The sequence below is a fragment of the Chryseobacterium sp. PMSZPI genome (genome assembly GCF_002835665.1).
GTDB lineage: Bacteria > Bacteroidota > Bacteroidia > Flavobacteriales > Weeksellaceae > Chryseobacterium.
Genome location: NZ_PIZV01000051.1, coordinates 1 through 115,343, shown reverse-complemented (window position 1 = coordinate 115,343; position 115,343 = coordinate 1). Strand labels below are relative to the sequence as shown.

The window sequence follows — 115,343 nt, the reverse complement described above, 5'->3', positions numbered from 1 at the left end:
TCTCCAACTCTTCTTCAAATTCAAGAGTATGAAGCTGAATAAGCTTCATCAACTGGATCTGTTGAGGGGCCAGTTTCTGTCCTAATTTGAGTTGTAAGTGTTGTTTAAGCATATTAATATTGGCGTTTTAACATAACATATTCTACGAATTTAATAAATTTATTTGATAAAAAAACACATTTAGCATGATTTTTGCATTATAGCCTCTATATAATAAACTATTAAAAAATAAAAAAAGCCTTATCTTTCTGATTAAGGCTTTTTTTATTATTCTAGAATTCAGCACTTTTCGGCGTTCTTGGAAAAGGAATCACATCTCTGATGTTTGTCATTCCTGTTACGAAAAGAACCAGTCTTTCCAATCCTAAACCAAAACCTGCATGAGGTACAGAACCGAATTTTCTGGTATCAAGGTACCACCAAAGTTCGTGCTCATCTACATGCATATCTGCCATTTTTTGTTTCAATACATCTAATCTTGCCTCTCTTTCTGAACCTCCGATAATCTCACCGATTCCAGGGAAAAGGACATCCATTGCAGCAACAGTCTTGTTGTCTTCATTCAACTTCATATAGAACGCTTTGATCTCTTTTGGATAGTCGAATAATACTACCGGGCTTTCAAAGTGTTTTTCAACCAAATATCTCTCGTGCTCAGACTGAAGATCAGTTCCCCATTTTTCAACAGGATAAACAAATTTTCCTTTTTTATTCTCTTTTGAATTCAATAAAATCTCGATAGCTTCTGTATAACTTACGCGCTTGAAACGTTTAGATACCACATTCTGAAGTTTTTCGATAAGACCTTCTTTCGCTCTTTCTTTTTCAGGTTTTGTTTTCTGCTCTTCAGCAAAACGCTTATCTAAGAAATCAAGATCATCCTTACAGTTATCCAGTACATACTGAATTACATATTTTAAGAAGTCTTCTGCAAGGTCGATGTTGTCTTCAAGGTTGTTGAAAGCAACTTCAGGCTCAATCATCCAGAATTCTGCAAGGTGTCTTGTTGTATTTGAATTTTCAGCACGGAAAGTAGGCCCGAATGTATAGATTCTACCTAATCCCATTGCCGCAGTTTCTCCTTCAAGCTGTCCTGAAACGGTAAGGTTGGTCTTTTTTCCAAAGAAATCCTGTGTAAAATCAATTTCACCTTCTTCGGTTCTTGGCATATTGTTCAGGTCGAAGTTCGTTACTCCAAACATCTCTCCTGCTCCTTCAGCATCAGCTCCTGTAATTACCGGCGTGTTAATATAGAAGAATTGGTTTTGGTTGAAGAAAGAATGCACAGCAAAACTCACTGCGTGACGTACTCTGAAAACAGCTCCAAATAAATTCGTTCTGAATCTCAAGTGCGCCTGTTCACGAAGTTTTTCCAAGCTATGCTTTTTAGGCTGCAGAATCGTGCTTTGAAGCTCTTCTGTAAAGTTATCACCTAAAATAATGATCTTTTTAGCAACAATTTCTACAGATTGTCCTGCTCCCTGGCTTTCCACTACTTCACCAATTACTTTAAGAGAAGAAGCTGTACTGATATTTTTGATAAGCTCTTCATCAAAATTTTCGAAATCAACAACTATCTGCAAATTATTAATCGTAGAACCATCATTAAGCGCAATAAAGCGATTAGCACGGAATGATCTTACCCAACCGTAAACTGTAATGTCATGATGTAATACTTTCTTGTAATCCTTCAGGATTTCTTTGATCGTTTGCTTTTTCATTTGTTGATGATAAATTTTTCGTATAAAAATTAATGTTGGCAAAGTTACAAAAAAAAACAGCGCAACTTAATGGTTACGCCGTCTTTAAAAATCACTTATCTGATATTTAAGCATTCTGTTCCAAAAATCTTCTTTTAATCTGTTATTCTCACTTTATTTCTAAAGTGGATTTTCCATATCTATTCCATGTAAAGAAAATTTGTTCTGTAATATACTTTTTCACTTGTGAAGAGAAGAGATAAAAATCTTCAGATTTTGCGAAATAATTTTACTTTTATAAAAATGGTTATTAGTTTTAAAGTGAAAATTTACTATTACAAATGAACTTTTTTGTTGTGTTTAAATAATTAAGACTCCTGATTTCCCCTCAATTCATCTCTAGTTTAATTTATCGTTTCCATGGTTATTAATTAGAGCAACTGAGACTCTTAGTTTTGTATTTACAATTTTGTATTGTACACTTTCAAAATTATAAGTACTGTGTTTTTACCTGAAGCAAAGATGCAGTAAAGGAGGGTGATTGTACAAGAGAATGCTCTATAGATTTATGAATTTATAGATATAAATCCATGAATAAACACACATTAAATAATTAAAAACAAACCACTTACAAAAAATTACTTAAAATAAATAAAAAACAGAAATAGAGACCGTTAATCTACCTTCTTTTTTATGATTTGACCTTCGGGTATTTTATCGCCTTTAAAATTCCAATTAATCAAAGGCAGTTTTCTTTTCCCATTTTCATTCCATCCTCCAATTTGTATTCCCCGAAAATTCTGACATTTATTATATAAACCGATCTGAAGCCCTCTGCATTTCTGCCCGACATTAGCCAAAGGCGCCACAGAAACTCCATTCATTTCATGATGCAGATTAAAAAACGGAGAAACAGAAACTCCATTAGTAACTGCATAAGTACTGATGTTACTGGAAACATTCATTTCCAAACCATTGGTAACTGTAGGTTCCATATTGATGAGAGATAACTGAACACCATTAATTTTGTTCATTTTTTCCGGGCAGATAATGGCATAGTCATCATCAAAATTCCATCCTTTTATTGATGGCAAGTTAAAAAGCATTAATGGTGGAAGAAAAATACCTAGAAAGTTGAACCCCATTCCAAGCCCGTTAACTTTTTTAGGAGTAAAGTTTTCTTCTTCATCATAATATTTAAACAGAATTCCATTGACATTTCTAACATTCTTTGAAGGAGATCCCGCAATGAATTTTGGCCTTAAAGAATCACCTTTTAAAGTATCAGATGCATAAGTCAGACTACTGAATAAAATAATTGGTATTAAAAATTGTGTTTTCATAACTCATGATTTTAAAATTATATTTCAAAATTATCAGTAGGAACATCAATCTCAAATGCGAAAAAAAATTAAAAAAAATATTACATTTGTGAAAATCACAAATCATGCATCAGGAAGCTTTATTAAAAGAAATCCGTAAAAAAATTGGTGAAAGGTCTTTAAATGATGAGATTGCTAATATTCTTAACATCAGTTATGATGCCGCACATAGAAGGACTTCATTAAAGGCAAAATTCAGTTTTGAGGAAGCCTTGGAACTTGCTAAATATTATCAGATTTCTCTGGATCAGTTTCTGGGCACAGAAAACCAGCTGGTGGTTAAAAGAACACAACCTGTAAAAACTACCGAAGATCTGCTCAACTATTTTGAAAACTCGCTTAAAATTCTGAATATTTTTCAGAATATCAATCATTCCAAAGTATTTTATTCTGCCAAGGATATACCTTTTTTCTATACCATTTCGGATTCTATTTTATCCCGTTTTAAATTCTATGTCTGGATGAATCTTTTAAATCAAGATAAGTTCTTAAGTCCATTTCGTGAATTTAATATGGAATACCACTCCATAAAAAATGAAATGCTAAAAGATCTGTATGATAAGCAAAATGTGACTGAAATCTGGAATGACACTACCATTATGAGTGCTTTGAGGCAAATTTCTTTTTACGCTGAGATGGGTCTATTAAAAAAAGATGATTCCGATCTGATTCTTGAAGACCTGAAGAATCTCCTTTCAAAACTTGAAAACAAAACCGCGGAAAAGGAAAATTTTCAGATTTACGTGAACGATATGGTTATTTTAAACAACAGTATTTTATTTAAAAACGAACAACAATGCTCTTTTTTTGTTCCTTTCAGTATGTTTGGATATATGATGACAAATGATAAAATAACCTGTGAGGATTCTCTGAGTTATTTTGAACATCAAATCAAAAACTCAAGATCATTGAATGAATCCGGAAATCGGGAGAGGAAAATATTCTTTAATAAGATGTATGATCAGGTTGAAGAGGTCAGGAAAAGATTAGTGTAAAAACAATATAGGTCAAAAGCTTATTGCTTATTGGAAAATCACTCATCTTTCTTCGAAGGAACCAGAAAAACATCAATAAGTCCTTCAGGAAGATTCATCTTGATTGTTCTTTCTTCTCTGTTCACTTCAAGAATCCAGTCTTTGATCATAGGGATTACCACCTCTTTTCCATCCAGATTGGTAATGAAATATACTTGTGCCGTCTGATCGTTTACAGATCTGATCACTCCACAATTGTTATTATTTTCATCAAAAATTTCAAATCCGATGATTTCGTGGTAATAAAATTGTTTGCCTGTAAGTTTTGGAAGAGAAGCCAGCGGAAGGTAAACACTTTTACCTAAAACCTGGTCTACCATTGCCTCAGAAGAGTTTTTGAAGGCAAGATTCAGAGCATCGAGTTTGCTCCATGATGATTTTTCAATAAAAAATGGAACCAATAATCCGTTGATTTCAACGAATATTGATTCCAATTTATTGTAAAGCTCGGGTTGATCGGTATCCAATTTAAGGATTACGTTACCCGCAAGTCCATGTCTGCGTGTGATTTTACCTAAAAAATAGCAATCTTCTTTACGCATAACAGGGTTTGTTCTTAAGCTTCAGTGTTTTCTTCAGTTTCAGCAGCTGGAGCTTCTCCTTCTGTAGCTTCAGTAACTTCTTCAGCAGGTGCATTTGCAGCCTCTTCAGCAGCTTTAGCATCAGCTTCAGCCTGAGCAACAGCAGCGATTCTAGCTTCGTTTACTTTTACTTCAGCTTCTAAAGCAGCTTTTTTAGCGTCAGCTTTCGCAGTAGCTAAACCATCTACTTTTCCTTGTACTTTAGCATCTTTAGCTTCTACCCAAGCATTGAATCTTTTTTCAGCTTCAGCTTCATCAAAAGCACCTTTAGCTACACCACCTTGTAAGTGTTTTTTGTAAAGAGCACCTTTGTAAGATAAAATAGCTCTAGCAGTATCAGTAGGCTGAGCACCGTTGTTTAACCACTGTACAGCAGAATCAACGTTCAACTCGATAGTTGCTGGATTAGTAATTGGGTTGTAAGTTCCTAGTTTCTCGATGAATCTACCATCTCTTCTAGCTCTAGAATCTGCAACCACGATGTGGAAGAAAGGTTTTCCTTTTTTACCGTGTCTTTGTAATCTGATTTTTACTGACATAATGTTTGAATTTTACGGGAACTCGTCCCAGTTAAATATTTAAGAGTGCAAAGATAGTAAAAAAGTTTGAAGTAAAAAGCTCCAAGTAAAAAGTTTTGTGAAATTCAATTATTTTTCTCAGGAGCCGGGAACCTGCTCTCGCTACTCGCTTTTTTCTTTTGCAAAGAAAAAGAGCTCAGACAGGCCGCTCGATCAGGGCTATTAGTCTAGTTTTCCCATATAGAAAAGCCCCAGACACTTCTGATTTTCTTCAATGGTTAAAGACTCTTTCAAATAGTCAACAATCTTCGGGGAACTCCAATAGCAACCTATATTATTGGCAGTACAAGTCAGATACATATTCTGTACAGCCATTGATGTTGCTGCAATTTCCTCCCATTCAGGAACCATTCCGCTAAAATTAACAACAATGGAAACAACAATGTCAGCTTTATTTATTTTGAAACCAATATCATTATATTTTTTTTCCAGAAAAACCTGCTCAGGCTGAGTTGCTTTATAAATAGCCTGCATTTCTGAAGCCAGTTTTGCTTTCTCCTCACCTTTGAATATTTTAAAACGCCAAGGCTTTGTACGTTTATGATTAGGAGCTAATGTTGCCGAATGTAAAATTTCATCAAGAACCTCCTGAGAAATTTCGGCATCTGTATAATCTTTTGGGAAAATACTTCTTCTTTGCTCTATGATTTCTTTTAAAACTTCTGCTGTATTCATACCTGCAAATTTACAACATGGAATTCAATCTGTTCTATTTAAAATCATTGAAGTTTTCAAAAATTTTCATGATAAAACATTACCTGTTTTGATCACAAAAACTATATAATTTGATTAAGGACTTAGTACCTGCTTACGATTTTTATATGCTTTATAATTACTAAAAACAAAAGTCAGCAAAATACCTGCACCCAATATTACACTGAACCATTTCTCATATGTATTTCCTTTTACAGGATCAAGCATGTACAAAGCAATACAACTTACGGCATATACAATTCCTGTAATGATCCAGACTAATGCAGGATCAGGATATTCTTTTATTATACTTGTTTTATTGTAATTAAAAATTGGAAGCAGCTTATGTTTGTCCCAGATCAGCAATACAAGAACAGCGATCATCATTAGAGACGTTATTATCCAGGTTCCTTTGAATGAAAGGCTTATTGTGATGATCCAGATATTGGTTAATATTGCTAAAAACATTAATGCTCCAAGTGTAGCATAGCGTTGTGTCATCAGTAAAATTCCTGCAGAGATCTGTGCCAATCCCAGGAAATTCCAATAAAATCCGGATTGGTATAATGCTTCAAAGAAATATCCAATTGGATTATCCGTCGAAATTCTTGTGAATCTATTCCCCATGAGCTTTACCAACCCTGAAGGGAAAAATGCAAACCCTACAAGATAACGGAGATGGATGATTACCCAGTGATTGAATTTACTGGTTCTTAGTTTTTCAAATTTCATGTATTGATGGAAAGTTTATGGGTATTAGTTGCTGACCATTGGTTAGGCGTTACAAGTTCAGTCATTTTTGTTTCAGATCTCCTGAATTCATTTTCCCATCATCAATACATACAATCAAGCTTCTCTCTACAAAACCTCCACTATTTTTTGATGAATTTTATTTAATGTGAATTCATCTCCGGGTTTCATTCCCATCATTTTTTTCGCCATTGGACTTTCAGGAGAAATAGCGTAGAACCGATCTCCTTCAAAAAAGAACTCTCCTAATGAAACCGAAACATAAAAACGGGCTTTATTCGTAATAACCAAAGAACCAAGCTGAACTCGTTCTGTAGCAGTATTAAGAACTTTGGCCATGTTTCTTCTCAAATCATTTAAAGCTCCAAGTTGTCTTTGCATCTGATAAATTTCCTCCTGCATTTCTTCTCGCATGCTGTCATATTTGGGAGTCTTTTTGATATCACGACTAGCTTCCAGGGTAAATTCAATAAAATTTTTAAGTTTTTCAATTTTCTCAGCAATGGTAGCTTTTACAAAATCTCTGATATCACTTTTTTCAAATACAATCTTCTCCATAAATCGATTCTTTAATATAAAGGTAATAGTTTTAAAATAATAATTAATCTTTTTGGCACAAAAGCGATTATCACTTCAATAAATATAGATTAATCTTATTTAATAAGAAAATACATAATTAATACCATTTTGTCACAGTATCAAAATAATTATTAAAATAAAAAAGACCGTCTTACTTTTAAGACAGTCCATATTTTTAGTTCCAAAATGGATTCATGTATTTTGAAAAAATATATTCCTTTATTTTTCAGAAAGCTTTTTCAAATCTTCAAGTCCCTGACCAAACATTTTATCCATATTTCCATTCATCATGGGTTTCATAATCTTCATCATAGCATTTAACTCGTTATCGATCATCCAGGTTACTTTTGTGGTATTCCCTTCAGGTGCTACGACGAAAGTTGCTTTAGCATCTCCTTCAAAAGGTTGTATGAAATGAAGTTTTGTGGTCATTTTTTCGTTCGGAACAATTCCGGTAATGGTTTGCTCTCCCTCTCCTACATTTTTATCTCCTTTCCAATGATAAGAATCTCCAATTTTATCTCCATCTCCGGAATAGGTAATAACAATATTCTTATCTGCTTTTGAAAAAGGATCCCATGCATTATATCCTTTTAAAGAGCCAACATACGTCCATACTTTTTCTTTTGGGGCATTAATGGTAATTGATTTTTCATAATGATAATCTTTGCTAAAGAAAAGTACTGCAATCACAGCATACACGGCAATCAACAAGATGATTATTCCGATAATTTTTAAGAGTGTTCTCATAGTCAAATTATTTAAAGTTATTTATTTTAATAATGTTTTATCTGTTTTCAAAATTAAATATTCTTCATTCACTTCTGCTTCTCCTATGACAAGATAAATTAAAGATAATGTATTTTTGTCATACTTCTCATTCAGGCATTATTTTTGTGCATTTCAGCTGGGATTTTCCCATGAATTATTACATTTACTTTTAATTAAAATTTGAAAAATGAATATTTTAACAGAAAAATTTAACACCCCATATCATTCTGCTCCATTTACTTCTATTAAAAATGAAGATTATCTTCCGGCTTTTAAAGAGCTTATTCAACAATCGGAAGAAGAAATCAATGCTATTGTTAACAATCCGGAAGAGCCCACTTTTGAAAATGTGATTGAAGCATTGGCTTATTCAGGAGAGCAACTGGATGTGGTTTCCAATATATTTTTCAATTTAAATTCGGCTGAAACCAGTGATGAAATTCAACAGATTGCACAGGAAGTTTCTCCTATTTTAACAGAATATTCTTCAAAAATTTCCCAAAACGAAGCACTTTTCAACAAAATCAAAAAAGTATATGATGAAAAAGAAAAGTACAATCTTAATGAGGAACAAAAAATGCTTTTGAACGAGACCTATAAAGGCTTTGTAAGAAGTGGTGCTTTATTGAATGAGGAAGACAAAGAAAAATTAAAAAAGATCAGCATGGATCTTTCTGTAAAATCGTTACAGTTTGGACAGAATGTACTTGCTTCTACCAATGCTTATTTCAAGCATATTACCAATAAAGAAGATTTGGCAGGAATTCCGGAAGCGATCATGGATCAATATGCTGAAGAAGCTAAAGAAAGAAATCTTGACGGATGGGTAATTACATTACAATATCCGAGCTACATTCCCTTCATGACGTATGCTGAAAATCGTGAATTAAGAAAAGAACTGGCACTAGCCAACGGTAAAAAATCTTTTGATGATGGTGAATTCGACAACCAAAACCTCATCAAAGAACTTTTGAATTTAAAGCAACAAAAAGCAGAGCTTCTAGGGTATAAAAATTATGCGGATTTTGTTCTTGAAGAAAGAATGGCTAAGTCTCCGGTAAAAGTGTTTGACTTTTTAAATGAACTTTTAACAAAAGCAAAACCTTATGCAGACAAAGAAATTGAAGAATTGAAATCTTTGGCTAAAGCGGATGGAATAGATGAAATGCAAAGCTACGATCATGCTTTTTATGCTGAAAAATTACGTAAACAAAAATTTGACCTCAACGATGAAGAGCTGAAACCCTATTTCCCTTTAAACCAGGTACAGGATGCCGTATTTGGATTAGCAGGAGAACTTTTCGGATTAACTTTTGAGGAAAGAAATGATATCCCTAAATATCATGAAGAGGTAAAAGTATATGAAGTAAAGGAAGCCTTCGACTCCGCTCAGACTGGCAGCTACAAAGCATTGCTATATGTTGATTATTTTCCAAGAAAAGGGAAAAGAGCCGGCGCATGGATGACCAGCTATAAAAATCAATATCAACTGAATGGTGAAAATTCACGTCCGCATATTTCTATTGTATGTAATTTCAGCAAACCGACAAAAGATACACCTAGTTTATTAACCTTCCAGGAAGTGACAACCTTGTTCCATGAATTCGGACATGCTCTTCACGGGATGATGGCCAACACACAATACCCTACTCTTTCCGGAACTTCAGTAAAATGGGATTTTGTAGAACTTCCTTCTCAGTTTCTGGAAAACTTCTGCTATGAGCCTGAATTCTTAAAAACTTTTGCTAAACATTATAAAACAGGTGAAGTACTTCCTGACGAAAAAATTGAAAAAATCGAACAGTCAAAAAATTTCATGGAAGGATATCAAACCTTAAGACAATTAGGTTTCGGTCTTTTGGATATGAACTACCACACTAAAGTAGATGAATTGAAAAATGAAAGTATAAAAGACTTTGAAGATCAATACACAAAAGCAACTACTCTTTATCCTATTAATCCTGAAACTGCGATGAGCCCAAGCTTCTCCCATATTTTCCAAGGCGGGTATTCTGCAGGATATTATTCTTATAAATGGGCGGAAGTACTGGATGCGGATGCCTTCCAATATTTTAAAGAAAACGGAATATTCAATCCTGAAATTGCTGCCAAATATAAAGTACTTCTTTCTTCAGGAGGAACCAAAGACCCTATGGAATTGTATAAAAATTTCAGAGGCAGTGAACCGAAAGTGGAGAGTTTATTAAAAAGAGCATTTGGATAGGATATGAAGGAAGATCTCAATACACTCGCTTCTGTTTTTAATGAGTCATTAAAAACAAATCTCTCTCATATTGATTCTGAAAAAATTGACATTATCTTAGACAACAGAGATTCATCAGAATTTTCAGAAGCATGGATGGATGCTTATCAGAGTATTGAAGAAAAAGAGATTAATTCTGAAATAGAAGATCAGATTCATGATATTCGAAAAGAGATTTTTATATCTACCTTCAGGGCTACAGGGTCATCTGAATTATCTGCTTATATTTCTGATGATTTTGGACTCATCTGTTCTTATTATATCCAGGCTATTGAAAATAAGTGGGTAACCAGTTTGCTTTTCAATTATCTTCATCATCAGATTCCGCAGGGAGAGCCTATGAATACAGATAAGACAATGAGAGCATTAATCTCAGTAAAATAATTTTGATCAACTAAAATCTCATAATGGCCTCTGGAACTTCAGAGGCCTTTTATATTAAACTTATCATTTCATATTTATCCTACCGCATTTTGAGCTAAAATTAACTGAGTCGAGGTAAGGAAATCGAGTAAAAGGACTGGAAGCTGGAAGTTACTTTGAGTTATAATGATTGATAGCCTATAGCATCATTAATTTTTGCCTTAAGGCCAATAAAAAAGATGAATCTTTATTCTTTATGGCTTTCATTACTTCCAGCTTCCAGCTCCCGACTTCAAAACCACTTTACTCCGAACTGACATTAAAATATCAGAATGCACAACGGGTATTTATACTAATAATTAATTCGTAATTTGCTCTGACTAAAATTTTCAACTATGCTATTAGCCATTTTACTTCCCTTTCTGTCTTTTATGGTTCGTGGAAAAATTATTACAGGAATCATTTGTCTGATTTTACAGATTACTTTAATCGGATGGCTTCCTGCTGCAATATGGGCCGTTTTATCTTTAAACAATGCCAGAGCTGAAAAAAGAACGGATCGATTGATCCGGGCTATGCGCGAAAACGGGAAATAATCAGCCCATCTTAAAACATAAACAAAGGAGGTTGTCTCAAAAGTGTCATTCTGAATGAAATGAAATGCAGTGAAGAATCTCATATAATTGGTTGTCAAAGAGATTCTTCCTTCGTCAGAAATCGAAGATTCGACGTAGTCAATGACAAAAGCCAAATTATTTGACTTTTGAAACAACCTCTTTTATCTTTCACAAAACCATCAGAAACTATCTATTAGAACAGTTTTAAGACTCATACTTTCTTTTTTCATTCTTACAAAATATATTTTTTTGAAAATTTTATGTAAATAAATTTGCGAAACCGAAAAGTTGCACGTAAATTCGCAACCATATAGTTTCATATAAAAATCAAACAAAGTGAGAAGAGATATTTTCCAAGCCATAGCAGATCCTACCCGACGAGCAATCATCGCCTTAATTGCAGTACAGGCCATGACCCCAAATGCTATTGCCGAACATTTTGATACAACCAGACAAGCTGTTTCAAAACATTTGAAAATTCTGACAGAATGTGAGCTTATTACTCAAAATCATCAGGGACGGGAAATTTATTACCTCCTTGAAATTGATAAAATGAAAGAAATAGATCATTGGCTCGATCAATTCAGAAAAATATGGGAAAGCCGTTTTGAACAATTGGATACCCTTCTGGAAGGGCTTAAAAGTCAACAAAAATAAAAACAATCATAAAAATAGACCAATGAAACATCAACTTCAATTCGATTTTCTTGCAGATAAGGAAAAGAATACACTTACGATCAGACGTGAATTTTCAGCTAACCGTAAAATGGTATGGGATTGCTATACAAAAAGTGAACTTCTCGATCGATGGTTTGCGCCAAAGCCATTAACGACCAAAACAAAATCTATGGAATTCCGTGAAGGCGGGCACTGGCATTATGCTATGATAGAACCTAACGGAACAGAATATTGGAGTATGGTTGAATATCTCACAATCAATCCTATTGATTCTTATACTTCTCTGGATGCATTCTGTAATGAAAAGGGAGAAATCAACAATAATCTTCCCCGTGCAGAATGGGAGGTTAGTTTTTCAGATAAAAATGAAAATACACTGGTAGAAACTATTGTTACTTATAAATCTTTATCAGATCTTGAAACAATCATTCAAATGGGAATGGAACAAGGAATGATTGCCACATTGGAAAAACTTGATGAATTATTATTAATCTTAAACCAATAAAAATGAACCACAAAATTAATGTGACTGCAACCATTGATGCAGATTCAAAAAAAGTATGGGACTATTACACCAATCCCGAACATATTACTCAATGGAATTTTGCTGATCCTTCATGGCACTGCCCTACAGCTTCCAATGATATGCAAGTCGGCGGAAAATATGCTGCAAGAATGGAAGCCAAAGACGGAAGCTTCGGTTTTGATTTTGAAGCAATTTATGATGAGATAAAAGAAGGTGAGAAATTCAGCTATACGATTCCGGACGGTAGACAGGTAAATGTAAATTTTAAAGAAAACAATGGAAAAACTATTGTTGATGTAGCTTTCGATCCGGAAAATCAAAACCCCGAAGAAATGCAAAAAGGGGGATGGCAAGCTATCCTTGACAATTTCAAGAAGTATACAGAATCTCATTAATTCTTATAAGATTCCATCGCCATTTCGGGCTGAATATTTGAAATATTCAGCCCGAATTTTTTATGAATAATAGGTAAAGACATCGTTATTATTCATCGATTTTATTTAAAATTATTAAATAATTATCGTATTTTTACCATACACCTTTTTATCAAAGATCTTTTACAATTTCAATCTATCAAATATGAAAATCGCATTTAAAAATAGAAGAATTATTATTAATTCATTATTAGGAGCAGCTTGGCTTATTATAGGTTTAAGTTATTTTTTGAATGGTGAAGGTTTGAAATGGAAAACATTCGCTGTTTTAACATTAGGAATCGTTTATGTTGTATTGGCAACATCTGAATATTACTATAAATATATCACAATCACTGATCAACAGATTAGGATTAATCAATTTCCCGGTAAGAAAATTAATATCGATGAAATTATTTCCGCAGGTTATTATGCAGATGATTATACTTTAAAAACGGCTCATAAAACGATGAAAATACTAAGGTCACAGATTAATCCTAAGGATCTTCCAAAGTTTGAACTTTTTTTTAATAATCTGACTTCAAAATTAAAAGCAGCAGAACCGCTTTTATCTTATGAAAGAAAATAAATATGATAACCAGTCATTTTTTGACCAGTATGAAAAAATGCTTCGTTCACAATTGGGATTAGAAGGTGCCGGAGAATGGCATGCACTGAAAAAGATGTTACCGGACTTTAAAGGCAAACATGTGCTTGATCTCGGATGCGGATATGGATGGCACTGCCGTTATGCTATTGAACATGGTGCACAGTCTGTAATTGGCATTGATATTTCAGAAAAAATGTTGGCAAAGGCTAAAGAAATCAACAACCTGGAAGGCATTCAATATGAAAGAAAAGCTCTGGAAGACATCGATTATCCTGCAGGCAAGTTTGATCTTGTTATAAGCTCACTCACATTGCATTACGTAGAATCTTACGATTCTATTGTTAAAAATATCTATCGGTGGCTCACTACCGGAAGTCGGTTCGTATTTTCTGTAGAACACCCTGTTTTCACGGCAGAAGGAAGCCAGGACTGGATGTACGATAAAGATGGACAAAGCGTATGCTGGCCTGTTGATCAATATTTTATTGAAGACAAAAGAAACACTACTTTTTTAGGAGAAAATGTCATCAAATATCACCGGACTTTAACCTCTTATTTAAATATTCTTTTAAAGTATGGTTTCGCCATTAAAGAAATCATGGAGCCCGAACCAAGTCCGGAAATGCTGAAAGAGCTCCCGGAAATGAAGGATGAACTCCGTCGCCCAATGATGCTACTCATCGCTGTTGAAAAATAACACCTATGGAAAATCAACCACAACCAGATAATACAGCTGTAAGAACAGCTTTATGGAGAGCTTTACATGTACAAATAGATGAGGCTCCTTATGTTCTTGAAGATCAGGTTGGATTACAATTAATTGCTCCCGATGAAGGATGGCAAGAACGTCCGGATATGAAATACACCAAAAGATTAAGAGCTTCTATCATAGCACGTTCTCGTTTTATAGAAGATCTGATCATCACGGAATATGAGAAAGGAACCCGACAATATGTGATTCTGGGAGCCGGGCTCGATACTTTTGCACAACGTAAACAAAACATTACTCCTGAACTCCAGATTTTTGAAATAGACCAACCCGAGACTTTGCAATGGAAACAAAATCGTCTCATAGAAACAGGATTTGGTCTCCCTGAAAATTTACATTTTGTTCCAGTTGATTTTGAAGCTTCTTCTTGGTGGAATGAACTTTTAAAAGCCGGATTCGACATCAATCAGCCTACAGTCTTTGCTTGTACCGGAGTCACTTTATATCTGAGTAAAGAAGCTATCACTTCTACCCTACAACAGATTTCTACCTTAGCTCCAGGCTCCAAACTTGCCATGTCATTTTACTTACCGATAGACCTTCTTGAAGAAGAGGACCAGCCTATGCAGGAGATTGCAGAAAAAGGAGCCCGTGAAGCAGGAACACCCTTCGTAAGTTTTTTTTCACCCTTAGAAGTTTTGCACCTTGCACAGGAATCGGGATTTGATCCTGTAGAAATTATTTCTACTGACAATGTTAGACAACTTTATTTCTCGGGTAGAACTGATGGTTTACAACCTGCCAGCGGCGAGGTATTCCTTCTGGCTTCTACATCAATCTGATCTCAATTAAACCTATGAAACATCTGATTTTTTTCTTGACTTTAGTATTTTCATTACACTTGTCTGCTCAAGATAATAGTAAGCATGAAAAAGAACTTGACCAGTATTTTACTGCTTTAACAAATCTGAAAAACTTTAATGGAAATGTTAAAATTGTAAGAAACAATACTATTCTTCTGGACAAAACATATAATATACCTGACCAGATCAATGCTTTGAAGGTTGATCGGAATAGTAAATTTATTATCGCTTCGGTTTCAAAAATTTTTATCAAATATGGAATCTTAAAGTTAGTAGAACAAGGAAAAGTTAAATTATCCGATAAGATCAACAAATACATTCCCGATTTTCCGAATGGAGAGAAAATTTCAATTGAAAATTTAATGTACCATCAATCGGGATTGCCAAGAGAAATCCGGGATTATGAAAAATATGAAAGTCTAAGTTTAGACAAGACCATTGAACTGGCTAAACAAGAAACTTTACAATTTGAACCGGGTACTCAGACTCTTTATTCTAATGTCGGATATTTTATTCTCCATTATATTATAGACAATATCTCTGATAAAGGATATTGGAACTTTATGCAAAATGAAATCATCAAAAAATATCAATTAAAAAATACTGGTGAATTTAATACTGCTAAATCATTATCTAATTTTGCCTATGGATTTTTTAGTGAAAGTGGAAAAATCACTCCTGTTCCCCATACCAGCATAAACAGGTTCGAAACCGGAAATTATTTTTCAACAATTGATGATCTGTACAGCTTCAGTGAACAACTTCTCTCCGGGAAAAACATTAAAAAAGAGCTTGCTCTCAAAATGTTTGGAAATGATCAGCTTTTGGTACAAGCAGGAGGAAGACCCGGTTATAGAGCATATTATTATCAGAATTTAAAATCAGGAGTCACATTTATTTTTACATCAAATATTACAGACGTTCCTTTTCAAAAACTTACCGAGGATATTATCAATCTTTTAGAAAACAAGCCCTATAGTCTTCCCAAAAAAATTAATAAAAAAGCGATACAAATCTCTGATGAGCTTTTAAAAAAATATACAGGGAAATTTGCATTGGAAGTGGATAACACACAAATTTTCACGATTATTTTAGAAGATCATTTTTTATACATTATTGATAAAGATGGAGAAAAAACGAAAATGTATCCTGAAACACAATCCTCATTTTTTGACAATCCTGAATCTGAAGACAGCTATGAATTTTTAAGCAATAACGGGGAGAAATATAACCTAACCATTATTTCTACAGGTATAAAATTAAAAACGAAACGAATAGAATAAAAAGGGCTTTTCCATTTGAAAAATTTTTAAACAACTACACATTTCGTTATATAAAGTTATTACTGATGCAATACAATGCATAATATTTTTTAATTGAAATTAATTTCAGATTTTGTATCTTTAATTACCATTTTCATAAAATTATTTGGTAAAAAGTTATGACAGGAGAACTTTATTTCATAAAAACCAATCCTAATGTTGCCAAAATTAATTTGTACAATAAACTAAGTCGTGAAGAAGAAGAAATTTCGAAGCTTTTACAAACGGCCCCTAAAACCAATCTTGAAACTATTAAGGAAAAGGTAAAAGACTCTGTAGAAGAGCTTACCAAAGAAGAGCTTTTGTGTATTTTTTCATGGTTTAGTCGTGCATATCCTTCAAACCACGAAGAGATTAAAACTCAACTTTTTATTCATGGCATTGATCTTTTTTATGAAATTCCATCCACAGATCATGTACAACACTTTCTTCAGGTCCTTTCGGATTATGAAAAATCATCCCAACAGCATCTGGACTATATTGCCACTTCACAAAATTTCAATCAATTTATGATTTACGGGATATTTTTAACAGCGTTAATGAATAAAGATGATGGCCCGGAAAACATTCTTTCCGATTATTTAAAAAACGATTATCAGACTTTATATGCTCTTGCTGAAAATCAGTTTTATTTAAAAAAGACTGGTGAAGAAAATGACCTTGTTCTTCAACCCTATTTTAATGATTTATATGATCTGACAAAATTTTATAAAGGATCTATTATCCAGCTTTAGTATTAACAAATACTATATTTCATAGTCTTATTTATGTAACTGCAGTTTAGAGGAACTCTTATTTTCAAAATTTTTCATCTCTCCATGTAATATTATATTTCTAAAGATTGTCATATAATAAACTTTTGAAGTTTTAAGAGGATAAAAACTATAACAATCGCCGGCAGTTTCTCTATTAAAAGAATCTGTTGGCTTTTTTTATTAAAAAAAAATTTAACGATAGGTTTTTAACTGAATAACAATAGAAAAGAAGCCCTGAGCAACATACCACACTACTGACTGCCGAAATTGGAATGAATAATGCACTTTCTCTAACGTCTGATAAAGGTATATTTTTGTATTCCGGTTTTGAAGTTATACAACATTTCTTTTTTGACAAAGCAGACAAAATCACTCCGGAGAACCTTGAAATATGGAAAGAACAGATTCAAAACTTATACTCAGCTGATCGTTAATGATTCTATTCCTGCTGATAAAAATAGTTTTTGAAAATAAATTGGGAGTATTTTTAGTTTAATATCGGAAAACTGAAGAACATCAATCTCACCTGTTTGCATCTTGATTTTATATTTTATTTAAGAAAGGTATGGCATGAAATTGGCTTCAAGAATGGCAAGTAAAATTGTTTTGAACCTTTATTTTAAACCATTGAGATTCATAATTGGTTAAGTTTTTACACTATGCGCCAGCATCTTAATGGTTTAAATATTGGAATTGCAATAAAAATTGATATATTGCACAACCTATGAAACATTTAAACAGCATATTACGTCTTCCTTTTTTCAGTGAGTATTACTCCCCGAGTTATCGTTCGGGAAGACTTTCTATATCTGTATTCTAAATTAAATAATCTACTTAATATATAGAGCCCGGACAGTACCTGTCCGGGCTTTTCATTTTTAAAATAATTCAATATGAACCATACATTACAAGAAAATGTTGCTATCATCCTTCCTGAAAACGGTCTGGAAGAAAAATTAAGACAAGCAAAAAAAGAAAACAGAAAATTATCAATTAAGCTAGGTTTTGATCCTACAGCCCCGGATCTGCATCTGGGACATGCAGTTGTTCTCAAAAAGCTAAAAGAATTCCAGGATCTTGGTCATCAGATCATTATTGTGGTAGGAAGTTTTACAGCAAGAATTGGTGACCCTACAGGAAAGAATAAAGCAAGACAACCTTTGAGTACTGAAGATGTACAGCATAATGCTCAAACTTATATCAATCAGCTTTCTAAAATCATTGATGTTGAAAAAACAAAAATTGTCTTTAATTCGGATTGGTTGGACGCTCTTGAGTTTTCTGAAGTCATTCAGTTATTATCAAAAGTCACTGTAGCTCAATTGATGCATCGAAATGATTTTAACAAAAGATTTACGGAAAACACTCCAATTGCGATGCATGAGCTGGTATATCCTATTCTTCAAGGGTTTGATTCTGTAAAAATTGAATGCGATATCGAAATGGGTGGCACAGACCAACTTTTCAACTGTACTATGGGAAGACACCTACAGGAAGTCCATCAAATGTCTCCTCAAATCGTCATGTGTATGCCTTTATTAAAAGGACTGGACGGAAAAGAAAAAATGAGCAAATCTCTGAACAATACTATTGGACTTACCGACAGTCCTAATGAAATGTTTGGAAAAACGATGTCTATTCCGGATACTTTGATTGATGAATTCATTAATCTGGCTACCAATTTTTCCCTTGAAGAAAAAATAGATTTAAAATCAAAAATGGAATATGGCGAAAATCCAATGAACATCAAAAAAATAATTGCCCGAAACATCATCACTCAATACCATAATGAAGTAGATGCAAAGAATGCAGAACATTTTTTCAGCAATCAGTTTCAAAACAAAAATTTTGAGGAGAAAACCTTTGAACAGATTTCCATACAATCTCTGAATCACGATGAAAACCCAATATCTCTCATTGAACTTTGTCATCAATTAAGAACTGATCTTAGCAAATCAGCATTGCGAAGATTAATTGAAGGTGGAGGTATTCAAATCAATAATGATAAAATAACCGAACCTGATGAAAAATTAGCATTGGTCTCCAATACCAAGATAAAGATTGGAAAAAGAGCTTTTTTTGAATTGATTTGAGCAGAAAGTCAGAAGCTGGAATTTTTTCCGGCTTTTTCCGCTTAAATATTGATTTATCTCACCGTATAAATCAAGTTAAATTAATATCTTCGTTTAGCTAACGATCGCTAAAAATAAAGGACAATGAGTGTAGATCTTACCTATCGCAAAGCCACAGAAAATGACATCGATTTTCTTCTTGAGCTCAGAACGAAAACAATGAATCCACATTATGAGGAATCACTCCTTCCAACTGATCAAGAAACCACTCTCAAGAGAATCTTATATGAATTTGAAAAAGCAAACATCATTTTTCTCGGTCATCAGCCTATTGGGCTATTAAAGATCAACAGAGCAGAAGATAAAATCGATATACTGCAACTTCAGATTGATCCCGGGCAGCAAGGTAAAGGATTAGGAAGAATGATTTTAACAAATATTCTGGCAGAAGCTTCATCAACGGCAAAACCGGTTACATTAAGTGTTTTAAAAACTAATAAAGCTCAGCATCTCTATTCCGGTCTGGGTTTTAAAATCATAGGTGAGGATGCTTACTCTTATTTTACGGAGTTCAAATAATGATTGTATAGACTCATTAGCATCAACAATAAAAAAGGTTCAATTTTTAGAATTGAACCTTTATATTTATAATACTACTGTATTTATTCTTTAAAATCTTTATCTGAAGCAGCAACATTTCTTGCCTTTGCCAACATTGGGATGGAAATAAGCCCCATCACCAACATAAGTACAATTTGAAGTGGTAAAGAAATAAAGGAGTAAGTAAGCCCCATTTCTCCTCCTAAATCGGCACTTTTCCCTACCGAGATAAATAAAGCCATAAATCCATATTTCATCGCCAGATTATAGGCTCCGATTCCTCCACTGGCAGGAATAATCATTCCTAATGTCCCAACTACAATAATGAAGAAACCATCTGCCAATGTAAATCCTGATGTTTCCGGAAGGGCAAAACATACTAAATAGGCTGCAAAATAATAGGAAACCCAGATTCCAACAGTATATAAAATAAATTTTCCTTTTTGCTTTAACTTAAAAATAGTAGTCAGTCCCTGAAAAATTCCATCTATAAAATTGACAATTTTCCCTAAAAACGGAACGTCTGCCAATTTCTTTTTAAACACAAAGAACAAAACAGTTCCTACGATTACAATTAAAAGGCCAAATAATATTTTATTAGGGTTAATATGGATTCCTGAATTTTCATAAAAAGACAAAATCGCCTCATACTTGAATAGTAATGTCAAACCTAAAAAAACAAGCATACATACAAGATCTACTACTCTTTCTAAAATAATGGTTCCAAAAGATTTATCTACAGGTACTTTTTCAACCCCATATAAAGCTGTTGCTCTCGCCACCTCTCCACTTCTTGGAATGGTAAGGTTCATCAAATATCCAAAGGATATGGACCAAAGTGAATTAGCATTAGAAATACTATGTCCCATAGGTTCCAACATCAGATTCCAACGAATTGCTCTGAACCAATAAGCTAAAAGACCAAACACTGCAGCAAACAGTACCCAAAGGTAATTTGCTTTAGCCAACGATTTTTGAATCACTTTAAAATCAAGTCCTTTTAAGGCAAGCCATAAAAAAAAGCCTGCAAAAGCAAGCGATATTACTATTGTAAGTATTGATTTTAAAGGACTTTTTGATGTTTTCTCCATAAATTAAGTAAGAAGGTTTGTTTTTTCGTCCGGGAAAACTATTTTCGGTTGAAAGTCTTTTGCTTCTTCAGGAGTCATCTGTGCATAAGCTATAATAATGATAATATCATCTTTCTGTACCTTTCTAGCCGCAGGTCCGTTCAGGCATACTTCTCCCGATTTTCTTTTTCCTTTGATCACATACGTATCAAAACGTTCTCCGTTGTTTACATTCACAATATAGACTCTCTCTCCTACTACCAAACCGGCAGCTTCTATAAGATCTTCATCTATCGTTATACTTCCTATATAATTAAGGTCAGAGGCAGTTACTCTCACCCTATGGATCTTAGATTTGAAAACTTCTATTAACATGCTGCAAATTTATTAATAAAAATTTACAAAACAGGTCATCATGATCATTTAAAAACTCCCACAAACACAGGTGTTTAATTTTTCAAAACATAAAAAAAATGAAATTTACTTGTAAAATCAACAAACATATCCTCAAAAACGTCAATTCTTTATACACAATTTAGGATTTAATAAATACAGAAAATAATATTAACAAATTGCTAAAGTCAATACACATAAGCATTTGGCACGATTTTAGTAACCCGTAACGTAGATTTTTCGTGAAAATACGAATTATCATATTTTAACTGTTTTCATTGAAAAGCAAAAAAATTATATAAGTTTTAATAAAAAAATTGCACAATTAGAAAATAGTATTATATTTGCTATAATTACGAACTAACTTTAATATTAAAAATTATGAACAAGTCTGAATTAATCGACGCAATCGCAAAAGATGCAGGAATCACTAAAGTTGCAGCTAAAGCTGCTTTAGAATCATTCATTTCTAACGTAACTTCTACTTTAAAGAAAAAAGACGGAAAAGTTTCTTTAGTAGGTTTCGGTACTTTCTCAGTAGCTGAGAGAGCAGCTAGACAAGGTATTAACCCTGCAACTAAAAAACCAATCAAAATTGCTGCTAAAAAAGTTGCTAAATTCAAAGCTGGAGCTGATTTATCAAACGCAGTTTCTGGTGCTAAGAAAAAATAATCATTCAGATTACGAAAATTCAAAGGCTGTTTCTAAGAAACAGCTTTTTTTGTGCTTAATGGTCTTGAAAAAAGGGATCAAGAGCAAAAGTTGGGGGAGTTTAAAATATTTAGATCTATTTAATCTTTAAATTTCACGCAAAGGATTTTTATTATATAGTGTTATATTTTAGGAAGCAAAGGCTTGAATCAATTGTATTGATTCTTTCTAAGCGTACGCATATCCATATCGCTTCATCAGCGACCTTTATGGCTTTCTTTGCTCCCTTATCAATAATGAATTGCATCTTGCCTTTGCGTCTAAATAAAACTTCAGTATAAGCTTAGAGTAGTAAAAAGCTAATTTACTTTCCTTTCATATTAACCAAACGTTTTATCTACTTTTGAGACTTATCCAAAATCTAAGATAATCCATTCTACTTTATATGAAATACCAATCAAAAGAAACAGGTTTTAGCCCATTTATAGTTTAAAAAAATCCAATGGATTCAATATTGGATGTAATTAAGCGGTGGATATAAAATAAGCAGACTAAAGTCCGCTTATTTTGATGCTATAAAGTCTATTATAAATTATACCGGCGAAAAATCATGGTGCTAACCTTGAAATCTTCCAATCCAAATCTTCCAACTGATACACAATTCTATCATGTAGACGATTAGGTCTTCCTTGCCAGAATTCAATTTCATAAGGTTTTGCCAGATAGCCACCCCAATTTACAGGTCGGGGAACTTCTGTATTTTCAAATTCTTTTTCTAAATCTTTCAACTTATCTTCTAAAAATTCCCTATTTGGGATCACTTGACTTTGTGGAGAAACAACCGCTCCCAGCTGACTTCCTTTTGGCCTTGAATGAAAATAACCGTCACTCAGGTTCTCTGCTACTTTTTCTAAATCAGCCTTAATAATAACCTGTCTTTCGAGATTAGGCCAGAAAAAATGCAGGCAAGCTTTATGATTGTGGGCTATTGCTTTTCCTTTTTTGCTGTTATAATTGGTGTAAAAGATAAATCCTTCATGGGTATAGGCCTTAAGCAGCACCATTCTGGTTCTGGGACAACCGTCTTCTTCTACTGTAGAAACAGCCATAGCATTAGCTTCAGAGATAGCAGGACTCTCACTAGCTTCTAAAAACCAGTCCCTGAATTGTTCGATTGGATTTTGTTTTATCTCACTTTCAATAAGTTGGGACTTCTCGTACACTTTTCTTTTGTCGTGCAGGTTTTCCATAAATATTTTTTATTAAATTTGAGTATGAATCACTCATACAAAGGTAAAATATTAATCTCGACCCCTGACATTTCCGGCGATCTTTTTTCCAGATCGGTAGTATTGGTTATTGAACATAATGAAAGTGGAGCATTTGGTTTGATATTAAATAAAAAGAACAGCCAGATGAGTACTAAATTCAAAGATTTTTTTGATTTCAAGATCGAAGTCTATGATGGAGGACCTGTGGAGAATGATAAAGTTTTTTTTATTGTAAAAGGTAAAGAAAAAGTCACTGAGATTTACACTGAAATCACCGATGAATATTATCTTACAGAAGATATTGAACGCATCATCAGTGCTGTGTTGAACAATGAACTTGATATTCATAATGTAAAGATCTTTTCCGGATATTCCGGATGGTCTCCAAACCAATTGGATACGGAAGTTCAACGCAAGATGTGGACTGTAGTGGATGTTTATAATCTTGACTACACGCTTCCAAACGATCAAAGTTTGTGGAAATCGATAATGCAGAATCTGGGTGGTGAGTTTTTACTTTGGGCCAATTCGCCTGAAGACATCTCATTGAATTAGTAACCTACTTTAAAACAGGAACATAATTAACAAACTTTAAGATTATGTTAACCAATTTTAAAGAAAGTTTTCACGTTCTTTGAAAAACCAAAATCACTGGAAATGAGAGGAATCAAACTACTTACTTTATCAGTCTTTTCTACTGCATTTTTATCATTCACTCCTATTAATAAAAAATATATTGTTATAGATGCCGGTCATGGCGGAAACGACAATGGAGTTGTATATGGTCAATTCTCTGAAAAGGATATTTCTTTGGGAATAGCCAAGGAAATTCAAAAGATAAGCCAAGGTCAGGATAAGTATGAGATCGTCTTAACCAGAGATGCAGACAATTATCCTTCTCTTGCTGAAAGAACCCATCAGATTAATGCATTGAATCCTGAGATGGTGATTTCAATTCATGTGAATAAATCTCCTCAGGAAGAAACTCCCAATCATGGAGCTGAAGTTTACATTCAGAACTCTGAAGCTTCCAAAAAATTAGCTGAAAAAATTTCTAAAAAATTTGATACCCAAAGGATTTTAGAGCGTAATCTCCATATTTTAAGAGAAACTAAAGCTCCTGCTGTATTGGTAGAAGTAGGATTTCTTAATAATTCAAATGATAGAAAATATATCACCAGCGAAGAAGGACAAAAGGAAATCGCACAAAAATTCGTGGATGTTATCAACGAATACTAAATAAAAGAAACAATTTCTGATTTACTCAGAATAAAACCCGGTAAAGGACTGTGTAATTTTGTTGTTTACCGGGTTTGTCAATTTTTTATTGATTAAAACTAGCCTTCCAACGCTCTACCAGTTCAATAAAACGAGAGCTTTCAAAAGTCTTATTTCTTATTTTACCTACAGAAAATATGCCTTTCTCATCAGATATCATTAAAATTTCTTCTGCTTTCTGAGATTCAAAGGCAATAATCTCGTGCTCTTGGATATCTGCAAGATTATTTTTATGTAAAAAAGTCACAAAATTTTCCATTAAAGGAGAAATGTATGCTCCTTCGGTCTGTTTTGGAACTTTGATAACATCTCCTTCTAAAAAAAGAAGGTTTCCTGAAGTGGTACGGGCAATTCTTTTATTGGGATTCAGAAGAATGACGTCATCCAGATCATTTTCCTGAGCATAAATCCCGCCGTAAATATTTTCAGGACAGTGTACTCTGATATTGCTTAGCAGGTTATTGTTGACATTAATCTCTTTGATTAAGTCTAACTCTAATGATCTTTGATGTATCGCTAATACATCATCCATTTCCACAACTTCATAAAAATAAGAAACGGATGATTTTGCTAATGTCAATTCATCATTATTTCTGAAAACCTGGAAATTAATAATTCCATTTTGTATTCCTTTACCTTCAATAATATCTTTTTGGAAAAGAGACTGGAAAAACTCCAGGGTATAGGTTAAAGGGATATTCATTCTCATCTTTCTCATGGAAGCCATCAGGAAGAAATAGCATTCTTCATCCATGATCAAACCACCGTTTTTTACAAAGAAAGACACCTTTACTGAGTCTCCCCAAAGAAAGGCTCTATTCTTTACATTTAATTCGTCTGATGTAAAATATTGATTTTCCAATTTTTGATGCGATTTATTTACAAAAAAATAATGAACGATAAATCGTTCATCAGTTTTATCATTTAATACAGTGCAACATTACGCTGCACCTAATTTTATTCTGAGGTTCTCAATAAGATTTTCCCAATACATTGCGTTTTCTTCTTCATCCCCTTCTTCACAGAAATCTGTAATATTTAGAGATAAATCTTCTGTAATATCATCTATTACGATAGTCATTTCAAAGAAGTTTTTAGTTCCTTCGTCTTCTTCCCATCTAAAACGCACGAAACCTTCAGGCTTATATCTAATCAAAGTGGCCTTTTCAGCAGGTCCTCCGCCCCAGCTAAAAAAGAAATCATCACCTTTCTCTGTTACCTCATCCGCAAACCATTCAGACAACCCCTCCGCAGTAGCCAGATATTCATATAAAATCTCTGATAGACAGTGCATTGGGAATTCGTAATGGACTTTATGTTTCGCCATATAATCTTTGTTTTTATCGTCCCGCAATATATAAATTAATTTTTTTATTACACAAAAAAGCAGTTACTTTTTTAAAGAATCTGTATGATATTTATCAGAGATTTTAAATATCTATTATGTTAAGTATGAGGAACTAAAACTCCCATGCTAAGCATAAAAAAATCTCTCCGTCTGGAGAGACCTTATTTTTAATCTTCATTAAGAACGTCTAGTATAATCTGGCATCCTTGTCTGATTTCTTCCATGGATAATGTGAGTGGTGGAGAAATTCTCAGGTACTCATTTCTATATAGCTGCCAGAAAACAATAAGTCCTTTTTCCATGCATTTTTTTGCGACTTGTAACGTGTATTCCGGGCTTCCAAGATTTACAGCCAACATTAATCCTCTTCCATTGATATTTTTAATCTTCGGATGAACCAAAAGTTCTCTGAATAGCTTTTCTTTTTCTTCCACTTCATTCATTAACCCACTTTCCAAAACTTCTTTTAAAGTAGCATAGCTAGCCGCTGCAATTAAAGGGTTTCCTCCAAATGTTGTAATGTGACCCAATTTTGGTGAGTGAGACAAAGTGTCCATCATTTCTCTTGAACTCATAAATGCTCCTACCGGAACTCCTCCTCCCATTCCTTTTCCCATTACCAGAATATCTGGAACGATTCCATAATGTTCAAAAGAGAATAATTTTCCGGTTCTACCAAACCCCGGTTGAATTTCATCTAATATTAAAAGTGCCCCTACTTCTTCACATCTTCTCTTTAATTTGATCAGATAATCATTTTCCGGAACTAAAAATCCTGCTGCTCCCTGGATTGTTTCAAGGATAACGCAAGCTGTTTTTTCCGTAATTTTATCAAAATCGTTTTCATTGTTGAATTCAATAAAACTAACCATCGGTAGTAATGGACGGAACTCTCTTTTGTGATTTTCACTTCCGGAAACACTTAGTGCACCGTGCGTATTTCCGTGGTATGAATTTTTGAAAGAGACAATTTCCTCTCTTCCTGTAAATCGTTTTGCTAATTTAAGACTCCCATCAATTGCTTCTGCTCCACTATTTACAAGATAAGTCATTTCCAGTGGTTCAGGAGTAGCTTCTGCAAGTAATTTACACAGAGCAACAGGTTTATCCTGTGCGTACTCTCCATACACCATCACGTGAAGATATTTGTCTGCCTGTTCTTTGATTGCATTAATAACTTTAGGATGCGAATGTCCTAAGGTATTGGCAGAAACTCCTGCTACAAAGTCCAAGTATCTTTTTCCATCAGTGCCATAAATGTAGTTTCCTTCTGCTTTTTCAACTTCAAAACCTGCAGCAAATTTTGTGGTTTGTGCCTGATATGTAAAAAAATCATTATGCATTTCCATCGTCTCAAAAATTTTAGCAAAGCTATAAAACATTCAGCAAATGCCGAAATTATCCAACAATAATAACAAAAGATAATTTTCATTTTTTTGATATTTAAACCTCACTATTTAGTGATAATTATTTACCTTTAGTTGATAAAAACATTATATTATGAAAAAACTATTTATGATCACCGCGGTGTTTTATTCCATTATTATGCTTAAATCCCAATGGAATGCTAACCTTAATGTAAATTTACTTGTTGCGGATCCGGGAGCATTAGGCTCATCTTTTTCCGCTGCTATGAATGATGGCAAAACCTATATTGCCTATTGGAAATCTGTACCTGCACCTAAGAATTATGAACTATGGTTACAAATTTTAGATCAAAACGGGAATAAATCATTGGGAAGTAATGGTTTACTGATCAGCAATCAGATTCCAATGTCAAGTTATACTTTTCTTCAGGGAACAGCTGTAGACTCTTCTAATAATTTTTATATTGCTGTAACCGGGACGGCTAACAATAATGGCTATTTATTTAAAATCACCCCGCAAGGTACTTCAGTATGGCCTAATGGAATATTATTAGGAGAGGCTACAGCTCCAAAAGTTTTGCCTTTATCCAATGGTGATATCATTGTAAGCTATGTCAATCAAGATCATACGAGAGTTCAAAGGTTTAATCAAAATGGACAAGCTGTATGGCCCGCACCAATACAAATTCTTTCAGATGATCCTACAAAGGGATCGCAACCTGCAGACATCTTTGAGTTAGCCAACAATGAAATTGAAATTATCTTTAATAAATCAGGTTCTGGGATATATGGCAGCTTGTTTGCACAGAAATTAAGCGGTAATGGAACTATAATTTGGAGTTCTCCTAAGAAAATATCAACAAAAAGTACATCTTTAGTTTCAATAAACAGCGGAGTTGTGGATGGAAATAATCTCTATTACGGATTTACGGCATCAGATGGATTTTCAATTTATGCTTATTTACAGAAAATTAATTCAGATGGAAGTTTAGCTTGGGGACCAGATGGAGTAAGTTTTACAACAGATCCCAACAATTATCAGGTGGACATTAAAATTGCTTCTACGGCAGGTTCACCTCATATATGGTCTATAGCAAAATATACCAATCCTTCCCAAAACATGAGTGGAGAATATATTCAAAAGTTTGATAAAAATAATGGTACAAGACTTCTTTCCGACAATGCTAAACAAGTATTTCCTATTGATAATGAATTTAGAACTCACGAAGGAAACCTCTATTTAATCAATGACAATCCTTTTTTTATTATCCAAAAATCAATTGATATTTATAAAGCTTCCCTTAATGCCGTTTTATTGAATACAACAGGGAATTTTGTCTGGTCTCAACAGTATCTTCCAATGGCCACTTATCCTGCTATGAAAACATCTATTTCTTCCCTGGCTCCGATAAACGGACAAAATGTAATTGTATTTCAAGAACAAAAATCATCAGATACCAATGAAAAGATTTATGCACAAAATCTTACGTTACCTAATCTTGGAACAAATGAAGTTACCAAGAATCAACAATTCTATCTTTATCCTAACCCTGCCAAAGATGTTATCTATATAAAAGGAGTAAGGGATAAAAAATATGAAATTTATAATACAGTTGGTCAACAAGTAGAATCCGGAAAGCCAAAAGATGGAAAAATAGGAGTTCAAAACCTATCAAAAGGTGTTTATATTCTAAAAATCGCAGAACAAAGAATAAACCATACCTTTATTAAGGAATAACATATTATAATTAAAATAAAAAACCCGGAATAAACTTATGTCTATCCCGGGTTTTTTATTATTTTCTGACCCTTTTCGGTTTTTTAGCTTCTTCTTTTGCTTTTTCTTTTTCAACAGCTTCCTGAGCTTTATCATAGAGTTCATTATCTGCTGAGTATTTTGTTTCCTCGTAATTAGGAGTATCTACCAGGATGTCCTGCCATTTTCTGATACGGTCTTTCGTATTCCAGTTAAAATCTGGAAACTTTCTCCTTGCCGGCTCTATCATACTCATTGGATAGGTATCTGAAGTTGCCCCAATACTACAAGAAATAATCTGCAGAGCTCTTTCTTCAAATAAGGCCCCTATAATTCCACAGGCAGAAAGTGTAATTCCGATTCTTTGAGGTTGTTTGGTTTCCTGGTCTACATCATCTACATACACAATGGACTGCGCGTTTCCAATGACTTTAGCTTCTTTGATGTTGTTATTATCATAATAGACTGTCATGAATTTTCCTTTCACCTGATTGAATTCGTCTTTCAGATTTAATGAATCCACTTTACTGATGGCAAGGGCATTCCCAATCACTCTCAGTGAGTCAATATTTTCACTCTTCGTATTAAAATAAGCTTCTACTTTATCTCCTGTCACCTGTTTCTCTCCACTCCAAAGAATAGGTTTGGTATACATATGCATAATACCATCTGTTTCATTGAATGTTATAGAGTCTGCTCTTCCCTGGGCGTTCGATTTATAAACACGTGCTTTTTTGTAAGCTCTTAAATAACTTTTCTTAACCTTAATATCTAACGAATCGGGTCTTTGATAAGAAATAATCTTTTCTGCAGCAAAATAGGCAGTATCCTTATCCATAATTTTAACAGCATAAGGATTCTTGGTCATCATAGAAGAATCTTTTTTCTCAAAGATTTCTCCATACCCTCCTTTAATGTATCTTCTTTCTTTAGGATCATCAAGAGTTACATTCCCTGTTGCTTTACCAAATCCTGTGATCTGATTAAAGTACATATCATCACCGGTAAGAATTTTATCGTTATAAAAGATTTTGGAATTTTTATTAAGGAAAGCTTCTTTAGTTCCCATTCTGTAGGTTCCTCTTTCCGTATAAACCCTATTTTTAGGATTGGCTCTGTTGGTAATGGTCGTAGGTCCGAAAAATTCAGCAGTATTGGTATTCTGATTTTGTTTGATATTAGCCCCTTCAATGATATACTGGGCATTATCTATTTTTACATTCCCAACAAAATCTATCATTTTCGTATCCAGAAAATATGTTGCAGATTTCGTATACATAACATTTCCCTGGCTGTCAGAAATGGTTCCGCCAGTATTAAAATATGCCTGATTGGCTAACCTGTCATAGTACAGAATATCTGTTTTGATGGTTTGTTTAGGATCTATAAGGACTACGTTTTTTCGGGCAACACCTTTTTGGGTATTTCCATCATATTCCATTTCGCCTGCAGTAATTACTGAACCGTCCGCATTTTGAAGCTTTGTATTACCTATTGCCTTTACAAAGTTCTCTTCATTATACAAAACAACTTCGTCAGCTGTAAGAACGGATCCCTGGTGTTCAATCTGAACATGACCAATAAAATATTGATTCCCGTCATATTTTTCGGGACTTTTTTTAATCTCATCAGCATGGATGATCTTTATTTTATCTTCAGGTTTCGACTGTTGCGGTTGAGCAGTTGTAGGAGCTTGCAAATAAGGATCTCTCTTTACAACAGGTTTATCCTGCGCAAAAGCAAGCGCAGAAATAAAGATAAACAGAAAAAGGAATATTCTCATTAATTAATCATTCTTAGTGCCATAAAAATACAGCGAATGAGAATCAATTTTTACGCCAAATGCTTCTTCAATTGCTTCTTTTATTCCTTGGATTCTTGGGTCACAGAATTCAATAATTTCTTCGATTTCTTTATCAGAATCTTTTTTATAGATCACCAGGTGATCGTGTTGCTTATCAAAATAAGACTTCTCATAAGACGAAGAGGTCAACGTTTTTTCTCCAAACTGATGCTTACGGATTAATCCGGCGTCAAGAAAAATCTCAATAGTGTTGTAGATTGTCGCTTTGGAAACATGATATTTTTTCTGCATCATCAGAAGATATAGATCATCCACATTAAAGTGGTGATCCATATTATAAATTTCTTCTAATATCGTATATCTTTCAGGTGTGTTTCTGAACCCCTTTTCTAATAAGTAGTTTCTTAAAACATCCTTAATTAAAGCTATATTTTTTTCTTTTTGTACTGTATCCATTAAAAAAATTATCTACAAATTTATTGAATTTTATTTAAATAGATAGTATGCTTACCTATACCCGGGTTTAAGAATTATGACGGAAGTAACCAGATTGTTCAATCTTATTATCATATACTGTAAGTTCTGTAATAGGAGCAGATTCTACTTCAACGTTATGCGAAGATACTCCCCAGGCTTTAAAGTCATCACTTCCGATATACTTCACAAAGTTGTAAATATTAAGGGTAATTTTCTGTTTAACCGTTAAAAGTATATCGTTGATATAGGTGTTATCTATAATCACATATTTAAGATCCGGCGGTATATCATGGGCTCTCAGAGACGGATGACTACTTCTTGAAGGAATGGTTCCATCAGCCATCAGGTCTTTCAATACCATATTAAAATAATCATTGATTCTTCGATCTACCTTAAATCCTAAAAGGAAATTAATTTTATAAACGGTTCCAGGCAGAATTTCATCAACAGTATATTTGAATGTATATGGATCTTCCTGGTTAACGATGCTTAAAATAAAATAGTGATCAGCTCGTTTCGGCTGTTTCTTAATGATGGAATAAATGATTTTGGATTCAACTTCATCATTTCTCTTTGCTCTGCTCAAATAAGCGAGGTTTGTGGCATATTTTGGAATGGTTTCATCCAGTTTCATATCCTTAAGAATAGACACATATTTATCTATTTTTACAAATTGGATAAATCTTGTCTTAATCAACCTTCCATTATACCATGCATACATAGAAACTCCGATAGAACCAGCCAATACCACTGTAATCCATCCACCTTCCATGAATTTGATAATATTTGCACTGAAGAATCCTAATTCAATAGCCATATAAACTAATGCAAAAAACAATATCAAAACTTTGCTTACTCTGTGTTTCAATAGCCAGAATACCAGTAAAACGGTTGTCATTAACATTGTCACTGTAATGGAAAGCCCGTAAGCTGCTTCCATTTTCCCTGATTCTTTGAAATGTAAAACAACAATGATACATAGAATAAGAAGTCCCCAGTTGATTCTTGGGATATACATCTGTCCTTTTACTCCGGAAGGATAATCAATTTTCTGATTTGGCCAAAGATTAAGAGACATTGCTTCTGAAAATATAGTAAAAGAACCTGTAATCAAAGCCTGGCTGGCAATAATTGCAGCAGCTGTTGCTAAAATTACTCCCGGAATGATCATCCACTCTTCCATAATTCCAAAGAACGGGTTTACAACAGAAAATCCTGGTTTGTTATAATTGGTCAAAAGCCATGCTCCCTGTCCCAGATAGTTCAGAATAAGCATTATCTTAACAAATGCCCAGCTTACTCTGATATTTTTAGCACCACAGTGTCCTAAGTCGGAATAAAGTGCTTCTGCCCCGGTTGTACAAAGAAAAACAGCACCTAAAATTACAATTGCACTTGGAGAATTGACAATAAGTTTATATGCATAATAAGGGTTGAAAGATCTTAATATTTCAAAGTTTTCACTCAAATGCATGATTCCCAATCCGCCTAATACTAAAAACCAAACAACCATTACAGGGCCAAAAAATTTCCCGATAAAGCTGGTTCCGAACTGCTGTACCACAAAAATAGCAATCAAAATTCCGATTGTAATAGGAACAACAGGGGTATGAGGGTTGTAAATTTCAAGACCTTCAATAGCTGACATTACGGTAAGCGATGGTGTGATTACTCCATCTGCAATAAGGGCAGCAGCACCAATAATAGCAATGAGATACAACCATCCTTTCTTAAGGTTTCTTACCAGTGAAAACAAAGCAAGAATACCGCCTTCACCTTTGTTATCTGCTCTTAAAGCAATAATCACATATTTTATTGTGGTCTGCAGGGTAAGGGTCCAGATAATACAGGAAAGAGCTCCTTCTATGTATTCATTGAAAGGCATATTGCTTCCTTGGGATCTTGCATTCACAATTGCTTTCATTACGTAAAGCGGAGAGGTACCAATATCTCCAAAAACAATTCCTAAAGACACCAAAACTCCAATAAAGGAAAGTTTCTTTATGTCAAAGTGGTAACCCTCTTCTGTAACTTCTGCCATATCAGCTTAATTTATTTTAAAGGCGCAAATTTATACTAATTTTATGACGTCAAGAATTTTTCTTCATGAATATAATAAATGAAAAAACTTCCTTTCGGAAGTTTTTTTCTATTATTATTATTTTACGTACATCGCTTTTTTGATTTCCTCTTTTACTTTTTCAAGTTTAGGGAACCATTCTGCAAATAATGCAGCAGAGTAAGGTGCAGGTGCATCAGGAGTGGTAATTCTCTTGATCGGAGCATCTAAATAATCGAATGCTTTTTGCTGTACCATATAAGTAATTTCAGAAGATACAGAACCGAATGGCCAAGCTTCTTCTAAAATAACCAGTCTATTTGTTTTCTTTACAGATTCTAAAATCGTATCAAAATCAAGAGGACGAACTGTTCTAAGATCGATAACTTCTACAGAGATTCCTTCTTTCTCCATATCTTCAGCTGCCTGGATCGCCAATTTCATGATTTTACCAAAAGAAACTAAAGTAACATCTTTACCTTCTCTCTTAATATCAGCTTTTCCTATTGGCAAGTAGTATTCTTCTTCAGGGATTTCCATTTTATCACCATACATCTGCTCAGATTCCATGAAGATAACCGGATCATTATCCTGGATAGCTGTTTTCAATAATCCTTTCGCATCGTAAGGATTTGAAGGTACTACAACTTTAAGTCCCGGGCAGTTTGCATACCAGCTCTCAAAAGCCTGAGAGTGAGTAGCTCCTAGTTGTCCTGCAGAAGCAGTCGGACCACGGAAAACGATTGGACAGTTCCATTGTCCACCACTCATTTGACGGATTTTCGCCGCGTTATTGATAATCTGATCAATTCCTACTAACGAGAAATTGAAGGTCATAAATTCTACGATGGGTCTGTTACCATTCATTGCAGCTCCTACGGAGATTCCTGCAAATCCAAGCTCTGCAATCGGTGTATCGATTACTCTTTTTGGACCAAATTCATCCAGCATTCCTTTTGAAGCTTTATATGCACCATTATATTCTGCAACTTCCTCCCCCATCAAATAGATGGATTCGTCTTTACGCATTTCCTCGCTCATTGCCTGTGCAATTACCTCACGAAAAGTATATTCTGCCATATTTTCTTGAAAAATTTAGACTACAAAAATAGTGTTTTTTTATTACACACATAACAAAAAGGCGTTTCATTTGAGCAAGATGCTTTAATATTAATAATAATTCAAAAAAAGGATTTTTACGGGAAAGGAAGCTGGAGGCTGGAAGAGGGAAGTTTATTGCGGTTTGCATAAATAAAAAGAGAGCTTTTTGAAGTTAACATCACCGCTATATTTTAAATTAGGTAATTATATACAATCTTACACTAATGTAGTTATTTTATAATTATGAACTTGTCAGTCTGTGTCAGAAATCGAAGATTATCTCCTTTCAGTCGATGAATATTATTTCGACGTAGTCAATGACGATGGTGTAAAACTGTATATAGTCACCTTAAATTATTTTAAAAACAGCAGACAGAAACCTCCAGCGTCTATCTTCCAGCTTCCGTTCTTAAATCACTTGTCTTCCTGATTGCTTAATTCTTTATAGTTTTTCCTAAGATCCTGTAAAATTTTCCCATAGGTCCTTTTATACAATACAAATAAAAGATAAAGTCCAATTATCAGAAAAATACCAAAAAGCACATAGTTCCAAAGTTCCGGTGTAATAATATTTGGGTTAGCAGGTAAAGCATTTGCACCATGTCCTTTATTCCAACCATCTTTAAACCCTGCCATAAAATCCCTTGTATTATGATCAAAATGAATGATACTGTCCACAACTATTAATATCAAGGAAATAAAAGCATAACCTAAGATTAGTCTTCTTACATTCAAAATACTTTTCATTAAAGTAATGCTATCCTGTCCGGTTTTCATTTTACGAAACAAAAAAATAATCCATCCGGTAAAAATTAAAAACATTCCTATCCTTACATAGGGAAACTCTTTATTCAGATATCCATACAAAGTCCACAATACAACTTCAATCAGTCCGATAAACAATAGTGTTTTAGTCACAGACACAGACTTATGTTGTATCATTTTATAAATTTCATTTTCAGAATATTCATGAAATTCCTTAGATTCTTTATTCCAATCTTTTTTCAATAATTCCAGTTCTTCCATATTATTTTGTGTTTATTTTGTTTTTTAAATTATTTTTAGCCCTATTCATCTTTACTCTGGCATTTCCTTCTGTTATCCCCAAGATCTCTCCTATTTCCTTATAAGGTTTATCTTCCAGATACATCATAATTAAGGCTTTTTCCACATCTGATAATTCGTAGATGGCTTTGTACATTTTTTTCAGTTGATGCTCATTATCTTCATCATCTTCGTATTCCAATTTTAAAGAGGACACATCAATATCAAATGCTTGAAAATTTCGTTTTTGAGGTTTTCTGAATAAGGTCATTGCCGTGTTAAGTGCTACACGATACATCCAGGTTGAAAATTTTGATTCTCCTTTAAATCCGGGAAAAGACCTCCATAGCTGCAGGGTAATTTCCTGGAAAAGATCTTTATGATCTTCAGCATTATCGGTATATATTTTACATATTTTGTGGATAAGCCTTTGGTTGGGCTTAAAAAATTCTACAAATGTTTTCTCCTGTTCTGTGCTCATAATCTATAAGTGGAACAATTTTATTTTCGTTACAGTTTTTTTCAAAAAAAATGGCATTTCATTACTGAAATGCCATCTTAAAATTCTATTTAAACTAGACTAGTTTGCTTTTTCCCAAACCTGAGTTCTTCCTAATAAAGATAATCCAAGATATCCTCTTACATTTAATTTATCCCCACTTCTTGTAACAGTACATTTGTAAGTTTTCCCTGTTTTCGGGTCTGTAATTGTTCCTCCTGAAAATTCGTCTCCATCTTTAGACAGTCCTCTGATAATCTCCAATCCCAGGATAGGTTTTCCTTTTCTGTCATCTTTACATGACGAACAATTAGGATCAGCCGGCTTTATAAGCAATTGAGATACTTTCCCATAATACTTCCCGTCTGATTTTTTAAATATTTCTACAATAGATTTAGCTTGTTTTGTTTCATCATCTATCGTTTTCCACTTGCCTTCTATCTGTGCAAAAGTAAGCACCCCAAATAAAGAAAGCACGAATGTTAATAATAATTTTTTCATATTTATTATAGTTTTAATTCTAATACGCCATACTTCTGTATGTATTGATAAAAATATAAATTAATTTTCAACAAACAAAAACTTTTATTATACAAAGCATAAAGCAGGAAAAAAGAGGCGGGGAAGCTGATGAAGCGAAGAAAAGCTGAGAAAGCTAAAAAATATAAAGGATATTAAGCATACAATAGATTGTTGAATCTATGTATTATGGTCTTAATACTTTTACTTTTTCACAATGCTGTTTCTTAGCTTTTCTTCGCCTTATCAGCCTACTTTACTTTTCTTCCCTCCTAGTTTAGTTTCCTGTTAATGACCCTATCCATATAATCCTGATACCAGGCTTTGGCTATTTGTTTTCCTTTTTCTACTTCAGGAGTTTTCAGCTGACCAATCAGATTTTTTTCAAGGTTCAAATCACTTTTATCATAGACACCAATGATTTCTTTACCATCAAATCTATACATATAGTTTCCAATGATAAACTGCTCAGTGTTTCCGTCTGAATTGGCTATGATGGAAGTATAATTTTTGTCACTTACCAGACTTTTCCCCCAGCTTCTGATGGGTTTATTATATCCGATAAGGTCTGCCAATGTAGGATAAATATCTGTTTGTTGTGCAGTTTCAAGATTCACTCCTTTAAGATTATATTCAGGGTTTGGAGAATAAAAAACAAGGGGAACTGCAAAACGATTCATTGCTTTTTCGTATTCCGGGTAATAAATCTGGTTGGTATGATCTCCTGTGAATACAAAGATTGTATTGTTGAACCAAGGCTGTTTTTTAGCCGTTTCAAAGTATTTTTTGATCGCATAATCGGTATACTGTATTGGCTCATGCATTTCTATTTTTCCTTTTTTAAATTTCCCATTATACTTTTCAGGGATTTTAAAAGGATGGTGTGATGATGCCGTAAATACAGTTGTCATAAAAGGTTGTTTCTTCCCTACATTTTTAGCAAAATACTGAAGAAATGGTTCGTCCCATATCGCCCACATACCGTCAAAATCTTCATCATGATTGTATTCCGTTTTTCCATAATAGTGTTTAAATCCTAAAATATTTCCAAATCCAAGAAATCCCATGGAACCATTAGGCGCTCCATGATAGAAAGAAGTATCATATCCCAGATCATTACATACTGAAACAATAGATTGAATTTTCTGGTTGGAATATGGTGAACCTGTAAAAGCATCCGTAAGACTCGGAATACCTGCTAATACACTACTCATCCCATGAATAGATTGCCTTCCGTTTGCAAATGTATTCGGGAAAATAAGACTCTGAGAAGCCAGACTATCCATAAACGGAGTGTAAGAAACATAATCTTTAATATTTTTATCTTTATTAAAAGCTCCCGAATATTCTCTTCCAAAAGATTCTACAATAAAAATAACAATATTTGGACGGTTTTGGACTTTTCTGTCGTATACTTTATAAGGTTGTACATTTTCTTCAATATACTTTTCGTCTACAAAATGAACCTCTTTAAAATTATTAGTACCTAAAGTCCTGAAAAAGGAGAATGTACTGTTAAGAACTACGTTTCCTTGTAATGGATTTGTTACAAAACGAGTTGCATCCACCATATTGATAGGTCTCGTACTATGTTTGAAATCTCCCCGTATTCCTCCTACTACCAATACTGTTGTAATACATAAAGTAATGATAGAAGTCAGGAAGTATGGAAGTAATCGAACAGGTTTCTTTTCTTTAACCTTTACTTTCTTATAAAGAAAAACCCAAAGCATCATCAAAACCAAATACCAAACCAGCACAAAAGGGTGTTGTCCAATGGAGATCATCAATGTCTGGGACACATTAGATTCATGCTCAGCCACCTGAAATACAGCAGAAGTAAGCCTTGCCTGTGAGAATTTATAGTAAATAAAATCACCAAAATTCATCGCATAAGCCAATCCGTTTGTGATGAAGTAAATCCAGAAAAGGACTTTTTGAAATCCTTTTTGAGTATTGATTACCAATGGAAGCAAACTGAGAAGTATGAATAATGCATTCACATACAAGATAGCCGTCGTATCGAAAGCAATACCATGATAAGCCAGTTTTATATAATCTGAAAGAGACTCTACTTTTATTAAATCTTTATTAAAGTACCAAAACAAAAATCTTGCGATCTGATAAAAGAAGTATGCTAAAAAAATTCTGTATAATAATACCAGAAGTTCCTCTTTTCTAAATTCTTTTAAAAATTTCATGGGGCAAATTTACATCAAAATCACTTTAATGCCTTTTTTAGTTCATATTATTTTGACATAGAACTTTTAAAAAATGTAATTTTGTAATTATGAATTTTATAAAGAATAATCTGGCTAATGCCCTAACTCTGGCTAATTTATTTGCAGGTTGTATAGGTGCTATACATCTTATTTTAGGAGACTATCAGACAACTGCGATTTGTCTTGTGCTCTCAGCTATTTTCGATTTTTTTGATGGTTTTGTGGCCAGAGCTTTAAAATCAAATTCAAATCTGGGGCTTCAGCTGGATTCTCTTGCTGACATGGTTAGTTTTGGAGTTATTCCCGGACTTACAATGTATAAGGCTCTTGAACCATTTGGAAGTGAGCTCCTTGGGTTACATTTTCCATTTGAAATTAAATATATGGGATTATTGGTAACTGTATTTTCTTGTTTAAGGCTTGCTATTTTTAACCTTGATGAGGAGCAGCGTTATTATTTCAAAGGGTTGAACACCCCTACCAATACAGTACTACTTTTCGGATTATATTATGCTTTTAAAGAAACAGGGAATTTCAGTTTTCTGTTTGCAAATGAATTGCTATTACTATTATTAACAGTCATTACTTCATGGCTTCTGATCAGTCCTATAAAAATGATTGCCATGAAATTTAAATCCAAACAATTAAAAGATAACTATCCGAAGATTGCCTTATTGGTGGGTGGCATTGTTATCCTTGCCATTTTCCAGACTGTAGGAATCCCGATGCTGGTGATCTATTATATATTAGTATCCCTTATTTTTCAAGGGCAGCTAAAATAGAGATTATAAAACTTATCTGAGATATATCCACAATGGTATTATCTCATTTTCAAATTAACACATTTTCAAATTATTATTAATCAACATGAATTTAAAACTCCATAAACCACTTTGTATTTTTGACCTTGAAACGACAGGAACCAACATTGGAAAAGACAGAATCGTTGAGATCTGTATATTAAAGGTAAACCCTGATGCTTCCAGAGAAAGTAGAACATGGCGTGTAAATCCGGAAATGTCAATTCCAAAAGAAAGCAGCGAAATCCATGGAATTTATGATGAAGATGTAAAAGATGCTCCTACCTTCAAAGAAATTGCTTCAAAAATCATGGAAATGATTACCGGAAGTGATTTGGGAGGGTTTAATTCAAATAGATTTGACGTTCCTCTTTTGGCAGAAGAGCTGTTAAGAGTAGGAATGGATTTTGACCTTAGCAAGTTCAAATTAGTGGATGCCCAAACTATTTTCCATAAAAAGGAGCCCAGAAATTTAGGGGCTGCATATCAGTTTTATTGTGGGAAGACATTAGAAAATGCGCATTCTGCAGAAGCTGATGTGATGGCAACTTTTGAAGTACTGGATGCCCAAGTAGGTAAATATGATGACATTCCTAATGAAATAAGTCCTTTAAGCGAATTCACATTTCATAATAAAAATGCGGACCTTGCCGGATTTATAGGATACAACGAAAAAATGGAAGAGGTTTTTAACTTTGGAAAGTATAAAGGTCAGGGGGTGAAAGCAGTATTCCAAAAGGATTTGGGGTATTTTGGATGGCTTCAGAATGCCGACTTTCCATTGTATACCAAGAAAGTATTTACGAAAATTCAATTATCTGCTAAATTTTAAATAATGTCTGATCTGGTTCGTTTTAAATTTTATGAAACTGCCCTCGAAGCCAATAGAGACAAACAAATATTGGCCGAAAACGGGGTCAATAGTTTCATTGCAAACGAGCAGCTTATTCAGTCGGATTGGTTGCTTTCGCAAGCAGTGGGCGGAATTCAGCTTCAGGTTTTTGAAGATGATGTTGAAAAAGCAAAACAAATTCTTCAGGATTATAAGGAAAATGAAGCTTATGCTCTTGAAGTAGAACACACCATCGGTAATCCTGAATTTGATTTTGTATGTCCTAAGTGTGGTTCCAATCATATTTACAGAGATGACAGTGCCACCAGCTTTTTCGGAATTTCATTTTTGACAAGTCATAAGTTTGTGTGTTACTATTGCGGAAATGAATTTACCCACTAAGAATAAAAATTTAAATTCTGAACTTATAATAAGTTTACATCAAATACAGGAAGATCGCGACAATGGCGTAGCTTCAAAAAAATAAATAAAGAATTATGAAAATCATCTGCATCGGAAGAAACTACAGCGAACACGCAAAAGAATTAGGAAATGAGGTTCCTGAAAGCCCAGTTATTTTTATAAAACCGGACACAGCCGTTTTAAAAGGAAATGATTTTTATATTCCGGAATTCTCAAATGACATCCACTATGAACTAGAGGTTGTTTTGAAAATTTCAAAAGGGGGAAAATATATTCAGAAAGAAACAGCTCACAAACATTACGAAGAACTTAGCTTAGGAATTGATTTCACAGCTAGAGATCTTCAGAGCGAACTTAAGTCCAAAGGCCTTCCATGGGAACTGGCTAAAGGCTTTGACGGTTCTGCTGTTGTAGGAAACTTCTTTAAAAAAGAAAATTATAATCTTGAAAACCTATCGTTCTCGTTATTAAAGAATAAAGAAAAGGTGCAGGATGGTAACACCAAAGACATGCTGTTCTATTTTGATGATATTATTGCTTTTGCCTCACAATATTTCACATTAAGAGTAGGTGATCTTATTTTTACAGGGACTCCAAAAGGTGTTGGAAAAGTTGACGAAAATGATATCCTTGAGGCTTACCTTGAAGAGGAAAAAATTCTTGATATCCGAATATTATAAGTATTTAACATAAAAGTCTGGCATTTTTTTCATATCTTTAGGTAACAAAATGAAAGGTTATGATAAATATTATATTGCCCGTAGATTTTGGGGACAAAACAGACCAACTGGTAGAAGGTGCCATAAAATTTGCAAAACAGCTTAACGGTAGAATCTACCTCATACATGTAGCTCCTTCAGACATCGGGTTTGCGATAGGAGATATGGGATTCCAGTATTTCCCGGAGGTGGAAGCCAATGAAATCAGAGAAGAATTGGTTCAGCTTAATAAAATTGAACAAAGAATTCTGGCTCATGATATTGATTGTGAACATCTTTTAAAACAAGGTCTTGCCAAAGACATTATTTTGGAGCATGCCAAAGCGAAAAACGCAGATTATATTGTCATGGGGTCTCACGGTAGAAGTGGAATTTATGATGTATTTGTAGGAAGTTTAACAAAAGGACTTACAAAGAGTTCACCGGTTCCGGTTTTAGTACTTCCCATTCATGACCAAAAGTAAAAAATTGAATTTTAATCGTTAGTAATAAAAAAACCGATCAAATAAAATTATTTGATCGGTTTTTTACTATATAACCAATTAATTAACCTTCTTTTTTGTAGATTTTCGGATCATAGTAAGGATGCTTACCTTCCGTTGGAGAATAATAGTCTTTATCTTTATCGCCACCTAGTGTCACCACTAGTACGTAGCACCAATAAGTGAATAGTACACAGCAAACTAAAAATAGAATCCAGTTTAAAACATTACCGAAAGCATCAAAGAAACCGAAAGACCATTTGAAAACTTTGCTTAAGAATAGAAAGAAAGACGTCATTATTTTCCTTTTTTAAATTAACTTTGTACAAATTTATAAAAAATGTTTAAATTACTTTCAAAAGAAAGCAATATTTTTTCAATCCCAGTGTATATTGGTTTTCTTCTTTTAGTAGTAATAATATTTAACATACTGAATTTCAACACTTATGAAGCTATTGTTGCCGGAATTACTTTTCTGGGAATTGCATTAGGGTATTTTTGTTTTCACAGTATCGCCCTGAATTACCAGACTCATTTGCCTTTATTTTTATATACTTTTTTCGTTTTTGGATTGTATCCGGGAAATTTGGATATAGGAATTGCAGTCTCATTACTCACCAATTCTTTTCTCATTCTTCTTTTGACCAGTGCAGATGAAGACATTAGAAAAAAGTCATATGTATTGGTAGGGGCTATTGTTGCACTCAATTTTATTTTTCTGCCAACAACCTGGCCAATGGCTGTTTTTGTGATTATTCACGTAGTGGCTACCTCTGCAAAAATAGGATTAAACCTTTTCAGATTTCTATTGGGAGTCATTTTGATCGCCTTCAGTTATTTTTCTGTAATGTATTTCGTACAGTTTACTTCCTGGAATATCGATTATTTCCCATTTGGAAAAATGAAGCCTGTGACAGATTATACAGAACTTCTTCCATTGATTCCGGTTGTTCTGATGCTTATTTATGCAGTGTATGATCATTTTAAAAATTATAATAAGAAAAGCCCGATAAGCAGATATAAATATACATTTCTATTAGTATTTTCTGCTGCCCAGCTTGTAACAGTCATTTTGTACATGAATAAAAACTATGAATATTTGCTACTTTTGGCATTTCCTTCAAGTATTATTCTGAGCAGAATGATGCGATTTTTACCAAAATATTGGATGCGTGAAGCCAGTGTATGGCTTATTATTATTAGCTTATTAACCTTTAAGGCAGGTACTGTCTTTAATTTATTTTAAAAAATTATGATTCAGATAGACAATAAATTGATTTCTGAGGAAATCTTTTCCGAAGAATTTGTTTGCAACCTTACCAAATGTAAGGGAGCATGTTGTGTGGAAGGAGATGTAGGAGCTCCGTTGGATAAAAACGAGCTTGAAATTTTGGACAGTATTTTTGATAAAATAAAGCCTTATCTTACACAGGAAGGTATTAAAGCCCTTGAAGAGCAAGGAACATGGACTACTGATCCACACGACGGAATGTATGTTACTCCCATGGTGGAGGACCGCGAATGTGCATATGTTACTTTCGATGAAAAAGGAATTACCAAATGTGGTATTGAAAAAGCTTACGAAGATGGTGCTGTAGACTGGCAAAAACCGATTTCCTGTCATCTATATCCTATCAGGGTTACAGAATACTCTGCATTTACGGCTCTAAATTATCATGAGTGGAATGTTTGCAGCGATGCCTGTACTCTTGGAAAAGAACTTCAGGTTCCTGTTTATAAATTCTTAAAAACACCATTAATAAGAAAATATGGCGAAGAATTTTATACGGTTCTAAGCGAAGCAGCCGACGAATGGAAAAAAGAATATGGAGCTTAAAAATAATCCGGAATCCAGTGATGGATTCCGGACTTTAAATAATGTAATATATTATGCTTGTGAAAGTGCCTTAGATTTCATACTAATAATATATGTCCCATAGATTTCTCCACAAGCGTCTTTCACTTCACATTTGAAATGGGTTAAATTTTTTAAAAATTTATACCGAGAAACATGGATTATAAGTTCTTTTCCCGGAGGCATTATTTTGGTTTGATAGATGCTAATACTATCTAATTCATAAAGACTATTCTTCCCTAAAAAATCGAAAATTCCCTTTAAAATGGACTTTGCAGTAAAAGCAACAGAGACAATGGGATAACTTTCAAAATGACCTTTGCATTGATTAAGGGTGAAGGGCTCTATTAAAATTCTAAATCGCTGATCGTCCTCTACATCTATCATGGTTTCAGGAAGTACGTCACCATAATGTTCAATAATGGTATCATTGAAGAGATGTTCATATAAATTTTCAAACGCACTTTTTTCGATGATATGGTAATCTGCTTCATACGAATACAATATTTCCTGAGTAATCAGATTTTTTACATTGAAGAAAGATTTACCTTTTCTTTTTGATTCTAAAATACTTTCACAAGTCACTGAGATAGAATGAGGAATTTCACTATAAGAAAGTTTTACTGCCCTCAACTTTTCGGCCAAAAAATAGATTTTCTTTTTGGAAGTATCCTGTAAAATCCTGTATAAATTACTGGTTCCAAAAGAGGTCAGGATCTTTAATAGATCAATAAAATTTTCATTTTTAAAATCACAATCGGTAATCTCTGTTTCTATCTTATGATCATTATGAATAATAATATTTTCAGGAACAAATACATAGGGTGCTGCTTCCCCAATATATGGGATAATGTTCTCTTTAAATTCAGTCAAGGCGGCAAGTGATTCCAGGCCTCCGGCAAGTTGATTTTTTTCTATTAATATTTGGTTCATGTGGTATATTTTGCAATACAAGTATACTTCAAAAACTTAAAAAATATTCACTAATAAGTGATTATTTATATTCAATACATTACAATAATCACATGACCTATCAACTATTAATTTAAATAATGTTATTATTTTTCATTTTTTATAAACCAATATTATTAAAGCAGGATTAGCATAAAGAAAAAAATTATTAAGACACATTCTTTTCTTATTAATATCTCCTAATTCTCTTTCAATTAAATATAATTTTTATATTTATACACATACAAAAAACCGCAGACTAATCTGCGGTTTTCTATTTTATATGGTTATAATTATTGTTTTACTACTGTAGCACTTGTTACTTCTGCTTTTATATCATTCTTTTTGGCATTTTCCCAACCATCTTCCGGCATAAGCATTGCGATAATTCTTCCCTTAGAAAGATATTTTTTAGCAACATCCTGAAGATCTTTTACGGTAAGCGCTTTTACTTTATCCTGATAATTTAGAATATCATATTTATCACTTCCATCCAATTGATTTTTAGCAATACTATTCAACCAGTACATATTATCTTTAAGTTCTGTCTTATTGTCGTTGTACTCACCTTCTTTATATTTATCCAGGTCTTTTTGCTCAGGCCCTTTATCTATGAGTTTTTGAAGTTCGGCAATAGCACTTTTTGTAAGTTTTTCAGTATTTTCAGGGCCACATGGGAAACTAATACTAAAATTATAGGTACTGTAAGGAACCTTATTCATACCACCTCTAGCACCTCCTCCATAAATTCCACTTTCGTCTTCTCTTAATTTCTCAATGACTTTGATGGTGGCAACTTCACCAAGAGCAGACAATGCTAACGCTTCTTTTTCGTTATAAGGAGCCTCTCCGCTATATGAAATAGTTACCATACTCTTAGGATCTTTTCCTTTTTTATAAACCTTCGTATACTCTCCGGTCATAGGTCTGTATCCTGTATCTTTAAATGAAGTCGTTTTTCCTGATGACGGTAAGCTGGCAATATACTGTAATACCTCATTTTTGAATTTCGCTTCATCAATATTTCCTACAAAGTAAAATTGGAAGTTTCCGGCATTCGCAAACTTATCTTTATAGATATCATATGCTTTTTTATAATCTGTATTCGCCCAATCTTTTTCCATTGGGAAAATTCCAATGAATCTAGGATTCTTCTGGTTCATAAATTTTGCATGCTCATTGGAAAAATACGCCTGTGGATTGGATAACAGGTTATTCAGCATAGCAGACTGTTTTTCTTTATATGCATTGAAAGATGCCGGATTGTAATTCAGATTGGTAAAGTACGCATACATAAGCTCCATAGCAGTTCCTAAATCTTTTTGATTCGTACGTCCGGAAACACCTTCAAAAAGGCTTCCTACTGAAGGGTTTACATTAACCTGTTTACCTGCAAGATAGTTGGTAAGGTCTGCTTTTGAGAATCCGCCTACACCAGCTTCCGTTAATGCAGGAAAGGCAAACTGTGTCTTATTATAGTCTGTATCAGGAATTAGGGAATTACCTCCTAAACTTCTTGCTGTAAATACGATCTCATCATCCTTGAAGTCTGTTTTTTTGAAAGTCACTTTGGCACCGTTGCTTAAAGTCCAGGTTGTTGTTCCCAACTTAGCATCTGTCTCTGTTTTAGCAATCTTTCCTTCAGATTTGAAAGGTTTTATTAAGTTTTTAATGGTAGCCTTCTCTTCATAAGGTTTAAGATCAGCCATTTTTACAGCATCAAAGGTATTAAGAACCATCGCTTCTGTCGGCATAGTGACATTATCTTTTTTAGGACCTGTTATAACAATAACGCGGCTATCATCTTTCACCATTTTCTTGATCACTTCATTGGTCTGTGCCAATGTAACCTTTGGTAAGAATGATTTGGTATCTTCATATTCCCAGGCAATTCCCGGCATTGGTTCCTGCTCCAGGAAGTTTCTTACATACTCTCCTACCAGCATATCACTTTCCGTTTTATCTCTGTTATTATACGATCTTTCCAGATTAGAAATCATTTGAGATTTTGCTCTGTCTAGTTCAGATTGTGTAAATCCAAATCGTTTTGCTCGTTCTACTTCTTCCAATAAAACTTTCAATGCACTCAGTTGATTTCCTTCTTTCACCATTGCGAATCCCTGGAAGGCTTCTTTACTTCTTGCATATGTTCCTCCGTGATATACAGATCCGTAAGTAAAAGGAGGGTTGGTTGAATTAATCAACTCTCTTAACCTGTTATTTAACATGGTAGTAGAAAGACCTTCTATCACACTCTGATTATACTGTTCAACAGTAACATCAGGTTTATAAGCTTCAGAGTCTTTCATAATAAATTGCACCATTGAGCTTGTAGCGTCAGGATCTGTTTCGATGGCTACCAACGTTTCTTTATGGTTAGGAAGATCAAAAGATTTTCTTTCCCTTGGGTTGGAAGGGTTCTTATATTTACTGAAGTTGTCTTTAATTTTCTTTTCAACTTCATCTACATTGATGTCTCCTACCGCCACAATTGCCATCAGATCCGGTCTGTACCAATCTTTATGGAATTGTCTAATCACATCAGGCTTGAAATTTTCCAGTATTTCTTTTTTACCAATTGGCAACCTGTCTGCATATTGGGACTTATATAATAATTTCGGAAGATATTTATCCATCATTCTTTTATCTGCTCCAAGACCAAGTCTTAGCTCCTCCAATACGACTCCTCTTTCTTTATTAATTTGTTCGTCGGAAAGAGTTGCATTAAAAGCCCAATCTTCCATTACTTTCAATCCGGCATCCAAATTTCCCGGTTTATCTAACGGAACAGGAAGCATATAAACCGTTTCATCAAAACTTGTATAAGCGTTAAGGTGTTGTCCGAACTTTACTCCGATTGACTGTAGAAAGTCCACTAATTTATTATCGGGGAAATTTTTGGTTCCGTTAAAGTTCATGTGCTCCATAAAGTGAGCCAACCCTCTTTGGTTTTCATCTTCAAGAATAGATCCGGCATTGATTGCCAGACGGAAATCTACTTTTTTTTCAGGTAATGTGTTTTTTTTAATATAGTACTTCATTCCGTTGGAAAGAGTACCTATTCTTACAGAAGAATCCACAGGGATATTCTGTGCGAAAACATTTGAAGACATCAAAAAGATAACTGCAAATGAGGATAAAACTTTTTTCATGTTATTTGATTTTTATTTATGGCTAAAGTATCAATTATTCACAAATTAAAGAAGTGGTAAAAATCATTTTATAGTTAAAATTGAGTTAAAGTTATATATATAACAAAAAAAAACCGGAAATAATCCGGTTTTAATATCATAAAAAAAATGTTTTTTATTTAAAATCAGCATCTGTAACCCCGGAATTAATAACGATTTTAGTCGTCTTAATATTGATTTTCTGACCGGCACTTTCAGCATCTACTTCAGCAGGGAATTGAACTCCGTCTACAGTCATATAGCTTTTAACGGTCATATTTCCTTCTTTTGTGTTGGCTTTGTATAATAGTCCTGTAGCAGTATCAAAATAGAAGCTTCCTTTATCTGAAGTAAGAACATTATAGTCTTTCCCATCTAATTTTTCTACGCTTACATTTTGAAAATTAGTAGATTCAAATGCTAATGCATCAACCGGTTTTCCTTTTTTCAAATCAGCAATTTTATCAGCAGGAATATCTATTTTTTTTCCCATTTGTTCAAAATAGCCTTTTTCACCATCGAAAAGCTGAACCATCTGCTGTCCCATTAAAGACTGTACAGATTTGAATTTATTCCCCAATTTTTTAGTTGACATTGTAATTTCCATCCCTTGTGCAGATAGAGTATTGTCAGTAATCACAGATTTTACGGATTCTAATTTATCTTTTCCACCCAAAGCTTTAAAATAGTTATCAATAACTTCTTTAGATGTTAGTTTAGATTTCACGGCCTCTGTCTTAGCAGAAGCGGCATCTTTCTTCTGAGCAACTGCCGGAACTGAAAAAAGTACGGCGCAGAAAAACGGAATGATGATCTTTTTCATATATGTAATAAGTTTAAGGAGTAAATATATGAATATTGACGGAAATATATTATGTGAGCAGATGATAATTGATAAATGATAACAAATAGCCCAATTAGACAACAAAAAGATTGAAATGAACTAAGAACTGAAACCATAAATTTACATATATCATTAAAAAAAACCGCCAAAGAATTGACGGTTTTCAAATATTTATATCGGGTATAATTATTTTTTAAGTTCTTCTAAAAATTCGTCGTGAGAAATTTTAGTTTCTTTTTTGCTAGCTTTTTCAAGAATTACATCTTTCAATTTAGCCATAGCCACTTCAGAAGAAATTTGTCTTACCTGCTCTTGGTCTTTCAACATTTCAACAGCGTATTTCTGGATCTCTTCATCACCTAAGTGGTGGATTCCGTAGATAGCCAATTGATTTTTCACCAATTGCTCAGCTTGTGCCAATACGTCAGCATAGTCTAATTTGATTTCGTTATCAGTCATCAATTTTCCTTCGATGATCTGGTATCTTAATTGGCTTTTCTCTGCTTCAAGAATTTCTTTAGCCTGCTCTTCAGACTGAACATTCTGATTAGAGAACATTAACCACTTTACCAGGAAAGTTTCAGGAAGAGCAACCTCTTCTTTTTCTGTAACTTGTTCTAATACCTTATTCACAAAGTGAACATCAGCATTTTGTTGGAAGTACTCGTCTAATTCAGTTTTTACTTTTTCTTTAAGTTCATCTTCAGACTTGATGTTTCCTTCTCCATATACTTTATCGAATAATTCTTCGTTAAGTTCAGCTAAGTTTAATGAATAGAAATCTTTTACTTTTACTTCTACCTCATTGTGGTGTAAGTGCTCTACTTCTTCTTTACTGAATCCTAATTCTTTAGCTAATTCTTCATCACCAGCAAGAGTTTCTTTAGATACTTTTACAGATCCGTCCATTTTCAAAGCTTTTACCAATTTGAAAGCTTCTTTGTTTTCAGCTGTAATGGTAATGTTTTTTGGGTGGTGGTGGTGCTCTCCTTCAGCATCTTCTTCCACAACTTGAGAAACTTCTAAAGCGATATAAGAATCTTTAGTGATTTTATCTTGTGGAACTTGCTCAGCAAAACGCTTTTGCATGTTTTCAATGCTTTTGTTGATTTCTTTTTCAGAAGCTTCTACTTTGTAGTGAGGTGCTTCATATTTAGCTAAATCTATAGTGAATTCAGGCTCATACCCAACTTCAAAAGCAACTTCTAACTGATCAGCGTTGTAATCGAATTCGTTTACTGGCTGAGGAATTGGCTGACCAACTAATCTTAATTTGTTTTCATTAACATAGTTGTTCAAAGCATCAGAAACCTGTCTGTTGATTTCTTCAAATGCAATACCTGCTTCATATTGTTTTTTAACCATACTCAAAGGCACTTTCCCTTTTCTGAATCCAGGAACTTGCGCATTTTTAGCATAATTAATCAATTGCTTTTCTACTCTTTCTTTGTAGTCAGATTTCTCCAATGTTACAGTAAGTAATGCACTTACGTCATCATGGTTTTGTGCGGTAACCTTCATTATTGATTAAAATTTTAGGTTGCAAAAATATGAATTTTTTATGAAAATAACTCATTTCAAATAAATTCTTAGTCTTCAAATATTTATAAACTATAAAATAGGATTTTCATAAAAACCTTATTCCTACTTATAAGTAAGATATTCATGTTTTATTGATCACTTTACAGGCTAATATTTTTATATTTTAAAATTTAAATAACAATAAAAAACCATCGAAGTTTTCGATGGTTTTGTTAACAAGATTAAAGTGATATTAGTTGCTCAGGTTAAATGTAGCCTCTGCGTCCGTTTCTCCTCCAACAACACTTCCCCAAGCGGTTCCGTTTTGCGCTGAATTGGCACTTTGTGGCGCATGAATCAAATCAAATTTTAAGAATGGTGCGGAAGAGTTAACAACCTTTACAACATTCCATTTTGTAATAAGTCCTACCTTTCCCAGCTTTCCTGTTGATGAGCTGTCATCCTGTCTGGTAATATTAATGGTGGATTTTGGAAAATCAAAAATGATAAAATGTTCATCTTTGGCATCCTTTATTTCCTGAGTTACGTCTTCATTTCCATTATAAAATTTTGCCTGGACAATATAAGATTTCCCGTCAGTTAATGGAATGGTTGGCTGCCCACCCGCTCCTATACTGTAATTATATTTCTGCTCTACAGCTCCTGGTACATCTTCTTTCACCAATAGAACAATATTGGTAAGCTCTTCCTGTGGGATATCATCTTCCGCTACTGAGCCATCTCTCTGACAAGAGATTGCTGTAATCGTAATGAATAAAACGGCTAATAATTTGATAATATTTTTAGTATTGAATAGTTTGTTCATTTTAAAAAGTTTAAGATTGTAAAATTTTGATTGAATAGTTTTTTAAAGCCTATTTAAATTTTATTAAAAATTTATTCGAACCATTAAGATGAATTAAGTTATTTATAATTAAGAAAAAATCAAAGATTTTTATAAGCAAGTGCCTTAAAGCAGAGCTCAAGCTTAATATTCTAAAAATCTTAAGAATCTTAATGGTGAAACTTATTTGTAATAAAAAATGGAAAATTAATTATTAAAATAAAATTCTTAAAAATTTAAACAGCCTCTTCATTTTTAGAATTTATATCTAAAATTTAAGATAAAGTTTCTTCCGGCTTCATCTGCAAAGAACCTCATACGGTTCATATAATCTCTGTATGAAACATTAAAAAGATTATTTACAATAAGCCCGGCAGAAAGATTTTTACTGATGTTGATCCCTGTTCGGATATTCCAAAGTGAATATCCGGTCGGTGGTGTACTGAAATCGACTGTTTTTACCACTTCTTCTCCATTTTCATAAATAGAAATTTCAGCATTATGAATTGGGAACCTTGTTTGTTTTAAAAAGGTTTGATTTTCAAGAGAAAAATAGAAATTGCTCCAGTTTTCTTTACTGAATTGCAGTGCATTGGAAAAGTTTGGAGGCATCATTAAAATTAATGGTTCATTATGGGTATCATCCTGGCCATATACATAGCTTCCTTTTCCTACATAGGTTAAGTTATCTGTCAATTTCCAATTAACATCCAGATCTATCCCATACATTTTTGCATCAATCTGCTGATACTCCCAAACCGGGAACACTCCTCTGATGGTATTCTGTACTCCTGTCGGAATTTCATTAATAAAATTCTTGGTAATAAAGAAATAGGGATTCACAGAGAGATTTAATCCTTTAAGAACATTAAACTTTGTATCTGCAGTTATATTAAACTGGTGTCCTTCTTCATTTTTAAGCCCCATATTCCCAATTTCAATTACTGCAGCAGAATGATGCAGACCATCTGAGAATAATTCCGCAATATTAGGTGTTCTTCCTACTTTTGCATAATTAAACTTCAAATCAAAGTTGGCATCAGGACGATATTCCAGCCCGACATTGAAAGATAGATTGTTATAATTCAACTTGGGTCTTGTTAAAACCCTGTTTTGATTGGTTCTTGTGTAAAATTGAGGATAAATATCCGCATACAATCTATCCCAATCACTTTTATCATACCATTTTGTCACATCATATCGGGTGAAATCATATCTTGCTCCTGCTTCCGCATTAAAATCGTGTGAAATTTTATATTTAAAAACGGAGTAGATTCCTGCTGAATATTTATCATAATTAGGGATCAAACGTCTCGCTTTAGTTGCCGGATCTGAATAATTATTCTGGAATCCTGCATCTATCCCGGTTTCCAGCGACCATTTCCCTCTTTCCAGTAAGTCATTGATATTAAACTGATGCGTCATTAATGCAAGATCTAAAGAAGGAATATTATTTAAATCACCTCTTCTGATATCATATTCCTGTCTATGATTATATTGGTAACTATAAGTTGCTGATATTTTTCCAATATTTTCAAATCTTTTGAATGCTGATATTTTGGCAATATGATGATCAATAACCTGTCTCGGGTTATCAATATTATAGCTAAACGATCCTGTATAAGCCGGAATATTTCGGGTCATCGCGTTATAAAAATCTTCATTATTACCCACATGAGAACCTCTGTAAATTCCAATATTCTGACGTGTCAGATAGTAGTCAAAAGAGATTCCTTTTTCATAACTATTATTCTGAACTGTGAAATTGAAGGATGAAAAATCCATTCCGGTATTCATTAAATTGTAATCAGGAGCATGTTGATCTCCTAATTTTTTAATACCTCCTCCCGATTTTACGGCCCATCCGTTTTTCCATACTTTGGCCACATCCACATCAAGCCCAAGCCCTTTTCCGTTAGAGATTCCCGAAAGATTGACTGAACCTTTGATCGTATCTTTTTTAGGGAAAATTTCAGGCTCCATAATCACGACACCTCCAATGGCGTCACTTCCGTATTTCAATGCAGATGCTCCTTTAATCACATCGATATGCTGAAAATTATTAATATCAACATTAGGAGCGTGTTCTACCCCCCATTCTTGTTCTGCGAGACGCACTCCATTATTCATAATACTGATGCGACTTCCGTAAAGACCATGAATAACGGGCTTTGAAATATTATTTCCGGTTTTCAAGGCAGTTACTCCTGAAATTTTAGATAATAAATTTCCAAGGTTATCTGTAGAATTTTTCTCTATTTCAGATTTACTAAGGGTTTTGATAATGAGTGAACCATTATTTTTGTGATTTCCATGGATGGTCACCGTTTCGATATCCTTTATATGATGTTCAAGGGTAATCGTTATATGCATATCCTGATCAACTCCTATATTTTCAGTATAATCATTGCAATCAGGATGTTTGGCAATGAGTGTATACTTCCCGGCAGGGACTTTATCAAAGGAAAACTGTCCTTTTTTATTGGTTTTTACTGTAAATCCACCAATTTTCACCGTTGCATTTTCCAGCATCGTTTTATCATGAAAATCCTGAACGAATCCTTGTACAGTATACGTTTTTTGTGCGCTTATAGTTACTGATCCACAAAAGATCAGCAATAGGCAATATATCAATTTCATTGTAATAAAGATTGATTGCGTATCATTTTCAGATACATTTTCGTTAAAATTTGTTGAGTGGGTTTAATAATTGTATAATGGATGTGCGCAATAAAATGTATAATGTATCAATGACAGAAGGTTAGAAATATATCCTAGGATCATTTCAAATAACTTTAAATTTTAAACATTAAACATTGAACTTTAAAGCACAAAACTTTAAACCCAATAAGAATCTATTGATTAAGAAATAGTGGGTGGGCCCCGAAGTTGGAAAGTAAATTTGGTCTGTGACCAGATTTTCTCCTGGAGGGTGATGATCTGTTTTACCTCATGCGTATAATGCTCGAAAGAAAAACTGAACTCTTCAGGAGCTAATGTATGTCCGGTAGCCAAAAAATGACAGGCCAGACAGTCGCCAGCTTTCTCTTTAGTAGCAGCTTTCGTCAATGTATTCTCTGACTTTTTAAGATTAAAAGCCTTAAAATAATCTACAGAATCATGATGGTGAAAGCTTTGAGAAAGCAGAGCGAGGAAGTACACTCCAAACAATAGCTTGGAGATAAAACTCTTTAGGTTTCTGCTTTCTTTAAAAATCATGTTTCAAAATTAGGAAAATAATTTAATACTTTGTGTTAATTTTGATGAGTGTGTTAATATTATTTAATTACATTGATTTTCAAGAAGATAAATAATATTAATAAAAAATGAAATAAAGATTAGCTATTTACTAATCTTTTTCTAATTCTATTGGGTTTTCGTATTTTTTATTTTCTTCTCTTTCTTTTTGTCGTTGCCTAATTATTTCTTGACCTTGTATAATAGTGGTTTCAGAGCTTTGAAGTACACCAATTAAATTTGCATTAGCATCTTTTAACGCTTGTTCGAATTTTGGTCGAGTAGTTTCTATGGCTTCTGTATATCTACTTTTTTTAATGGTAATTAATCTGCCTTTCAATACAGAATTTGATACGGATTTTATCAGTTCAAAATCATAATCTCCTTTGTCATCCGTTATTTTAATGATTAATCCAGGCAATCCACTAAATTTATATGGACCATAGGGTAAAGGAATTTCGGGAGAATACCACGCGACCCAATTTCGACCTTTAAAATTAACCTCTGCTTTCTTACAAGTAATTGTATTGATTATTTTTGTTTCGTCTATAAGTTTCCAATTTTTTATTACTGGTTCTTTATACATAAGTAATGACATTGAAACAGAATCAAAATACTGTATGTTTTCATTTGATTGTATAATTGTATAATAGAATTTAGTTTTTGGTATATTCATCCCTTTTGTACTTAAAAGAATCCCACCATTATCCAATTTCTTATGTTGGGTTGTTTGAAATGTAGAATCTCTCTTAATTGATTGTGTACTTGCAAAAAAAGCACGTTTATCACCTATCTGTAATGAAAAAAATTCTTCATGTTTATAATCAGGAGTTAATGTACTCAATTTAGCTTTTAATAAATAGGTAAACTCACCACGAAGAGTATCTTTTTTTTGTAATTGAGAAAAAAATAAGACACTAAAAAATAAAGCTAATAATTGAAATAATTTTTTATAATAGTACATAGAATTATTTTTGATTGTAAAAAAAATGCACTTATAACTTTATTAGGTATAAGTGCAAATAATTAATATGAACAAATATTAATTACAGTAGTTTTTTTCAAGGTCAGCAAGCCACTGATTTGCTTGTTGTGGTGTCCAATCTTGAGTTGTCGTAGCAGTCTGACCACAAAATTCTGCAATCCAAACTTGTTTTTCGCCACCTTTTACAGTTTTAAGATCTTCACGAGTTAATTTTTTTAGTTTTTTCATAATTGTGTAAAATTTAAGATTAAGTCTTAAATATATACTATTAATTCATATCAAAGAGATATTTTTTATTATGTTAAGTGGCTTATTTAATGCGTAAAACCAAATTTATATTTGAAAACATTTCGTATAATATTGAATTAATTTGTCTTATTACGTAAATAAAAAACGCAAAGGATAAATGAAAATTATACTGAATATTTCCATTTAAAATGTCTTTGAAACTCTGCGTTGAGATATAATGGGCAGTCATTGATTATCGCACCAGCTTTACACCCATTCAAACTTCAGATAAAAAAATCGGAACCCGTATCTCGAGTTCCGAACTTTTAATATTATATTTTCAAAATTAATCTAATTGAGTCCCCAAATACTCCCACTCCTGTAAAGCATTATCCAACTCTTCTTTTGCTTTGTTGTATTGCTCTAAAGTTTCGTCAGAAGGATTCTCTTTGGCAAAAGAAGCTTCCATTTCTTCTATCTTCGTTTCAAGCTCGGAAATTTTTTCTTCTACTTTTTTAATTTTATTCTGAATGTTTTTCTGCTCTTTGCTAACAATATTGGAGGACTGATTGCTACTAACAATCGGTTTTTCTTCTACTTTCTTAGGCTCTGGTTTCACTTCTTCATGGTGAAGCTTAGCTTTTTCCGCAGAAATCTCTCTGATTGTTTCTTTTTGTCTATACTCAAGATATTCATTAATATCACCTAAGAATTCTTTCATTTTTCCATCACGGAATTCGTAGATTTTATCACAAAGTCCCTGAAGGAATTCTCTGTCGTGAGAAATGACAATTAATGTACCTTCAAAATTCTGTAATGCCAGCTTAATAATCTCCTTAGACTGAATATCCAAGTGGTTGGTAGGTTCGTCCATGATCAATGTATTGAAAGGACGAAGCAATAATTTACAAAGTGCCAGACGGTTTCTTTCTCCTCCGGAAAGCACTTTTGTTTTTTTCGTTACAGCCTCTCCCTGGAATAAGAAAGATCCTAATAAGTCTCTTACTCTGGGTCTGGTTTCTTCTGTTGCCGCATCTTCAGCCTCTTCTAGAACCGTTTTATTAGGCGTTAAAACCTCTTCCTGATTTTGAGCGAAATATCCGATATTAACGTTATGTCCAAGATTCCATGTACCGGAATAATCTTTAATATCTCCGGCTAAAATTTTAGCCAAAGTTGTTTTCCCTTGTCCGTTTTGTCCTAAAAGTGCAATCCTGTCTCCTCTCTGAACGATAAAGTCGACATCATCAAAGATTTGTTTCTGGCCATAAGCTTTTCCAAGGTTTTCCGCTTCGAAAATAACTTTTCCGGGAACCATAGATTGTACGAAACGGATATTGAATTTTGAAACGTCTTCGTTATCCACTTCAATACGTTCAATTTTATCTAATTTTTTAATAAGTGACTGGGCAAAAGAAGCTTTTGTAGCACTTGCTCGGAACTTATTGATATTATCTTCCATTTGTTTGATCTCCGCATCCTGATTCTTTTTAGCCTGAATCAGTTTTTCACGGCGATCTTCTCTCATCACCAGATATTTGGTATAATTGGCTTTATAATCGTCAACTTTTTTATTGTTGATATCAAAAGTTCTATTACAAACAGCTGTCATGAACTGTTTATCGTGACTTACCAGAACAATTGCTCCGGGATAATCTTTAAGGAAGTTTTCCAGCCAGATAATGGACTCCATATCCAAGTGGTTGGTAGGCTCATCGAGAAGCATGATATCATTCTTTTGAAGAAGCAATTTTGCCAATTCGATTCTCATTCTCCATCCTCCTGAAAATTCATCGGTGATTTTTTGGAAATCATCAGCTTTAAACCCTAAACCAAACAATACTTTTTCCATGTCACCTTCAAGATTGTAAGCGTCATGGTTCATTAAAAGATCGTTCAATTCGGTCATCTTATTAATTAAATCAATATAAGAATCGCTTTCGTAGTCGGTTCTCGTTGCCATTTGGTGATTGACTTCTTCGAGCTCATTTTTCCAGGCATTGATTTGCTCAAAAGCCTGCATCGTTTCATCCCAAACCGTTCTTCCTTTTACAAAATCAAGATCTTGTTTCAGAAAACCAATGGTAACACTTCCTTCAGTAACGACTTCTCCTTCGTAGAAATTAATTTCTCCGGACAGCATTTTCAACAACGTGGATTTTCCTGCTCCATTTTTTCCTACCAGACCTACTTTATCATCCTTTTTAATGGTGAAATTTACGTTTTGAAATAAATAATTTCCCGAATGGTGTAATCCTAAACTTTGAACCGAAAGCATTTTTTTAATTAATAGTTAATAATGAATAATGAATTTTCGGGGGCAAAAATACGGAAAAAGAAATGAATACCAGAATCTGAAGTAAAGACATCTTTTAAATCAGAATTCTCACTTTTAATTTAAAATAATTTTTAATCATTATTAACACTTTAGCCACATTAATAAAAAGAAGCATCTTTTCCGGATGCTTCTCATAACCTAAATTTAAAACTGAAAAAATACTGACAGTGATCGTTTATTTAGTAATCTTTATAGCCGTCAGTGTTTTTATAATGGATCGAATCCAAATATCATTATTAGGGACATTGGTACCATAGAGAAAGTCTGCCACAAAGCTATCTTCGGGAAGATGGAGCTCAATGGAAAGTCTCTCCTTATTATGGTTGTCTACAGATGTACTGCTGGAAACATTTAATCCGTTATTGATCAACTCAATGTTGATTTCATGGTATGATCTCTTTAGTAAAATATCGTTATACAATCCAAAATTGGATGAAATATGGGTATAATCTGCCAATTTTCCGTAGTCATAAACCGGTTTCATTTCTTTGGAGAGATTTTTTGTATACTCTTTAAGTTTTTCATAGAAGTCATTTAACCAAAAATGCTGTTCACATTCCCAGTCAAAGGATGGGTCTGCATTTACATTAAATACTTTTGATATGGCATTGGTTTCTTCCATCATCAGTTTTCCATATATTTTTGAAAGATCATTGTATACTTTATCTCTTGCAACATAAGCCTGGGATAAGGTTCCTTCATTTTCAATCTGATATCCAGAAAGCAATGCATTCCAAATTTTATTTCCATCAGAATCTGTTTTTGCATTTCTTATATCCGAAACGTAATCCCGTAAATCTTCAATCTTGATAAAGTCTGTGGAAATATAAACAGACTGAGGTCCTTCCAAATATCCGCCTCCAACATCTGCATGAGCTCCCGGAACAAAAATTTCTTTCCATTTGGTTTTCCAATTTTCTGATTTTTTGTCCTGCATTGTTTTTGAACTTTCAAAAAAACCGGTAAGGGGAAAAAAGAATCTGGACTCATTCAAAGCGCAAAGATGCAATGCATGTTCAACTTCTTCGGGCAAACTTAAATTATAAGTATTGAATGGCTTAGATTCTACAGTATCAAAAACACCCAAAAATTTTATCTTAATATTTTCTGAAGAATAATAAACCAATAATTGATTGCAAAACGTTCTGGCCAACATCCCTCCTCTACCAAATCCGTACAAATAGAAATGATATTCCTCATTTTGATCGCTCATTATGCTTTGTACAAAATCATCAGCTTTCTGAAGTTTATCATCTGAAGAATATCCTTTCCCATAAGGAGGATTGGCACAAGTAGCCATTGCAAAATTATTATCTTCATTCCCTAATACGGTACCTATTCCCTCAATATATAATTTTTCATTTCCGTCAAACAAGCTATATAGTTTATAAATATTGGTAAAAGCGCTATGATAGCTTTCGTTATTATTCAGTGGCCTATCCGGTGAAAGAATATTTAGTCCATTATTTCCTGTACCGTCAAAGAAAATTCCGACGGAAATCACTCTGCTATCATTCATGCTTTTATCTAATTTTTTTATTACAAATCCTTGATGTGTTTTATTTTTTCTAAAATCTCCGAGAGAGACATTTCAAAATAACTGAAGAAATTCAAAATGAACTAGAGTGAAAAGTACTAAATAAAAAAATCCGTATTTCTACGGAATCAGGTTAGATTTTTTCAAGGGGATGTATGTTATTGACAATGGCATAAATAACGATTCCAACGGTATTCTTAGCTCCTATCTTTTCAAGAATTCTTTGCCTGTGACTCTCTACTGTTCTAGGGCTGATAAAGAGCTTTTCTCCAATTTCATTATTGGTAAATTCCTGACAGATCAACTTTACAACATCTTTTTCTCGTTCAGATAATTCATCTTCTGTTTCAAAAAGAGAGTTTTTCTTTGCTGAACCATTCATATAAGTAAACAACATCTGATGGTCTTCGGCAGTAAAGAATACGCCATTTTTATCGACCATTGTAATCGCATCAATAAATGTTTTCTTATTGGAATTCTTTGGAAGAAATGCTGACACTCCTAATTTTACCATGTATCCCAATATCGAAGTTTTATAATGGGAAGAAAGAATAATAATTTTGAGATCAGGATATTTTTCTTTGAGGATTTCTACCAGTTCAAAGCCATTCATAGGTTTCATTTGGACATCTACAAGGGCAATATCAGGAAAATCTTGTGCAGAAAGTTTTTCCAGGCATTCTATAAAATCCGGTCCATTATCGGAAGTAAGACATACCTTAATATTTTTTTCATTGGATAACAACATTTTCACTCCTTCTAAGATCAACTGTTCATCATCAATCAGAGCTATTTTGGTTTGGGAACTCATTATGTTTTGGTATTTTAATAATTAGACGGCTTCCTTTATTTAAAAAAGTTTTTTTCCATTTATAATCAGCATTCATCGATTTGATTCTGGACTCAATATTCTTGATTCCCATTCCTTTTTTCACCTGCTCATATTCAAATCCTTGTCCGTTATCTGAAATTATCATTCTTGTATTCTGCAGGCCATCTTTTATATAAATCCACAAATCTGTTGCGGTAGAATGTTTAAGCACATTCGTTGTAAACTCTTGAATAATTCTATACAACTGTACTTCTATAAAAATATCTTTCTTTGTATATCCAGGCATTACCTGTAGAGATATATTAATTTTATGAGAAAGGTTGGCAATCAATTCTTCGGCATATAAAACCAAGCCCACCGATTCAAGATTTACAGGATACAATGAATGGGAAATACTTCTGGATGCATCAATCAAAGAGGACATTTGGTTATAAATATTTTTTTTAATCAATTCGTCTCCTTGTGTGTCTAAATTATTAAGCCATAAAGAAAGAATATTAAGGCGATTCCCTATATCGTCATGAATCATTATGGCAATTCTTTTTCTTTCTTCTTCCTGTGCTTTTATGTTTTCAAGCACCAGCTTTTTCTGATGAAGCACTTCTGCTTCGTACTGAGCATTTTTTTCTTTAACAATCCTGTTGATAAAAGTCTTGTAAGCAAGTAAAATAAACGATATTATAACTGCTATGGTAACAATTATAAGAATCAACAGGTTAATATTTAAAGTTACTTCTTTAATTTGATGAAAGTATATAAAAATGAACAATACAAAATACTCGAAAAAACATTATTGGCACTGAGCAGAATATAATAATCGTTTTCCGACAGATTGGCAATCTGATGCTGAATAATAAAAATAAATACAGAAACGGAATAGTAGAAAAAAATACAGGCATCCGCCAGGAGAAAACGATTTCTTATGGAGTTATCTTTTATTTCCCTCAGCAAGGTAAATCCGGAAAGACAAATAATGATAATATTTGAAATTACTTTCGCGATATCTGCATTGAGTGGATAATCAAAAGCGTATTTCGAGATCATAAATCCACCGGACAATAATGTCGCAAGGTTCAAATAATGTTTAGGCAAATCTAATTTTCTGATAAATAGTCCTGTCAATAACAAAAACTCCCCAGCAATATATAAAGGATAAAGAAATGAAGTATCATTAAGATTGAAAATATAAGGCAAAACAAGGTTCAGCAATTCTATGCTAAAAAGAAAAGCAATACAATGATAATATTGCTTTTCTTGTTTGTTTAATAATTTATATTTTGCTGCTCCCAACAATATAATAGACAGGAGCAGACCATAATTCAGGAATAAAATTACCTTATAAAGATCGGCCATTCTTAACTTATAAATTATAATTCAGTTTCCGGTATGCGACAAACCGGTGGACATGGCTTTGCCCAATCATAAGTATTAGCTTCAGTAATTGCGCTACTTCCGGTATTCTTCAGATTTTCCAGGAAAGAAATAAATACCAATGTTACCAGCATTCTTCCATAGATATCATTATATTTTAAACCAAATGAACATACAATCTTCTTTAGTTCTATATTTGAAAGACATAAATCGGCCGTAGGAACATAGAATCTTTTAAAAATTCTCGTCCCTTTATAATCCGTGCATTCCTGGAAAAACCACTCCATTCCCTCATTTCTCCATTTTTCAATGGCTTCTACAGCCTTATCTTGTTCAAGAACAGGTTTGTTGGAAATCGGAAATGTCATATCGGAATTTTTATCAATACTTTGAAGATCGCTGGAAAGGAGGGCATTCTTAACAATAGTATACTGCTGTACTTCCTGGAGTTTCAAATCACCTTCCAGCGGACGAAGAAAGCAGCACGGATATTGATCCATGTCTTTATTAAATCCCCTTTCATCCATAGGACATAAAATAAGGATCACTTGTTCATTATGAATCCCTACTGCAGCACAAAATTCTTCATACTTATTGTTTTTTCTCATCCATTCCAGATATTCTGCGTTGATTTCGAAAATGTAGTTGGTAGGAAGTTTGGTTTTTAACTCGGAAAAATGAGTAAGATGTAGGCTCCATTGGTCCATTGCTGCCTGGCATTCTTCTTTTCGCAGCATGCAGTCTTCACTGTTTAATATTTTCATATATGCATGGTTTTTAGCTGTATAAAAATAACTAAACTAAAAATGCTATGCAAGTAAGAATTTTAATTAGTAATTCCTTACCGTAATATGATAACAGCTTTGTTGCTTCTCTTTTATATAATAAATTCTACCTGCATTCGCATAATGCTTTAAAACCTTCTCCAATGCCATTTCCATTTTCGGGTTATATTTAAGAACATTATTGAATCTTACGTAGGAAATATCAAAAGAATTACCGTAGTTGTGGGAACTGATTCCCAATGAAGCGTTAGAATTGACTCTTCTGAGCCTGCATTGATCTTCCAGGGTTCTTGTGATAGACGAAACTGTAAAGGTACCTCCTTTAGTATTTTTACTAAATTTAGACCCAATATTTTCTAATGTTGTCTTTGCTTTGGAAACCATATAAGCCCTACTGTAATCCAGTTTTTGAACACGATATCCTTTTCCCGTTTTTTTTATTTTGTGAAATTTCCCATTGTTGATATATTTTTGCACTGTTTTCGAATCTTTCAACAGCTGTACTCCAAAACTTTTTGAAGCATCAATATGAGGTTTATAAAGAGCTGTAGGCTCTACTTTCAAAACTGACGTAAGATCATAACAGGGAAAAGCTTTTTTGGCCGCCTGCGAATAATGTAGACTATAAATAAAAGGCACAAAGACCACACAAAGAAACTTTCTCATCAACCACCCTTTTAAATTACAAACGAATAATAAAACATTTATGTTGTATCATTCAATTCTTATAACAATACTATCTGGACAAATCCCCAACAAACATTAAACCAAATTATTTACTTTATAATTTTTGTTCTCTCTTTTTTGAAATATTTTTCAGATTTAACTTTTTATTTTAAGATATAAATTTTACATTTGAGATACATTTTTAAAATAAACAATATGATAAAAAAACTTTTTGCTGAATTTTTCGGCACATTTTGGCTTGTTTTCGGAGGTTGCGGTAGCGCCGTTTTCGCAGCAGGTGTTCCCGATATTGGTATTGGACTTTTAGGCGTTGCTTTAGCCTTTGGTCTTACTGTTCTTACCATGGCTTACGCAGTAGGCCATATTTCCGGAGGTCACTTTAACCCGGCTGTCTCTTTCGGGCTTTTGGCGGGTGGCAGATTTCCTGCAAAAGATCTTATTCCTTACATTGTAGCACAATGTCTTGGAGCTATTGTTGCAGCAGGGTGTTTATACACAATCCTTAATGGTGCCGGAGCAGTAGACTTCTCAAAACCTGGTGCTTTTGCCACCAACTTCTATGGAGAAGCCGTTTACAACGGAAAAGCATTCAGCATGGGGGCAGCGTTCCTGGCTGAATTTTTATTAACGGCATTTTTCCTTATCGTGATTATGGGAGCTACAGACAGATGGGCTAACGGTAAATTTGCAGGTATCGCTATTGGTCTTGCACTTACTTTAATCCACTTGATCTCTATTCCAATCACCAATACTTCTGTAAACCCTGCAAGATCTCTTTCTCAGGCGGTTTTTACAGGAGGACTTGCCATGTCACAGCTTTGGTTGTTCTGGGCAGCACCAATCTTAGGAGGAGTTGTAGGTGGTTTAATCTACAAATTTTTACTTCAGAGAGATTCTGCGGAAATAGCAGATTAATTAACGTAAAAGTAATACTTAACCATAAAATCCTGTCAGTCGACAGGATTTTTTTATTTTTCCAAATGTAAACATTTACTCTCTTCAGCAGTGACAAATGATTTGTTATTTTATCTTTTTAATATCAAAAGGATTTTTAAAAATAAGTTCTTCATGTTTTCCCTTGACTTCCATTTTACGTTGAAGCAGATTCAAAGCCATTTTTCGGATAAACATATCTTTATCGTTCAGTTTCCAATAAGAATCTCCGTGGAGCTGTTTGGGAGGGCGAATCAGATAGAATTCGGTTTCCCAGGTATCTACATTATGATAAAATTCAATAATTCCACAATGTTCAGGAATCTGAGATGCCTCTACCATTCCCATCGGAAGCAAAAAACTAAAAGCATTACAAACATAGTCTCCACACGAAATTTTATCGTGTTTCAGAAATTTTTCACCGGATTCTTTATTGAGGTAAGATTTTTTAAAATCATTCTTAAAGTCACTTTTTGAAAACTTAATTTCAATTTCATGACTGTACCCCTGAGCATCAATGATTAGTATATCCGCTTCCCAATCCGCCTGAAAATAATTGGTTAAAACAATTTCTTTTTCAAAATCGCAATGAGAATGGATATAGGCATGAACAAGTTCTTCTATTTTAATCATTGTTGAATATAATTGCTAGTCATACAATTTAGATCTGAGACACCACTGCAACCCCTAAACCTTGAACTTTAAACTTTAAACCTGGAACCTTGGACCTGGAATTTTAACCTGCATTTCGCTTAGCTTACCAGCAAACTACAGCCTCTGATATCAGAATGGTCTATTCTTCCCAATACCTGAAATTTTTCTCCGATCATTTTCCCCAAATCCTGGGTTGCTATGAAGGAACAAGAATGAGTATTGGCCAGGTCAATGATATTGATAGCCCCTGTTCTACCCTCTTTTTCATAAGAGAACGGATCCTCTGCATTTCTAACCATGATCCTCATCCAATTGGGACATTCATATTCATTATTACCAAGCGAGTATGCTTGTGACAGCAATTCCGTCATTGAATATTCGGAATAAATTTTATCGGTTTTAAAGCCATCCTGTAAGATTTTCAAAAGTTCATCTTTTGTCATTTCCTCTTTACGGCCTTTCATTCCACCGGTTTCGATTACAACTAAGTTTTTCAGAAATTTTAGAGATTCTTTGTTTTTTTCAGAGTGACAAAAATCCAAAAAGTCTAATAACGCAAAGGATACTCCGAAAAGAATAACTTTTTGATCTTCCAATTGATTTAAAAGTTGGAAAAGATCGGCATGATTATACAGAAAGTATCCATTTTCCGGCTTAGCAGATTTTTTCATCAAATAATCTACCATATAGATCAATGATGAATTCTGTCTTTCCAGATAACTTGGAAGCAATCCCAGAAAAATAAAATCCTCGGGTTCTCCGATAAATTGTTCAAAACTTTTATAAATGCTTTCTTCGTATAAATTCTGATCGGCAATAAAATGCTTTGAAAGATTCATCTGTGTGGTTCCGGAACTCTGAAAGTACAAATCAGCAGATACATTATTATCCAGAATTTTATGATTTTTAAACATTTCTATAGGTAGAAAAGGGATTTTGTCCAAGCGATCAATCTCATCAGGATTGATGTTCAAAAAATCAACAAACTTCCTATATATCTCAACATTTTCATATTGATAACGAAAAGTTTCCAATGATGCATTCAGGAAGTCCTGCTCTGTTTGTATGTTGAATATATTTTTCAATTTTATAAAACTTTTTTATCTTTCTTATCTCTTTATTACAAAGCAATTAACCAGAAAAATATTTTTATTTAATAATTTTTTTACATCAAAGCTACACTTTGGTAACATTCTTGCAATTATTTAATCGGAATATGGATTAAAAACAAGAATAGGTTTCGGCCTATTCGAGAATTGCCTCTTTTTAGAGGTAATTTTTTTTGCTTTTATTTTTCAAAAACCTTCAGCTCAAAGTCTTTTTCAAAAACCCCGTAGGTATAATAAGAAATCCAATCACCAAGGTTGATGTATTTCGAATTTTGTTCAAGATCCAACACCATTGGAAGGTGACGGTGGCCATAAACAAAATAATCAATCTTTTCTGTTTTCAATTTTTCTTTGGAATAAATAATCAGGAATTCTTTGTCTTCACCTAAAAACTCTTTGTCTTCTTCTCCGGAAATCATTTTATTTTTTTGCGAAAGGTATAATGCAATTTTCATCGCAATATCCGGATGAAGCCACTTGAAAAACCATTGTGCTACCGGATTGGTAAACAATTTTTTCATTCTTTTATATCCTTTATCACCAGGACCCAGCCCATCACCATGTGCTAATAAAAATTGTTTTCCACCCATTTCAAAATACTGTTTCTGATAAAAAACAGTACATCCGATTTCTTCTTCCAGATAATCTTTCATCCACAAATCATGATTTCCCACAAAGAAATAAATATGAATACCTCTGTCTTTCAACTCAGCAATTTTTCCAAGAACACGAATATATCCTTTGGGAACGACATGTTTCCATTCATGCCAGAAGTCAAAAAGGTCACCCATTAAAAATAAAACCTGGGCATCTTCCTTGATTTCATCCATCCAACGTATAAACTTCTCTTCCCGTACCTTACTTTCTTTAGGCGTAGGAGCACCGAAATGCTGATCTGAAGCAAAGTATACTTTTTTTCCGGGTTCTAAATTAATTGTAGTTTTTAACACCGTCTGAGTTTTGTGGGATAAAAATTATTGATTGTCTTCTGCAAACCATTCTCCATAAGAATTTTCCGTCTCATGAAGTTTAAGATAAGCCAGAGAGATTCCTTCCGGAAGTCTTGATTTTATTTTGGCAGCAATGGCATATAACATATTTTCGCATGTCGGCTGGAAACTGCAATAAATTACTTTATGACCTTTCTGCTCAAGATCATCTCCTAATTCTTTATGCGGAGATAAAGCATTAACAAGAACTGCATGATCCCATACATCTACAATTTCGGATTTTACGATACTTTTAATATCTCCAAAATCCACTACCATCCCATTTTTAGGGTTTTCCATATCATTAATTGGTTTTCCTTTCACTGTAACAAACAGTTTATAGGAATGTCCATGCATATTTTTACATTTCCCATCGTAGTTGTAGAGCACGTGGGCAGTTTCGAATGTAAAAATTTTTGTAATACGTATCATAATAAACGAATCAATTTTAATTACTGGTTTTCTTTGTTTTACAATTTAAAAAACTATAAAAACAACAAAGAGGCGGCAAAACATCTGCCAACCTATGAAAAACTGTAAAATTAATGTTCAAAGTTAAGATAAAAAGAGCAAGAAATAAAATGCCTCAGGAAGTTAAGTTACTTTCTGAGGCATTTTATATTTTTGTACGGATCTTTAATCGATCTTCAATGTAAGATTATTATCCCGCGATCCATCCACATTGGATGCATTATAAGGCACGGTTAGCCATCCATTTTTGTTCATTACAAACTTAAAATCATAAGTTTTTCCCTTTTCAAACTGAGATTTTGGCACCACCAATTCATAAGTATTCTTTTTCTTGAAACTCATTTGGTATACCTGATCATTAGTATTCCAGTTATTAAACGAACCGGCCACTGAAATACTGTTCACAAACTCAGTACTTAAGTTCTCCGGATATTGATAGGAAAAGATTACGTTGTCATTTTCTAAACGGTAACCATATATTTCCTTTTTAAGATTAGGATGGACAAATTTTTCAGACATGATGTATTCTTCTGCCACCATATAAGGATTCAGCAAATTCTTATCCATGATACCGGCAATCTGATTAATCATTGGAAAGAAAACCGGAAACTCTTTATATCCATTATACATCACAATAATAGCCATATTATTGTCCGGAAAAATACGGTATGCACTTACGTTACCACCAGAAAAAGAATATGACTTTATATTATTAAAATTTTTCATATCCCAGCCATGGGTGAAGACGATATTCTTATTTTTATATTCAAACGGTTTCCACATCAGCTGTTGCGTTTCAGGCTTTAGAAAGTCATACTGACTAAGATGAATACTCCATTGTAAAAAAGCAGGTAATGTAATAGCCAGACCATTAGCTGAGTGAGATTTTCTACCTTCCACAAATGTAGATTTATCATATTGATTGGTCTTCTTGTTGTAGATATACTTTACCACTCTGTTTGGGATCTCCTCAATAGAATTAGATGAAAAGACTACTTGATTTTTAGCATCTGAAAACTGATTTTTTAAAATATAGTCTTCAAATTTTTCACTTGTCAATTTCTCGATGATCATGCTTATCAACAGATAATTTGTCTGATTATATCTATACTCGCTACCCGTCTCAAATTCCATTTTTTCTTTTGACAATCTTTGAACCACTTCATCATTTGTTGCATTTACCGGGATATCTTCATAAATAATCCAATTGGGCAATCCTGAAGAATGTGACAAAAGATTTTTCACCTGAACTTTTTCCCATTCTTTCGGCAAATGATCAAGATGTTTCGAAATTTTATCCTCCAATGAAATTTTCCCTTCTTCAATGAGTTTAAACAATCCTACATTAGACATGAGTTTCGTTGTAGAATATATTCTGAACATGGTATTAGGATTTACCTTTTGATCACTTTCCAATGTTTCTCTTCCATAGTATTTTTGGAAAGTAATTTTATTATTTTTCACAATCCCAACAGCCATGCCGGGAATTTCATTGATTTGGATAACTTTTTTCACATAGCTATCAATAGCTTTTGATTGGTTTGCTGTTTGGGCATACCCTACAAGTGAAAATTTTAAAAATATTATCGCGAAAATTATTGGTTTCATTGGCTATTATATTAATGTCTTTCTTAAAAAACACTTGAGAGTTTCTATATATTACATTTTCAAACCAATTTCTCAAGCCAATCCCTTTCCAATCGTTTAATTTTCTTTGTTTCAGGATCAAATAAAACCCAAAGTGTACTAGAATCTACCAGCAATTGTCCATTACAATAAAATTCAACTTTTCTTGGCTGTCTGGCTCCTTCCGGAGATTGGGGATATGTTTTTACAGTGATAATATCGTTAAGATAAGCTTGTTTTTTATATTGAATATGATGATCCAGAAGCATCCAGGCATCATTTACATATTCTGTTTTCTGTTTTAAAAGATCCCAATGTTCGGCTGCCACCTCTTCTACCCAATGTACATACTGGACATTATTAACATGATTATTCTGATCAATATGTTCTTTTGTTACCTTAATCTGCTTTTCATATATTAAATCCATATCTATTTCTATTGATAATCAAATATAAGGATTACTAAAGCTGTACCTGCAGTATTTTCGAGGTTTTAAACAGATATTATACATGATCAAAAAAGCTGCTTTATACTTAATAAAGCAGCTTTTATAAATTTTGTCTAACTTACCATTATCTTATTTCGGTTAATCTTTTCTGAAGTTCTGAAGCCGAAGGAAATTCAGTGGTATTATAACGATCCAGGCCGGCTGAGATTGCTTTCCAGCCACTCAATATGAAACTCATATAATCTACCCATTTGACAACAGCATCATGCCAAAAGCCAAAATCAGGAAGTGAGGCACGTATTTTTAAAAATTCTTCTAAATCTTCATTGTGTAGCCGCAGGCATTCTATACATGCATCTTCCAATGAGATTTGGTGCTCATTCTGTATGACTTTCACTGTATTATAATAAATACTTTCCGTTGCTTCATCTTTTATCACTGATTGTACATCATTAAAAAACGCACTCATACGACAGATTAGTGCCTGCAATCTCTGAATAACAGGATCATTATGAATTGCTAAAGGAAACACCACTTCCAAATCTACCTCCAGGAGCTGCAAAAAGGGATACAAACAAACCGTTTTTTCCCTGAATGCAATACATTCTTCCAGGGTTGGATATTCTTTCATCTTCTTATACCTTAACTCTTTTTCTAATCCTTGAAAATATCTTTCAACCATCTGGGAAAGCCGTGTGATAGAATTCGGTGGAATAAATCTCTGAAGCTCTTGTCGCGTTGCATCCAGCATATCTCTTAAAGGTATTATCGATAAAGATTCTTCAATGGTACCGTTCAATATTCCTGCTGTATGTGTTTTTACATATTCAATATCGTCAGATTCACTTTCTTCATAAAGATCATCGTTGTAAAATGCCCAAAGCATAAGCCTACAAATCGGCGTAAATCGTTCAGGGGATGCTGTAGGGAAAAAGTAAGCCGCAATATGAGAGGTTTTGGTTTTCTGATATTTTTTTCGCAGATCAGGATTATCCTCATAGATCCAAAAGTATTTGCCATCAATCCATTCATGGTCGGTCATCTTTTGTAATTGATCGGCATGAGGATTTTTTAAGACTGGAAACGGGTAATTAAAATTTTCGTGTAAGAATTTAGAAATGTTAAAATTTTCACGATTCATATTGTATATTTTGATAATGTTTTTTCTCCAAAATATATGGCTTCATTGAATTTGATAGTCCCATCTACATGCGATTATCATTCATAAAACAATATATTTTATTAATATTCTATCAGTTACAATCATGAATACTGTACAGGCAATTTACGTATTAATTTATATTATTTTGCATAAAAGTTTTATTATAAAATTGTAAACAAAAAAACCTTCCCAAGAATGAGAAGGTTATGCATCAAAAAATATGGAAAAAAATGACTAATGAAACTGTGCAGTTTCCGTAGAGTCTTTCATTGCTACTGTTGCTGAAGAGCCATTGGTAACAATATTCTGTATTTCATCAAAATATCCTGTTCCTACAAAAGACTGATGTTTTACGGCTCTGAAACCTTTTTGCTGCAAAGCAAATTCACGCTCCTGTAATTCTGAATATCCTGCCATTCCTCTTTCCTTATAAGCTAAAGCCAATTCAAACATTGCTGTGTTCAAAGCATGGAATCCTGCCAATGTAATAAACTGGAATTTATATCCCATTTTAGCCAGTTCTTCACGGAAAGTAGACATCTCTTCAACACTTAACCTTGCCGCCCAGTTGAAAGAAGGGGAACAATTGTAAGCCAACATTTTTCCCGGAAATTTCGCATGAATTCCTTCAGCAAATTTTCTGGCTTGTTCCAAATCAGGATTTGAAGTTTCCATCCAGATTAAATCTGCATAAGGAGCATAGGACAATCCTCTGTCTATTCCTTGCTCTACTCCATTCTTCACAACATAAAACCCTTCGGAAGTTCTTTCTCCCGTCACGAATTTTTTATCTCTATCATCAATATCTGATGTTAATAAATCTGCTGCATCGGCATCCGTCCTTGCAATAATAAGACTAGGAACCCCCAATACATCCGCAGCCAGACGTGCTGCAATTAATTTATTGACAGCTTCCTGTGTTGGAACCAATACTTTACCTCCTAAGTGTCCGCATTTTTTCGCAGAAGAAAGCTGATCTTCAAAGTGAACACCGGCTGCACCAGCCTCAATCATTTGCTTCATCAGTTCGAAAGCATTCAGGTTTCCACCAAAACCTGCTTCTGCATCAGCGATGATAGGAACAAGATATTCTTTATCTCCGGTTCCGTTTACAGATTGGATCTGATCAGCTCTCAACAACGCATTATTAATTTTCTTCACTACAGAAGGCACTGAATTCGCAGGATACAAAGATTGATCAGGATACATTTCTCCGGATAAGTTGGCATCAGCTGCCACTTGCCAGCCTGAAAGATAAATCGCTTCCAATCCTGCATCGACTTCTTGTACAGCCTGATTGCCGGTAAGAGCTCCAAGTCCTGCTACATAATCCTGGTTATTCAATTTATTCCAGAATTTTTTAGACATTTCTGTAGCAATAGTGTAGTCAATTGTATAAGAACCACGAAGTTTTAATACTTCTTCAGCTGTATATGGTCTTTTTATTCCGTTCCAACGTGGGTTTGTCAGCCAATCTTGTTCTATAGCCTGGATTTGTTCTTGCTTTGTTTTCATAATATTTGGATTTTGTTTAATTAGATTTGAAAGTGATTTTGTTGCCAGATGCTGATTCTATTACTGTTAATTGATGATCTGGTTTTCAACCAGCAGGTATAAAACCAGCTACCAACATTTTTATTAGATAAAAGGATATGCTTTTAAGGTTAAAAATTCTTCAAAGTTCTCTGAGAAAATTAATTCATTGAAAAGCTCTTTAGCCAAATTGAATTTCCCGGCTTTAAAACGTGCTTCCCCCACATAGCTTTCAATATTGTCCATTTCTTCAGTTTCCCACTGCAAAACCATATTGCGGGTTAACGTTCTGCCATCATTTAAAATCGCTTCATTTTTCAGCCATTGCCAAATCTGAGTTCTTGAAATTTCCGCAGTTGCGGCATCTTCCATCAAATTATAAATAGCTGCAGCTCCTACTCCCATCAACCAACTTTCAAGATAAAGGATTCCTACATTGATATTTTTTCTAATGCCTTTCTCCGTAATTCCTCCTTTAGGAATTTCCAGCAGGTCACTTTCTTTGATATGGTATTCAAATTTTTTGTCAATCTGATTTTTCAAAAGCATATGCTCGTCAAAAATATCCTTAGCTACAGCCACCAATGCAGGATGAGCTACCCAAGTTCCGTCGTGGCCATTTTTCACTTCTCTTTCTTTATCTGTTCTTACTTTTTCGAAAGCTATATTATTGGCTTCATCATCATTTTTCACCGGAATTTGTGCGGCCATCCCTCCCATGGCATGAACATTTCTTTTGTGGCAGCCTTCAATTACTCTTTTTGAATAAGCACTCATAAAAGGAGAAGTCATGGTCACCTGATCTCTATCCGGAACAATAAATTCCGACAGATTTCTGAATTTTTTGATATAGGAAAAAATATAGTCCCATCTGCCACAATTCAATCCTGAGCTATGGTCTTTTAATTCATATAAAATTTCATCGATCTGAAATGATGCTGTAATGGTTTCTATTAAAACAGTCGCTTTGATGGTTCCCTGAGAAATTCCCAGATAATTTTGAGCAAAAACAAAAACGTCATTCCACCAACGAGCTTCTTTATAATGTTCCAGTTTCGGCAGATAGAAATAAGGACCACTACCTTTTTCTAAAAGATTTTTTGCATTTCTGAAAAAATAAATTCCAAAATCTGTTAACGATCCGGAAGCTTCCTCTCCATCGATTTCAATATGTTTTTCCTGAAGGTGCAATCCACGGGGACGGACTAATAAAACAGCTGTTTTTTCATTAAGCTGGTAAGTCTTTCCTTGTTCATTAACAAAATCAATGGTTCTGTTCACTGCATCAGAAAGATTAATCTGTCCATCTATACAGTTTTCCCAAGTCGGCGAGCTGCTGTCTTCGAAATCTGCCATAAATGTTTTGGCACCGGAATTCAAAGCATTGATGATCATTTTACGATCAACAGGTCCTGTAATTTCCACCCTTCTGTCTAATAAATCTTCGGGTAACGGAGCACAGACCCAATTTCCATTTCTCACTTCTTCAGTTTCTTGTAAAAACTTCGGAAGAATACCCTGATCAAATTCCCGTTGCGTTTTTTTTCTCTCTTCTAAAAGCGCTAGTCTTTTACGATTAAAATTCTGATGAAGAGCAACTAAAAAATCGGTCAAATCAGGAGTAAAAACATCTTCAAACTGCTTCTGTGCTTTTATTTTCCATTGAGTCTTAGTTTCCATAACATATTGATTTTGTGATTTGATGTTACAAACATAAACAAAAATTTTCACAATTAGCGAACGTTCGCTAATTTTATTAAAAAATTATTATGCGAATAATCGCATCTAATTATTTATATTTGAGTAATGAATTCAGAAAGCGACTTTATCAAAACAGTTTTCGGGTTAAAACTGAAACAACAGAGACAAAAGAAAAATTGGTCTTTACAGGACCTTGCCATAAAAACCGGACTTTCAAAATCTTATCTTAATGAAATTGAAAATGGCAAGAAATATCCAAAGCACGACAAAATCATCCAGCTTTCAGAAGCCCTGAGTTGTACTTTTGATGAACTTGTTTCCACAAAATTGGATAAAAGTCTCGCTCCGTTCAACGAAATTCTACAATCGGATTTTTTCAAAGAGGTTCCTTTGGAATTATTTGGGATCAATAAAAACAACCTTATCAGTATTATCAGTGATGCTCCTAAAAAAGTAACTGCTTTCATTAATGCTTTGATAGAAATTTCTCAAAATTATAATCTTGGAAAAGAAAGGTTTTACTTTGCCGTCTTACGATCTTTTCAAGAATTATATGATAATTATTTTCCTGAAATAGAGGAAAAGGTAAGGGAGTTTCTCCATGAAAACCAACTTCAGATTAATAAGGATTTAAAATCCGATGTCCTGGCCAATATTTTAGCAGAAAAATTCTCCTACAAGATACAATCCGAAGATTTTGAAAAGTATGGAACATTAGACAATCTTCGTTCGCTTTTTATTCCGGAGAAAAAATTATTACTTCTGAATAAGAAACTAGAAAAAGATCAGAAAACTTTCATTTTAGCCAAAGAAATAGGATTTAATGTCTTAGATCTGAAAATCCGCCCTAATACTTATTCATGGCTGGATTTTGGAAGTTTTGAAGAGATTCTGAATAATTTTTATGCTTCCTATTTTGCCGGAGCATTATTAATATCCAAAGAATCTGCCATTGAAAAGGTCTCTGATTTTTTTCTTCAAAATACATGGAAACCCAAAAGCTTTGAGGATCTTATTGATAGTTTCACTCATTCTCCTGAGACCTTTTATTATCGCCTGACCAACATCCTTTCTGCCGAAATGGGAATTAAAGATTTATTCTATTTATGTCTGGTTAAAAAGAAGAATTCGGATAAAATTCAGATTCTAAAAGAACTTCACCTCAACCATCAACAAGCTCCACACGCCAATGCTACCAATGAACATTATTGCCGAAGATGGATTGCTGTTAAAAACCTTCATTATTTAAAAGAAAATGAAACCCTGACCGATGCCCAGATTTCTCATTATAAAGATCAGGGTATTAGCTATCTGGTTATTTCAACATCTCAAAAAAACCCTTTTTCAGACGGGAGCAACAGAAGTTATTGTCTGGGAATATTGCTGAATACACAAACCATCAAAAAAATCAGTTTTATAAAATCACCATCATTAGAAACCATCAATGTTGGGGTTACTTGTGAATCTTGTAGTATTGCCGATTGCGAAGTAAGACAAGCCTCTCCTGTAAGATTGGAAAAAGAACATTTTAATCTCAGTATGAAAAATTCCATCGAAAAGATCAGAAAGGAGTTTGAGAAGTAGTGTTTGAGTATGAGAGTATGAGAGTATTAGAGTATTAGAGTGTGAAAATATACAAAACTAAGAGCTTGTTGAAATTTCTAAATTTGATTTTTTATAGCGTTCAAATCTTGATCACATTCTTTACAAATGGCCTTGCACTAAAAAGAATACTAAAATCTTAAAGAAATCAAAGATTTCTATTATTCTCGCAGATACCACAGATTGAGCAGATTTTTGAGAAACTATTGGATCAAACCTTATAGGTTTTTACTATGCATAAGTTTTAAAAACTATAAAGTTCAGTCCGGCTATGAAATCTGCGTAATCAGCAAAATCTGCAAGAGAAAAAACTTTCACAAACATCTGTGAAATTCGTGTATTCTGTGGGAAATTCCTTTAACCACGAACCAAAGATTCGATGAAGCTGGAAGAAACCTAAGGATTGATAATCAAGTATTCATTTTTTAAAATTTTAAGAATTTTATTTCATAAATCAATTTGTCATTTTTTATTACGAATAAATTTTACCATTAAGATTTTTAAGGTTTTTAGAATATTAAGCTTGAGCTCCGCTTTAAGACACTTTGCTTATAAAAATCTTTGATTTTTTTCTTAATTAAACTCAATAACTTAATTCATCTTAATGGTTCAAATAAATTTTTAATAAAATTTAATCACAGGCTCTAAGAGTCATAATCAGCAGCATTGTTTGAAAACTATTTCATACCTTAGTAAAAACACACCCATGATGCTAGACTTGCTTTTTCCCAATCGTTGCCTACACTGCAACAAAATTATCGAACCCGATTTACTGGTATGTAACCTGTGTTTTAGTCAAATTCATTTTACTCATTACGATTATTTCACTAATAACCCTATTAAAGAAAAATGCAGATTAGCCTTTCCTGTGGAGAATACCTATGCTTTGCTACAGTTCGAGAAAGAAAGTTTAAGCAGAAAAATTATTCACGAGCTCAAATACAGAGGTAGAGAAAAAACGGGAAGAGTACTTGCAGAATGGATTACCGACCGTTTAGATTTTAAAGATCAAAAGCCTGATCTTATGGTAAGTGTTCCATTGCATCCAAAGAAATTAAGAGAAAGAGGATACAACCAGCTTCATGTATTTACGGAAACACTGTCAGCATATTACGGAATCCCATTTGATCATGAATTAATTAAAAGAAACAATTACTCAAAAGCACAGGCTTTAAAAGATAAACAACACCGGCTTGAATCCGACAAAACATTCTCTCTCAACAAATCCGTTAGCGGAAAGCATATTCTTTTGATTGATGATGTTTTCACAACTGGGAATACGGTCTCATCAATTGCCTGGGAAATTTTAAAAACGGGAAATAACAAAGTGAGTATACTGGTAATGGCTATGGATTTATAAAGGGTTCAAGGTTTAAAAGTTTAAGGTTTAAGGTTCAAGGTTTAAAGTTTGTTGTTCGGTTGCCATCTTCGTCCTTTCATCATCCGATTCTTTTTCTTAATTTTTAAAAAAAACAAAATCACAACGTATGCCCAATCTGATCTTATTACATGGAGCTTTAGGTCACCCCGATATATTTAATCCTTACACCGAAAAATTATCTCAATATTTTACTATTCATACGCTTTCTTTTTCGGGACATGGCAATAACGATCTTCCTACGGATGGGATTAGTATAGAAAAATATACTCAGGAATTATCAGACTATTGTAAAAATAATACCCTTACGGATGTATCCATTTTTGGACATAGTATGGGTGGTTATGTTGCACTTTGTTATGCCATGAAAGAACCAGAAAAGGTAAATTCCATTATAACATTGGGCACCAAATTCGACTGGACGGAAGAACAAGCCCTAAAGGAAAGCAAAATGCTGAATCCGGAAGTCATTCTTGAAAAAGTTCCACAATATGCTAAAACATTAGAAACTCAGCATGGTTTAAAATGGAAACAGCTTCTTCCTGCCATTGCCTATTTAATGATTGATTTAGGAAAAAATCCACCATTGAAAAATAATCTGGCTTCCATTAATACTTCTATACAAATCATGGTAGGAGATAAAGATAATATGGTAACAATTGAAGAGAGTCTGGAAGTCTATAGAAACCTTCCAAACGCAAAATTGGCCGTACTCCCGGATACAAAACATCCTATGGACAAAGTACGACCTAATTTATTATTGGATTTAATAAAAGATTTCTGGAATCTTTCTTAAATTAACGTTGAAGTTTTTCTCCGTAGCTTAAATCTCCGGCATCTCCAAGCCCCGGAGTAATATACCCTTTTGATGTCAATTGCTCATCAATTGCACCCACCCAAATTTGGGCATCAGGATATGCATTCTGAACTGTTTCCACACCTTGTCTTGAAGCAATTGCAGCAACAATGTGAAGCTGTGTTGGTGTTCCGTTGGTTAACAAATCTTTGATTGCTTCAATTAAAGAAGCTCCGGTTGCCAGCATTGGATCTGCAACGATCAATGGCCTTCCTTCAATATTAGGACAAGTCAGATAATCTTGTTTGATTGAGAAGTAGTCGTTGGCATCATGCTTTCTGTACGCTGCTACAAAACCACAATCTGCTCTGTCCAGATAGTTCAGAATCCCTTCAAATAATGGAACTCCGGCTCTTAGAATCGTAGTAATAACCGGCTGTACTGCAATTTCTTTACTTTTTATAGTATCTAAAGGAGTTTGGATAATGACTTCTCTATGCTCTAAACCTTTACTGATTTCAAAGGCCGCAATTTCCCCGATTCTTTCCATATTTCTTCGGAATCTCATCCGATCGTGCTGAACTTCAACGTTTCGAAGTTCATTAATCCATTCATTAACAAGAGAAAAATGTTGCGATAAAATAGTAAGCATGAAGATCTTAAATTTTTAATGACAGTGAGTCTAATTATTTTCTGCAAAATTACAACTAAAAAATGAGATTGAAGATTGAACATGAGTAGAAAAAAAGTATATTTATACAATTTTCCCAACACGTATTATACACTAATTTTTTAAATGATGAAAAGCCTTATTTTAGGAAAAATCAACCCAGAGCTTATAAAAGACGAAACTCTACCCCAGCTACTGGTTCCCACTTTTGAAAAATATAAAGACAAAACAGCCTTTATATTTAAAGATAAAAAAATAACTTACTCCGAGCTCGACAGTTGGAGTAACGCCATTGCACTACAATTACAAAATGAAGGTGTGCAGCCCGGCGACCGGGTGGGTGTATGGCACACCAGAAGTCTGGAACTCCCGGTTGCCATACTTGGAATTCTAAAAGCAGGAGCTGCTTATATCCCATTGGATCGCGAAATGCCGGAAGACAGGATAAAGAAAGTATTCACCGACATTAATGTTAAAACCTATTTTTCTGACACCGATGCACACATCCACTGCTCTCCTTTGGAAATTGCACCACAACCCCAAAATACCATACCTCCTCTTTATGTAAAAAATACGCCTGATGACTGGGCTTACGTATTATTTACTTCAGGAAGTACGGGAAACCCTAAGGGTATTCCTATTTCTCATCGAAATATTTGTCATTTAATTCGCTCCGAACAGGACTTTATAGAAATAAGAGATACGGACATTGTATATCAAGGCTTTTCTGTTTCTTTTGACATGTGGTGTGAAGAAGTCTGGATTAGTCTTTTTGCCGGAGCAACTATATGGATTGCCGATGCCACCACAGTGAAAGCGATTGATGAACTCAGCAATGTTTTAACGGAAAATAAAATCACCGTCCTTCATGCCGTTCCCAGTATTTTAGCAATTATTGACGAGGTCCCGTCAATCAGATTTATCAATACAGGAGGAGAAGCTTGTACTAAACAAGTGCAGGAAAAATGGGCAAAGCCATATAGAATATTTATCAACAGTTATGGTCCTACGGAAACTACAGTTTCTTCTAACATGGCCAAATTAAATAATGAAGATGAACTTACCATTGGTCCCCCTCTTCCTAATTATCATATCGCCATCGTTGATGAAAACATGAACATTCTTCCGAGAGGAGAACGTGGAGAAATGATTATTTCCGGCCCGGGAGTAAGTAATGGATATTTTAATCTTCCAGAGCTCACTGAGCAAAAATTTTTAAAGAATCCTTTTTCGGAGATGCCCGGCCAAACTATTTATAAAACCGGAGATGCCGTTATCATACGGGAGAACGGATTTATTGATTTCCAAGGAAGAATTGATGACCAAATTAAGCTAAGGGGATATAGAATTGAACTCGGTGAAATAGAAACCCGCCTTAACCAGCTTCAGGATGTTTCCTCAGCAGCCGTAGCTGTAAAAGAAGACTCTAACGGGCAAGGACAGCTTGTGGGGTATGCTGTAATGAATAACGATTCTTCATTTGATGAAAATGAAATGAGGAAAGAACTGGCAAAATTTCTGGCTCCTTACATGGTTCCTATTTCTATTGTACAAATGAAAGAAATGCCAAGGATGCCTAGTGGAAAGATTGACAGAAAACGACTTCCTGTTCCGGAAAGTTTTACGGTACACGAAAAAAATGATGATATAAAGATTGATTCCAGTGCTCCTATCGAGGAAAAACTACTTCAAACATTGAAATGGGTATTCCCGGGAAAAGACATCAATCTAAGCCAGGATTTCTTTACAGACCTGGGAGGACATTCCCTATTGGCAGCTACTCTTGTTTCACACTTACGCCAAAAGGCAGGAATTCCGACGGCTTCATTGAAAGAAATTTATGAAAACCGTCCTTTATCTGCTTATTCGGAATGCCTTAAAAATAAACAGAATCAGGAGACCTCACATCAGGAACCATTCCACAAGGTTTCCACTTTACAGTATATTGTCTGTAATATTGCTCAGACCATAAGTTTATTGGTGGTATTTGCATTACTGAGTATCCAGATTTTTTTCCCTTATTTAAGTTATTATTATTTTCAGCTTAACGGATATGGAATTCACTATGCTTTATTAAGTGCGATCTTACTCTATACACTTATTCCTCCGGTATATTCATTAATCATTGTCCTCACCAAATGGCTTGTTATAGGAAAAATAAAAGAGGGAGATTATCCACTTTGGGGTTGGTATTATTTCAGATGGTGGTTATGGAAAACTATTAAAAGATTGATGCCCTCCGAATTTATTGTAGAAACACCTTTATATCCGAAATATCTGAAACTGCTTGGAGTAAAAGTACACCCAAGTGCTCAATTAAGCTTACTGCCTATCGCAGCAGAAGATCTTGTTACGATTGATGAAAATGTAAATACCAGCTCAGGCTGCAGTATTGACAATGCTTCTGTTGAAAATGGTCTTTTAAAAATCAGAAAAGTACATATTAAAGCTCATGCTTATCTGGGATCGTCTGTAATTGTATGTGGAGATACGATTATTGAAGAATTTGGAGAACTTCAGGATCTAAGTTGTCTTAATGAAGGGAAAAAAATTGGATTTGGAGAAGTCTGGAATGGAAGCCCGGCAGAAAAAGTAAGCGTAAAAACAGGTGATGATATTATTCCTCCACAGCTTTCTTCTCCCAAGAAAAGAAACAAATTTGCATTATTATATGCATGTTCTTTGTTTTTCTTCCCACTTATTATTGTTTTACCTTTAGCACCCACTCTTTATACATTGTATTATCTGGACGACCGCTCATCAGATTATAATTTTTATTATTTGTGGCAGGCACCTATCCTTTCTACAATTTATATTTTACTATTCATTGCTGTAGTGAGTATCCTGACAAGGATCTTACAATACAATATGAAACCCGGAATTTATTCTGTTTACAGTTTTACTTATTATAGGAAATGGATCAAAGATCAAATCTTCAATCTGTCACTCATTATTGTTCATCCGCTTTTTGCTTCCATCTATATCAGTAAATTTTATAGAATGATGGGTGCCAAGGTGGGGAAAAATTCAGAGATTTCGACAGCCAGCGATGTATCCCATCATTTATTGGAAATTGGCGAAGGCTCATTTATTGCTGATGCTGTTATTCTTGGAGAACATGATGTAAGGAATGAAAAATTAATTCTATCCAAAACAACCATAGGAAATAACAGTTTCGTAGGAAACAGCGGGCTTATTCCACAAGGATACGAGTTGAAAGACGACATGCTCATCGGCGTATTAAGTAAAGCTCCATCTGAAGAACAACTGAAGCATTCATCTGAAAGAGACTGGTTCGGTTCTCCTCCTATAGGTTTGCCATCCAGACAGAAATCGGATATATTTCAAGATAACCTTACTTATAATCCTCCGTTTCGTCTTAAGTTGGCAAGAGCTATTGTAGAAGGAATCAGGATCATTCTCCCTCAGACTGTAATCATTATTTGCAGTGTTTTGTTCATTGCTTATACGAGTACTTATTTAGAAGGAAGAATTGCTTATCTTCTATTGCTGGCACCATTCTATTATTTGGGAATTGTTGCCCTTCCTTCCTTTTTCTTCACTGTATTACTAAAGTGGTTACTTATAGGAAAATACAAAAAAACAGAAATGCCAATGTACAGCTTAAAAGTTTGGTTAAGCGAAGGAATTACTACCATTTATGAAGCACTTCCTGTACAATTTTTCTTAGATTTTCTTCGCGGAACCTTCTGGCTACCTTTCTTTATGCGTTTTCTCGGAGTAAAAATCGGAAAAAAAGTATGGTTGAATACAACCGATATTACGGAATTTGACATGGTATCCATAGGAGACGAATCGATATTGAATGAAGATTGCGGACCTCAGACTCACCTTTTTGAAGACAGAATCATGAAAGTAGGAGGAGTAAAAATAGGAAGTCAAACAACTATTAATTCAAGGACTATTATTTTATATGATAGTGAAATTGGGAATAATGTCAATATTGACGCTCTCTCCCTTGTCATGAAAGGTGAAGTTCTTTCGGATAATACTTCCTGGTATGGAAGCCCGTTAAGAGGAAAATAAGAAAGGAAGCGAGGGCTGGAAGATGAAGTTACTATCCTACAGAAAATAAAATGAGATTATATAAAAGAAATTTTACAATTAAATAATAATAGTTTGTAAAAAAATATAACTATTTTTTCAAACAATGATAACTTCCAGCTTCCAATCTATTAATTAAAAAAAACATCAATATGAATTATTCCATCAAAAAAATAAAAATCGCAGATAACCTCCCTATCGTTGATGAACTGGTAGGGGAACTTCATGTTTCCGAAAAAGAAATGAATGATAAAACTGCAGACTGGAACCTCATCCGGGATAATTATCTTCGCTTTATGGCAGAATGTGAAGAAGAGAATGACGGAACATTTCTCGTTGCTGAAATTGATGGAAAGGCCATTGGTTTTCTATTTGGGTATATTGATGAAAAGGATGACAGCAATTTCGAGCTTGGAGAGAAAGATGACCTTTATGTTTCCGAAGGATATGTCAAAAAAGAATATAGAAAACAAGGGATTTATTCTGCACTCAATAAAGCATTTGAGAACTCCTATACCAACTATAAAATTCGAAAAATTTACCGTTATACCCTTTGCAATAATGAGACCATGCAACGTTGGCTTGCTTCACAAGGTTATCGACCCGTAAGGCTGGTATATGAAAAGTGGCTATGATGGGAAAATTAGAAGCCCGAAGTGGGAAACTGGAAGTATCTATTCAACAATAAAGATATTGCAGTCATTTGTTTGAAAGTTATTTTAAAATAAAAAATCTGGTAAATTTCTTACCAGATTTTTTGATGAACATTGTTCTTTTATTTTTGTCTGAAATATACTTCAATTGGAACTCCGGTAAATCCGAATTCTTTTCTCAACTGATTTTCAGTAAATCTCTTATAAGGTTCTTTCACATATTGTGGAAGGTTACAGAAGAATACGAATTGTGGTGACGGCGTAGGAAGCTGAACGCAATATTTAATTTTAATATATTTTCCTTTATTTGCCGGCGGAGGTGTTTGTTCGAAAATCGGAAGCATCACTTCATTCAGTTTTGAAGTTTTGATCTTTTTCTTACGATCCTCATATACCTCCATTGCAACTTCTACCGCTTTCAGGATTCTTTGTTTCGTTAAAGCCGAAACGAATAGAATGGGCACATCGTGGAACTGACCGATCTTATCCTTAATTGATTTTTCGAAATCACGCATTGTATTGGTCTGCTTGTCTTCGATCAAATCCCATTTATTAACAAGAATCACGATTCCTTTTCTGTTTTTCTGTGCTAATCCGAAAATATTCATATCCTGAGATTCCCATCCTTGTGTAGCATCTACCATGATGATCACCACGTCAGAATATTCAATAGAACGGATAGATCTCATTACGGAATAAAATTCCAGATCTTCGTTTACTTTAGACTTTCTTCTCATTCCGGCAGTATCCACCAATACAAATTCATGCCCGAATTTGTTATATAAAGTCTGAATACTGTCTCTGGTAGTTCCTGCAATATCTGTAACGATATTTCTTTCTACGTCAAGCAAAGCATTTGTCATTGTAGATTTTCCTACGTTAGGACGACCTGCAATTGTAATTTTAGGCAATCCTTCGAAAGGATCTTTATATTCTGTTGTGGGGAAGTCTTTTACAATATCATCCAAAAGATCTCCTGTTCCCGATCCTGTAGCTGAAGAAAGTGTATAATATTTATCGATTCCTAGTTGATAGAATTCCGTTGCCGGAAGCTCTTCTTTTGCAGAATCTACTTTATTGATGACAATATAAATCGGTTTATTGGATCTTCTTAAAAGTCTGTAGATTTCGTAGTCTGTATCTGTAAGTCCTTCTTCCACATTCATCATAAAAATAATGGAAGTTGCTTCGTCTACTGCCAACTGTACCTGCTTACGGATTTCTTCTTCAAAGATATCATCTGTACCTACATCATATCCTCCGGTATCAATTACCGTAAAGTCTACTCCATTCCAGTCAGATTTTCCGTAATGACGGTCTCTGGTTACACCGGCTGTAGAATCTACAATAGCCTCTCTTCTCTCTAATAAACGGTTAAAAAGCGTGGATTTTCCAACGTTGGGGCGCCCAACGATTGCGACAATATTTGACATAAAAAAATGTTTAATAATCCTTTTGCTATGCTCAGGACAAGTTTATTAATGGGTTACTCCAACTTTTGGAGCCCAATTTTTTTGCAAAGATAAGGTTTTATTATTTAGTATTAAAAATTGCCTTTATTTTGAAAATTTTTCTTTAAAAATAATTATTTGGATATCAACAGATAAGCCTATTTCCGCGCAATTATGTTTATATTTTTTCAATTTTGATTTTTGTATTTCAAATAATTTCTATAATTTCGCGGCATAGAAACAGAGACTCATGGTGTAGCGGTAACACTACTGATTTTGGTTCAGTCATCTGGGGTTCGAATCCCTGTGAGTCTACAAACCATCCTTTTTTAAGGATGGTTTTTGTTTTTTACTTTCAATAAAATTCCAGTTTTTTTACTTCTGATATAGACTTTGCTTAGCTTTTCATCTTCAATGTATTAATTATTTTCAGTTCAAACACTGTCACTTCCATACACTATTTCAAAATTTTTAGTTATAAGAATCAATCATAAAGAATTCATCAATGAATTCCTCATTGTCATCAAGATATAGAGTATAAGAGCCAACTCGTTTACTTTCTTTATTTTCAATATCTAAGTCTATTTTATAAGTATTATTCAAATGGCTTAATTTATTATATAAAACGTAATCAATAGATTTCTCAATAAAACATAAACTGTTCATATCGTACAACTTTTTAATTTCAATATCTACATCACTCTCTTTTAAAATTTCTTGAATATGATCCAATGCATATTTAAAAAGGCTTGTACTATCTATTTTATTTATCATTATAAGTATCTTAATACATTGTTTTTTAATTTCTATATTGCTCAGTCTAGTTGTTACTTTTTCGACATCCTTTCAAAAAGAACAGGACACCATATCAATAAAAGTTGGTACAAAAAAACCATTATCGGTATAACTTTTTCAAAAAGAACCGTCTTGATATATTGATAATTCACTTTAAGATTATTATTATTTTTTAATACCTGGCTATTCTCCATACTAACCAATCCTTTCATTATATTCAATACCACTATTGAGAAGGAAAACATTAATAATATAAGAAGTAATCGATTGGGAATGCTACTATAGATCGTATTGAGAGAAAACAGCACAATTAAGTTAAGCAACAAGATAATGATATATAGAGGCTTCACAGAAATTGTTTTATTGTATTTCATATAGATGATGAAAAATACGGCTCCGAAAAACAATGTGTGTAATGATTTAATGATGAAATCCATTTTTAATTTTTTTATTGGTTTGGATTTTAGTTTCCACAACTCGAACTTTACACAATTCTTTATGCACTTATCATTTTCAAATTTAATTTAAATTGGTAAAACCATAAGTTCGACAACAGTATAGAAATACATAGACAAAAATAAAATCTAATTTCTACCAATTGCTAACAAAGTTGAAAATATCTTTTCATTTCTTAATATAATGATAATAAAACAGATTGCTTTGATAAAGCAATCTGTTTTTACCTCAAGACATTTAGTAACATCCACTAATGTTGATCTACATTTTTACTTAAGTACTTTATTCAACTCAATATAAAAGTACATTATCCAAAGAAAAGCTCATCTTCGAATGTATAATTAATTAGTTTTTTTGAATCTAAAAACCAAACATAAGTATCTTGCGGGAGCTCAAAAAAAAGATGAAACAATTCTATAAAATTTTCAAATCTGATCATATATCCATAATTTAATGCTCCATCACCTACTATAATAACCTCTTCATCTATTAAATTTGGATAGTCTTTTAAAATTTCTTTAAAAAAAATATTGATTTGTTCTCTTCTATTTCCTTCCGTACTTTTTACATCTAAAGAAAGGATATTATCTTTTTTTGTCCAATCAACACCGCTATACCCAAAAGGATAATGGTTTTCCATTTCATCTATATAACGATCTGTATCTTCTTCAATAGCAATGGTATTATTTTCAAATTCTTTTTTTAAAATATTTGTAATTTCTATATCAAATTCTGTTGCTTCCATATCTTATTTTAAAATTTTCAGTTATTTGAATCAATTGTAAAAAATTCATTGATGAAATTCTTATTCTCAATATCTAATTCTACTTTATAAGTGTTAGTCAAATAATGAAATTTACTGTATAAAACGAGACTATAGATTTTTCGATAAAGCATAAATTGTTATTATCTCATCTTGTTAATCAAGCCAAATATCAATATTGTTCATCCCCACTGAAGCAATAAAATGATTACTTTTCATTCCAAAGGTGACTATTCTAAATTTATCTTTATTTAATAATTATTTTTGCTGGTGTTACAAATTTCAAGATTTCAATCATGATTGGCCATGAAAATTTTTCTAATTGTAATTTAACTTTTTTATCCTGAAAATAAATATCTATATAAGCTTCTGGATGATTTATATTTTTAATATTAGCGGGTAAATCTATTTTCGAAATTTCGAATAAGCTAATATATAAAAGACTTTTATTATCATTAACAATGAGATTTTTAGTTGTGAATAACCACCAATAATCATAATTATAAAAGCATATTAATTCTTTCTCATCATATTCTAAATTGATTTTACTTGAAATAACTTGCTGTTTTAAGATATCAATAGTTTTCCATAATTTTGTTTTATCTAGCATAAGTTTACTTCTTCTAAACTTGGCTTCAATAAAATTTGGTTTAATATTTTTCATTTATTTAACAGATTGAATTAAACGAATAGAAGATTCACTTATCTTTTCATATGAAAACCCTAGTTTTTGTGCTAATTTAGGATTAAATAATTTAGTATTTACTATAGCTGTTCCTTCAATAACTAGTTTTTGCGCTCCAGCACTTTTTGCCTCATTATTCATCGTTTTAAGTAATGCAGATAAACTACTAGTTTTATCTGATGAAATTAGAGTTGATATGGATTTTGTATATGTTCCACTATTAGAAAGAGAGTTAACTGAATACATATAATATTGTTCACCAGCATACATTCCATCTGTTAACTTCTCAAAACTTTTTAAATTTCCATGTTTCACCTGTAATCCTATCATAGCCAATTGAACAATCTTAATAGCTTTTTGTTCTTCTGGCTCCTGATAATCTGCCCATGTCTCTAAAGCAGCCCAACCTGCGGATGCGAATAAATTACTTCCTCCCATCCCAAAGGTAATAATACCTTGGGAAAGATTTCTCTCAAATTTTTCAGTTGCAAGGGCGGCTTTACTACTTCTTATCGCCGCAGCTAATCTATCCTGCGATGCATAATAGGCATTTAAATTGTAAATTCCCATAAAGGAAAGGGAAGATGATGATGCTTTTGGTGTTAATACAATTGCATCTATCTCAATAGGATTCTCTATCGTAAATCCTCTTGTCGGTGGATCCTGGCCTATCATTCCCGTTGGATCGTTAAACCTGATAGGATTTCCATAAACATATGAATAAGGAGTATAAGCAAATTGTAATTCACTCAAAGGATCTGACACTCCCCATCTTCCCAGATCAGCCATATAGAATCTTGCTCCATAATCATACATCCCGGCCAACCCTTGGTATTCTTTACCATTGTATTCATACAGATAAGCTGGATTTTTACTCAGATATCCGGAATGTTTTAATCCGAATGGATAATAATTACTTTCCCCAAGGATTTCAATAGTTAAACTTCCTGGTTTCCTTGTATAGCTTAATCTGATATTTCCTAAATGATCAGTATAATGATAAACATAAATTCCTCGCTCAAAGTCATAATATCCTTCCGAAGTAGGTACAAATTTCAAAGAGCCATTGACATACTGAAAATCATCCAGATAATCTGTTTCTGTAGTTTTATTTCCAAAAACAACCCATTCTGTCTTCTTTACTTTAGCTCCTTCAGCTGTATAAAGATATTTAGCATAATCATATCCTTCTCCATCAAAAAAGTTAGGTAAATTTAAAAAATTATAATCAATTCTGGATCTTCCTTTATCCTTCATTTCGGTAATGTTTCCATTTCCATCGTAAAGAATTTTGTGTCCCTGTACATAATATCCTGAAGGGTTATCCGGAGCGCCATCAGCTACTGTAACCTGTTCAAGCCTATTACTCCAATGTGAACTTTCATAATTATATTTGAGATTATCGATCAATTCAGCAGTAACTCCTATAGAAGGTCTGGTATACCTTTTAAGCGTATTGATATTTCCATTTAAGTCATAGCTTAGCTCTTCATTAAAATAACCATTTTGTTCTACTGTCGCGCCTGGTTCAGAATATCCCCCTTTTAATAATCTATTTTGTCCGTCGTATTGATAATTATATCTTTTAAGAACTCCATCCTGAGAGGTTTTCCAATCTATTTCTGCAATATTCCCATTATATTTCCCAAAAGATGTATTTACAGGATTTTGATATTTTAAAGCAAAACCAAACAATTTTCCGTTCAGATTAACAGGATCATTGATTTTGGTCATCCAACCTCTGATATTATAGGCATAGTTGATACTCTGAATATTGTTTCCGACCTTTTTATTGGTAAGCTGAGAAAGCTCATTATAAGTATTTTGAACCAAAATCTCAACAGGATTATTGTCCACTTGATGCTTATGAGCGAGCAACCTATTTTGGTGATCATAATCAAAAGTTTCTTTGATTATTTTTTCCGTATCAGAATCTGTTCTTTTATGTTTTGTAACAGACATCTGTAAAGCGCCTGCAAAATCAAGTTGAGATTCTATTCTGGTATATCCTCCTAAATGATTGATAGAATAAGTTCCAATAACTCTTCCTTTTTTATCATAGTAGTTATAGCTTTTGGTCCAATGATCATCTTCTATATTTTTAATATAGGAAGCTAAAGTAACTCCTTTAGTACTTAATGACGTTCCTGGCCCTGCTTGTGGAAGAATATCCTGACCTAAAATTTGTCCCGGAACAACCGGAGCTCCCTGTGGATAAGTGTCATAATAGTGAACAGATAATATAGTCGGAGTGGCTCCTGCAAAATAATTTTCTGTATAATAGACTGCCATTCCACTTCTGGTAAATCCTGTAGTATTTCTACTTTCAGTAATTACAGAATCTTTTATTTCATTCTGTCTGCTGTTTCTTGTCCCTCCTGTTACTATTCCTTTATAAACAGACCTTCCATACTGATCATATTTGGTAACAATCCATTGATTCTTTAATTTCAGATTGGTATCCTGAGTTAGAATCAGTCGATCAGCTTTATCATACACCATATATTCCCAGCCTTTTCCAGGAATCTTTTTTTCCACCAGACGATTTTTTTTATCATAGCGATATTGATAACATAAATTATCCAAAACCGATTGATCTAGTGATGGGGCAACTGAAGCCAGTGGGGAAATAACAAATGCAAGCTGATCATATTCATTATAAACATAATAAAGATCTGAATTTTCGGAAGTATTAGCCATTCTTCTCTGCAATACAAGTTGGCCCCGACCATTTTTAAATTCAATCACCTTATTTCCATCTTCGTCGGTAACCGTATTTTTATACAATTGTGCAGCACCATAACTTCCAGAAAGACTAACCGACGATAAAGTAGCTTCATCCGCCCATGTAGTAGAAGTCACATACTTCTTCACTTCTCCGGAAACATTAGTATTGTAATTAAACTGTACAGGTTTTCCGGCCCAATCATTTCCTACCTGTACTTGTTGTTCAATCCTTTCTAGTGGTGATTTTTCCAATATACTTTCTGAAAATATCTTTTCTCCACCATAGATGGATGAAGCATTTCCTAGTGGTGAGGCATATATAGCTCCATTTTCTGACCCTGCCTGTGGAACGGGAAGATAATTTTTAGTCTGTCTTCCCAATTGATCGTATTCAAAATAAGTCACAATATCTTTTCCTTGGGGAGAAGCTTTTACATTAACCACTTGCTTAGGTCTTCCCAATCCGTCAAAATATTGGATATCATAGAACTGCTTTGCAGAAGAGCTACTGGTATTGGTTGCTTCTAAATAAGTACGTGTCGCAATATAGTTTTCCATGATTGTCCCCGAGCCACTATAATCAGGATGAATCACTGGATTATTATTGTTTGTATCTCCAATATAAGCCCTAAAAGTATTGATAATAGAGGAACTAGCACTAAAGCCCGGAGCTAAAGTAATGCTATTTGGATCAGATACTTCTTGGTTTTGTTGAGCTACAGGAGTATTTAATACAATTTGAGATTGAAATAAGGTCGTTCCCATTATTAATAGTGCCCCTGTTACATATATAAGTTTTTTCATCACTAATTAATATATTGAATAAGTAAAATTAAAATCAAGATCAATCCCCTGAACCAAAGATGGAGAGGCAGAAGTGATTTTCGCTATAATATTGCCATTAGTATCAATTGTCAGCATCCATATCCCATTTGCATAAGCACTGGATGATCTGTCGGATGAAGGCACACATGTTCCATTAATTTTTCCTACAATCACTCCTGTATTCCATGATAAACTGCTGTTATATTTAAATCCTAACCTCACTTTATAATCTGTAGAATTATTAACATTAATAAAGTTATTTTTTAATGGTCCTGCATTTCCTTGACTTATGTTACAACTAATTGAAGTACATGATCCTTGGGTATCAGCTACGATCTGACCTTTAGAATTAATTTCATTTTGAGCTTGTTGATCAGCATCCGCCTGGCTTATCAATGAAGAGTAAGTGCCTGCAGCTACAGTATAGTCAATAAAGCTACTAATAGCTGATGTTCCACAACCACTTTTATAAAACTTCTGACTTTTGGTAACATTAAAATATTGGGTTGGTATATAGTTATATTTATATTCTTTTACCAATTGAGTATTAACATCCAATACTTTTTCAAGTTGATTGGCTGTATTATAGATATAGCTCATTCTGTTTCCTGATGGAGGCGTAATATTAGTTACCCCAATAAGAGGATCATGGGTATATGTTGTAATAGAAACATCCATATAATCTTGCCTCTTCTGAAAGGTATTTAATTTTTCAAGAAACACATTTTCAGCATCTTTACTAATATCATTATTAGAAGCATTTTTAAGTGATGTAATATCGGTACCTAACATTCCCATTAAGTACGCAGTATCTTTGCCTTCAATTTTAGCAATTGGTAACGTATTGTTGTACCCCCATATTGTTCCTATTGTATTTCCATCTGCTGTAGTGTATTGAGTTGTATTACCTGTCGAATCATATTGATCCACCGATGATACTTTGTGCTTATCCTCTGTAATCACTATATTTTCCGGCCCAAAACTTTTGTAATATTTTTTTGGTAAATAAGGAGTTGTTGGTTCTTCTGCCATAGCATTAGCAGGTGCATACACTACTCTTTCTTCAGATACTTTGATATCATTCTTAAAGGTCTTTCCTCCCATAGGAATTGATACCATATTTTTGGCATTCATTACCTGTGCAAAAGGCCCGGCAATATCAGGTAGATCATTCAAATAAGAAATGTTCTTCTTAATGACCTCTCCACTTGGAAAAGTTGTCTTTTCCTCCGCCAGATTGGATGGTATATTACTAGCGTAGGCATATTCTGTCTTCGTTGTTAATGGCTTTCCATCCAGATATTCGATGACTTCTTTAGAAGACGGTCTGTTGATGGAACTTATTATCTTAATACTTTGAGACTCTTTACCAGGTTTATAAGATCCGTTACCGTCTTTTACTGAAACTCCTACTGTATAAGTTCTAACCTTAGTATTAAGTTCTTTATAAGCATCATACTTGAAATTTTCTTCATTGAGTTTAATCCCATTATTCGAATACACATATTTATGACTCAATGTACCTCTTCTGTTATCATGATCTACATAAGCTCTTCCAGGATAGAAGGAATGTTTTGAAAAGAAAGATGCCCCTGATGTTTGTTCATATTCATTTGGATATTCATTTGGACCGTTAAAAATATACTCAGTCAACCCATTTCCTTCTATTTTTTCAATGATCCTGCTGTATCCTACATACGCTCCTTGGGTCAATTCAATATTTGATCTTACATAATTGCTTGCTTGAAATCTCAGTTCTTTTTTTGCAGAGTTCCATGACATTAAATCTATAATTTTAGGAAAATTTAGTATCGTTCCTGAAGATTTTCCATCAGACGTCTGATACTCATATTTTTTAACAATTAGATTTCCTTTTCCATCATCTAATTTTTGATTTTTAATCCTAGCACCCGGGGATAATACATCCTTGCCATAAAAATTAAACATATTATTTTCATATTCAAATTCAGTTTTTCCTCCTGTAGGATACGTTATTTTAGTCAACAATCCGTTTAATGACTGATTTGTAGGTGAAATATCTGCGGCTCCATTAACTTTAATAAATTCATTAGTATTCAAAGCATCGCTTTGGAAAGGTACAACGGATAGCCTATTTTTATTGGGAGAAAAAGTAAAGCCTGGCTGTTGAAACATTTGATTAGGTTTTCCATTATAGTATCCCAGGAAATCTTTACTTAATGCATTTACTTTAGGAATGTTAACAGTTTGATTATAGGATAATGAATAACTAGAAATTTGCTGTCCCACTACCATATCATCTATTTTATCCAATTTTAAACGATAGCATTTTTCGTTTTGAGTACCTGTAGGACAATCTGAATCTGAACTTTGGAAGTAACTATAATTGAGTTTATAGTGCTTAATGATATTCCCTGCTTGATTTTTTACCTTTATTTCTGTAAGCGCTTTAGAATCTAAACGATCTTTTCTCGATAAATCATAAAAAAACAAAACTTCACCCTGATCCCATGTAATCTTGTCCAAAATTTGCTGCTGAGTAGTTTTATATAAGTTATTATAATCCGGACGTTCAAAATTAGATATAGTAGCAGCCATACTATTAGAATATTCACCTGATTCCAGACTATTATATATTTTATTAACTTCAGCCACGTCAGCATTAGTAGAACCTACATACACTGGAGATTTTTCATAGTTAAATGTAAATACCGGCTTATAAGAAAAATTAACCTCTTTATTTTTATTATCTCTAATTTTATTTAGATGCCAAGTATTCTTTTGAATCCTATACGTTGTAGCAACATGCCTTAAGTTAGGAAACAAAACACTACAATCCAAACGCCAGTAGGGAGTATTTGTCCCATCAAATGAAGGAAGAGATTCATTAATATCGTACGTAGAAAATAAATAATTTACCCCTTTATTATTAACCAGATTAAAGTCCTCATAATCAATACTCTTATCTCTCATAAGGCCTGGCTTTGGAGACCCATCAATTCCCCTTATCTGATATAATGGATTCGTTTCATTTACCCCATTATTACTTGAAAATATATAATTATATTCAATATAAGGCACTGCATCCTGATAACTGAATCCAGCAAAGTTTTTTATAGTTTCAACATTAAAAGGCTTACGACTTACCCGGCTAACTCTAGTACTGCTTCCATCTAGAACAATGGCATCATAAAATTGTGAAGTATTATATGGAGTAAAATTTCTCTCCAAATGAAACTGGCTTGAAAGCCCAGGGGCTTGCGCCAAAAATAAGTCTGGTAATGCATCTTCACTAAGGTTACTGATACTTGCAGCATCTGACCATCCAGATTCATCATTTGCTCTTCTCAAATAGCCTGTCTTAAGCAGCTTTCCATCACCAATTTGAAGTCCAAAATCATCACAATATCTTGTCCCGTCACAAGCTGTCACCTCAAATACTTTTTCATAATCATGATCTTCAATATCTCTAACCATTCTTGTAACACTTCCTCCAGCCTGTAAACTCCAACCCCAGCCAGTATTGGTAGCTACTTCATCTACTTTATTAGCACCAATATCGTATTTTAGACTAATTGGAATTTCAATATCGCCGGTTTTAATCACATATAATGGGATATCAATACTAGGTTTACCTGTATAAAGATTAACCGGAAGAAAGTTAACCCTATGAAATGCTGCAGTTTCAGGGGATACAACAAGTTTGTTAAAGGAAATTCTTTTCTCCAGATTGCTAGGTTCAGCCATTACATTATCAATCTGACAATATCCATCGTTAAACATTGCCAGGAAAAATATTATTGCTGTTTTTCTCATTTCTTAATCATTTTAGCATTCATCATTCTATTCATATCCGTTTTTATCGTAACCAGATAAGCTCCCTGAATCAATGCTTGAGTATTAATTTTAGTTACTTTGTTTTTAGTTTTTAAAGTTTGAAGTTGGCGGCCACTCATGTCATATAATAAAATCTCAGCTTCTTTGAAATCAAAACCAATTTCTACGTAAGCATAATCTGAGACCGGATTAGGATAAATTTTCATGTCATATTTTTCAATGAGTTGATCCACTTGCTTGTCTCCTAGCTTCACAATCTTCCAGTTTTCTTTACCCAATTCTTCGGCACTGGTTCCTGCCAATACAATAGATCCATCTCTGTTCAATTTCAAATCTGAAAGTCTTTCTTCTTTCTTTCTGGATTCTCCTTTCACATGCTTTCTCCATTGTTCATTACCATTTCCATCTAAATACAACATCCAGAAGGTTTCATCATCAGCCTGAATTCTTCCTTCTGCCTGGGTATAACCTCCTAATAGAATTCCTTTTGAAGTTGTATCATCAGCTGAATGAATCACGCTCATTCCCATCAAAATATCTCTGTTTTTAAAATTGTAAGATTTTTGCCATTGCTCATCGCCTCTTTCATTCAAAGAAATAAGCCAAAGATCCGTTCCTTCTTCAATTCCTACGGTTTTGTTTCCTGATCTTTCGGATCTGGATTCCCCACCAATGATATAACCGTTCGATGTCAATGCTAAAGTTCTGATATGGTCATCTCCCTTTCCCCCAAAGTTCTTTTCCCATTCTACTTTTCCGTTTCTGTCAAGCTTTACAATCCAGTAATCGCCTTCACCAAAATTGTCGCTGACTTTGTTCATTTGGCTACCAGTTCTCAAATCCGAATTACTCATATTTGTAGTTCCGCTTCGAGAATAGATTCCCATTAAAGCTCCACCATCCTTTGTGGGCACCATCTTTTCGACTTCATCTAAACCTTTTCCTCCTAAGATCATTTGGGATAATTCTTTTCCATCTTTATCAAGTCTTACAATCCAAACATCTTTTGAGCCGTAACCTTTGGATGAGTTCTGCACATTACCTGCTACAATAAATCCCAGATCAGTAGTTTGAATGACAGCCTTGGCTTCTTCATCCGCAGAAGTTCCAAGAGTTTTTTGCCATAATTCATCTCCAAATTCATTGATTCTGATTAGCCAAATATCTGAACCTCCTTCTGATCTCTCTTTTTTATCCAATCCTTTTCCTGAATAAGAAGTTCCGGCTAGAAGAAATCCACCATCTTGGGTGGTTACAGTTGCAGATAAATAATCATGATTCTGACCTGAGAAATACTTTTCCCAAGCCTGTTCTCCTTGTTGATCCAATTTTACCAAATGAAAATCGTAACCATTATTTTGCTGACTGCCTGAAGCTTGAAGTTTATTACTTTGAATACTACTTCCTGTAATAAGATATTGTTGATCAATAGTTGTAATGACCTGCCCCAGAAAATCCTGAGTAGAGGATTTGATGTCTCTTTGCCAGACCACTTCTTGAGCAGACACACCCAAGACTGTGCATAAGGTCCATGCACCGAGATAAAGTTTTTTCATTCCCTGTTATTTTTATTAATAATAATTTAAAATTATGCAAAATTAACGTTTTTTAACAGGTCGTTCTAGTCTTAATAAAGTGAATAAATATGAATTTTATCACCCTTTAGTGTCTTTATCAACACGATAAAATTAGTTTAAGAAATGGATCTAAGCATTATAAAATTTTATATAATTCATACTCTTAAATACTTATACAAAGAAGACAGTAATTATTCATTACTGTCTTTTTTAATACTAAAAAAATTTTATTTTATCATTAATCTAAATCAAACCTATCCAGATTCATCTCTCACTAGCGCAAGCTTCTAGCTCGTGCTCAGAATAAAGCAAAACCTTCACAATAGCGGAGGTTTTATTTTTATAATTTAGAAATAAACGTAAATTTAAAAAATATTGTTAATTAGCACGAGCTAGAAGCTCGCGACAGCGGGGGAAAATTACATCTCTGAGAGCCTTTAATTAAGATTAATCAAGTAATAATGATTCAAAAATATTATAAAAATCAAATTTTAATTATATGTGTAATCCTTTTAGGATTATTATTTACTATAAAACAATTGATAGAATATAATGACACAGTCAATGGGGGTAATAATTATACTACAAAAATCATAAAACAAAATTGCCACGCAGCACCAAGAATGAAATCTACAATATGGATTAATTTCAATGAAAAAACATATAGTGTTGGCATTCCTTATAATGAGTGTGTTAATTATTCTGTTAATGATAAAATAGAGGTTTTGTATAATAAGAATAATGATGAATTTATATATAGAGTTAAAAACCCTAAGTATTTAAAAAATATTATTCTTCTAGGAATATTTTTATTAATCTTTCTTTTACCTTGGAGGTATATCAATGAGAAGCTATTAATAGTACGAGCTAGCAGGAACTAAAAATCGAAAATAGTTCCATTTATAACTTTTGCTCAATAAGACATGAAAAATATAATTTTATTTAATTTATCTTATCACATTTTATTATTCATATTACCACTAATGATAGTTCTTATTTTTGAGGGATATGGAACCGAAATGTTTGCCTATACTTTTTATTTTAGTATCATGTATTTTTTAATTGGGTTTATCTTAGATAATATTATTCTGGCTATTCTCAATTACTTTAAAGTTGCCAAATCAAAATGGATGTTATTTATTTTTTTATCAGTAACTGCATTCTTATTAATAGTTTATATATTAACAAATAAAAATATTCTTTTAGAATTATTTACGTCTAGTTTGAGTTCTAATTATGCCGTCATAATGTTTATTGTAAGTATTTTTTTTAGTTTTTATATTTCTTTAAAATTAGTAAGACCAGATAGATGGGCTAAATAAATATAGACTTAATAGGCTTCCCCTGCTGAGATTTTGATTTATCAAAAAATCATTCAATTTCAAACAACTAGCTTTTTGCCACAATAGAAAACCACTTGATTTTTTCAAGTGGTTTTATTTTTATTTCGGAATATTTAAATTGAGTTGAAATTTCATACAATAATAATCTCTTAACAGTTTAAAATTTTCTTCATCCGTTAATTATGGGCAAAGATAAATACTTTATCAGGCAAATAAAAATCCGTCTATTTTGGAAAATAGACAAACAACAAGAAAGACAGCAATAGCGCTGTCTTTCCTTTATTATAAAAATCATTAATTAATCCAGATCAAACCTATCCAGATTCATCACTTTCGTCCAGGCTGCTACAAAGTCATTCACAAATTTACTTTGTGCATCAGCACTTCCATAAACCTCAGCTACAGCTCTCAATTCAGAATTGGATCCGAAAACAAGGTCTGCACGGGTCGCCGTCCATTTGGGCTGACCGGTTGTACGGTCTGTACCTATATACACTTCTTTATCATCTGACATTGCTTTCCATTGCGTTCCCATATCTAAAAGATTCACAAAGAAATCATTCGTTAAAACTCCCGGGCGCGTTGTAAAGATACCATGTTTTGAGCCATCAAAATTAGTATCTAAGGCACGCATACCTCCTACCAACACCGTTAGTTCAGGAGCAGTAAGTGTTAATAACTGAGCTTTGTCAATCAATAAAGATTCCGTTGATACTGTAAATTTTCTTTTTAAATAATTGCGGAATCCATCAGCAATGGGTTCAAGATATCCCATAGATTCTATATCCGTTTGTTCCTGAGAAGCATCCATTCTTCCCGGTGCAAAAGGAACTTTAATATCATGTCCGGCATTTTTTGCGGCTGCTTCTACGGCCGCGCTTCCTGCTAAAACAATAAGGTCGGCTAAAGATATTTTCTTACCTCCACTTTGAGAAACATTGAATTCTTTTTGAATACCTTCTAATACACCTAATACTTTCTGTAATTGTGCAGGATTATTGGCTTCCCAACTTCTCTGAGGTTCAAGCCTTATTCTTGCTCCGTTTGCTCCACCACGCTTGTCACTTCCTCTGAAAGTAGAAGCAGAAGCCCAGGCAGTAGATACCAATTCCGAAATACTTAATCCGGAATTAAGAACTTTAGCTTTAAGTGATTCAACATCCGCATTATTAACTAATTCATGATTTACATGCGGAATAGGGTCTTGCCAAATTAATTCTTCTTGTGGCACATCAGAACCTAAATAACGGGCACGAGGTCCCATATCTCTATGGGTTAATTTAAACCACGCACGTGCAAATGCATCTGCAAACGCATCCGGATTTTCATAAAAGTGTCTTGAAATTTTTTCGTAAACAGGATCCAGTCTTAGAGAAAGATCCGTAGTAAGCATTGTTGGTCTATGCTTTTTATTAGCATCAAATGCATCAGGAATAATTTCAGCTCCGTCTTTTGCCACCCATTGATGAGCTCCGGCAGGACTTTTCGTTAATTCCCATTCATTTTCAAATAAATTTTTAAAGAAATAATTGCTCCATTGTGTCGGAGTTTCTGTCCAGGTTACTTCCAAACCACTGGAGATAGCATCTTTTCCGCTTCCCGATTTATAACTACTTGCCCATCCGAGTCCCTGTAATTCAATTCCTGCACCTTCAGGTTCTTTACCTACATGATCTGCAGGACCGGCTCCATGGGTTTTTCCAAAAGTGTGTCCTCCGGCAATCAAAGCTACAGTTTCTTCATCATTCATGGCCATACGTCCGAACGTATCACGAATATCTTTTGCGGCAGCAATAGGATCCGGGTTTCCGTCCGGACCTTCAGGATTTACATAGATTAATCCCATTTGTACAGCGGCAAGAGGCTTTTCAAGATTTCTTGAGTGAATATCCCCATCCGCATTATCATCCGTAGGCAGAACTGCAGAATGTCCCTCTACTACTCCTTCCGAACCGTGAGCATAACGTAAATCACCACCTAACCATGTCTTTTCTGATCCCCAATATACATCTGCATCCGGTTCCCATACATCTTCACGTCCTCCTGCAAATCCAAATGTTTTGAACCCCATCGATTCAAGAGCCACATTTCCGGTTAGGATTAAAAGGTCGGCCCATGATATGTTTCTTCCGTATTTTTGCTTAATCGGCCACAACAATCTTCTTGCTTTATCTAAACTCACGTTATCCGGCCAGCTGTTCAACGGAGCAAAACGCTGTTGTCCCGCACCTGCTCCTCCTCTACCATCTCCAACACGATAGGTTCCTGCACTATGCCATGCCATACGGATAAACAATGGCCCGTAATGACCAAAATCTGCAGGCCACCAGTCTTGTGAATCTGTCATCAAAGCATGAAGGTCTTTTTTTACTGCCTCCAGATCGAGGTTTTTAAAAGCTTCAGCATAATCAAAATCTTTATCCATAGGATTAGAGAGTGATGAATGCTGGCGCAAAAGATCTACTCTAAGCTGATCAGGCCACCAATCCTGGTTTTGGGTTCCACCACCTGCCACAGTCTTTTTCATGGTTCCGTTGTGAAACGGACATTTACTGATGTCATTCAAATCTTTTTCCATTGTCGTTTATTTATTTTTATATTGATTACTATGGTTTTAATAAATCTTCGTTGTAAAGACTTGACAAACTTACAACGCTTATTCAATAAATACAATCTATTAATAATTATTTCAATGATAGTTAAAAACTATAATAAAATATTTCCGACGGCACAATAACTCGAGACATAATTGTGGTATTAAGTTAGTCATTTTTCAGATCAATTCTATATCGTTTTTCCAATTTAGAATAACTCAAAGGAATATTTTTTAACTAAAATAGGAAGTAGAAAGTCAGAAGTCTGACGTTATCAAAGTATTGACAGCCAATATTATTATTAAGTATTTTACCTATTAAATTAAGAGGCAGTTTAAATTTTAAGAATTTTATTTTAATAATTAATTTGCCATTTTTTACCAATAAGTTTCACCATTAAGATTCTTAAGAATTTTAGAATAGTAAGCTTGAGCTCCGCTTTAAGGCACTTTGCTTATAAAAATCTTTGATTTTTTTTCTTAATTAACCTCAACAACTTAATTCATCTTAATGGTTCAAATAAATTTTTGATAAAATTTAAACACAGGCTCTAATATTCTACAATATATATTCAAGAATGATTTCAAAATCAATTAAATAAAATATATTCCCTGTTACCCTATCGCCCAAGATAACTTCCAGCTTCATTCTTCCGGCTTCCGAAATTCAAAAAATCAAAAAATCAAATAATTTAATTATCTTTATATTTCCCTAAATTTGAAATCGTTGTATATGAAAAAAGTACTTGTTGTCATTCTTGTTGCATTCATTATCATTCAATTTTTTCCTATTGATAAAACCAATCCCCCACCTACTCCGGGAATGGATTTTTTAAAGATTAAAAAGACCCCGGATAATATCGCTAAGACCATCCGAATATCTTGCTATGACTGCCATTCCAATGAAACAAAATACCCTTGGTATGCAGACATTTCACCCGCTTCATGGTTTGTTAAAAATCATATTAACGAAGGCAGAAAACATTTGAATTTTTCTACCTTTGCAGTCTATGAACCTCAAAGACAGCTTCGTAAACTGGAAGAATCAATAGAAATGATTGAGAAAAAAGAAATGCCCCTTGAATCTTACTATCTGGGACATCAGGATGCAAAATTAACGGATGATCAACGAGCAGATCTTATTCAATATTTTAAAAAGATAAAAGAAGATACAGAAAGAGGAATCATGTTTAATAAATAGAAATTGTGGAAAACTGGGAAAACAAACATATTGTATTTTTTGATGGAGATTGTGGAGTCTGCAACTTCTGGGTACAATGGATTTTGGAAAGAGATAAAAAGGATCAATTCATGTTTGCTTCATTACAATCTGAATTTGGGCAACAGTTTTTATCAGAAAGAGGATTGGAGACAAAAGAATTCAATACCATTTATCTTTGGAAGCCTACACAATATTACCTGATCAAATCCAGAGCCATATTGAAAATTGCCAATTTACTGGGAGGCATCTATCAATTATCCATCATTGGGAAAATTGTACCGGTAGCTTTAAGTGATTCAATTTATAATCTCATTTCCAAGAACAGAATGAAACTGGCTAATCAAAAATGTTTTTTGCCGGATCAGCATCAAAAGAAAAAGTTTATTCAGATCTAAATATTATCTCCCACAGATTTCTCAGATTTACACAGATGTTTAATCTTATAATTTACTACACAAAGTATTTTATATAAACTTTGTTCTTCCACACATGGACTGAAACAATAAGCTCCTTTTGTCATTCAGAGCGAAACGAAGTGTAGCGTGGAATCTGGCTGCTATTTCAGCATTTACAAAATTATGAGTACGATCCCAAACTCATTACTCATAAATTAAGCGACCATACAGAATAGCTATTTGGTGGACATTGAATTTTCACCCACTTATCTCCTTGCGTCGTTGGATACCAGTTTGAATGACCGGTAAAATCTTTAATTTGCTGATTACCCCAGTTGGTTTGAATCCATCTTTCCTGCTAGGTTGAAGATGTATTGATATACACTACCAATCCCGGATTTCCGTTATAACCATTACGTCTGGCAATATATTCGTCATTATCCGTATATAAAATCGAAGTAGTTCCCGTTGCCTTATTATTATGAATCCAGATCAGATTATTTAACCTTTCTTTATTTAATACTTCTTCATAATCTTTGTAAAAAATTGTCGGATAACCTTCATGGGTCAAGATATAGGCATAAGCCGGCATTTTGTTATTAATAATATCAGTATCATGATTAGCCACAAACGTGACTGCTTTGAAAGGATTTCTTTTCCACATCATATCATCATTGAGCACATTTAAATTGCCATTATCAAAAGCCTCATCCATTTTATAATAGGCTGCAAAATCAAATACAGAACTATTGGCACTATTTGCCCACCATTCTAATGTATTGACATTTGAATCCCATAATTCTCCAACTGAAAAACCACCCACTTTAGAGTTCCAGGTGTTGATGACCCAAGGTCCGAAACCTTTCACATAATCAAATCTCCAACCATCGAATTTCATTACATTTTTATAATACTTCCCTACTGAGTCATCTCTTCCCCAAAGCCAATCCTGAACATGAGGGTTTGCATGACATAAATCCGGAAATCCTCCAAAAGAACCTTCATCATTATTTCCGTAGGCATTTTTATAAAAATCATTATAATTTCTTTGAAATTTTCCTGAAGCCACCCCGGTAAAATCAGTCCATGTATTGGTTCCTGTAAAAGGGTTCGCTTCCGATTGTCCGCCACTGTTATGATTGATAACAATATCAGCATATACCTGCATATTTTCTGCGTGCGCTTTTGTAATCAAAGCTTCCAGCTCGGTTCTTGATCCGAAACGAGTTTCAATACTTCCATTTTGATTAAAATTTCCAAAGTCATAATAATCGGTAGGATCATATCCCATTGATAATGCTCCGTTCTGAGCTTTTGAAGCCGGTGGAAGCCATACCGCTCCTATCCCTGCATTAGACCATGCTGTTACTTTATCTTTAACCGTATTCCACCAGTTTCCTCCTTCCGGAACATCCCAATAAAATCCCTGCATTAAAACACTTCCCCCCGGGCCGGCTACAAATTTCCCGTGTATCGATTCTGAGACTGTTCCTGTACTGAATGGTCTTCCATCATGATTTGTCACATTCACTATTTTATCATGTACTTCCAATTGTTGGGGAGACTTTTCAACAGTTTCATCATTATTCTGACAAGAACAAACGAGGCCTAAAGCCAATATAGAAAGGAGGTAATATGTTTTTTTCATAGCTGTATCTAAATATCAATCTAACAACCAAGATACATTTTTATTGAAAAAAAATTCTTTTTTAAGTGAAATATTTTCATTTTCATCAGAGAATCAAGTAGAAAAGTCACCCAAAACTTTCATTAAAAAATCATAAATTTTTAAGTTTCTCGAAACAATTTTTCTTTTAATCCATATATTTGCATTCTATGGAATACAACACCCAAAAAACTCAGCTTCATATGCCGGAATACGGCAGAATTATACAACAGTTGGTTGAGCGCTGTAAAGAACTTCCTACCAAAGAGGAAAGGAATGAAATGGCTATGGCAATCATCGATTTTATGGGTCAGAGAAACCCACAACTTCGCGACGAAGAAAATTATAAACATAAACTTTGGGACCATCTTTTTATCCTGGCAGAATATGATCTGGACGTAGATTCTCCATATCCTTTTCCTACCAGAGAACAATTGGCAGAGAAGCCTAAAAAAATGGAATACCCAAAACTTCAGGGAGATTTTAAATTTTACGGAAAAAGTATTCTTCAATTAATCGAAAAAGCAATCGAACTGGAAACAGGTGACGAAAAAGAAGCCCTGATCGAGGTTATTGCCAACAACATGAAGAAATCTTATAATGTATATAATAAGGAACACGTAACTGATGACGTTATTTTCAGACATTTGAAAGAGTTGTCTGAAAACAGATTGGACCTTACCGGAATTGATTCTCTGGAAAAGAGCAAGATCTATTATACGAATAACAACAACCGAAACAACAAAAACAACGGCGGAAATAAAAATCAGAACAACAACAACAATAACAACAAGCGAAAGCATAATCATAAAAACAGGAAATAATGAGTGGAACATTTCAAATAAGAGGAGGAAAAAGATTGCAGGGTGAAATAACTCCACAAGGAGCCAAAAATGAGGCTCTGCAAATTTTATGTGCTGTTTTATTAACTGACGAAGAAGTCAGAATCAAAAATATTCCGGACATCCATGATGTTAACCGATTGATTGAAATCTTAGGTGATTTCGGAGTAAAGGTTACTAAAAATGGACATGGTGATTTTACTTTCAAAGCAGATAAAGTTAATTTCGACTATATAAAATCGAAAGAATTCAAAAAAGACGGAGCTAAACTACGTGGATCCATTATGCTTATGGGACCGATGTTGGCTCGCTATGGAGAAGCTTATATGCCAACTCCGGGAGGGGATAAAATCGGAAGAAGAAGACTGGATACTCACTTCCAGGGATTGGTAGAACTTGGTGCAGAATTCAATTATGATGAAGAAGAGTATTTCTATTCTTTAAAAGCAAAAGAGCTTAGAGGAAAATTCATTTTGTTGGAAGAAGCTTCTGTAACAGGAACAGCCAATATTGTAATGGCAGCCGTACTTGCCAAAGGAAAAACAAGAATTTACAATGCTGCGTGTGAGCCCTATCTTCAGCAATTATGCAAAATGCTGAACAGAATGGGAGCCAATATTTCAGGAATAGGTTCTAATCTTCTTACGATTGAAGGGGTAGATTATTTAAGAGGTACTGAGCACACCATGCTTCCGGACATGGTTGAAATCGGATCATGGATTGGTCTTGCTGCCATGACAAAATCTGAAATTACCATCAAAAATGTAAACTGGAACCAATTGGGAGTTATTCCTAATACATTCAGAAAATTAGGTATTCAGCTTGAGCAAAGTGGAGATGATATTTATATTCCGGCTCAGGAACATTATAAAATCCAGAAATTTATTGACGGTTCTATCCTTACGATTTCTGATGCGCCATGGCCAGGGTTTACCCCGGATTTATTATCCATTATCCTGGTGGTAGCTACTCAGGCAAAGGGAAGTATTTTGGTTCACCAAAAAATGTTTGAATCCAGACTATTCTTCGTTGATAAATTAATCGATATGGGTGCTCAGATCATTTTATGTGATCCGCACAGAGCAACTGTAATCGGATTGAACCAAGAAGCACCACTAAGAGGAACAACAATGGTTTCTCCTGATATCAGAGCAGGAAACGCTCTTCTGATTGCCGCTCTTTCTGCAGAAGGAAAATCTATCATCCACAACATCGAACAAATCGACAGAGGATATGAAAATATCGATGGCAGATTAAAAGCAATTGGTGCTGATATCGAAAGAATCTAGAAACTTATTTTTATTACTATAGAGCGTTCGGAGTGATCCGAGCGCTTTTTTATTATCCCACTTTTACGTAAGCTTCATCAAATCAATTTTAATTGATTATCTCTTTGCTGCCTTAAAACATGGAATCTTGAGAATAGAACTTTGTGTTTAAGAAAGTAATTAATGTTCTTTTTATGACCACCCCGTCAAAATTCTTTGAATTTTTGACACCCCTCCGGAGGGGAATTCTCACTCCTTCAATTGGGATAGTTGTCGGGATTGGGGTTAATATTTATTCTTTATTTTAAAAATCTGTAGATCTGCAGGAGAAAAAACATTATTCCAAAATAAAAAGTGCCCGATACAATACCGGACACTTTGAGTAATTAAAACTATATGAATCTCTCTTAAGAATATTTTCGGCAGGTATACTCCACCGTTGTACTCAAAAGTTTATTTTTATTCAGATAGAAATCAAGTTGCTGATAATCTTCTGAATTAACATTAATGTATAATTGCACTGTACCAAAACTGTATCCGTTGATATACTCTACGTTAGCTGATAACACTCTATGACAAATCCCCAGTTGATTGTAAATAGTATACATTAAATGTTCAAATTTCATTTTACCATTCAACTCTATTTCCAGGATCAATTCTTTTTTAGGCAGGTTTAATTTATTTTGTAAAACCTGCAGACTAGGAGTAGGTGTAATCATTGCTAAACATTTTTGGTTAAACATATTCAGATCATGTTGCTTTTGCATTAAATCTGTGACAAAAATATAAAAAAATATTAGTCCACCAAATTAGTAGACTAATATTTTTAAAAATTTAACTTTTTGAATCTATCTTAAAAATCAAATAATTGGATTTTGTCATTGACTACGTCGAATCTTCGATTTCTGACGAAGGAAGAATCTTTAAAAAAGCGAACATTTAAGATTCTTCACTACATTTCTGAACTACGTTCGTAAACTTTCAGTTTATGTTCAGAATGACACTTTTACAACTCCTACATTTTATAATTCTTTAATTCTATCCAGTTTTTTTGAGCCAGCCAACCCATTAGGATTACATCCGGGCTCTCCTTCCGGCACTTTTAGATTTTTCTTTTTATAAAATTCTTCCCAGAATACATTTGTTTTTCCTGTTTGAGGATCAATAAAGGTCATGGGTTCTAATGTAAAAATATGATCTTCTCTAAAGGCTCTTTCTACAAAATCTGAACAATAATATGAATTTTCATCGAGGATATAATTGAAATTGTATGGCTTACCAAGCATAGAATTTGCTTTTTCCACAGCAGCAGGAATTGCCTTTTGATATTCCGGTTTCAACCGATAAACAATCACTCTTTGCCCTTCATTTCTATGATCTTTTATAAAGTCTTCCAGGTCTTGTTTTTGGGAACCACCTTTTGGAGCAGCATGTAAGACAAACATTTTATTTCCCTCTTTTTCCAGCATTCCAATATGATCAAAAGAAGCTACTTTCTGTTTTTGAGTTACATTATTAATGGCTCCGGAAAGTCCGGTTTGTTTTGCTGTTACAAAGAGTAAATCTCCATTTCTGAGCTGTGATGATCGAGAAGAACTACAATTCATCAACAGTCCGATTAAAAAAAATAAAATTCCTGTAACTATTGTCTTTTTTATTCTTTTATGAAAAGATGCTTCAAATTCTGACATTCAATTATTGTTTCATTGTCAAAATTACAAAATAGAATTCATTACATTTGTGTGAAGTATTGATTGAGCTTCATCCAACTCAAAGATTTCGAATATTCTTATGCCACATATTTTATTAGTTGAAGACGACGACAGGCTTTCAAAGTTGATTACAAAAGGGCTTCATGAAGCTGAATTTGAAGTAACCGTGGCTTACGATGGTATCACAGGCCAAAAACTGGCATTACAAACCAACTTTGATCTGGTAGTGACGGACATCATTCTTCCTAAAAAAAGCGGTCTCGAATTTTGTAATGAAATAAAATCTTTAAAACCAAACCTTCCGGTAGTAATGCTTACTGCTCTTGGAACTACAGACGATAAATTGGAAGGATTTGATGCCGGAGCTGATGATTATATGACCAAACCTTTTGAAATGCGCGAACTGGTAGCCAGAATCAAAGTTCTTTTAAAACGTTTTTCACAACAGAAGCATCAACAAGTTTTTGTTCTTAAATATGAAGGCATTGAAATGAATCTGGAACAAAAAACAGTCAGCAGAAATCATACTCCTATCAAATTGACTCCAAAAGAATTCAATTTGCTTAAATTCATGATGGAAAATTCTGAAAAAGTACTTTCCCGTAGTGAGATCGCCGAAAAAGTGTGGGAAACTCATTTTGATACAGGAACCAATTTTATTGATGTATATATCAACTACCTTCGAAAAAAAATTGATAAGGATTTTGATGTAAAACTTATTCACACCAAAGCAGGAATGGGTTTTATCTTGAAAAAAGATTACGAAACAGGCATTAATTAAAAATAGAAGGATGAAAATAAGAACCAGGCTTACTCTGCTTTTTACTTTAATCACTGCAATGCTGTTGGGAATCTACAGTATTTCGATTTATTATTCATCCAAAGAAGCCAGAGAAAAATCTTTTTACAGCGAATTGCAGAATGAGGCCATTGCCAAAGCTGATTTATTTTTTCAAAGTTCACTTCCCGAACAGGAGATGCATCAACTGTACAAAAACAACAACAGGACTCTCAATGAAGTTCAGGTTGCTATCTATGATTTCAAGAATCAGCTTATCTATCATGATGATGCAAAGGTAGATTATGTAAAAGAAACCCCGGAAATGCTTTCTCAGATATTCCGGAATAAAAAAATCAATTTCTTTTTAGATAATCTACAGGTTATTGGGATGACATACCATTATAATGGAAAAGTGTATGCAGTAACAGCTGCTTCATATGACAAATATGGATATGAATATCTCACTCATCTCTTTACCATCAGCATCATTTCTTTTATTAGTATTTTAATCCTGATTTATCTTGCCGGAATTTTTCTTTCTAAAAAAGCATTAAGTCCATTGAATGAAATGATCAATCAAATTAAAAGGATTACCGCTGGAAAACTACAATTACGACTCAAAACAACCGGTGAAAAAAAAGATGAACTTAATGAATTAGCCCAAAACTTCAACGGAATGCTGGAACGCCTGGAAAATTCCTTTGATGCCCAGAAATATTTCGTTTCCAATATATCACATGAACTTAGAACACCATTATCCGCAATAATCACGGAATTAGAGCTTGCTTCTGAAAAAGAACAAACTCAGAAAGAATATCAACAGACCATTCAATATGCATTGGATGACGCTCGTAATATGGCCAAACTTTCGAACAGCTTGATGGATCTTGCCAAAGCAAGCTACGACCCAAATGAAATCAGCTTTTCAGAAGTCCGTCTCGATGAAGTTCTCTTGGAGTCTTATTCAAAAATCATCAAAGAAAATCAAGGATATAAAGTTTCATTGAATATTGAAGACACTGTTGAAGAACATCAATTGATCATTCAAGGAAATGAGTATCTGTTACAAGTTGCTTTTAATAACCTTATTGATAATGCATGTAAATATTCTCCTGAACATTTGTGCTCTATAGAAGTAAAAGCGCATACCAATACACTTCACATTAATTTTACCAATACGGGCATCATTATTTCTCGGGAAGATATGGAGCATATCTTTGAGCCTTTTTACCGAAGTGAAAATTCAAAAAAAGAAAAAGGATATGGAATCGGGCTTTTCCTGACTGAAAAAATTATCCATCTTCATGGTGCAACTATTAAAGTGATATCAGATAACAAGGCTACTGTTTTTACGGTGATGTTTAGTACTGAAAACGCTTAACTTTTACCTCAAAGATAATTTCGAACTATTAAATAGGATTAAGTTATTAAGAATAATTAAGCAAATATCGAGATATTCATTAAGCAGAACGCTTTATTCCAATTTATTTGAATCTTAACTTTACTTACACTCTTAATTGATTCTTAATGGTTTAATTTTTTTTTAATTGTGCGATGTAGCCGTTTTATTGAAAACCGTAGTTCCTATACTTGCAGCAATTACGCAGGCAATGGAAATCCATTGTAAAAAACTCAACTCTTCCGCAAGGAATATTAATCCGGAAAGCGCCGCAAACGCAGGTTCCAAACTCATCAATATACTGAAAGTTTTTGCAGGAAGCCTCTTCAACGCCATTATTTCAAGAGAAAATGGTAATGCACTTGATAAAATGGCAACCCCCAAGCCTTTCATAAAAATAGTAGGTGTCAGATTGAATACAGCTCCATCCCATATCGTAAAAGGTATAATCAATAAGCTTGCAAATATCATCCCGGTTGTTACCGCATCCTTTCCATCCATAATTTTGGCAACTTTACCACCCATGACGATATAAACAGCCCAAAACATTCCAGCAAGGAAAGCTAGCCCAAGACCTAATAGATCTATATGATTACTCTGCCATGGAACAATAAGCAGAATTCCAATACAAGCCAATAATGCCCAAACGACATCCAACAATTTACGTGACAGTGCTAAAGCCAAAAACAAAGGTCCCGCAAATTCCACAGTAACCGCCAAGCCTAATGGAATCCGTTGAATCGCCATATAAAAAATAAGATTCATAGCGGCCAGCCCCATTCCATACATGGCACAGTATTTCCATTTTTGCGCTGTAAATTGCAAAAATTTCGGACGGTTAATCAAAGTAAGCAAAATTGCAGAAAGCACAATTCTTAAAGTAACTGTACCAATAGGTCCTATAAGAGGAAAGAGCTGCTTGGCAATAGAGGCTCCTCCCTGAACACAGATAATGGCCAAAAGCGTTGCTGGTATTGCTATGTTTGAATTCTTCATTTCTAAAATCTCATCTTATTATAAATCATCTTGGAAAGGAATTTCCGGACTTAAGCGAACTTTATTCTATAAATTATAATCAGAAATTTATAGCCTACAATAGTTTGCCCCCAAATGTATTGAAATTTTACCTTTTGTAATGGGTACAGATCTCATCTTATTGATAGGACTCACAGAAGTTGTTTTTAAATCAATTTGACAAAAACTGATATTCCGTTAATCTCTGCTCTCCGAATTTAGCCAAAATACCTTTTTCAACAGCCCATTTTAAGTCGCGACTGGCTGTAGGAGCAGATATATTTTTAAAATGGTATAAATAATCTTTCCTGCTAAATTTGTTTTTACCTATTTTATCTTTAAATAATGAAATCCTGTCTCCTGCATAAAGTGGTTTATTTTGCGATTGTAGAACTTCTTCCAATGCATCTGAAATAATTTCAAGCATAAATTCTATAAAGGGAGTTGAATTTCCTTTTTTATCAGATTCAGAGAGTTTACTATAATATATTTTTTGCCTTTGTTTGATTAAACTTTCAACCGGTAAAAACTCAAAAACGGGATATTGCTGCATCAAAATCAATGTCTGCCAAAGTCTCCCCATTCGCCCGTTTCCATCAACAAACGAATGAATAAATTCAAATTCATAATGAAAGACACAGCTTTTTACCAATAACAGATCATCATCTTTTTTCAAATATCTAAAAAGATCTTTCATTAAACCCCTAATCATTGTTCCTCCTGGTGCTATATGTTCAACTTTCGAACCTTTCACAATACCTACATTTGTTGTTCTGAATTTACCCGCACTTTCAATTAAACCATTCATTAAAATTGAATGTGCCTTTTCCAAATCTTTTAATTGGTAAGGATTAAATTGATTAAGCCGATCATATACTTCTATGGCATTTTGGACTTCAAGAATATCCTTTTTAGGAGCTATTATTCTCTTATTTTCCAATAGTGCAGTGATCTGTTCTTCGGTAAGAGTATTTCCTTCAATTTCCAAAGAAGATTGAATGGTTTTAATCCGGTTTTTTTTTCTTAATTCCGTTGTAAGTCTGTATAAAAAAGCACCATTAATTTCTCCTATTTTCTCTGAAATAGAAGTAATTAACATTAAAATTTTATTTGTTATTTGATAAGGAGGTTTCATTATATGATGTCATTTTATAGTATCAAATGATACTATCAAATATAGAAATTTTAATCCAAAACTCCTGATAATAATTTCTCTAATAATTTTCTAATAACATTCTAAGACCTTTCTAACAGCTTTTTCCCATAGCTAAGAATACCTTTGCATTAAATAAAAACCAATATGGATACCGATTCATCACATTATTGCAACAACTAAGTATTCATCCCTATACCTTTCTGTATGGCGGCTGAACGCTATAAAAAACAGAAAGGTTATGACCACATTAGAATTTACACTCCGTCTCTTCACCGCATTTGCCTTGGGTGCCGGTATTGGCTTTGAAAGACAATGGCATCAAAAAAGCGCAGGTCTTCGCACCAATACTCTGGTATGTCTGGGGTCTGCAGCATTCGTACTTCTTTCCATTAGGATCGGAGGTGATGCCACAGGAAGAATAGCCTCTTATATTGTAAGTGGTATAGGTTTTCTGGGTGGAGGTGTTATCATGAAAGACGGACTTACTGTTCGCGGACTTAATACTGCTGCTACCATTTGGTGTTCAGCATCTGTGGGTGCTCTTAGTGCTTTGGGCTACCCTTTTGAAGCAGCTATTACCAGCGGATTTATCATCCTTACTCATGTTATTCTCCGCCCACTAGGAGTAAAATTGGGAAACAATATTAGCAGCAGGAGCCACTATACCGAATATCTGCTCACCATTAAATGTAAAAGTGAAGTAGAGAACCATATTCGGGTACAACTGATGCAGTCTTTAAGCGGAAATGATAAAATTTTATTAAAATCCCTTACCAGCGACGACAATGGGATTCCTGAAAATGCCATCATCACAGCAGAAGTGCACGCTTCCACTCCACAAGACAGTTTCATGGAAAAAACAGCCAGCAGGTTAACAATCGAAGATAAAGTGATTAAAGTAAGCTGGGAAATTATAGGTACTGAAAATGATTTATAACATTTGAACAACAACTGAAGCGATGTTAAAAAAATCCTCAAACAAAAATCTCAATTCAGCAGCACTTGTAAAATTAAAAGAAGCTGCCTCTGAGAACGAGAAAATGGTGTATGCCATGCTGGAAACTTCGGAAGAAGGGCTTAGCGGAAACACGGTAAAAGACCGTCTGAAAATTTATGGTAAAAATGAAATTGCTACCCAAAAGGCTCCCTCATGGGTAAAACAGTTTGCTCATTCCTTTTTTAATCCTTTCAATTATATTCTGGCTTGCATTGCCATAATTTCATTATTTATTGATGTGATTCTTGTGCCTGCAGAAGAAAAGGATCTCAGCACCAGCATTATTATTTCGGTGATGCTTCTGTTCAGTACTGTTTTAAGATTTATCCAGGAATTCAGAAGTAACAAAGCTGCTGAAGCTTTAAAGAGGATGGTAAAAACAAGCTGCCTCACCAAAAGAAAGTTTAAAGAAAGTGAAGAAATAGAAATTACAGAAATTGTTCCCGGAGATATTGTTATCCTTTCGGCAGGTGATATGGTTCCTGCCGATTGTAGAATTTTGAAAAGTAAAGATCTTTTTATCAGCGAATCAATTCTCACAGGAGAAGCATTACCTGTCGAAAAAAATGCCTTCCCCATCAAGGATGCCAAAGACCGAAATCCATTGACTTTACAAAACATATGTTTCATGGGAACTAATGTGGTAAGCGGATCGGCAATCGTTGTAGTAGTCAATACCAGCATTTTCACTTATTTCGGAAGCATCAGCAGAAATCTGGTATCCAAAAGACCTGAAACCGCTTTTGATATTGGAGTGAATAAAGTAAGCTTTCTCCTCATCCGATTTATGCTGGTCATGACTCCTATTATTTTTTTTATCAATGGATTGGTAAAAGGCGATTGGATGCAGGCATTATTATTCGCTATTGCCGTAGCCGTAGGACTTACTCCTGAAATGCTTCCGATGATTGTTACCGCCAATCTGGCCAAAGGAGCCGTCAATATGAGCAAAAAGAAAGTAATCGTTAAAAGATTAAATGCTATCCAGAATATTGGAGCCATGGATATTCTTTGTACCGATAAAACCGGAACCCTTACACTAGACAAGATTGTACTGGAAACCCATCTCAACGTTCGTGGTATCGAAGACGACGAAGTATTAAAATGGGCATACCTCAACAGCTTCCATCAAACCGGGCTCAAAAACCTTTTAGACCAGGCCGTTTTAGAGCATGCGGAAGTTCACAATCTGATAAAAGCAGATGAACTTTATCTGAAAGTAGATGAGATTCCTTTCGATTTTGAAAGAAGAAGAATGTCCGTGATTCTGAACACTTCCAAAAGTAAACATCTAATGATTTCCAAAGGTGCAGTGGAAGAAATGCTTTCTTTATGTAAATATGCCCTGGATCCCGGAGAAGACCACAGCCTGCATATTGAAAATGACAATATTGTTCCATTGGATGATTTGATGAAACAACAGATCATCAAAATGTCCGAAAAACTGAATGCAGAAGGATTAAGAGTCTTATTAGTCGCCATTCGTGAATTTGACGGAGACCATCCATTGAATTATTCTGTTGCAGATGAAAACCACCTCACACTTACCGGTTTTATAGGTTTCCTTGATCCCGCCAAACCATCCGCAGAGCCAAGTATCAAAGCTTTACACAAACTTGGTGTTGAAGTGAAGGTTGTAACCGGAGATAATGACATTGTTGCTAAAAAAATATGTCATGATGTAGGAATTCCTGTCAATACAATCATCTTGGGAGATGAACTGGATACCATAAGCGATGAAGAATTGAGCAAAGACATGGATCTTTATTCTGTTTTCGCCAAAGTAAGTCCCTTACAAAAACAACGTATCGTTAAAATATTAAGATCAAAAGGACATACTGTAGGATTCATGGGAGATGGTATTAATGATGCAGCAGCTATTAAAGAAGCTGATGTCGGAATCTCTGTTGATACCGGAGCTGATATTGCCAAAGAAAGTGCTGATATTATTTTGTTGGAAAAAGATTTAATGGTACTCAGAAGCGGAGTCATCTATGGCAGAAGAACTTTTGGAAATATTGTAAAATATATAAAAATGACAGCCAGCAGTAATTTTGGAAATATGTTCAGCATGATTGGAGCGAGCGCCCTGCTTCCATTTTTACCCATGCTTCCGTTACAGATTTTAACCCAAAATTTATTGTATGATGTTTCACAATCCTCTATTCCGTGGGATACAATGGATAAAGATTTTCTGGAAAAACCGAAAAAATGGGAAGCTGACAGCATCAAAAAATTCATGCTGTATATCGGTCCTTTAAGTTCTATTTTTGACTATGTGACCTTTGCAGTGATGTTCTTTATTTTCAAAGCCAATACTCCGGAAAATCAAAGTTTATTTCAGACAGGTTGGTTTGTGGAAGGACTATTGTCTCAGACTTTGATTGTTCATATTATCAGAACGAAAAAAATTCCGTTTATCCAAAGCTGGGCTGCTGCTCCGGTAGTTGCTTTAACCAGTTTGATTATGTTGATTGGAATTATGATCCCGTTTACTCCAATAGCTTCCTATCTGAAAATGCAACCTTTACCTTTAAGCTATTTTCCTTACCTGATCGGAATTCTTACAGGATATTGCATTCTAACCCAATTGGTAAAACAATGGTTTATCAAAAAATTTGGCCAATGGTTGTAACACGCAATTCTAATGGTTTTCTAATAGCTTTCTAAAGACTTTCTAACAAGCTATTACAAGCAATGAAAATACCTTTGCGGCAACAAAAAAACACGTATTATCGATATTTAACGAAAAATATCACCTGGATTTGAAATACGATAAGAAAATTAAAATTAAATTAGTGGTTATAAACATATTATATGAGAAAAACAGTATTAACAATGGTACTTTTGACATTGATTACCTCTTGTAAAAATCCAAAAAAAGAAGACGCACAAGATCAGGAACTTCTG

Annotated in this window: 101 protein-coding genes, 1 tRNA gene and 1 pseudogene (1 of these 103 running past the window's edge); 40 read left to right on the top strand and 63 right to left on the bottom strand. The window is 33.9% G+C overall.

Going from position 1 to position 115,343, the window contains the following annotated elements:
* The 3 genes from rpoN to CW752_RS10100 form a co-directional block, all read right to left on the bottom strand.
* On the bottom strand, positions 1–112 hold the start of the coding sequence (gene rpoN, locus CW752_RS10110) for an RNA polymerase factor sigma-54 (RefSeq protein ID WP_101239587.1). The gene continues 1,352 nt to the left of window position 1, outside the view; 112 of the gene's 1,464 nt are visible here — the first part of the coding sequence; it begins with the start codon at positions 110–112; the stop codon falls past the left edge of the window.
* Positions 113–272: 160 nt separating this feature from the next.
* A complete protein-coding gene (asnS, locus tag CW752_RS10105; RefSeq protein WP_101239586.1) occupies positions 273–1,721 on the bottom strand; it encodes an asparagine--tRNA ligase in 1,449 nt (482 codons plus the stop codon).
* A gap of 653 nt (positions 1,722–2,374) precedes the next feature.
* Entirely contained in the window at positions 2,375–3,043 is a 669-nt protein-coding gene (locus tag CW752_RS10100; RefSeq protein WP_101239585.1) for a hypothetical protein, read from the bottom strand.
* Positions 3,044–3,147: 104 nt separating this feature from the next.
* Here CW752_RS10100 and CW752_RS10095 point away from each other — a divergent pair, with 104 nt between their 5' ends.
* Entirely contained in the window at positions 3,148–4,077 is a 930-nt protein-coding gene (locus tag CW752_RS10095; protein ID WP_101239584.1) for a helix-turn-helix domain-containing protein, read from the top strand.
* Between the two features lie 38 nt (positions 4,078–4,115).
* On the opposite strand, the gene rimM is transcribed toward CW752_RS10095, so the two are convergent.
* From rimM to CW752_RS10065, 6 genes are all read right to left on the bottom strand, one after another.
* Positions 4,116–4,658, bottom strand: a complete 543-nt coding sequence (gene rimM, locus CW752_RS10090) for a ribosome maturation factor RimM (protein ID WP_101239583.1) — start codon at positions 4,656–4,658, stop codon at positions 4,116–4,118.
* A gap of 14 nt (positions 4,659–4,672) precedes the next feature.
* The gene (locus tag CW752_RS10085) at positions 4,673–5,236 is read right to left on the bottom strand and encodes a 30S ribosomal protein S16 (RefSeq protein WP_101239582.1); all 564 of its coding nucleotides are present in this window, start codon (positions 5,234–5,236) and stop codon (positions 4,673–4,675) included.
* 201 nt (positions 5,237–5,437) lie between these two features.
* Positions 5,438–5,950 (bottom strand): nitroreductase, encoded by a 513-nt coding sequence (locus CW752_RS10080; protein ID WP_101239581.1) that lies wholly within the window; start codon positions 5,948–5,950, stop codon positions 5,438–5,440.
* Between the two features lie 114 nt (positions 5,951–6,064).
* On the bottom strand, positions 6,065–6,700 hold the full coding sequence (locus CW752_RS10075) for a DoxX family membrane protein (protein ID WP_101239580.1): 636 nt from the start codon (positions 6,698–6,700) through the stop codon (positions 6,065–6,067).
* A 126-nt stretch (positions 6,701–6,826) separates the two neighbouring features.
* On the bottom strand, positions 6,827–7,276 hold the full coding sequence (locus tag CW752_RS10070; RefSeq protein ID WP_101239579.1) for a hypothetical protein: 450 nt from the start codon (positions 7,274–7,276) through the stop codon (positions 6,827–6,829).
* Positions 7,277–7,516: 240 nt separating this feature from the next.
* Positions 7,517–8,047: an SRPBCC family protein gene (locus CW752_RS10065; protein ID WP_101239578.1), complete on the bottom strand. Its 531-nt coding sequence runs from the start codon at positions 8,045–8,047 to the stop codon at positions 7,517–7,519.
* A 208-nt stretch (positions 8,048–8,255) separates the two neighbouring features.
* Here CW752_RS10065 and CW752_RS10060 point away from each other — a divergent pair, with 208 nt between their 5' ends.
* The 13 genes from CW752_RS10060 (at position 8,256) to CW752_RS09995 (ending at position 19,838) form a co-directional block, all read left to right on the top strand.
* Positions 8,256–10,292 carry a M3 family metallopeptidase gene (locus CW752_RS10060; protein ID WP_101239577.1) on the top strand — a complete coding sequence of 679 codons (2,037 nt, stop codon included), beginning with the start codon at positions 8,256–8,258 and terminating at the stop codon, positions 10,290–10,292.
* Positions 10,293–10,295: 3 nt separating this feature from the next.
* Positions 10,296–10,715 carry a hypothetical protein gene (locus CW752_RS10055; protein ID WP_101239576.1) on the top strand — a complete coding sequence of 140 codons (420 nt, stop codon included), beginning with the start codon at positions 10,296–10,298 and terminating at the stop codon, positions 10,713–10,715.
* A gap of 374 nt (positions 10,716–11,089) precedes the next feature.
* Positions 11,090–11,290 (top strand): YqaE/Pmp3 family membrane protein, encoded by a 201-nt coding sequence (locus CW752_RS10050; RefSeq protein ID WP_101239575.1) that lies wholly within the window; start codon positions 11,090–11,092, stop codon positions 11,288–11,290.
* 357 nt (positions 11,291–11,647) lie between these two features.
* Positions 11,648–11,968: an ArsR/SmtB family transcription factor gene (locus CW752_RS10045; RefSeq protein ID WP_101239574.1), complete on the top strand. Its 321-nt coding sequence runs from the start codon at positions 11,648–11,650 to the stop codon at positions 11,966–11,968.
* A 22-nt stretch (positions 11,969–11,990) separates the two neighbouring features.
* Entirely contained in the window at positions 11,991–12,494 is a 504-nt protein-coding gene (locus tag CW752_RS10040; protein WP_101239573.1) for an SRPBCC domain-containing protein, read from the top strand.
* 2 nt (positions 12,495–12,496) lie between these two features.
* On the top strand, positions 12,497–12,910 hold the full coding sequence (locus CW752_RS10035; protein WP_101239572.1) for an SRPBCC family protein: 414 nt from the start codon (positions 12,497–12,499) through the stop codon (positions 12,908–12,910).
* 184 nt (positions 12,911–13,094) lie between these two features.
* The gene (locus CW752_RS10030; protein ID WP_101239571.1) at positions 13,095–13,517 is read left to right on the top strand and encodes an EbsA family protein; all 423 of its coding nucleotides are present in this window, start codon (positions 13,095–13,097) and stop codon (positions 13,515–13,517) included.
* Positions 13,504–14,235 (top strand): class I SAM-dependent methyltransferase, encoded by a 732-nt coding sequence (locus CW752_RS10025; RefSeq protein ID WP_101239570.1) that lies wholly within the window; start codon positions 13,504–13,506, stop codon positions 14,233–14,235. Before CW752_RS10030 ends, CW752_RS10025 begins: the two co-directional genes overlap by 14 nt.
* Positions 14,236–14,240: 5 nt before the next feature.
* Positions 14,241–15,089: a class I SAM-dependent methyltransferase gene (locus CW752_RS10020; RefSeq protein ID WP_101239569.1), complete on the top strand. Its 849-nt coding sequence runs from the start codon at positions 14,241–14,243 to the stop codon at positions 15,087–15,089.
* A 14-nt stretch (positions 15,090–15,103) separates the two neighbouring features.
* On the top strand, positions 15,104–16,393 hold the full coding sequence (locus tag CW752_RS10015) for a serine hydrolase domain-containing protein (RefSeq protein ID WP_101239568.1): 1,290 nt from the start codon (positions 15,104–15,106) through the stop codon (positions 16,391–16,393).
* Positions 16,394–16,551: 158 nt separating this feature from the next.
* Positions 16,552–17,166 carry a hypothetical protein gene (locus tag CW752_RS10010; RefSeq protein WP_101239567.1) on the top strand — a complete coding sequence of 205 codons (615 nt, stop codon included), beginning with the start codon at positions 16,552–16,554 and terminating at the stop codon, positions 17,164–17,166.
* A 914-nt stretch (positions 17,167–18,080) separates the two neighbouring features.
* Positions 18,081–19,280, top strand: a complete 1,200-nt coding sequence (gene tyrS, locus CW752_RS10000; protein ID WP_101239566.1) for a tyrosine--tRNA ligase — start codon at positions 18,081–18,083, stop codon at positions 19,278–19,280.
* Positions 19,281–19,403: 123 nt separating this feature from the next.
* The gene (locus CW752_RS09995; protein ID WP_101239565.1) at positions 19,404–19,838 is read left to right on the top strand and encodes a GNAT family N-acetyltransferase; all 435 of its coding nucleotides are present in this window, start codon (positions 19,404–19,406) and stop codon (positions 19,836–19,838) included.
* An 83-nt stretch (positions 19,839–19,921) separates the two neighbouring features.
* Here the strand turns inward: CW752_RS09995 and CW752_RS09990 are convergent, their stop codons facing one another.
* Both CW752_RS09990 and panD read right to left on the bottom strand, forming a co-directional pair.
* Positions 19,922–20,950, bottom strand: a complete 1,029-nt coding sequence (locus CW752_RS09990; RefSeq protein WP_101239564.1) for a lysylphosphatidylglycerol synthase transmembrane domain-containing protein — start codon at positions 20,948–20,950, stop codon at positions 19,922–19,924.
* A 3-nt stretch (positions 20,951–20,953) separates the two neighbouring features.
* Positions 20,954–21,304 carry an aspartate 1-decarboxylase gene (gene panD, locus CW752_RS09985; protein ID WP_002976902.1) on the bottom strand — a complete coding sequence of 117 codons (351 nt, stop codon included), beginning with the start codon at positions 21,302–21,304 and terminating at the stop codon, positions 20,954–20,956.
* Positions 21,305–21,703: 399 nt separating this feature from the next.
* Here panD and CW752_RS09980 point away from each other — a divergent pair, with 399 nt between their 5' ends.
* Positions 21,704–21,994 (top strand): HU family DNA-binding protein, encoded by a 291-nt coding sequence (locus tag CW752_RS09980; protein ID WP_047097388.1) that lies wholly within the window; start codon positions 21,704–21,706, stop codon positions 21,992–21,994.
* Positions 21,995–22,581: 587 nt separating this feature from the next.
* On the opposite strand, the gene pdxH is transcribed toward CW752_RS09980, so the two are convergent.
* Positions 22,582–23,223, bottom strand: coding sequence for a pyridoxamine 5'-phosphate oxidase (pdxH, locus tag CW752_RS09975; protein ID WP_101239563.1), 642 nt, complete (start codon positions 23,221–23,223; stop codon positions 22,582–22,584).
* 24 nt (positions 23,224–23,247) lie between these two features.
* On the opposite strand from pdxH, the gene CW752_RS09970 reads away from it, so the two are divergent.
* Both CW752_RS09970 and CW752_RS09965 read left to right on the top strand, forming a co-directional pair.
* Positions 23,248–23,799, top strand: a complete 552-nt coding sequence (locus CW752_RS09970; RefSeq protein ID WP_101239562.1) for a YqgE/AlgH family protein — start codon at positions 23,248–23,250, stop codon at positions 23,797–23,799.
* A gap of 102 nt (positions 23,800–23,901) precedes the next feature.
* Positions 23,902–24,483 carry an N-acetylmuramoyl-L-alanine amidase gene (locus tag CW752_RS09965; protein WP_101239561.1) on the top strand — a complete coding sequence of 194 codons (582 nt, stop codon included), beginning with the start codon at positions 23,902–23,904 and terminating at the stop codon, positions 24,481–24,483.
* A gap of 85 nt (positions 24,484–24,568) precedes the next feature.
* Here CW752_RS09965 and CW752_RS09960 read toward each other — a convergent pair whose 3' ends face one another.
* The 3 genes from CW752_RS09960 to CW752_RS09950 all read right to left on the bottom strand — a co-directional run bounded on the left by CW752_RS09960 (position 24,569) and on the right by CW752_RS09950 (position 27,213).
* A complete protein-coding gene (locus tag CW752_RS09960; RefSeq protein ID WP_101239560.1) occupies positions 24,569–25,384 on the bottom strand; it encodes an aminotransferase class IV in 816 nt (271 codons plus the stop codon).
* 78 nt (positions 25,385–25,462) lie between these two features.
* The gene (locus CW752_RS09955) at positions 25,463–25,849 is read right to left on the bottom strand and encodes an START-like domain-containing protein (protein WP_101239698.1); all 387 of its coding nucleotides are present in this window, start codon (positions 25,847–25,849) and stop codon (positions 25,463–25,465) included.
* A gap of 188 nt (positions 25,850–26,037) precedes the next feature.
* Entirely contained in the window at positions 26,038–27,213 is a 1,176-nt protein-coding gene (locus CW752_RS09950) for an aspartate aminotransferase family protein (RefSeq protein WP_101239697.1), read from the bottom strand.
* A 157-nt stretch (positions 27,214–27,370) separates the two neighbouring features.
* Between CW752_RS09950 and CW752_RS09945 the strand changes: the two genes are divergently transcribed.
* A complete protein-coding gene (locus CW752_RS09945) occupies positions 27,371–28,975 on the top strand; it encodes a T9SS type A sorting domain-containing protein (RefSeq protein WP_101239559.1) in 1,605 nt (534 codons plus the stop codon).
* 58 nt (positions 28,976–29,033) lie between these two features.
* Here the strand turns inward: CW752_RS09945 and CW752_RS09940 are convergent, their stop codons facing one another.
* From CW752_RS09940 to CW752_RS09905, 8 genes are all read right to left on the bottom strand, one after another.
* Entirely contained in the window at positions 29,034–30,776 is a 1,743-nt protein-coding gene (locus tag CW752_RS09940) for an OstA-like protein (protein WP_101239558.1), read from the bottom strand.
* 3 nt (positions 30,777–30,779) lie between these two features.
* Positions 30,780–31,253 carry a Fur family transcriptional regulator gene (locus tag CW752_RS09935; RefSeq protein WP_027374694.1) on the bottom strand — a complete coding sequence of 158 codons (474 nt, stop codon included), beginning with the start codon at positions 31,251–31,253 and terminating at the stop codon, positions 30,780–30,782.
* Positions 31,254–31,320: 67 nt separating this feature from the next.
* Positions 31,321–33,315, bottom strand: coding sequence for a KUP/HAK/KT family potassium transporter (locus CW752_RS09930; protein WP_101239557.1), 1,995 nt, complete (start codon positions 33,313–33,315; stop codon positions 31,321–31,323).
* Between the two features lie 117 nt (positions 33,316–33,432).
* A complete protein-coding gene (locus tag CW752_RS09925) occupies positions 33,433–34,413 on the bottom strand; it encodes a pyruvate dehydrogenase complex E1 component subunit beta (protein WP_101239556.1) in 981 nt (326 codons plus the stop codon).
* 435 nt (positions 34,414–34,848) lie between these two features.
* Entirely contained in the window at positions 34,849–35,460 is a 612-nt protein-coding gene (locus CW752_RS09920; RefSeq protein ID WP_101239555.1) for a hypothetical protein, read from the bottom strand.
* A 1-nt stretch (position 35,461) separates the two neighbouring features.
* Complete coding sequence (locus tag CW752_RS09915; RefSeq protein WP_101239554.1) at positions 35,462–35,959, bottom strand: RNA polymerase sigma factor; 498 nt, start codon at positions 35,957–35,959, stop codon at positions 35,462–35,464.
* A 99-nt stretch (positions 35,960–36,058) separates the two neighbouring features.
* Positions 36,059–36,478: a DUF2147 domain-containing protein gene (locus CW752_RS09910; protein ID WP_101239553.1), complete on the bottom strand. Its 420-nt coding sequence runs from the start codon at positions 36,476–36,478 to the stop codon at positions 36,059–36,061.
* A 290-nt stretch (positions 36,479–36,768) separates the two neighbouring features.
* Complete coding sequence (locus tag CW752_RS09905) at positions 36,769–38,697, bottom strand: LTA synthase family protein (RefSeq protein ID WP_101239552.1); 1,929 nt, start codon at positions 38,695–38,697, stop codon at positions 36,769–36,771.
* Between the two features lie 89 nt (positions 38,698–38,786).
* Here CW752_RS09905 and CW752_RS09900 point away from each other — a divergent pair, with 89 nt between their 5' ends.
* The 5 genes from CW752_RS09900 (at position 38,787) to CW752_RS09880 (ending at position 41,956) form a co-directional block, all read left to right on the top strand.
* Complete coding sequence (locus CW752_RS09900; protein ID WP_101239551.1) at positions 38,787–39,500, top strand: CDP-alcohol phosphatidyltransferase family protein; 714 nt, start codon at positions 38,787–38,789, stop codon at positions 39,498–39,500.
* A gap of 85 nt (positions 39,501–39,585) precedes the next feature.
* On the top strand, positions 39,586–40,350 hold the full coding sequence (locus CW752_RS09895) for a 3'-5' exonuclease (RefSeq protein ID WP_101239550.1): 765 nt from the start codon (positions 39,586–39,588) through the stop codon (positions 40,348–40,350).
* A 3-nt stretch (positions 40,351–40,353) separates the two neighbouring features.
* Positions 40,354–40,752, top strand: a complete 399-nt coding sequence (locus CW752_RS09890) for a putative signal transducing protein (RefSeq protein WP_101239549.1) — start codon at positions 40,354–40,356, stop codon at positions 40,750–40,752.
* Positions 40,753–40,847: 95 nt separating this feature from the next.
* Entirely contained in the window at positions 40,848–41,453 is a 606-nt protein-coding gene (locus CW752_RS09885; protein ID WP_101239548.1) for a fumarylacetoacetate hydrolase family protein, read from the top strand.
* Between the two features lie 59 nt (positions 41,454–41,512).
* A complete protein-coding gene (locus CW752_RS09880; protein WP_101239547.1) occupies positions 41,513–41,956 on the top strand; it encodes a universal stress protein in 444 nt (147 codons plus the stop codon).
* Between the two features lie 82 nt (positions 41,957–42,038).
* Here the strand turns inward: CW752_RS09880 and CW752_RS09875 are convergent, their stop codons facing one another.
* Complete coding sequence (locus tag CW752_RS09875; RefSeq protein WP_101239546.1) at positions 42,039–42,272, bottom strand: DUF6341 family protein; 234 nt, start codon at positions 42,270–42,272, stop codon at positions 42,039–42,041.
* A 42-nt stretch (positions 42,273–42,314) separates the two neighbouring features.
* On the opposite strand from CW752_RS09875, the gene CW752_RS09870 reads away from it, so the two are divergent.
* Positions 42,315–43,220, top strand: coding sequence for a DUF6427 family protein (locus CW752_RS09870; protein WP_101239545.1), 906 nt, complete (start codon positions 42,315–42,317; stop codon positions 43,218–43,220).
* 6 nt (positions 43,221–43,226) lie between these two features.
* The gene (locus CW752_RS09865; RefSeq protein WP_101239544.1) at positions 43,227–43,811 is read left to right on the top strand and encodes a DUF3109 family protein; all 585 of its coding nucleotides are present in this window, start codon (positions 43,227–43,229) and stop codon (positions 43,809–43,811) included.
* A 51-nt stretch (positions 43,812–43,862) separates the two neighbouring features.
* On the opposite strand, the gene CW752_RS09860 is transcribed toward CW752_RS09865, so the two are convergent.
* The 16 genes from CW752_RS09860 to CW752_RS09790 form a co-directional block, all read right to left on the bottom strand.
* Entirely contained in the window at positions 43,863–44,762 is a 900-nt protein-coding gene (locus CW752_RS09860) for a hypothetical protein (RefSeq protein ID WP_101239543.1), read from the bottom strand.
* A gap of 311 nt (positions 44,763–45,073) precedes the next feature.
* Entirely contained in the window at positions 45,074–47,932 is a 2,859-nt protein-coding gene (locus CW752_RS09855; RefSeq protein WP_101239542.1) for a M16 family metallopeptidase, read from the bottom strand.
* A 154-nt stretch (positions 47,933–48,086) separates the two neighbouring features.
* Complete coding sequence (locus CW752_RS09850) at positions 48,087–48,773, bottom strand: hypothetical protein (RefSeq protein WP_101239541.1); 687 nt, start codon at positions 48,771–48,773, stop codon at positions 48,087–48,089.
* 207 nt (positions 48,774–48,980) lie between these two features.
* Positions 48,981–50,315: a trigger factor gene (locus CW752_RS09845; RefSeq protein ID WP_101239540.1), complete on the bottom strand. Its 1,335-nt coding sequence runs from the start codon at positions 50,313–50,315 to the stop codon at positions 48,981–48,983.
* Positions 50,316–50,568: 253 nt separating this feature from the next.
* Entirely contained in the window at positions 50,569–51,141 is a 573-nt protein-coding gene (locus CW752_RS09840) for a hypothetical protein (protein ID WP_101239539.1), read from the bottom strand.
* Positions 51,142–51,414: 273 nt separating this feature from the next.
* The gene (locus tag CW752_RS09835; protein WP_101239538.1) at positions 51,415–53,799 is read right to left on the bottom strand and encodes a TonB-dependent receptor; all 2,385 of its coding nucleotides are present in this window, start codon (positions 53,797–53,799) and stop codon (positions 51,415–51,417) included.
* A 222-nt stretch (positions 53,800–54,021) separates the two neighbouring features.
* A complete protein-coding gene (locus tag CW752_RS09830) occupies positions 54,022–54,378 on the bottom strand; it encodes a hypothetical protein (protein WP_185117607.1) in 357 nt (118 codons plus the stop codon).
* A 130-nt stretch (positions 54,379–54,508) separates the two neighbouring features.
* Entirely contained in the window at positions 54,509–55,360 is an 852-nt protein-coding gene (locus tag CW752_RS09825) for a GLPGLI family protein (RefSeq protein ID WP_101239537.1), read from the bottom strand.
* A 78-nt stretch (positions 55,361–55,438) separates the two neighbouring features.
* The gene (locus tag CW752_RS16890; protein WP_185117606.1) at positions 55,439–55,609 is read right to left on the bottom strand and encodes a bacteriocin-like protein; all 171 of its coding nucleotides are present in this window, start codon (positions 55,607–55,609) and stop codon (positions 55,439–55,441) included.
* A 346-nt stretch (positions 55,610–55,955) separates the two neighbouring features.
* Positions 55,956–57,887 carry an ABC-F family ATP-binding cassette domain-containing protein gene (locus CW752_RS09820; RefSeq protein ID WP_101239536.1) on the bottom strand — a complete coding sequence of 644 codons (1,932 nt, stop codon included), beginning with the start codon at positions 57,885–57,887 and terminating at the stop codon, positions 55,956–55,958.
* A gap of 235 nt (positions 57,888–58,122) precedes the next feature.
* Positions 58,123–59,466: a T6SS phospholipase effector Tle1-like catalytic domain-containing protein gene (locus CW752_RS09815; protein ID WP_101239535.1), complete on the bottom strand. Its 1,344-nt coding sequence runs from the start codon at positions 59,464–59,466 to the stop codon at positions 58,123–58,125.
* Positions 59,467–59,617: 151 nt separating this feature from the next.
* Positions 59,618–60,295 (bottom strand): response regulator, encoded by a 678-nt coding sequence (locus CW752_RS09810; protein WP_101239534.1) that lies wholly within the window; start codon positions 60,293–60,295, stop codon positions 59,618–59,620.
* Positions 60,264–61,028 carry a sensor histidine kinase gene (locus CW752_RS09805; RefSeq protein WP_228401705.1) on the bottom strand — a complete coding sequence of 255 codons (765 nt, stop codon included), beginning with the start codon at positions 61,026–61,028 and terminating at the stop codon, positions 60,264–60,266. Before CW752_RS09805 ends, CW752_RS09810 begins: the two co-directional genes overlap by 32 nt.
* Positions 61,029–61,045: 17 nt before the next feature.
* The gene (locus tag CW752_RS09800) at positions 61,046–61,669 is read right to left on the bottom strand and encodes a hypothetical protein (RefSeq protein WP_101239533.1); all 624 of its coding nucleotides are present in this window, start codon (positions 61,667–61,669) and stop codon (positions 61,046–61,048) included.
* A 14-nt stretch (positions 61,670–61,683) separates the two neighbouring features.
* Positions 61,684–62,451 carry a hypothetical protein gene (locus CW752_RS09795; RefSeq protein ID WP_101239532.1) on the bottom strand — a complete coding sequence of 256 codons (768 nt, stop codon included), beginning with the start codon at positions 62,449–62,451 and terminating at the stop codon, positions 61,684–61,686.
* A gap of 66 nt (positions 62,452–62,517) precedes the next feature.
* Positions 62,518–63,138: a DUF5715 family protein gene (locus CW752_RS09790; RefSeq protein ID WP_101239531.1), complete on the bottom strand. Its 621-nt coding sequence runs from the start codon at positions 63,136–63,138 to the stop codon at positions 62,518–62,520.
* A gap of 219 nt (positions 63,139–63,357) precedes the next feature.
* On the opposite strand from CW752_RS09790, the gene aqpZ reads away from it, so the two are divergent.
* A complete protein-coding gene (gene aqpZ / locus CW752_RS09785; RefSeq protein WP_101239694.1) occupies positions 63,358–64,074 on the top strand; it encodes an aquaporin Z in 717 nt (238 codons plus the stop codon).
* Between the two features lie 105 nt (positions 64,075–64,179).
* Here aqpZ and CW752_RS09780 read toward each other — a convergent pair whose 3' ends face one another.
* The 9 genes from CW752_RS09780 to aceB all read right to left on the bottom strand — a co-directional run bounded on the left by CW752_RS09780 (position 64,180) and on the right by aceB (position 73,765).
* On the bottom strand, positions 64,180–64,725 hold the full coding sequence (locus CW752_RS09780; protein ID WP_101239530.1) for a hypothetical protein: 546 nt from the start codon (positions 64,723–64,725) through the stop codon (positions 64,180–64,182).
* A 119-nt stretch (positions 64,726–64,844) separates the two neighbouring features.
* On the bottom strand, positions 64,845–65,831 hold the full coding sequence (locus CW752_RS09775) for an acyl transferase (protein ID WP_101239529.1): 987 nt from the start codon (positions 65,829–65,831) through the stop codon (positions 64,845–64,847).
* Between the two features lie 203 nt (positions 65,832–66,034).
* On the bottom strand, positions 66,035–66,805 hold the full coding sequence (locus CW752_RS09770; RefSeq protein ID WP_101239528.1) for a UDP-2,3-diacylglucosamine diphosphatase: 771 nt from the start codon (positions 66,803–66,805) through the stop codon (positions 66,035–66,037).
* A gap of 24 nt (positions 66,806–66,829) precedes the next feature.
* On the bottom strand, positions 66,830–67,276 hold the full coding sequence (locus tag CW752_RS09765) for a 6-pyruvoyl trahydropterin synthase family protein (RefSeq protein ID WP_101239527.1): 447 nt from the start codon (positions 67,274–67,276) through the stop codon (positions 66,830–66,832).
* 204 nt (positions 67,277–67,480) lie between these two features.
* Entirely contained in the window at positions 67,481–68,923 is a 1,443-nt protein-coding gene (locus CW752_RS09760) for a serine hydrolase (RefSeq protein ID WP_101239526.1), read from the bottom strand.
* Positions 68,924–68,982: 59 nt separating this feature from the next.
* The gene (locus CW752_RS09755; protein ID WP_101239525.1) at positions 68,983–69,369 is read right to left on the bottom strand and encodes an acyl-CoA thioesterase; all 387 of its coding nucleotides are present in this window, start codon (positions 69,367–69,369) and stop codon (positions 68,983–68,985) included.
* A 145-nt stretch (positions 69,370–69,514) separates the two neighbouring features.
* Positions 69,515–70,531 (bottom strand): terpene synthase family protein, encoded by a 1,017-nt coding sequence (locus CW752_RS09750; RefSeq protein ID WP_101239524.1) that lies wholly within the window; start codon positions 70,529–70,531, stop codon positions 69,515–69,517.
* A 255-nt stretch (positions 70,532–70,786) separates the two neighbouring features.
* The gene (gene aceA, locus CW752_RS09745; RefSeq protein WP_101239523.1) at positions 70,787–72,067 is read right to left on the bottom strand and encodes an isocitrate lyase; all 1,281 of its coding nucleotides are present in this window, start codon (positions 72,065–72,067) and stop codon (positions 70,787–70,789) included.
* Positions 72,068–72,190: 123 nt separating this feature from the next.
* Positions 72,191–73,765 carry a malate synthase A gene (gene aceB / locus CW752_RS09740; RefSeq protein ID WP_101239522.1) on the bottom strand — a complete coding sequence of 525 codons (1,575 nt, stop codon included), beginning with the start codon at positions 73,763–73,765 and terminating at the stop codon, positions 72,191–72,193.
* Positions 73,766–73,891: 126 nt separating this feature from the next.
* On the opposite strand from aceB, the gene CW752_RS09735 reads away from it, so the two are divergent.
* The 3 genes from CW752_RS09735 to CW752_RS09725 all read left to right on the top strand — a co-directional run bounded on the left by CW752_RS09735 (position 73,892) and on the right by CW752_RS09725 (position 77,562).
* Positions 73,892–75,370: a helix-turn-helix domain-containing protein gene (locus CW752_RS09735; RefSeq protein ID WP_101239521.1), complete on the top strand. Its 1,479-nt coding sequence runs from the start codon at positions 73,892–73,894 to the stop codon at positions 75,368–75,370.
* 724 nt (positions 75,371–76,094) lie between these two features.
* A complete protein-coding gene (locus CW752_RS09730; RefSeq protein ID WP_101239520.1) occupies positions 76,095–76,748 on the top strand; it encodes a ComF family protein in 654 nt (217 codons plus the stop codon).
* Between the two features lie 127 nt (positions 76,749–76,875).
* On the top strand, positions 76,876–77,562 hold the full coding sequence (locus CW752_RS09725; protein ID WP_101239519.1) for an alpha/beta fold hydrolase: 687 nt from the start codon (positions 76,876–76,878) through the stop codon (positions 77,560–77,562).
* A 1-nt stretch (position 77,563) separates the two neighbouring features.
* Here the strand turns inward: CW752_RS09725 and upp are convergent, their stop codons facing one another.
* Positions 77,564–78,214: a uracil phosphoribosyltransferase gene (gene upp, locus CW752_RS09720; RefSeq protein ID WP_101239518.1), complete on the bottom strand. Its 651-nt coding sequence runs from the start codon at positions 78,212–78,214 to the stop codon at positions 77,564–77,566.
* Between the two features lie 147 nt (positions 78,215–78,361).
* Between upp and CW752_RS09715 the strand changes: the two genes are divergently transcribed.
* Both CW752_RS09715 and CW752_RS09710 read left to right on the top strand, forming a co-directional pair.
* A complete protein-coding gene (locus CW752_RS09715) occupies positions 78,362–82,279 on the top strand; it encodes a Pls/PosA family non-ribosomal peptide synthetase (protein ID WP_228401703.1) in 3,918 nt (1,305 codons plus the stop codon).
* Between the two features lie 170 nt (positions 82,280–82,449).
* Positions 82,450–82,932: a GNAT family N-acetyltransferase gene (locus CW752_RS09710; protein ID WP_101239516.1), complete on the top strand. Its 483-nt coding sequence runs from the start codon at positions 82,450–82,452 to the stop codon at positions 82,930–82,932.
* 140 nt (positions 82,933–83,072) lie between these two features.
* Here CW752_RS09710 and der read toward each other — a convergent pair whose 3' ends face one another.
* Entirely contained in the window at positions 83,073–84,383 is a 1,311-nt protein-coding gene (gene der / locus CW752_RS09705; protein WP_101239515.1) for a ribosome biogenesis GTPase Der, read from the bottom strand.
* A gap of 262 nt (positions 84,384–84,645) precedes the next feature.
* On the opposite strand from der, the gene CW752_RS09700 reads away from it, so the two are divergent.
* Positions 84,646–84,716: transfer RNA gene (locus CW752_RS09700), tRNA-Gln, on the top strand.
* Between the two features lie 156 nt (positions 84,717–84,872).
* On the opposite strand, the gene CW752_RS09695 is transcribed toward CW752_RS09700, so the two are convergent.
* From CW752_RS09695 to katG, 7 genes are all read right to left on the bottom strand, one after another.
* A complete protein-coding gene (locus CW752_RS09695) occupies positions 84,873–85,175 on the bottom strand; it encodes a hypothetical protein (RefSeq protein ID WP_101239514.1) in 303 nt (100 codons plus the stop codon).
* A gap of 784 nt (positions 85,176–85,959) precedes the next feature.
* Entirely contained in the window at positions 85,960–86,397 is a 438-nt protein-coding gene (locus CW752_RS09685) for a hypothetical protein (RefSeq protein WP_101239512.1), read from the bottom strand.
* A 265-nt stretch (positions 86,398–86,662) separates the two neighbouring features.
* Positions 86,663–87,079 carry a hypothetical protein gene (locus tag CW752_RS09680; RefSeq protein WP_101239511.1) on the bottom strand — a complete coding sequence of 139 codons (417 nt, stop codon included), beginning with the start codon at positions 87,077–87,079 and terminating at the stop codon, positions 86,663–86,665.
* On the bottom strand, positions 87,080–90,631 hold the full coding sequence (locus CW752_RS09675; protein WP_228401701.1) for a DUF6443 domain-containing protein: 3,552 nt from the start codon (positions 90,629–90,631) through the stop codon (positions 87,080–87,082).
* Positions 90,632–90,637: 6 nt separating this feature from the next.
* Complete coding sequence (locus tag CW752_RS09670; protein WP_101239510.1) at positions 90,638–94,447, bottom strand: DUF5977 domain-containing protein; 3,810 nt, start codon at positions 94,445–94,447, stop codon at positions 90,638–90,640.
* Positions 94,444–96,024, bottom strand: a complete 1,581-nt coding sequence (locus CW752_RS09665) for a T9SS type A sorting domain-containing protein (RefSeq protein ID WP_101239509.1) — start codon at positions 96,022–96,024, stop codon at positions 94,444–94,446. Before CW752_RS09665 ends, CW752_RS09670 begins: the two co-directional genes overlap by 4 nt.
* A 1,662-nt stretch (positions 96,025–97,686) precedes the next feature.
* A complete protein-coding gene (gene katG / locus CW752_RS09650) occupies positions 97,687–99,966 on the bottom strand; it encodes a catalase/peroxidase HPI (RefSeq protein WP_101239506.1) in 2,280 nt (759 codons plus the stop codon).
* Between the two features lie 748 nt (positions 99,967–100,714).
* Between katG and CW752_RS09645 the strand changes: the two genes are divergently transcribed.
* Together CW752_RS09645 and CW752_RS09640 are read left to right on the top strand one after the other, a co-directional pair.
* Positions 100,715–101,182 carry a heme-binding domain-containing protein gene (locus tag CW752_RS09645; protein ID WP_101239505.1) on the top strand — a complete coding sequence of 156 codons (468 nt, stop codon included), beginning with the start codon at positions 100,715–100,717 and terminating at the stop codon, positions 101,180–101,182.
* Between the two features lie 5 nt (positions 101,183–101,187).
* Positions 101,188–101,598, top strand: a complete 411-nt coding sequence (locus CW752_RS09640; RefSeq protein WP_101239504.1) for a thiol-disulfide oxidoreductase DCC family protein — start codon at positions 101,188–101,190, stop codon at positions 101,596–101,598.
* Positions 101,599–101,806: 208 nt separating this feature from the next.
* Here the strand turns inward: CW752_RS09640 and CW752_RS09635 are convergent.
* Positions 101,807–103,246, bottom strand: a pseudogene (locus CW752_RS09635) (alpha-amylase).
* A 188-nt stretch (positions 103,247–103,434) separates the two neighbouring features.
* On the opposite strand from CW752_RS09635, the gene CW752_RS09630 reads away from it, so the two are divergent.
* Positions 103,435–104,088, top strand: coding sequence for a DUF4290 domain-containing protein (locus CW752_RS09630; protein WP_101239503.1), 654 nt, complete (start codon positions 103,435–103,437; stop codon positions 104,086–104,088).
* On the top strand, positions 104,088–105,395 hold the full coding sequence (gene murA / locus CW752_RS09625) for a UDP-N-acetylglucosamine 1-carboxyvinyltransferase (protein ID WP_101239502.1): 1,308 nt from the start codon (positions 104,088–104,090) through the stop codon (positions 105,393–105,395). Before CW752_RS09630 ends, murA begins: the two co-directional genes overlap by 1 nt.
* A gap of 386 nt (positions 105,396–105,781) precedes the next feature.
* On the opposite strand, the gene CW752_RS09620 is transcribed toward murA, so the two are convergent.
* Both CW752_RS09620 and CW752_RS09615 read right to left on the bottom strand, forming a co-directional pair.
* Entirely contained in the window at positions 105,782–106,093 is a 312-nt protein-coding gene (locus tag CW752_RS09620; RefSeq protein WP_101239692.1) for an NIL domain-containing protein, read from the bottom strand.
* A gap of 303 nt (positions 106,094–106,396) precedes the next feature.
* Entirely contained in the window at positions 106,397–107,065 is a 669-nt protein-coding gene (locus CW752_RS09615; protein WP_101239501.1) for a YiiX/YebB-like N1pC/P60 family cysteine hydrolase, read from the bottom strand.
* Positions 107,066–107,165: 100 nt separating this feature from the next.
* Here CW752_RS09615 and CW752_RS09610 point away from each other — a divergent pair, with 100 nt between their 5' ends.
* Both CW752_RS09610 and CW752_RS09605 read left to right on the top strand, forming a co-directional pair.
* Positions 107,166–107,867, top strand: a complete 702-nt coding sequence (locus CW752_RS09610; protein WP_101239500.1) for a response regulator transcription factor — start codon at positions 107,166–107,168, stop codon at positions 107,865–107,867.
* A gap of 10 nt (positions 107,868–107,877) precedes the next feature.
* The gene (locus CW752_RS09605; RefSeq protein ID WP_101239499.1) at positions 107,878–109,248 is read left to right on the top strand and encodes an ATP-binding protein; all 1,371 of its coding nucleotides are present in this window, start codon (positions 107,878–107,880) and stop codon (positions 109,246–109,248) included.
* A 162-nt stretch (positions 109,249–109,410) separates the two neighbouring features.
* Here CW752_RS09605 and CW752_RS09600 read toward each other — a convergent pair whose 3' ends face one another.
* Complete coding sequence (locus CW752_RS09600; RefSeq protein ID WP_101239498.1) at positions 109,411–110,262, bottom strand: EamA family transporter; 852 nt, start codon at positions 110,260–110,262, stop codon at positions 109,411–109,413.
* A gap of 190 nt (positions 110,263–110,452) precedes the next feature.
* Positions 110,453–111,415 (bottom strand): Fic family protein, encoded by a 963-nt coding sequence (locus CW752_RS09595; protein ID WP_101239497.1) that lies wholly within the window; start codon positions 111,413–111,415, stop codon positions 110,453–110,455.
* 259 nt (positions 111,416–111,674) lie between these two features.
* Between CW752_RS09595 and CW752_RS09590 the strand changes: the two genes are divergently transcribed.
* The gene (locus CW752_RS09590; RefSeq protein ID WP_101239496.1) at positions 111,675–112,373 is read left to right on the top strand and encodes an MgtC/SapB family protein; all 699 of its coding nucleotides are present in this window, start codon (positions 111,675–111,677) and stop codon (positions 112,371–112,373) included.
* Positions 112,374–112,395: 22 nt separating this feature from the next.
* The gene (gene mgtA / locus CW752_RS09585) at positions 112,396–115,068 is read left to right on the top strand and encodes a magnesium-translocating P-type ATPase (protein ID WP_101239495.1); all 2,673 of its coding nucleotides are present in this window, start codon (positions 112,396–112,398) and stop codon (positions 115,066–115,068) included.
* Positions 115,069–115,343 lie beyond the last annotated feature (275 nt).

Bases quoted from the DNA above. Each gene is read 5' to 3' on its own strand.
- CW752_RS09670 (WP_101239510.1), bottom strand. From the start codon at position 94,447: ATGAGAAAAACAGCAATAATATTTTTCCTGGCAATGTTTAACGATGGA.
- CW752_RS09875 (WP_101239546.1), bottom strand. From the start codon at position 42,272: ATGACGTCTTTCTTTCTATTCTTAAGCAAAGTTTTCAAATGGTCTTTC.
- CW752_RS09950 (WP_101239697.1), bottom strand. From the start codon at position 27,213: ATGCATAATGATTTTTTTACATATCAGGCACAAACCACAAAATTTGCT.
- CW752_RS10080 (WP_101239581.1), bottom strand. From the start codon at position 5,950: ATGAATACAGCAGAAGTTTTAAAAGAAATCATAGAGCAAAGAAGAAGT.
- CW752_RS09910 (WP_101239553.1), bottom strand. From the start codon at position 36,478: ATGAAAAAATTATTATTAACATTCGTGCTTTCTTTATTTGGGGTGCTT.
- CW752_RS09955 (WP_101239698.1), bottom strand. From the start codon at position 25,849: ATGGCGAAACATAAAGTCCATTACGAATTCCCAATGCACTGTCTATCA.
- CW752_RS09830 (WP_185117607.1), bottom strand. From the start codon at position 54,378: ATGATTTTTAAAGAAAGCAGAAACCTAAAGAGTTTTATCTCCAAGCTA.
- CW752_RS10070 (WP_101239579.1), bottom strand. From the start codon at position 7,276: ATGGAGAAGATTGTATTTGAAAAAAGTGATATCAGAGATTTTGTAAAA.
- CW752_RS09890 (WP_101239549.1), top strand. From the start codon at position 40,354: ATGTCTGATCTGGTTCGTTTTAAATTTTATGAAACTGCCCTCGAAGCC.
- CW752_RS09870 (WP_101239545.1), top strand. From the start codon at position 42,315: ATGTTTAAATTACTTTCAAAAGAAAGCAATATTTTTTCAATCCCAGTG.
- CW752_RS09855 (WP_101239542.1), bottom strand. From the start codon at position 47,932: ATGAAAAAAGTTTTATCCTCATTTGCAGTTATCTTTTTGATGTCTTCA.
- CW752_RS09860 (WP_101239543.1), bottom strand. From the start codon at position 44,762: ATGAACCAAATATTAATAGAAAAAAATCAACTTGCCGGAGGCCTGGAA.
- CW752_RS09730 (WP_101239520.1), top strand. From the start codon at position 76,095: ATGATGCTAGACTTGCTTTTTCCCAATCGTTGCCTACACTGCAACAAA.
- CW752_RS10010 (WP_101239567.1), top strand. From the start codon at position 16,552: ATGACAGGAGAACTTTATTTCATAAAAACCAATCCTAATGTTGCCAAA.
- CW752_RS10035 (WP_101239572.1), top strand. From the start codon at position 12,497: ATGAACCACAAAATTAATGTGACTGCAACCATTGATGCAGATTCAAAA.
- rimM (WP_101239583.1), bottom strand. From the start codon at position 4,658: ATGCGTAAAGAAGATTGCTATTTTTTAGGTAAAATCACACGCAGACAT.
- CW752_RS10055 (WP_101239576.1), top strand. From the start codon at position 10,296: ATGAAGGAAGATCTCAATACACTCGCTTCTGTTTTTAATGAGTCATTA.
- CW752_RS09935 (WP_027374694.1), bottom strand. From the start codon at position 31,253: ATGGATACAGTACAAAAAGAAAAAAATATAGCTTTAATTAAGGATGTT.
- CW752_RS09815 (WP_101239535.1), bottom strand. From the start codon at position 59,466: ATGAATGATAGCAGAGTGATTTCCGTCGGAATTTTCTTTGACGGTACA.
- CW752_RS09970 (WP_101239562.1), top strand. From the start codon at position 23,248: ATGAATCACTCATACAAAGGTAAAATATTAATCTCGACCCCTGACATT.
- CW752_RS09715 (WP_228401703.1), top strand. From the start codon at position 78,362: ATGAAAAGCCTTATTTTAGGAAAAATCAACCCAGAGCTTATAAAAGAC.
- CW752_RS09825 (WP_101239537.1), bottom strand. From the start codon at position 55,360: ATGTACTATTATAAAAAATTATTTCAATTATTAGCTTTATTTTTTAGT.
- CW752_RS09900 (WP_101239551.1), top strand. From the start codon at position 38,787: ATGAATTTTATAAAGAATAATCTGGCTAATGCCCTAACTCTGGCTAAT.
- CW752_RS09695 (WP_101239514.1), bottom strand. From the start codon at position 85,175: ATGATAAATAAAATAGATAGTACAAGCCTTTTTAAATATGCATTGGAT.
- panD (WP_002976902.1), bottom strand. From the start codon at position 21,304: ATGTTAATAGAAGTTTTCAAATCTAAGATCCATAGGGTGAGAGTAACT.
- CW752_RS09665 (WP_101239509.1), bottom strand. From the start codon at position 96,024: ATGAAAAAACTTTATCTCGGTGCATGGACCTTATGCACAGTCTTGGGT.
- CW752_RS09885 (WP_101239548.1), top strand. From the start codon at position 40,848: ATGAAAATCATCTGCATCGGAAGAAACTACAGCGAACACGCAAAAGAA.
- CW752_RS09755 (WP_101239525.1), bottom strand. From the start codon at position 69,369: ATGGATTTAATATATGAAAAGCAGATTAAGGTAACAAAAGAACATATT.
- der (WP_101239515.1), bottom strand. From the start codon at position 84,383: ATGTCAAATATTGTCGCAATCGTTGGGCGCCCCAACGTTGGAAAATCC.
- CW752_RS10015 (WP_101239568.1), top strand. From the start codon at position 15,104: ATGAAACATCTGATTTTTTTCTTGACTTTAGTATTTTCATTACACTTG.
- CW752_RS10075 (WP_101239580.1), bottom strand. From the start codon at position 6,700: ATGAAATTTGAAAAACTAAGAACCAGTAAATTCAATCACTGGGTAATC.
- CW752_RS09865 (WP_101239544.1), top strand. From the start codon at position 43,227: ATGATTCAGATAGACAATAAATTGATTTCTGAGGAAATCTTTTCCGAA.
- CW752_RS10020 (WP_101239569.1), top strand. From the start codon at position 14,241: ATGGAAAATCAACCACAACCAGATAATACAGCTGTAAGAACAGCTTTA.
- CW752_RS09965 (WP_101239561.1), top strand. From the start codon at position 23,902: ATGAGAGGAATCAAACTACTTACTTTATCAGTCTTTTCTACTGCATTT.
- CW752_RS09810 (WP_101239534.1), bottom strand. From the start codon at position 60,295: ATGAGTTCCCAAACCAAAATAGCTCTGATTGATGATGAACAGTTGATC.
- CW752_RS09710 (WP_101239516.1), top strand. From the start codon at position 82,450: ATGAATTATTCCATCAAAAAAATAAAAATCGCAGATAACCTCCCTATC.
- CW752_RS10095 (WP_101239584.1), top strand. From the start codon at position 3,148: ATGCATCAGGAAGCTTTATTAAAAGAAATCCGTAAAAAAATTGGTGAA.
- CW752_RS09645 (WP_101239505.1), top strand. From the start codon at position 100,715: ATGAAAAAAGTACTTGTTGTCATTCTTGTTGCATTCATTATCATTCAA.
- CW752_RS09940 (WP_101239558.1), bottom strand. From the start codon at position 30,776: ATGAGAATATTCCTTTTTCTGTTTATCTTTATTTCTGCGCTTGCTTTT.
- CW752_RS09820 (WP_101239536.1), bottom strand. From the start codon at position 57,887: ATGCTTTCGGTTCAAAGTTTAGGATTACACCATTCGGGAAATTATTTA.
- CW752_RS10085 (WP_101239582.1), bottom strand. From the start codon at position 5,236: ATGTCAGTAAAAATCAGATTACAAAGACACGGTAAAAAAGGAAAACCT.
- CW752_RS10025 (WP_101239570.1), top strand. From the start codon at position 13,504: ATGAAAGAAAATAAATATGATAACCAGTCATTTTTTGACCAGTATGAA.
- CW752_RS09920 (WP_101239555.1), bottom strand. From the start codon at position 35,460: ATGGAAGAACTGGAATTATTGAAAAAAGATTGGAATAAAGAATCTAAG.
- CW752_RS10050 (WP_101239575.1), top strand. From the start codon at position 11,090: ATGCTATTAGCCATTTTACTTCCCTTTCTGTCTTTTATGGTTCGTGGA.
- aceA (WP_101239523.1), bottom strand. From the start codon at position 72,067: ATGAAAACAAAGCAAGAACAAATCCAGGCTATAGAACAAGATTGGCTG.
- CW752_RS09680 (WP_101239511.1), bottom strand. From the start codon at position 87,079: ATGAAAAATATTAAACCAAATTTTATTGAAGCCAAGTTTAGAAGAAGT.
- katG (WP_101239506.1), bottom strand. From the start codon at position 99,966: ATGGAAAAAGATTTGAATGACATCAGTAAATGTCCGTTTCACAACGGA.
- CW752_RS09765 (WP_101239527.1), bottom strand. From the start codon at position 67,276: ATGATACGTATTACAAAAATTTTTACATTCGAAACTGCCCACGTGCTC.
- CW752_RS09600 (WP_101239498.1), bottom strand. From the start codon at position 110,262: ATGAAGAATTCAAACATAGCAATACCAGCAACGCTTTTGGCCATTATC.
- CW752_RS09790 (WP_101239531.1), bottom strand. From the start codon at position 63,138: ATGAGAAAGTTTCTTTGTGTGGTCTTTGTGCCTTTTATTTATAGTCTA.
- CW752_RS09995 (WP_101239565.1), top strand. From the start codon at position 19,404: ATGAGTGTAGATCTTACCTATCGCAAAGCCACAGAAAATGACATCGAT.
- CW752_RS16890 (WP_185117606.1), bottom strand. From the start codon at position 55,609: ATGAAAAAACTAAAAAAATTAACTCGTGAAGATCTTAAAACTGTAAAA.
- CW752_RS09840 (WP_101239539.1), bottom strand. From the start codon at position 51,141: ATGAACAAACTATTCAATACTAAAAATATTATCAAATTATTAGCCGTT.
- CW752_RS09800 (WP_101239533.1), bottom strand. From the start codon at position 61,669: ATGGCCGATCTTTATAAGGTAATTTTATTCCTGAATTATGGTCTGCTC.
- CW752_RS09795 (WP_101239532.1), bottom strand. From the start codon at position 62,451: ATGAAAATATTAAACAGTGAAGACTGCATGCTGCGAAAAGAAGAATGC.
- CW752_RS09685 (WP_101239512.1), bottom strand. From the start codon at position 86,397: ATGGAAGCAACAGAATTTGATATAGAAATTACAAATATTTTAAAAAAA.
- CW752_RS09945 (WP_101239559.1), top strand. From the start codon at position 27,371: ATGAAAAAACTATTTATGATCACCGCGGTGTTTTATTCCATTATTATG.
- CW752_RS10060 (WP_101239577.1), top strand. From the start codon at position 8,256: ATGAATATTTTAACAGAAAAATTTAACACCCCATATCATTCTGCTCCA.
- CW752_RS10030 (WP_101239571.1), top strand. From the start codon at position 13,095: ATGAAAATCGCATTTAAAAATAGAAGAATTATTATTAATTCATTATTA.
- CW752_RS09750 (WP_101239524.1), bottom strand. From the start codon at position 70,531: ATGAATCGTGAAAATTTTAACATTTCTAAATTCTTACACGAAAATTTT.
- CW752_RS09630 (WP_101239503.1), top strand. From the start codon at position 103,435: ATGGAATACAACACCCAAAAAACTCAGCTTCATATGCCGGAATACGGC.
- CW752_RS09590 (WP_101239496.1), top strand. From the start codon at position 111,675: ATGACCACATTAGAATTTACACTCCGTCTCTTCACCGCATTTGCCTTG.
- CW752_RS09980 (WP_047097388.1), top strand. From the start codon at position 21,704: ATGAACAAGTCTGAATTAATCGACGCAATCGCAAAAGATGCAGGAATC.
- CW752_RS09735 (WP_101239521.1), top strand. From the start codon at position 73,892: ATGAATTCAGAAAGCGACTTTATCAAAACAGTTTTCGGGTTAAAACTG.
- CW752_RS10100 (WP_101239585.1), bottom strand. From the start codon at position 3,043: ATGAAAACACAATTTTTAATACCAATTATTTTATTCAGTAGTCTGACT.
- mgtA (WP_101239495.1), top strand. From the start codon at position 112,396: ATGTTAAAAAAATCCTCAAACAAAAATCTCAATTCAGCAGCACTTGTA.
- CW752_RS10065 (WP_101239578.1), bottom strand. From the start codon at position 8,047: ATGAGAACACTCTTAAAAATTATCGGAATAATCATCTTGTTGATTGCC.
- asnS (WP_101239586.1), bottom strand. From the start codon at position 1,721: ATGAAAAAGCAAACGATCAAAGAAATCCTGAAGGATTACAAGAAAGTA.
- CW752_RS09760 (WP_101239526.1), bottom strand. From the start codon at position 68,923: ATGAAACCAATAATTTTCGCGATAATATTTTTAAAATTTTCACTTGTA.
- CW752_RS09595 (WP_101239497.1), bottom strand. From the start codon at position 111,415: ATGAAACCTCCTTATCAAATAACAAATAAAATTTTAATGTTAATTACT.
- CW752_RS09725 (WP_101239519.1), top strand. From the start codon at position 76,876: ATGCCCAATCTGATCTTATTACATGGAGCTTTAGGTCACCCCGATATA.
- CW752_RS09835 (WP_101239538.1), bottom strand. From the start codon at position 53,799: ATGAAATTGATATATTGCCTATTGCTGATCTTTTGTGGATCAGTAACT.
- CW752_RS09610 (WP_101239500.1), top strand. From the start codon at position 107,166: ATGCCACATATTTTATTAGTTGAAGACGACGACAGGCTTTCAAAGTTG.
- CW752_RS10040 (WP_101239573.1), top strand. From the start codon at position 11,991: ATGAAACATCAACTTCAATTCGATTTTCTTGCAGATAAGGAAAAGAAT.
- tyrS (WP_101239566.1), top strand. From the start codon at position 18,081: ATGAACCATACATTACAAGAAAATGTTGCTATCATCCTTCCTGAAAAC.
- CW752_RS09850 (WP_101239541.1), bottom strand. From the start codon at position 48,773: ATGAAAAAGATCATCATTCCGTTTTTCTGCGCCGTACTTTTTTCAGTT.
- CW752_RS09880 (WP_101239547.1), top strand. From the start codon at position 41,513: ATGATAAATATTATATTGCCCGTAGATTTTGGGGACAAAACAGACCAA.
- CW752_RS09895 (WP_101239550.1), top strand. From the start codon at position 39,586: ATGAATTTAAAACTCCATAAACCACTTTGTATTTTTGACCTTGAAACG.
- CW752_RS09620 (WP_101239692.1), bottom strand. From the start codon at position 106,093: ATGATTACACCTACTCCTAGTCTGCAGGTTTTACAAAATAAATTAAAC.
- CW752_RS09925 (WP_101239556.1), bottom strand. From the start codon at position 34,413: ATGGCAGAATATACTTTTCGTGAGGTAATTGCACAGGCAATGAGCGAG.
- CW752_RS09780 (WP_101239530.1), bottom strand. From the start codon at position 64,725: ATGATTAAAATAGAAGAACTTGTTCATGCCTATATCCATTCTCATTGC.
- pdxH (WP_101239563.1), bottom strand. From the start codon at position 23,223: ATGGAAAACCTGCACGACAAAAGAAAAGTGTACGAGAAGTCCCAACTT.
- CW752_RS09675 (WP_228401701.1), bottom strand. From the start codon at position 90,631: ATGAAAAAACTTATATATGTAACAGGGGCACTATTAATAATGGGAACG.
- upp (WP_101239518.1), bottom strand. From the start codon at position 78,214: ATGCTTACTATTTTATCGCAACATTTTTCTCTTGTTAATGAATGGATT.
- aceB (WP_101239522.1), bottom strand. From the start codon at position 73,765: ATGGAAACTAAGACTCAATGGAAAATAAAAGCACAGAAGCAGTTTGAA.
- CW752_RS09615 (WP_101239501.1), bottom strand. From the start codon at position 107,065: ATGTCAGAATTTGAAGCATCTTTTCATAAAAGAATAAAAAAGACAATA.
- CW752_RS09990 (WP_101239564.1), bottom strand. From the start codon at position 20,950: ATGGAGAAAACATCAAAAAGTCCTTTAAAATCAATACTTACAATAGTA.
- CW752_RS09930 (WP_101239557.1), bottom strand. From the start codon at position 33,315: ATGGCAGAAGTTACAGAAGAGGGTTACCACTTTGACATAAAGAAACTT.
- murA (WP_101239502.1), top strand. From the start codon at position 104,088: ATGAGTGGAACATTTCAAATAAGAGGAGGAAAAAGATTGCAGGGTGAA.
- CW752_RS09905 (WP_101239552.1), bottom strand. From the start codon at position 38,697: ATGAAATTTTTAAAAGAATTTAGAAAAGAGGAACTTCTGGTATTATTA.
- CW752_RS09605 (WP_101239499.1), top strand. From the start codon at position 107,878: ATGAAAATAAGAACCAGGCTTACTCTGCTTTTTACTTTAATCACTGCA.
- CW752_RS09915 (WP_101239554.1), bottom strand. From the start codon at position 35,959: ATGAGCACAGAACAGGAGAAAACATTTGTAGAATTTTTTAAGCCCAAC.
- CW752_RS09845 (WP_101239540.1), bottom strand. From the start codon at position 50,315: ATGAAGGTTACCGCACAAAACCATGATGACGTAAGTGCATTACTTACT.